The organism is Thermopetrobacter sp. TC1 (assembly GCF_000746275.1).
Classification (GTDB): Bacteria; Pseudomonadota; Alphaproteobacteria; order Rhizobiales; family Aestuariivirgaceae; genus Thermopetrobacter.
Genome location: NZ_KN050829.1, coordinates 129,680 through 239,826, shown reverse-complemented (window position 1 = coordinate 239,826; position 110,147 = coordinate 129,680). Strand labels below are relative to the sequence as shown.

Below are 110,147 nucleotides of genomic sequence, written 5' to 3'. Positions count from 1 at the left end.
CGCAAGGGCCGGCGCGAGCGGTCGCGAAAGTCTTCCGCTTCGTTTTCCGCCGCGCGATGCAGCCATTTGTAGCCCGTGGTGCGGCTGATGCCATAGCGACGGCACAGCGCGCTGATGTTCGCCCCCTCCCGGCGGGCAAACATGACGAATTCCCGGCGTTGGTCCATGATTGACACCTCCTGCCATCCCATCACGCACCTCTCCGATTGCCCTGTTCGCGGTGCGTATAGTGTCAACCATGTCCCCGAACACCTGTCAGCTATGTCCCCGGGCTGAACACTTGTGCCGGCAATCCAGGGGCCACAGACTGAGGCGGTTTTAGAGAACGATAGCGGTCGTCAACAGGCTTGACTTAAGCCGTATCGACATAAAATGCCGGTACGGGATTGTGCCCTGTTCCCACAGCTTCCAAAATCAGCCGCCGAAGATCCAGGTCTTGATGGTGTCGGCGGCGCGGCCCCACATGTCGGGATCGGCCTCAATCGCGCGGGCGGTGTACAGCGGAAACGTCGCCACGGTCTTGCCCTCCACGCGGATGCGCAACTTTGCCACCTCACGCCCGGCCGCCACCGGCGCCATGAGCGGGCCGCGATAGATGACATCGGCATCGGCATTGCGCCGCTCCGCATCGCTCAGCCGGATCTTCACCTCGTCATGGGTGACAAGATCCACCCAGTCCTCCTTGCCGCCCCAGACACGCGCCTGCGTGACCACCTCGCCCGGCTGATACAGGTGCACGGTGCGGAACTGACGAAAGCCCCAGTCCATGATCCGGCGCGCTTCCTCGGCGCGCTCCCGCTTGGATTTCAGGCCGGCGATCACCGCGATCAGGCGCCGCCCGTCGCGCTCGGCCGAGGCCACAAGGCCATAGCTCGCCTCGCTGGTATAGCCGGTCTTCACGCCATCGGCGCCGGGATATTTGCCCAGAAGCGGATTGCGGTTGTACTGCTTGTGCTTGCCCCAGGTGAATTCGCGGATGGAATAGAGCTTGTAGTAATCCGGAAACACCTCGATGAGATAGCGGGCCAGCTGCGCCAGTTCCCGCGCGGTCATGCGATGATTGGGATCGGGCAGGCCGGTGGCGTTGGCGAAGGTGGACCGTTTCAGGCCCAGGGCCCGCGCCCGCTGCGTCATGAGCCGGGCAAAGGCCTCCTCGGTTCCGGAAATGCCCTCGGCTATGGCGATGGCGGCATCATTGGCCGAGACTACGATGACCGCGCGCATGAGCGTGCCCAGGGGAATGCGCTCGCCGGGCTTGGCGAACATGGTGGAGGAGCCGGAAGGCGCCCCGCCCTTGCGCCAGGCATTGACGGAAACCTCGAAGATGTCATTTTCGGAAAGCTCGCCTTTCTTGAGCTTTTCGAAAACGACCAGCATGGTCATGATCTTGCTCATGCTGGCGGGGGGCATGAGGGCGTCGGCATCCTTCTCGTAGAAAACCTTGCCGGAGCGGGAATCGATGAGGATGGCGTATTTGGCCCGGCTTTCAAAAGCCGGGGGCTTCTTTCCTTCCTGAGCATCGGCAGTGGCGGTGACGGAAAACGAAAGAACAAGCGCCATGAGAACGCGCACCAGCATCATGCGCAAGCCCGAGCGTGCGGCAAGGCCGCGATGCTTGTCGCAACGATGAACACGGAATGCCTGCCACATCCGTTTAAGGGAAAGGCCCTGTAACCCATCGATCATCCGCATGCTGCCGCCCCCTTTTCGATGGTTCTCCTTTGCAGGCCGCTGTCACTCAAAGCGCTTCCTCTTGTGGCTCAGGACTGAATGAGATGAAGGCGCTCCGAGGGCAGAAGGCCGCCTGCGGCCTTGATGAATTGCCGATCGGCCGAGGCCAGCGCCCAGCCGCGCCGCTCGGCAAGACTGAGGCACAATGCGGCATCCAGCGGCAGGCGCCGCTCCGTGGCATGCTGCATGGCGGCCGTGATCAGGCCGGCATCGGGCACGATGGCATGGAGCATGGCCGGAATGATGCCGGCGGCTTCCTTGAGGATCATATCATTGATATGCCCGCCGGCGGCCAGACGGCGCAATCCTTCCAGCGCGGCCGTAAGCGCCCCTTCCGGTGCGGCAAGCGGCTGGCCTTCCTCCAGCAGACGGGCGGCGCGCGCCGAATGCGGCACCTGCACGGCCCAGGCCGCCATGACCGTGGCATCAACGACGATCATCGCTCATTCTCCCCCTTTTGAGCGGCCGAGAACCGCCAGCAGATCGAAACTGCCCGGCCGGATGGTGCGCCCGCGGATCTCTTTCAAACGCTGCACGAGTCGCTGACGCTCCTCCATGAGTATGCGGCCCAGTGCAGCGGCTGCCTCCTGCGCCGGGGTGCGGCCGGTCAGGCGCGCGCGGCTTTCCAGCAGGCGGCGGGCATGTCCGGGAAGTTTGGCAAGGTCAATGGCTTCCTCCGGAACAAGCGTGATGCGCGGCGCTGCCTCCCGGCGGGTCGGGCCCGGAGTGGAAACGGGACTGATTGACGGGCTTCCTGCCCCTCCGGATGCCCCTTGCCGTTTTGCCGGCGCTGTCGGCTCGGCACTGGACGCGCTGGCCGTCGCAGCACCTGCCCCTTCGTTTTTGACTGGGGAAGTCTGAGGCGTTTCCCTCTCAGAATCCTGGGGCGATATCACTTCGGCCTGTGGCTGCACCGGGCGCACGGGCTGACCGCTGCGACGGCGAAAGGTGACACGGCGGCCGGAGAGATCGATGTTGGACACTTCCCAGCCGGCATCGCGCCAGGCCTTCATGTGCGCACCGCCGCGGGCGGAATTGGCCCACCAGGACGCATATTTGTAGGCAGAATGCGGCAAATCGAAACCGAGGATCTGCTCGATTTCAGAAAATTTCAGGGTCAGAGCGCTTTGAGGCGCTTGTCTGAGATAATTCTTGAGAGGATCGTACTTGCTCATGTCTATGCTGAAATCGTTTTCATGTATGACATGGTTCAACTTGCATGCATAACACGCTCATTCATGGCAGGAAAGAAGGCGGCATAACGAATGAACAGGCCAGATCAGCACGTGAAATATAAGGGCCCTGCCGCGCCGGCCTTGCCCAAGGCGCTTATTGCGCTTTTGCGCACCATTCTGCCACCCGCCGCGATCATCACCCGGCAGACACAGGATCGGTTATCGCGCACGGCCGGGAGCTATCTGCTTTGCCTGCACATTGCCCAACCGCTCGCCGTCTCACGGCCCGCGCCGGGCGGCGATATTCCGCCGGGCTGGCATCTCTACGCCGGCAGCGCCAAGGGCCCCGGCGGGCTTGCCGCCCGCATCAGCCGGCATTTGCGCGAGGACAAGCCGCAGCGCTGGCACATCGATGCGTTAACCCTTGCCGCCGATGCCCACTATGCCCTGCCCTTTCCCGCCGATACCCACCCTTTGAGCGAATGCACAATCATCGCCAGGCTCTTGCAAAGCGGTGCTTTTTCCGTGCCCGTGGCCGGCTTCGGCAGCAGCGACTGCAAAACCTGTCCGGCCCATCTGCTCTCATGGAACGCCTGGCTGACCCAAACCGAATAGGGGCAGCGCAGTCCCGCACAGGGACCGATTCGGAATTTTCACTTTCACGCCCCCTTAAACCAACCTGCATAATGAACCACCCACCGCCCCGCGCCTCCACCCCCCAATACAAAATTAAAAACAAAAGGTTTGGGCGCGGGCGCGGGGCGATTTCCACACTATACGACACTTATATCGTCATACCGGCGAAAGCCGGTATCTAAGGCCATAAGCGCATGAGTTTGCGGCACGAGACCCCGGCTTCCGCCGGGGTGACGAGAAAGATGGCGACGTTGTGTCGTGTCGTATGGGCGATTTCACCGGTCAGACTCTGAGCAACTTGGTATTAGGCGCGTTTTGCGCCGGCCGCGGCGAAATCCCGGGACTCGGCGGCCATTTCCTCGGCGACAAGGAAGGCAAGCTCCAAAGCCTGGGCCGCATTCAGGCGCGGATCGCAATGGGTGTGATAGCGATCGCTCAAGTCTGCCTCGGCGATGGCATGGCAGCCGCCGGTGCATTCGGTGACGTTCTGGCCGGTCATCTCGATGTGAATGCCGCCGGCATGCGTGCCTTCCGCCGCATGCACCTGCATGAAGGTGCGCACCTCCTGCAGCACCCGCTCAAAAGGCCGGGTCTTGAAACCAGAGGCGGTGCGGATGGTGTTGCCATGCATGGGATCGCAGGACCAGACAACCTTGCGCCCCTCGCGCTGAACCGCCCGGATGAGCGGCGGCAGCCCCTGCGCCACCTTGTCAGCCCCGAAGCGGGTGATGACGGTCAGCCGCCCCGGTTCATTGTCCGGATTGAGAATGTCAATGAGCTTCAAAAGTTCATCCGGCGTCATCGACGGCCCCGCCTTCACGCCGATCGGGTTTTTCACCCCGCGCAGGAACTCCACATGCGCCCCTTCCGGATCCCGGGTGCGATCCCCGATCCACAGGAAATGGCCGGATGTGGCATACCATTCGCCGGAGGTGGAATCGATGCGGGTTAACGCCTGTTCATAGCCCAAGAGCAGCGCCTCGTGCGAGGTGTAGAAATCCGTGGTGCGCAGCTGATGCACCGTGTCGGGGTGAATGCCGCAGGCGCGCATGAAGCGCAAGGACTCCGTGATGCGATCGGCGATTTCCTGATAACGCTCCGAAGCCGGCGTGTCGCGCAGGAAACCGAGCGTCCAGCGATGGACATGCTCGAGGTTGGCATAACCGCCCTGGGCGAAGGCCCGCAGCAGATTGAGTGTCGCCGCCGACTGGCGATAGGCCTGCAGCATGCGGTGCGGATCGGGCCTGCGCGCCTCTTCGTCGAAACGGATATCGTTGATAATGTCGCCGCGGTAGGACGGCAGAGTAACACCATCGCGCGTCTCCGTGGGCTCGGAGCGCGGCTTGGCGAACTGTCCAGCAATGCGCCCCACCTTCACCACCGGCTTGCCGCCGGCATAGGTGAGCACCACCGCCATCTGCAGAAAGACGCGGAAGAAATCACGGATGTTATCGGCGGAATGTTCGGCAAAGCTTTCCGCGCAATCGCCGCCCTGCAGCAGAAAGCCCTGCCCTTCCGCCACCTTGGCCAGCTTGCGCTTGAGCTTGCGGGCCTCGCCGGCAAAGACGAGCGGCGGAAAGCCCGAGAGCTTTTCCTCCACGGCGCGCAGGGCCTCTTCATCCGGATATTCGGGCACCTGGCGGATCGGCTTTTTGCGCCAGCTGTCCGGCGACCATGTCTCGTTCATGGCAAATACTGCTCCGTGTCGTCCCGTTTCTGATGGCATGTAGGGAAAATCGGAAGGAAAGACAAATGCCTCTCACCTTTCGCCCTGCATGCCACGGGGGCTAGCCCCCTTCTCGCCGTGCCGCCCAAGATCCCATCGCGGGACAGGATAGGTGCTTGTGACTCTTTTCACAAGCCAGCGCAAGCACGGGCTTTCGCGTGATGGAGACAATTTTATATCAATCGTCGTCCGATCTTTTGCGAGTTGGAAACTTTCTCATGCAATCATTGCGGGCAAACGGCTTCTGCCCCATCTCTTGCCGGGCAGGTTGAAATAAAAGCTTACACTGGTTGGAACGATGCTGGAACGGCTTTGGAATACGATAACGGATCCCCTGACCTGGTCCCGCATGTGGGAGGATTTCCTCACCGTGGTTTCAAAGGGGACGCCTCCGATCTATGTCCAGTATCTGATCGCCACTGTCATCTTTCTCGCCTATATGATCTTTTTTCACGACCCAAAGCGCTCGCGCATCAGGGGGACGCGGCAATGGATGATCTCCGTGCCCGGACTGATTTACAGCATTTCGCTTGTCTTCATCACGGCCGGTGGTCTTGAATCGGTTTCATTCCTGCTCAATCCGGATACGTATTATCAAGCGCTGTTGCGGGTGAAATCACAAATCCCGCATTAGGGCGTGTCCTCATAAAATCCGGTGCGCAAGCCCCTGCATTCGCAAACACGTGCGCCCGCCGGCAAGGGGAGAGATAACCCCTTGTCTGCCGGCAGATTATGCGCCTAGAGTATTCGTCAGGCTTGGCGTAGATTTGCCTTGCCGGGGTTTTCTGCATGCCGAGAGAATCCCCCTCATGATTTTTGCGTAACGGTGGGATCCATGCCCTTTACGCCCGCACCTATTGCCTTTGATGCGGATCTTGTCTTCCCGCGGCTGGCGCGCAAGCGCCTTGAGGCCATGCGCGCAGCAGGCATGACCGTTCTCGAATGCTATCGCGTGCTGGAAAAGGCCGGGGCCAACGTCGTCGGCCAGGTGCTTAAAGGCCAGGGTACCTTCTATGAGCTGGAGCATTACCCGAAGGGGGACGTCTATGATGCCGAAACCGGCGCGCAATACTACTATCATGCCCACAGGCCGGAATCAGGCGAGCATGGACACTTTCACACCTTTTTAAGGGCCGAGGGCATGCCGCTGGGCGTGCGTCCGGTGCCCTATTCCGGCGCGGCCAGGCGCCCGGATGGCGAACAGGCCATTTGTCATCTCGTCGCCATTTCCATGGACGCGCACGGCTATCCCACTCACCTGTTCACCACCAACCGCTGGGTAACGGACGAAACCTTCTATCCGGCGGCGGACACCCTGGCGATGGTGGACCGCTTCCGGGTCGATCACGTCTATCCCTGCTGGGCGGTCAATCGCTGGATCAGCGCCATGCTGCAACTGTTCTGGCCGCAGATCCGCGCCCTGCTGAAGGAACGGGACGAGGTGATCCGGGCCTGGGCACAACAGCATCCGGAAAGGGATGTTTTCGAGGATCGGGAGCTCGATGTCACATCGATCCTGCCCATTGACGTGGATGAGCAGATCGACCGCATCGAGTTCACGCTTACCCGCGCCTGTGCCTGAACGCCCTTCACGGCATGGTCACGATCCGGTCAGATTTGGCCGCAATGCTCTCACCGAGACGTGTGTTTTAACGAGGCATTCGTGACAAGACAGGGTTTGCGCAAACGGGCATGATGCCTCTTGCCGGATCGCAGCGAACATGACACCTGAAAAACAGGCGTATTCCGGCGCGGAGCAAAACGTGAAGCCGAGAGGAACTGCAATGAAAGCGACCATTCACAAGGCCTTGAGACGCACCTGGATTTCTTCCGTGGCGGCCGTGCCGCTGATGCTGGGGATGACGGGCGCAGCCGCAACCCTTGCCGTGATTGCCAAAACCGGCGCCCCGGCCATGGCGCAACCGGCCAACCCGTGTGCGCCGGCCAATCCCTGTGCGGCCATGAAACCCATGGGCAGCCCTTGCGCGCCCGCGAACCCGTGCGCGGCGCAGATGCCGATGATGAATCCGTGCGCGCCGGCCAATCCTTGCGCAGCGCACATGCCGAAAAAGATGAACCCCTGTGCGCCGGCCAATCCGTGCGCGGCCATGCCGCCCATGGGAAGCCCTTGCGCGCCCGCCAACCCCTGCGCCGCACAGATGCCGATGAACAATCCCTGCGCCCCGGCCAACCCCTGTGCAGCGATGAAGCCCATGGGCAACCCCTGCGCCCCGGCCAATCCATGCGCCGCAAAAAAAAGTGAAGTAACACCGGCCAACCCCTGTGCCGTGCAAACCGGTGCGATGGGCAAGGACAGGCGTCGTCCTGCGCCGGGTGAACGCATGCGCCTTTACCAACGCCTCACGACGCAACTGGCCGCCGCCTATAAGGGCGGTGCGCACCCGGCCGCGGATGGCCGCTGGCTCTCCTGGCGCAATTTTGCTTCCGCACCCTATCTCGCCAGCACCCACGGGGAACGCTATGTGGTGAACCTGGCCAACGCCATCGCCGCCAAGGTTTATGGCCAATATGAAAATCTCAAACGCATGCCGGCCGGCGGCATCATCGTGAAACCTTCCTTCACCATCGGCACGGACGGCACACCCAAGCCAGGCCCGCTGTTCATCATGGAAAAGATGAAAAGGGGCTGGAACCCTGCGACCATGGACTGGCGCTATGCCATGATCCTGCCCGGCGGCAAGACCTATGGCATCACCAAGGGCATGAATGGCAAGGCCGTTGCCTTCTGCCACGCCTGCCATCAGGCCGCGCCGGTTGATGCCCTGTTCTTCCTGCCCAAGCCCTATCGCCGTTAAAGGGAAAATGCGACATTTCGGAAGGGCGTCCTTTCGTCCTTCCGTTTTTCGGACGTCAGACTGTATTGAAGCGTCTGACCCCGAACCGCGCTTTCAGAAAACACGAAAAGGCCGCCGGCCCGGTTTGCATTCCGCCGGCGGCCCATATCTTTCAGGCGTGTTTTCCGCCACTCAGGATTTTTCGAGCATCCCGGGATCGGCGGGTTTCAGCTGCACCGATTCCCCGCAACCGCAGGCGCCGATCTGGTTGGGATTGTCGAAGACGAAGCCGGATTTCAGCTTGTCTTCCTTGTAATCCATGGTGGAGCCGAGCAGATAGAGCAAGGCGCCGGGATCGACATAGACCTTCACGCCATCCTGCTCCACCACCTCATCACCCGGATTGGCGGCCTCCGCCCATTGCATGTCGTATTCATAACCGGCGCAGCCGCCCGCCTTCAGGGAAATGCGCAGGCCCGCATCCGGCTTGCCGGACTTCTCCTGCAGGCGCCGGATCCTGTTCACGGCCGCCTCGGTGAGCTTGAGGATGGGCATTCCGGTCATATCTACCTCCAATCATGATGCTGTCGGCCCAAGGGCCCGGGCTTGCGCTTTAAGGCAAAAGAGGCTCAGAACATGTTCAGCGCAAGCCTGGCCTCATCGGACATGCGCGACATATCCCAGGGCGGATCGAACACGAGGTTCACCTTCACGTCCTTCACCCCTTCCACTTCCGATACCGCCTTCTGCACCCAGCCGGGCATGTCGCCCGCCACTGGACAGCCGGGCGCGGTCAGCGTCATGTCGATGGTGACAACGCGATCGTCCGAAATATCAATGCGATAGACGAGGCCGAGCTCGTAGATGTCCACCGGGATTTCCGGATCGTAGACGGTCTTGAGCGCGGCGATGATATCGCGGGTGAGGCGCTCTAGTTCCTCTTTGGGAATGGCGGATGCCGCCGCAGGCTCCTTGCGCTTTTCGCCTTCGCCTTTCTGATCCTCTTCCGACGCATCGGTGGAGGCCTCCGCCTGTGCCTGCGCCGGTGCTGAAGCTTCGGTTTCCTGATCCTTCTGCGCCGGGCTGGCCACAGAGAGAACATCCCGCCCCGCCTCGTTTCCTGCCTCATCGGCTTTCGCGGCGGGGGCCGCCTCCTGCTGGGTCTCCTTGGTCATCTCTTTCATCGTTTCGGTTCCGTCCGCCTTTTTCGCTGCAGCGGCAATGGCCGCCAGTATCCCTCCGGAGGATTGCGCAGGTGCCTGTGCCGCCTGCCCCTGCTGTCTCGTCTGTGAGGCCGCGCCTCTATGAGCTGCCTGAGCAACGGAAACCTTTTGTCTCTGGGCTGCAGCTTCTTTCGCCTGCGCCATTTTGCGCGCCACCTCCTCTTCGGCGCGGGCCATGGCCTCCTCAAGATCGGGACGGGCCCCATCGTTGCGGCCGAGCATCTGTTCTTTCAGCGCATCCACATAGGCGCGCAGCTGGGCCTTCAGCTCGCGCTTCATGGCCTCGCGCTCCTCGCGGCTCAAGGGGCGGCGCGGCGGTGCCGCTTCGCGATGTTCACCCTCGCTGCTCATGGGGCCGTCCTGTCCTTCTATTGCCTTGCGCTTCCCGTTCCGTTTTTTTGCCTGTTCACATAAAGAAGGTTTTCGCCTTTTCAATCGCTTCGGCCAGGGCGTCCACCTCTTCAAGCGTGTTGTACATGGCGAAACTGGCGCGGCAGGTGCTGGTGACGCCGAAACGCTGCAGAATGGGCTGGGCGCAATGGGTGCCGGCGCGCACGGCAACACCATAGCGGTCGATGACATGCGAAAGGTCATGGGCATGTACGCCCTTGAGCTCGAAGGAGACAATGGCGCCCTTGTCCTTCGCCGTGCCGATGATGCGCAGGTCCTCAATGGCCGAAAGCCGCTCCGTGGCATAGGCCAGCAATGTTGCCTCATGGGCGGCGATGCGATCGCGCCCGATGCTATCCATGTATTTCAGCGCCTCCGCCAGGCCAATGGCCTGCACGATGGGCGGCGTGCCGGCCTCGAAACGATGGGGCGGATCGGCATAGTCGATGGCCTCGGTGCTCACCTCCCCCACCATCTCGCCACCGCCGAGGAAGGGAGGCAGCTTTTCAAGCCATTCACGCTTGCCGTAGAGAACGCCGATGCCCGTGGGCCCATAGGTCTTGTGACCGGTGAAGACATAGAAATCGGCATCGAGTGCCTGAACATCCACCGGCAGATGCACCGCCGCCTGCGAACCATCCACGAGCACGGGCACGCCATGCGCATGGGCTATGCGGATGACCTCTCTCACCGGCGGGATGGTGCCCAGCGCGTTGGACATGTGGGTGATGGCGACGATTTTGGTGCGCGGCGTGAAGAGCTTTTCGTATTCCTCCAGAATGATCTGGCCGTCATCATCCACCGGGATCCATTTCAGCACCGCGCCGGCGCGCTCCCGGTGAAAATGCCAGGGCACGATGTTGGAGTGATGCTCCAGCAGCGAGACGATGATCTCATCGCCTTCATCAATGAAGGCCTGGCCGAAGCTGTAGGCGACAAGGTTGATGGCTTCCGTGGCGTTGCGGGTAAAGACGATCTCTTCCGCACTGGCGGCGTTGAGAAAGGCGCGCACGGTCTCGCGCGCGGCCTCGAAACGATCGGTGGCCAGGTTGGAGAGAAAATGCAGGCCGCGGTGAACGTTGGCATATTCCTCCGCATAGGCGCGAGAGATGGCGTCAATGACGCATTGCGGCTTCTGGGCGGAGGCGCCGTTGTCCAGATAAACGAGCGGCTTGCCATGCACCGTGCGCGATAGAATGGGAAAATCGGCACGGATGCGGTTCACGTCGTATTCCATCGCCGCCGCCTGCTTTTTCGTCATCTGTTCGGTCATGTCAAAATCCACTCAACTCTCGTCATCCCGGCCATCCCGTCATGCCGGCAAAAGCCTATCTCTTACTGTGAACGCATGCCTTCGCGGCCTGAAGGTTTTGGCTTTCACCGGAGTGACGGCGGGTGAGGTCATGCCGCCGCCTCCCCCACCAGCCAGTTCTGCGCCAGGGCCTGCAAGGCATTGCGCACGGTCTCATCCTCGATCGCATCGAAGGTCTCGGCCACGAAGGCGGCAATGAGCATGGCGCGCGCCTGCGCAAGCGGAATGCCGCGGGCCCTGAGATAGAACAGCTGTTCCTCATCCAGCGCGCCGGCGGTGGCGCCATGGGCGCAGATGACGTCATCGGCATAGATCTCCAGCTCCGGCTTGGCATCGAACTCCGCCATTTCGCCAAGCAGAAGCCCATGCGCGGCCATCTGGCCATCCGTCTTCTGCGCGCCGGGGGCGACGTGAATGCGCCCCTGAAAGGCGCCGCGGGCCTGATCGTCCATCACGCACTTGAAGGTCTCGCGCGAGGTGCCGTGCGGCACGAGATGATTGACGACAAGACGGGTGTCGGCATGCTGGGCATGGCGCAAAAGATAGGCGGCATTGACCTCGGTCTCGGCCCCCTCCCCGGCAAGATCGACGAAATCCTGCTGCCGGTGCAGGCGGCCGCCGTGAATGACGGTGAGATCCTTCAGTGCGGCGTGTGAGGCCACCCGCGCCTGCAGGTTGGCAAAGGTAATGGCCTCATCATCCCGGCCCGCCACCTGAATGCGCACAAGTTCCGCTTCCTCTGCGAGATCGGCCACGGTGGCCTGCAGGGAGACATTGTGCCCGCCGCCGGCCTGCACCTCATAGAGCGACAGGCGCGCCCCCTTTTCCAGGCGGATCACATGGCGCAGAGCCATGCTGCGCCCCGGCGCGGTGGCAACATTGACGATGACGACGGGGCGTTTGAGCGCCACCCCTTCCGCGACATGGATCAAGGCGCCATCGGTGACATAGATGAGATTGAGCAGGTCAATGGCATCCTCGCCCGCGCTGAGGGCGGCATCGGCCCAGGCCGGCATGCTTTCCGTCTCGGCGAGGGAAAGGATGCTCAAGCCCTCTTCGCTGCCGATACGCGAGGCCTTGCGGTCCAGCCGGCCATCGACAAAGACGAGCAGATGGGCATCAACGGCGGCGAAGGGCTGGGCAGCGAGCACATCTCCGACATCGCCGCCTTTCTCGCCACCGGTGAGGGGCGGGAAGGACTCGTTGAGATGGCGATGGATATCGCTCCAGCGCCAGTCCTCGGTGCGGGGCGTGGGCAGGCCCTTCTCCTCAAAGCGCTGAAAGGCCTGTTTGCGCTGCGGCGCAAGCCAGGCGGGCGCGGCCGCAAAGCCGGTGAAGGCCTCGCGCCAGGTCTTTTCCGCCCCCAGTTTGGTGATCGGTCTGGTCATGACCTTGTGTGTCCTTCAGTTCCGTTCATTCTTTCCGGTCTTGCTTCTCGCTCCGTCATTGCCGGCCCGGATGCCGGGACAGGCCCGGCATGACGCGGGAAGAAGCCGCATGCTCACGCAGCCGCCTCCTGATAGGCGGCATAGCCCTCGCGCTCCAGCTCCAGCGCAAGCTCGCGGCCGCCGGAGCGGACGATGCGGCCCCTCACCATGACATGCACATGATCGGGCTCGATGTAATCGAGCAGGCGCTGATAGTGGGTGATGAGCAGAAAGCCGCGATCCTCGCTGCGCAGGGCATTGACCCCATCGGCCACGATTTTCAGCGCGTCAATGTCGAGGCCGGAATCGATCTCGTCGAGAATGCACAGGCTCGGCTGCAGAACGGCCATCTGCAACACTTCCATGCGCTTCTTCTCGCCGCCGGAGAAGCCGACGTTCACCGCACGGCGCAGCATGTCCATGGGAATGCCGAGCTGTTGCGTCTTCTCACGAATGAGGCGCATGAAATCCGGCGTGGAGAGCTCCTCCTCGCCCCGCAGCTTGCGCTGGGCATTCAGCGCCACCTTGAGAAACTGCATATAGGGCACGCCCGGGATCTCCACCGGATACTGAAAGGCCAGGAACAGCCCCCTGGCCGCGCGCTCTTCCGGCTCCAGCGCCAGCAGATCCTCGCCCTTGAACTGCACGGTGCCGTCCGTGACCTCATAACCGGGCTTGCCGGCCAGAACATGGGAGAAGGTGCTCTTGCCGGAGCCGTTGGGGCCCATGATGGCATGCACCTCGCCCGACGCGATGGACAGGGAAAGCCCCTTCAGAATCTCGCGCACGCCGGCGTCCTCCTCGTTTTCGTCTTCCGGGCGCACGACAGCCCGCAGATCCTTCACCTCAAGCAACATGGTTCATCCTTTCAACTTCGTTCCGATCCGTCATTCTGCCGCAGGGGCCTACATCTCATGCGACACCATCATGCATGTGCGCCCCGAGCCCCCGGCAGTTCCACGGGAAGACATAGATCAGCCCACGCTTCCCTCCAGGGAGATGCCGATGAGCTTTTGTGTTTCGGCCATGAACTCCATGGGCAGTTTCTGAATGACCTCGCGCACGAAGCCATTGACGATGAGCGCCACGGCCTCTTCCTCCGGAATGCCGCGGGCACGGCAATAGAAAAGCTGATCCTCGGCGATCTTGGAGGTCGTCGCCTCGTGCTCCACCTTGGCATGGGGTGTCTTGGCCTGGATGTAGGGCACGGTATGGGCGCCGCACTTGTCGCCGATGAGCAGGCTGTCGCACTGCGTGAAGTTGCGGGCGCCGTGGGCCTTGCGCGCGATGGAGACCAGCCCGCGGTAGGTATTCTGCGAGCGGCCGGCGGAAATGCCCTTGGAGATGATGCGGCTTTTGGTGTTTTTCCCCAGGTGCACCATCTTGGTGCCGGAATCCACCTGCTGGCGGCCGTTGGAAATGGCGATGGAATAGAACTCGCCCACGGAATTGTCGCCCTTGAGAATGCAGGACGGGTATTTCCAGGTGATGGCCGAGCCGGTTTCCACCTGCGTCCAGGACACCTTGGAATTGCGGCCGCGACAGTCGGCACGCTTGGTGACGAAGTTGTAAACACCGCCCCTGCCCTCGGCATCGCCGGGATACCAGTTCTGCACGGTGGAATACTTGATCTCGGCATCATCAAGGGCGATGAGCTCCACAACGGCCGCATGCAGCTGATGCTCGGAGCGCGCCGGCGCGGTGCAGCCCTCGAGATAGCTGACATAGGCGCCTTCATCACAGATGATGAGCGTGCGCTCGAACTGCCCGGTGTTGCGCTCGTTGATGCGGAAATAGGTGGACAGCTCCATGGGGCAGCGCACGCCCTTGGGCACATAGACGAAGGAGCCGTCGGTGAACACCGCGGAGTTGAGCGCGGCATAGAAATTGTCCCCCGGCGGCACCACCGAGCCCAGATACTTGCGCACGAGATCGGGATGCTTCTGGATGGCCTCGGAGATGGGGCAGAAAATGACGCCGGCCTTTTCCAGCTCCTCGCGGAAGGTGGTGGCCACGGAAACGGAATCGAACACCGCATCCACCGCCACCTTGGGCGCGCCCTCCACCCCGGCGAGGATCTCCTGCTCTTTCAGCGGAATGCCCAGCTTTTCATAGGTCTTGAGGATTTCGGGATCCACCTCGTCCAGGCTTTTCGGCCCCTTCTTGCGCTTGGGCGCGGCGTAATAATGAATGGCCTGAAAGTCGATGGGCGGATAGTGCACCTTGGCCCAGCGCGGCTCCTCCATCGTCAGCCACAGGCGGTAAGCATTCAGGCGCCATTCGAGCATCCACTCCGGCTCGCCCTTCTTCTCGGAGATGAAGCGGATGATGTCCTCGTTGAGGCCCTTGGGCGCCTTCTCGGTTTCGACATGGGTCTCGAAACCGTACTTGTATTTCTCAAGCTCCCGGACCGTTTTCAGCGTTTCCTGATCAGCCATGTTTCCGTTCCCGAATTCCGTGTTGGGTATGTCTTCACATCCGCGCCAAGCCGCCCTGCCCTGTCATGCCGCGCTGCGTTTCAACCGCCGCGCCAGCTTCTCCAGGCTGTGCAGGAAGAGCGCGATATCCTCCTTGCCGGTGCCCGGCCCCATGGACACGCGAATGGCCCGTTTGGCCAGATCGCGCGGAACGCCCATGGCGATGAGCGCGCGCGAAACCTCGCCCTTGCCGGCATGACAGGCGGAACCGGCGGAAACGGCAATGCCGTCGAGGTCAAAATGCATCAAGGCCGTCTGTGCATCCCAGGCAGGATGGGCGAAATAGCACGTGCCCGGCACACGCGGCGCATCTTTAGAAAAGATGACCGCCTCAGGCAGAAGGGCGCGGATGCCCGCCTCCAGCTCATCGCGCAGGGCGGAAAGCCGCTTGGCCTTTTCCGCCATGTTTTCGCACACTTCGGCAAGGGCTGCGGCCATGCCGGCGATGGCGGCGACATTTTCGGTGCCGGAGCGGCGCCTGCGCTCCTGACCGCCGCCGTGCAACAGAGGCTCAAGCTCCACGCCCTCGCGCACGATCAGGGCGCCTGTCCCCTGCGGGCCGCCGAACTTGTGGGCAGAGAGCGCCAGCATGTCCACGCCGAGATCGGCGAAATCCACCGGGATCTTGCCCACGGCCTGCACCGCATCGCAGAAAATGAGCGCGCCGTGCTCCCGGGCGATGTCCACAGCCTGATGAACCGGCTCGATCACGCCGGTTTCGTTGCTGGCGCGCATGAGGCAGACGAGCGCCGGTGCATCATCCGCCGCATCAGCCACGAGATGCCGGCTTAGCGCATTGAGATCGACAATGCCGTTTTCATCCACCTCGATGAGAGAAACCGGGCGGCCGGATGCCTTGGCCGGGCGCATGACGGCGGGATGCTCCATGAACGAGACCAGATAGCGCGCAACCGGCGCGCCCTTGACGGCGAGATTGGCCGATTCCGTGCCGCCGGAGGTGAAAATGATTTCCTCAGGCCGGCAGCCAAGGTGTGTGGCCATGGTCTCGCGCGCTTCCTCGATGATGGCGCGCGCCCTTTGTCCGGCCCGGTGGCGGGCGGAAGGATTGAGGGGCCCTTCTTCCCAGACGGCGCGCATGGCGGCCTGCGCCGCCGCGCTTAAGGGCGCGGTGGCGTTCCAGTCCAGATATGCGCGCACGCTTCGGGTCATGACGCCTTTGGTTGCTCCACACACTTCGACGATTGGCGGGCCTGTTCGCCTGTCAGGATGCGCCTCTATCGCTCATCCCCGCGCCACGCGCGGCGGCATGGCCGTGCTCCGCCGCACTTCCGCCGCCAGGGCGAGATTGCGTTTCTCCACAACGTCGCCCAGGGTCACGGAAGAGAGAAAGCCCCAGATCTGCCGGCGCAGGGACGACCACAGCTCATGAGTGATGCAGGCCTCGCCGTTCTGACAGCCCTGCACGCCATCGCCGTCCGGGCAGCGTGTGACGGAGAGGGGTTCATCGGCAGCGGATATGATGTCGCTGATGAAGATCTCGTCCGGATCGCGGGCCAGACGATAGCCGCCGCCGGGGCCGCGCACCGAGGTGACAAGCCCCGCCTTGCGCAGGCGCGAAAAGAGCTGCTCGAGATATTCCTGAGAGATGTTCTGGCTGGCGGCGATTTCGGCCAGAGATACAGGCTTGTCCGTATGCCGGCTGGCGATGTCGGCCATGGCCATGACCGCATAGCGTCCCTTGGTCGACAGCTTCATCTCGCGCCTCCTCGCACTCGCACCCGCTCACACGATCCGCAGCCTTTGCGGGCCTTCCTCCCTGTCAGCCCCCCTTCATGCGCCTTACGCAAAGCCGACCGCACGCCCTTGCAGGGGCATCATGCCCGGCCATCATCCGAACCGGCCGGGCGCAACTTACCCCCAAGATCAGCAAGCGGCGCAAAAAGGCAGCCTGCCCAACCGCATTTTGCCCTTCTGCTGCCTTAAAATTCACCCTTCCGCCCCGCTTTTTAGGCCTGTGCTCTTGCCCGGCGGGGGCGGAAGCGTGTAGGGTTGCATTCATCAGCTCAAGCGCTCACTTTCGCGGGGCGCCCTTGCTCTTTCATGATCGGGTATAGAATACCCGAGTAAAGCAGTCAACTATTTCCGCACCAGCACCCGATCCCGCCTGCCAGGCCCGGCTTGTGCCTTCCATTTTCTGGCATGCCTTGCGTATTCTTCGGGATCCACTAGATAAGAGCTGGCGGAAGGGTCATGTTTTCGCCGCGCCTTGCTTTGTTTCCATCGGCGCAGGCGAAGGGGACAAGGCCCGTTTCACCGCCAGGAAACGATCACGAGACGCTTGAACGTCTGTCACAGGAAGGTTCGCGAGGTTTCTGGGAGGCTCCATGCCTGAGGTCATTTTCAACGGACCGGCCGGCCGTCTGGAAGGGCGGTTTCATCAGGCCGAAGACCCCAATGCGCCGATCGCCCTGATCATGCATCCGCATCCGCAGTTCGGCGGCACCATGAACAACCCAATCGTGCATGCGCTCTATTACATGTTCGTGCGCCGCGGCTTTTCCGTTCTGCGCTTCAATTTCCGCGGCGTGGGGCGGTCGCAGGGGCTGTTCGACAACGGCGCCGGTGAGCTGGCCGATGCTGCCGCCGCGCTCGACTGGCTGCAACTGGTCACCAAGGAGCCGCGCAGCTGCTGGCTGGCGGGTGTCTCCTTCGGCTCCTGGATTTCCATGCAGCTGCTGATGCGGCGGCCGGAAGTGCAGGGCTTCATCACCATCGCGCCGCTGGCCAAGCACTATGATTTCTCCTTCCTCGCCCCCTGCCCCACCTCGGGCCTGTTCGTCAACGGGGCGGAGGACAAGGTCACACCGCCGGAAGAGGTGGAAAAGCTCGTCAAGAAGCTGAAGACGCAAAAGGGCATCACCATCGATCACGTGGTGATCCCCGGCGCCAATCACTTCTTCGAAGGCAAGCGGGATGAACTGATCGCGGTGTGTGACGACTATCTGGTGCGGCGCATGGAGGAGATGGGCCTGCCCGTGGCCTGAAAGCCACCTGGCACGGGCTCTATTGCAGCGCGCCGTGCCGGTGGGCGAAAAAATCCGTGAATGTTTCAGACATCCCGGTGCGGATCATTCCTTCGCGCCGGGATCGTTCTTTCTGGCGCGCCTTTCATCCTCTTTCACCGGTTCATCCGGCATGTGCGCCGCATCGCCTTGCGCACGCAGGAGTTCCTCGCGGCGGATCTCGTGAAAGGCGGAGGCCAGAAGACCGGAGGGCACGGCGACGATGCCGATGCCGACGAACAGCACCAGCATGGTGAACAGCCGCCCGCCGACGGTGACGGGATAGACATCGCCATAGCCGACGGTGGTCAACGAGACCACCGCCCACCAGAGGGCATCGAAGATGTTGGCATATTTCTCGGGCTGGGCGGCGTGTTCGAAATGCCAGATGCCGAGCGCGACGAGGTAGAGAAAGATCAGCGACATACCGAGAAACATGCGGATTTCATGCCGCACGAGACGCCAGGCGTGGGAAAAATGCTCAAGCGCCCTGGCCGCCCGTGAGAAGCGCAAGACATGCACGATGCGCAGCAAGCGAAAGGCACGCACGGCGAGCACATCGGCACCAACGAGCCAGTAGGGCACCACGGCCAGGGCATCGATCAGCCCCCAGGGGGAGAAGAGATAACTCAAGCGGTCCCGCGCCACCCACACCCGGAGAACAAACTCTATGGTGAAGGAATAAACGATAATCAAATCAAGGGTATGAAGGAGATTCTTGATGTTGTTTGGGAGATTCTGGAATGTTCCGAGCGATATGGAGAAAACGGAAAGCAGGATCAGCGCCTGAATGATCAGCGCCACGCGCTTGCCGTTGCGCGAGGAGATGTCAAAGAGGGCCTCGTGCACCTTCTCGCGCAGGCTGGCCGGAGGATTTGGCCGCATCTTTTCCTGTTCCGCGGTCATGGCGCCTCTTTCGGCATGCTCAGCCGCCCGCCGGTCAATGGCATGGGCGCTCCGGTGGTCTCAGGGAACGTTATCGGCAGTTTTTTCAGGGACCGCACCGCCAGATAGGCCCAGCACTGGGCCTCGATCATGTCGCCATCCACGCCCAGAACCTCAACCGGCACCACGGGCATATCCAGCGTTTCCGCCAGCCAGGTCATGAGCGTGCGATTGCGGCGTCCGCCGCCACAGACATACAGGGTGCGCGGCTTTGCCGGCAGCCAGCCTGCCGCCTCGGCAATACAGCGCACGGTGAGCATGGTCAGGGTGGCGGCCCCATCCTCAAGGGAGAGGCCTTCGGCAGGGCCGATGTCGAAATCATTGCGGTCCAGGGACTTCGGCGGCGGCCGGTGCAGAAAGGGATGCGCCAGCCAGACATGCAGGCGCTCGTCATGAACAATGCCCGATGCGGCGGTGCGCCCGTCTTCGTCATAGGCGCCCCTGCCGTGACGGCGCATCCAGTCATCGACCAGCGCATTGCCGGGGCCGCAGTCGAAAGCGATCAAGCGGTCATCATCGCCAATGAGGGTGATGTTGGCCACCCCACCGATGTTGACGAAAGCGGCCGGAAGCGGGTGCTTTAAGGCGAGCGCGCGATGATAGACCGGCGCAAGCGGCGCTCCCTGCCCGCCCGCCTCGACATCGGCCGCGCGCATGTCCCAGACCACAGGCAGGGAAAGGGCTTCGGCCAGCATGTTCCCGTCCCCCAGCTGCACGGTAAGCCTCAGCTCGGGCCGGTGCAGAACCGTCTGGCCATGAAAGCCGATCACATCCGGGATCAGACCGAAGGAATCCATGAACTGCCGCACGGCCTCGGCATGGGCGCGGGTGATGGCCTGTTCCGCCTGATGCAGCACGCCGGGGCGGGCGGTGCGCACGCCTGTCTCTTCAAGGGCGCGCGCGGCATAACAGGCCTCGTGCAGGAGCGTGCGCATGGCCTCGTCATAGGGCACATGCAGGGACGGGCCGGGCGAGACCAGTACGTCTCCGTCGGTTTCCAGCCAGGCGACGTCGATGCCGTCCATGGACGTGCCGCTCATCAGGCCGAGGGCCTTGAAGTTGTCCTTTGCCATGCCCCTTCAGGAATGCTAATCACGCTCTCGCCTGCGGCGCCGCAAACGTGCGCCGCGAATCGCACCGGTACGTCACCATAGCATGGTCAGGGGCCGTCATGGGCAGGTTCAAATCCGATTTCCTACAGGTTCTGGACGAACGCGGGTTCATCCATCAGGTCTCCGAGCCGGAGCAGCTGGACGAGATTGCGGCGCGTGAGCGCATCACCGCCTATATCGGCTTTGATGCCACCGCGCCCTCGCTGCATGCCGGATCGCTCCTGCCCATCATGATGCTCTACTGGCTGCAGCAGACGGGACACCGCCCCATCACCCTCATGGGCGGCGGCACCACCAAGGTGGGCGATCCTTCCGGCAAGGACGAATCGCGCAAGCTGCTCAGCGAGGAACAGATCGCGCGCAATCTGGAAGGCATCAAGAAGGTCTTCTCCAGGTTCCTGAAGTTCGGCGAGGGGCCGACCGATGCCATCATGCTCAACAACGCCGAGTGGCTGGACAATCTCAACTACATCGCCTTCCTGCGCGATTACGGCCGGCATTTCACCATCAACCGCATGCTCACCTTCGAATCCGTCAAGCGCCGGCTGGAGCGCGAGCAGCCGCTCACCTTCCTCGAATTCAACTACATGATCCTGCAGGCCTATGACTTTCTGGAGCTCTATCGCCGCGAGGGCTGCATCCTGCAGATGGGTGGTTCGGATCAGTGGGGCAACATCGTCAACGGCATTGAGCTCATCCGCCGCGTGGAAGGCGGACAGGCCTTCGCGCTGACCTCGCCGCTTTTGACCACCGCTTCCGGCGCCAAGATGGGCAAGACCGCGGCCGGAGCGGTGTGGCTGGATGCGAACATGCTCTCGCCTTACGAATACTGGCAGTACTGGCGCAATGTGGAGGATGCCGACGTTGGCCGCTTCTTGCGCCTGTTCACCACGCTGCCGCTCGATGAGATCCGGCGGCTGGAGGCCTTGCAGGGCGCGGAGATCAACGAGGCAAAGAAGATCCTGGCCACGGAGGCCACCGCCATGCTGCACGGGCGGGCCGCCGCGGAGGAAGCGGCGGAGACGGCGCGGCGCACCTTTGAGGAAGGCGCGCTGGCGGAAGGCCTGCCTACGGTGGAAATTCCGCGCGAGAGCCTGAAGGAGGGGCTGGGACTGTTGCGGGCGATGGTGCTGGCCGGACTGGCCAAGAGCAATGGCGAGGCCCGCCGCGCAGTCAAGGGCGGGGCGGTGCGTGTCAATGATGAGAAAATCTCCGATGAGCGCCTCATCCTCACCGAGGAGCACATCAACGACGAAGGCGTCATCAAGCTTTCCTTCGGCAAGAAGCGCCACGTGTTGCTCAAGCCCGTGTAAACCCCTGCCCTGACGGCTTTTTCCGCCAAGCCTCTGATCCGGCGGAATGGTGTTTGCGCCGCATGCCGTCAGGTGCGTCCGTCCTGCCTGCCCGCACGCAGCGCATCCAGGCTGTAGAGCGCAACCGCCAGCCAGATGAGCACGAAGGCAATGGCGTGATCGCGATCGAAGGGATCGCCGAAAACGAAGACGGCGGTGAGGAACATCAAGGTCGGGGCGAGATACTGCATCACGCCCAGGGTGGAGAGGCGTATGCGGCGGGCCGCGGCGGCGAAGAACAGAAGCGGCGCCACCGTTACCGGGCCACAGGCGGCAAGAATGAGGCTGAGCGTTCCGTCCTTGCCGAAGGCAAGCGGCACGCCCTGCCCCGACAAGAGCAGAAGCACGGGCACGGCCAGCAGGGAGAGCACGAGGCTTTCCACGAACAATCCGTCCAGTGGCCCGGCGGGCATGGTCTTGCGCAGGTAGCCATAGGCTGTGAAGGACATGGCAAGCAGCAGGGCCAGCCAGGGAAAGACGCCGGCGGAGACCGTCAGCCAGACAACGGCGCTAAGCGCAAGGCCGATGGCCAGCCATTGCCGCGGCGAAAAGCGCTCGCCGAGAAAGATATAGCCCACCGCCATGTTCATGAGCGGATTGATGTAATAGCCCAGAGAAGCCTCAAGCGTGCGGCCGCTGGCCACGGCCCAGACGAAGAAGCCCCAGTTTGTGCCGATGAACAGCGCGGAGAGGACCATCACCCGCGCCATGCGCCAGCTGGAAAGCAGCGCCAGCCCCTGGCGCAGGCGCCCGATAAGGAGCAATAGCAGCGCTGTTACCGGCAGGGACCACAGGGCCCTGTGCGCGGTCACCTCAAAAGCGTTGACGCCGGCCAGCAGCTTGAAAAAGAGCGGATTGCCGCCCCACAGCCCATAGGCGGCCAGCGCATGGAGAATGCCGGCAAGAGAGGCCCGGTTCTGCAAGCCCTCCGCACTTTCTCCGCCCGCACTGTCCGATCCGCTTTCCGCCGCCATGGATGTTTCTCGCTTATGTTCACTGAAGTTCGGGGAAATGTAAGGGCCGTTGCGCTATTGGCAAATAGGACAAAGAAACGGGGGTCCGAGAAAATTCAGGAAGCATGATGTTGCCGTCAAACTGACCGAGGAAAAAAACTTTCCATACACTTGGCGTTAGTTTCTTAACTCATTGATAAACAATAATAAAATGTCATTGCCGGGCCAAGCCTGTCCCGGGCCTGAACCGGGATCCCGGCAATCTAGGGCCAGGAATGAGGCGTTTTTGGCGGTCGATGGTGCTTTCCGGCAGGCCATACTACACGACACACACAGTGTCATACCGGCGAAAGCCGGTATCTAAGGCCACAAACGCATGAGTTTGCGGCCCGAGACCCCGGCTTCCGCCGGGGTGACGAGGAAGATGGTAGCTTTATGCTTTCGCCGGGGTGACGAGGAAGATGGTGGCCTTATGTTGTGTCCTGTGGTTTGGCATGACTGCATGACATAATTCGCAAACATATGAAATTATTGGCTTTTTAAACAGCAATCATTTGTGTGATTGCTGTAGGTCCCCCCTGCCGAACAGTACCGGAAGAGGTCCAAAACCTCTTCCGGCATTGAAATGCATGGCTGTATGCCGGACACCGCCTGCCGCGCAAGGTTGCGCCGGGTCATTCCGCGGCGGCGCGCTTCTGCTCTTGTTTTACGCCTGCGGTCATCAGGTGATAGACGATGGCGTCCAGCATGGCCTCGAAGGAGGCATCGATGATGTTGGGCGAAACGCCGACGGTGAAGAAGCGCCCGCGGCCGTCGCTCTTCCATTCGATGAGCACGCGGGTGGTGGCATCGGTGCCGGTGTTGACGATGCGCACCTTGTAGTCCACCAGCTCAAGATCGCGGATGACCTCGGAATAGGGGCCGAGATCCTTGCGCAGGGCGGCATCAAGCGCATTGACGGGGCCGTTGCCCTCGGCCACGGACATGTAGCGCTTACCGGTGATGTTCACCTTGACGATGGCCTCGGCCAGGGTGACGAGTTCACCGCGGGCGTTGTAACGGCGCTCGACGATGACCTTGTAACTCTCCACATCGAAATAATCCGGCACCTTGCCCAGTCGGCGGCGGGCGAGAAGCTCCAGCGAGGCCTCCGCGCCGTCATAGGCATAGCCCTGCTTCTCCCGATCCTTGATTTCGGCCAGCAGCGAGGCAAGGCGCGGATCGTCCTTGTCGATGTCCAGGCCAAAGCGCTTCAGCTGCGCCACGAGGTTGGACTTGCCCGCCTGATCGGAAACGAGCACGCGGCGGGTGTTGCCCACCTTCTCCGGCGGCACGTGCTCGTAGGTATCCGGGCTTTTCAGGATGGCGGAGGCATGAATGCCCGCCTTGGTGGCAAAAGCAGTCTCGCCAACATAGGGCGCCTGCACCTCCGGCGGGCGGTTGAGGATCTCGTTGAAGGCACGGGAGACCTGGGTGAGCCGTTCCAGCGCCCCCTCGTGCAGGCCCAGCTCGAAGCGGGAGGCATAGATATCCTTCAGCGCCAGCGTGGGAATGAGGGTGATGAGATTGGCATTGCCGCAGCGCTCGCCGATGCCGTTGAGCGTGCCCTGGATCATGCGCGCGCCGGCGCGCACCGCCGCCAGGGAATTGGCCACGGCAAGCCCGGCATCATCATGGCAGTGAATGCCGAGGTTCTCGCCGGGCACGATGTTGGTGACGGAAAAGACGATGCGCTCCACCTCCTCCGGCATGGTGCCGCCATTGGTGTCACACAGCACCACCCAGCGGGCGCCGGCGTCATAGGCGGCATGAACGCAGGCCATGGCATAATTGGGATTGGCCTTGTAACCGTCGAAGAAATGTTCCACGTCGACAATGGCCTCAAAGCCCTTGGCCCGCGCGGCATCAACCGATTCCTGAATGGCGCGGATATTCTCCTCCAGCTCGCAGCCCAGCGCCAGCTTGACGTGATAGTCCCAGCCCTTGGCAACGAAGGTGATGGCATCGGCCTTGGCCTGCAACAGCGCCTGCAGGCCGGGATCATTGTCGGCGGAGCGGCCGGGGCGGCGCGTCATGCCAAAGGCCACGAACCGGGAGCGAAAGCCGTGCTCGCTGGAAAACAGTTCGGTATCCGTGGGATTGGCGCCCGGATAGCCGCCCTCGATGTAATCGATGCCGAGATCGTCCAGCATGCGGGCGATGGTCTTCTTCTCCTCCACGGAAAAGTCGATGCCCGGCGTCTGCGAGCCGTCCCTGAGCGTGGTGTCGTAGAGATAGAGGCGCTGTTTCATGATTCTCCTGCCCTCCGGCTGTTGATCCCGGTCTTTGCGTGTCGGCCAGGTTTAAGGGTCTTCCCGTTTTCAGCTTGCGTCACAAGCGCGCGTCCGGCCTAGCCGAAGATCCCCGCTGCGTACATCACGCCGAGAACGACGGCGACGACGATGGCGATCTTGATGGCGAAGCCATAGATGAGCCATTTCGGCATGCCCGCCTGCGGCGCTGACCCCTCGCCCGGACGTTCAGGCGCGGGATCCGGCATTTCCGGTGGCGAAATCTGCGTCATGGCAGGTCTCCTGCATTGTCATCCGTTTTCGTTTCTCGCCATTTCAGCCCTTCCATTCATCCTTCCGCCGAAAGCCGGGGGGCTTGTGTTCCCTACGCATGAAACCACGGGCTTGTACCCCCAAAGTTGGCGAGAACTTTTCAGCGTTTCACCTCCCATGTGGTGCCTTGCGGCGAATCCTTCAGCACGATGCCCTTGGCGGCCAGTTCATCGCGGATGCGATCGGCGGTGGCGAAGTCCTTGCGCTTGCGGGCTTCTGCGCGTTCGGCAATGAGGCGTTCGATTTCCGCCTCATCAATCTCCACCTTCGGTGCGGTGGCGGCAAACCATTCATCCGCGGTCATCGGCAGCAGACCCAGCAGATTGGCCGAGGCCTTCAATTCCGCCGCCCTGCCCTCCTTGGCCAGCCGGTGCAGTTCGGCAATGGCCCTGGGCGTGTTGAGATCATCGCAAAGCGCGGCGAGCACGCCCGTATCGGGCTTTTCCGCCGGCCCGGCCTCTCCCACGGCGCGGTAGAGCCGGTCGAGAACCTTGCGGCTTTCCTCTAGCCCCTTTCGCGTCCAGTCGATGGGCGCACGATAGTGCGTGCGCAGCATGTTCAGCCTGAGCACCTCGCCGGGCCACTCCTCAAGCAGTTCGTGGATGGTGATGAAGTTGCCCAGGGACTTGGACATCTTCTCGCCTTCCACCTGCAAAAAGCCGTTGTGCATCCAGTACTTGGCCATGAAGGGCTGACCATGGGCGCAGGTGCTCTGGGCGATCTCGTTTTCGTGATGCGGAAACTGCAGATCAATGCCGCCGCCATGGATGTCGAAGGTCTCGCCCAAGTGCTTCCAGCTCATGGCGGAGCACTCGATGTGCCAGCCGGGGCGGCCCGGCCCCCAGGGGGAATCCCATGCCGGCTCGCCCTCCTTCGAGGGCTTCCACAGCACGAAATCCATGGGGTTCTTCTTGTAGGGCGCCACCTCCACCCGCGCACCGGCGATCATCTCATCCAGCGTGCGCTTTGAAAGAATCCCGTAGTCCGGATCGGCGGTGACGTCATAGAGCACATGCCCTTCCGCCACGTAGGCGCAGCCCTTCTCGATGAGCTTCTCGATCATCTCCTGCATGGCGGCGATGTGCTCCGTTGCGCGTGGCTCAACGGAGGGCGGCAGCACATTGAGTGCCGAAATGTCCTCGTGAAACTGGCGGATGGTGCGCGCGGTGATCTCGGAGATGGGCACGCCATCCTCTGCCGCACGGGCGTTGATCTTGTCGTCCACATCCGTGATGTTGCGTACGTATTTCACATGCTCAGGCCCATAGAGATGGCGCAGCAGGCGAAAGAGCACATCAAAGACGATGATGGGCCGGGCATTGCCGATGTGGGCATAATCATAGACCGTGGGCCCGCAGACATACATGCGCACAAGGGCCGGATTAAGCGGCTCAAAGCGCTCCTTTTGCCGCGTGAGCGAATTGTGAACGACAAGTTCTGGCTGCTCAGCCATGCCTGATCCTCCGGGCTTTCAGGCCCGGGGCCGCCTGAACGTCTTGTGGAGGGGAAAAAGACATGCGAACCCGGGCCAGCCGTATGCTAGCCGGTAATGATGATGATCCCGCAAATCTGACACATAAGGGTTCGCATGGGTGCGTGTATGCCGCAAGCGACTTTAATGGTCAAGTGCCAGGACATTTTTCCCGCAATTTCTTTCGCAAAAGCAGGCGAACAAACATCTTCTCTTCTTCTGATAGAAGATTACCTTCCTTTAATTTGTCACGAAATTGGCATAACACGCGACCATCCAAGTCTCTCGGGATAATATTTGAATATTTCATATATTCTTGAAATACTTTTATCTCTTCTATGCTATAATGATTAAGAATATCATCTAGAAGTTCAGATACCTCATTTTTAGAGATGCCTTTAGGAATAAAGTAATCTTCTTGTTCATTTTCAACAGAATACTCTAATATCTGTATAATATCTTTTGAATTCCAAATTGAGCACGTATCTGCTTCCTGCATCAAAAGAAAAGATTGCGCTGTTCCATCAAATTCTATCCCCAAAAGATGCACGCGAACACCATAAATCTGAGCCATCTGCACGCCCACACGCAGATCTTCATCTCCACTCAATAAAATGGCATCAGAAATAGCTTTGTTCTGTGCAAGTGTAATAAGATCTGTAACAATTAAAGAATCAACGCCTTTTTTGCTGCCGTTGTGCATTTAGAAAGCCAAGACGCAATTTAACGTTATCTTCATGCGCCAGTTGTTTTTGCTCAAGTGAAGGTGATCCGCTTGCGGCATCATACCAGTAGATGCGAAGAAGTTCTTTTCCCTCAAATCGATTATCTCCAAATTCTTTCAATTTATGGATAACTTCCGGAATTCGCAGCCTAAGTGTATGTCGTGGCTGTTTTTGTCCAGTGAGAGAAGCAGAGCCCTGTGCAAAGAGATAGCCCGCATCCACAAAAATAGCGTATCTAGAAACAAGCTGCATTGTTTAATAGCATATAGCAGGAAGGCCCCCGCAGGGGCCTTCTATTTTCCTCGGCGCCTCGTATATGGAGGCCGCCTCGGTACGGCTATTTATATAACACAACACGCATATATAAGTCAATATGTGAATAATCCAACTTAAAGGAGTGTTTGCATGTACACGTTCGATCGGGAAACGATCCTTCTGGTGAAGGATGTGCTCGACATGGCCCGGGAGAAGGGCCTGATGATCGCCACGGCGGAAAGCTGCACCGGCGGGCTGCTGGCGGCGGCGATGACCGACGTGCCCGGCTCCTCCGCCGTCTTCGATCGGGGTTTCGTCACCTACTCCAATCAGGCCAAGCACGAGCTTCTGGGCGTGCCCATGGAGCTGATCGAAACCCATGGCGCCGTTTCCGAACAGGTGGCCCGTGCCATGGCGGAAGGGGCGCTTGCCCATTCCAGGGCGGATATCACCGTCTCCATCACCGGCATTGCCGGGCCCACCGGCGGCACGCCGGAAAAGCCGGTGGGGCTTGTGCATTTCGCCTCCGCTGCCCGCGATGGCGAAACCATCGCCTTGCGCGAAACCTTCGGCAACCTCGGCCGGCAGGGCGTGCGCCAGGCCGCCATGATGACCGCCCTGCACCTGCTGCGCCAGCAGATGGAAGAGAACTATCCGCCCACTGTCGTCTGAAGTTGCGCGGCACAGCCCATGACAACGACACTGACGCTAAGCGTTACTGCATTGATCAGAAGGGTAACGAAGAAGACGCACTGAATCGGGCTTGTGTTGTGGAGTCACGCCTGTCCGGCTTACAGGCGCACCAGGCTTGCGCCCCAGGTGAAGCCGCCGCCCATGGCTTCAAGCAAAACAAGATCACCGGGGTGCAGCCTGCCGCTGCGGCGGGCATCATCCAGCGCCAGGGGTACGGATGCGGCGGACGTGTTGCCGTGCCGATCCACGGTGACGTGCACCTTCTCTGGCGGCAGCCCCAGTTTCTTCGCCGTGGCCTCGAGAATGCGGATATTGGCCTGATGCGGCACCATGAGCGCGATGTCCTCCGGCCTTGCGCCCGCATCATCCAGTACTTCGCGCGTTACCTCCGCCAGCTTGACCACGGCATGGCGAAACACCTCCCTGCCCTTCATGCGCACCTTGCCGCAGCTTTCCCCGGCGGAGGGGCCGCCGTCCACATAGAGCAGATCGGCATAGCGGCCATCGGCATGCAAACGGGTGGCAAGCACGCCCCGGTCGGACAAATCGCCCCGCCCTTCCTCTGCGCGCATGATCACAGCACCGGCGCCGTCGCCAAACAGGACGCATGTGCCGCGATCCTGCCAGTCGAGAATGCGCGAGAAGGTTTCCGCCCCGATGAGCAGGACGGTGCGGACCTGCCCGGAGCGAATGAAGGCATCGGCCGTGGCCAGACCATAGAGAAAGCCGGAGCAGACGGCCTGCACATCAAAGGCCGGGCCGCCATGGGTGATGCCCAGCTTTTCCTGAACCGTCGCCGCCGTGGCGGGAAAGGTGCGATCGGGCGTGGTGGTGGCCACAAGGATCATGTCGATATCGGCCGGTCCGAGGCCGGCGTCGGCAAGGGCGTTGCGGGCGGCATGCACGGCAAGATCGGAGGTCAGCTCCCCGTCCGCCGCGATATGGCGCTGGCGGATGCCGGTGCGGGTGCGGATCCATTCGTCGGACGTGTCGACGATTTCGGCAAGATCGTCATTGGTCAGCACTTTCTCGGGCAGATAGGCGCCCGTTCCGATGATGGCGGATCGCAGCATGGAATGGTCCAAATTCGCTTGAGTCACTCTCAACAGAAACCGACGCCGGCATGATCGAAGCCGGCAATCGGCGGCGGTTCGGCCGCCTCAGGCCTTCTCCCGCATGTCGAGAAGCTTCTGCTTCACGGAAAGATCGCGGGCGATCTTTTGAACAAGGTTTGCCTTGGCCATGTCAACAGCGATCTCGATGGCATTGGCAAATCCGAAGGCGTCCGTGCCGCCATGGCTTTTCACGACAATGCCATTGAGGCCGAGAAAGACGCCGCCGTTGCTCTCGCGCGGATCCAGCTTCCTGCGCAGCCGGGCAAAGGCGCCGCGGGCGAGCAAGGCGCCAAGGCGGGCCAGCCATGATTCGTTGATGTAGGCCTTGAGCGTGGCGGAAATCTGCTGGGCGGTGCCTTCGGCGGTTTTGAGCGCGATGTTGCCGGTAAAGCCTTCGGTGACGAAAACATCCACGGTGCCGGCGGCGATGTCGTTGCCCTCCACGAAACCGTGATAGGCAATGGGCAAATCGGCGGCGCGCAGCATGCGGCCGGCCTCGCGCACATATTCCACGCCCTTGATCTCCTCCACGCCCACATTGAGCAGCCCCACGGAGGGGCGGGAAATGCCAAGCAGGACGCGGGCCATGGCCTCGCCCATGATGGCGAAGTCCACAAGCTGTTCGGCATCGGCGCCGATGGTGGCGCCCACGTCCAGCACCACGGACTTGCCGCGCATGTTGGGCCACAGACAGGCGATGGCCGGGCGCTTGATCCCCTCCATGGTCTTGAGCACGAACACGCTCATGGCCATGAGCGCGCCGGTGTTGCCGGCGGAAACAGCCACGGCCGCCTCGCCATCGCGCACCGCTTCCAGCGCCTTCCACATGGAGGATGTGCGCCGCCCCTTGCGCAGGGCCACGCTGGGCTTGTCATCCATGCGGATGGCCACATCGGCATGGCGGATCTCGCCGCGCTCGCCGATTCGCGGATGGCGCGCCACCAGCGGGGCGAGACGCGCCTCATCGCCGAACAGCAAGACGCGCATGTTGGGGTGGCGGGCGAGTACCATGTCCACGCCCGGAATCGTCACCTCCGGCCCATGGTCTCCCCCCATGGCATCCACGGCAATGACGTAGCCCTTGCCCATCTTTGCGTATTCCCCTCTCGGCGGAAGAGCCGGCGCGACAGGCGCCGCCGGCACATCACAGCTCGCCCGCTGCCAGCCCCCCTATGCCGGAAAGAATAGCTTTCTGCCAAGGCCAGGCAACAGAAAACCGGCCGGAAGCGAAACGAAAGACGAAAAGGCTTTCGCCTTGAGGAAGGAGAGACGGCCATACCCTTCATGCATGCAGGCGGCCGGAAAGGGAAGCGGCGCGGCCCTGCTTGGGCGCCGGCGGGGTGCTGATGGCCTCGTCCAGCCGCGGCGCGGCAGGCTGGCGCGGCCGGCACATGGCGGCATACTGAAAGCCATGTAAACGCCAGGCCCATTGCAGGCCGACGATCATGCCCTTCGCCGCCGGCAGCAGCAGCCAGAAGGAGGAAATGCCAACCGCAAGCGCCACGAACAGCACCGAGCCCTCCTGCAGATTCGCCCACTGATCCAGAATGAGGGAAACGACTATGACGAGATTGAGGGCGAGAAAGGCGGCAAAAAGCGGCCCCATGCGATCGGCACGGTGATGATAGAGCTCCTCGCCGCAGGAAGGGCAGCGATCGACCACGCTCAGGCCATGCGCATAAAGATGCGCCTGTCCGCAGGACGGACACCGGCGGCGCGCGCCGCGCAGCATGGCCAGAAGCCAGGAGCGCCGGCGCGGCGGCGGATTGGCCCCGGGGTTGTGATGACGGCTTGTGGCCATCGGCATAAATCCCGTTTCGTGATTCTTTCACGTATACGGGATTGTGCGCGTCATGCGTGACAAAAAGAAGTCATCGTCACGCCGCGCGACAGCATGCCGCAACCTAGACCGGCCAGGCCGCGTGTTCCCTTGTGGTTCTCTCACTGGACCGGCAATTTCAGCGGGATATTTCAGGTGCTTGAGAGGCGATCGGGGAAGCGGCGCTCGGCGCGGGCGAGTTCGGCCGGAGAGAGGCGCACGACCAGCTCGGTGCCGGTTTCGTCATCGGCCCGGCGCAAGACTTCACCATGGCGGTAGAACCAGGCGATGTCCGCGCCTTCATGCGGGGCAAGGCGCACGGTGCGCACCGCCTCCTGCGCCCCGAGCAGGGCCTCGATGCGGGCGAGCAGATCGGGGATGCCCTCCCCGGTCCGGGCGGAAACGATGACGGCGCCTTCGCGCTCCGCCTGCTGGCGCAGGCGCTCCCGCAAGGCGGGATCCCACAGATCGGCCTTGTTCCACACCTCGATCATGCGCCCGCGCCGCTCTTCATCAATGCCGAGCTCGGCGAGAACACCCTCCACATCCGCCGCCTGCGCCTCGGCCTCTTCCGGGTCGCTCATGTCGCGCACATGCAGGATGACATCGGCCTCCACCACCTCTTCCAGCGTGGCGCGGAAGGCGGCAACCAGCGTGGTGGGCAGATCAGAGATGAAACCAACCGTGTCGGAAAGGATCACCTCGCGCCCGTGTGGCAGGCGCACCCGGCGCAGGGTGGGATCGAGCGTGGCGAAAAGCTGATCGGCGGCGTGCACCTCGGCGCGGGCAAGGCGGTTGAACAGCGTGGATTTTCCGGCGTTGGTGTATCCGGCAAGGGCAATGACCGGATAGGGCACGCGCCGGCGCGCCTTTCGGTGCAGACCGCGGGTGCGCGCCACCTGTTCCAGCTGACGGCGCAGGCGGGCGATGCGTTCGGAAATGATGCGCCGGTCCGCCTCGATCTGGGTTTCGCCGGGGCCGCCCATGAAACCGAAACCACCGCGCTGACGCTCCAAGTGCGTCCAGGAGCGCACAAGCCGCGTTTTCTGGTATTCGAGATGCGCAAGCTCCACCTGCAACCGGCCCTCCTTGGTGCGGGCGCGGCGGCCGAAGATCTCCAGGATGAGGCCGGTGCGGTCCAGCACCTTGGCATCCCAGGCCTTCTCAAGGTTACGCTGCTGCACCGGGCTTAGGTGCGCATCGACGATGACAAGCTCCGCCTCCTTTTCGCGCACGCGAGCGGAGAGATCCTCCACCTTGCCGGCGCCGATGAGGGTGGCGGGCGTGATGCGCTGCAAGGGCACGATCTCGCTGGCCACGATGTCCAGATCTATGGCGCGGGCCAGATTCACCGCCTCCTCAAGGCGCCGTTCAGGATCCCGCCTGGGCCTGCGTCCGTTCACCGGCGCCACCGCCCCGGTCATGCCCTCCTCCGTGGTGCGGCCGCGCATGGCCGACGGGCGCATGTCCACATGCAGGACCATGGCCCGGGTCGGGGGCTTTTCCTCGATCTGAAAGGAGATTTCGTTTCTGGCCGACTGCTTGCGTCGCCGTGATTTCTTGCTCAAGGGTCCGTCCGGTTGCTCCTCGGCCTTCGGTTCCGTCCGTTATACCGTCATGGCGGACGGCGTTTGCGCCGCGCCGTGTCTCGTCACCGGATTATATGGGAAGGCTATCAAGTTTTGCAAAGGGGCATGACGGCAGACGGCGCCCGCCCTGCCGAAGCCGGCATGAGGATCAGAACCAGCGCTCGCGGACGTAGATGATATCGCCCGGATAGATCTGCGTGGTCAGCGGCACCTTGTAGGTGTGCGTGCCGTCAGCCGTGCGCCGGGTGAGCAGCACCGGGCCGCGGTCGGCGCGGGCGGTGTAGCCGCGGGCGATGGCAATGGCGTTCTGCACGGTCATGCCCGGCTGATAGGGATAGTTGCCGGCCTGCTGCACCTCGCCGAGAATATAGAAGGGCCGCAGCGCCATGGGCTGCACGGAAACGGCCGGATTGCGCAAGAAACCGTTGCGCAGCCGCGCGGTGATCAGCCCTTCGATCTCGCGCAGGGTCTTGCCGGCCACGGCCGTGGTGCCAATCAGCGGCATGGAAATATTGCCGGCGGGATCGACGGTATAGGTGCCGGTGAGGTCCTTCTGGCCCATCACCACGATGCGCAGCTTGTCCCCCGCTCCCACGCGATAGCCATTGAGATATTCATAGGCCGCCGCCTCACCGGAAGCACCAAAGGGCGGCACCACGCCGGCCTCGTTGCGCGCCGGCTGCACGGAAGCGGTGGAGATGGCATCGGCTCCGGAGACGATGCGCCCATCATTCATCACGGCGGTGCCGCCTGCCGGCGCATGCGGCGGGGCGGATTCCCAGTCGCGCGCACAGCCGCCCAGAACAAGGGCGGCAACAGTGGCAAGGATGACGGTACGCATGAACACTCTCCAGATCCCGCATGACTTGTCAGACGGCGCAAACCGCTTTCCCTGACCCTTTCAGGCGTTGGGAAAAGCGGCACGTGGCCGTTTTTACGGGACAATGATGAACGCTCATGGTTAGCGAGCGTTTAAGAGATCCTTTCCCGCCGGTTAAACCGCTGGCCCAATGCGACAGGGTCTTAAGCATTTGGTTACCAAAGACTGCGAGACTGCCAGGCGCGGTCGTGCGATTCGCGCTCGCCAGCCCCCTTGCATGGCTCCCTGCGGGAAAGGGCGCAACGCACACCGTTCATTCATGTGTTGCGGACATGAGGGTTTCGGGTTCGGCCATGCAGCAAGGGCAGTTGGATACGGCGACCGGTGCGGCAGTGCCCGTGCGCGCCATTGACATTTCGGAAATCCTTGCGGGGATGAAACGCCGCAAGAAGCTGATCTTCGGCCTCACCCTGCTGTTTGCACTGGCCGGAACCCTTTTCGCCTACCTGGCCAAGCCGGTTTACACCAGCGAGGCGCAGGTTCTGGTGGAGTATCAGGATTCGCCCTATCTGCGCTCACCGTTTGAGCCCACGCCCACAACGCGGGTTGTGGATGACAGGGCGGTGAAGTCCCAGGTCTCGGTGCTGGAATCGCGCGATCTCGCCCTGAAGATCCTCAATGATCTCAGTCTCATTGGCACGCCGGAATTCGACATTCTCCAGCGGGGCCTGGGGCCGTTTCGGCGTCTGAAGATCCTGCTCGGCTTCGTGCCCGATCCGCGCAAGCAAACGCCGGAACAGCGGGCGCTGGAGGAATGGTACAAGAACCTGCGCGTCTACAACCTGCCGCAGACGCGGGTGATTGTTGTTGCCTTCACATCGAGCAAGCCTGAGCTTTCCGCGCGCATCGTCAATGCGCTTGTTGATGCCTACGTCGAGCAGACGCGCGAGGAGCAGCTGAAGAACACCAGCGAGGCCCGCGCCTGGCTGAAAAAGCAGATCGAGGATCTGCGCAAGAAGGTGGTGGAATCGGAAAAGGCGGTGGAGCGTTTCCGCGCCAAGGCCGGGCTTTACAAGGGCATGCGCGCCACGCTGCTCAGCCAGCAGCTCAGCGAGCTCAACACCCAGATCACCAATGCGGAATCGGAGCGCTCCAAGGCCTCGGCCGAGGCCAAGGCCATTCGCGAGATGATCAGGAAGACGGGCTCGGCCGACAATTCGCCGGAAGTGCTGCGCTCGCCCCTCATCCAGCGGCTGCGCGAGCAGCAGGCGACGCTGGAACGCAAGTTGGCGGAGCTGTCCACCACCTATCTGGAGAACCATCCGCGGGTGGTGGCGGTGCGGCGCGAACTGGCCAACCTCAAGGCGCGCATCCGCAAGGAATCGCTCAAGATCGCCGCGGCGCTGGAAGAGCGGGCGCGCATTGCCGCCTCGCGTGAAGCGGAGCTGCGCGCGGCCCTCAATCGCTTGAAGGCAAGGGCGAAGACGGCCAATCAGGACGAGGTGCGCCTGCGGGAGCTGGAGCGCGAGGCCAAGGCCAACCGCGCGCTGCTTGAAACCTTTCTTGCCCGCTACAGCGAAGCGGCCACGCGGCGTGAGGCCGATGCCCTGCCCAAGCTGGCGCGGGTGATCTCCCGTGGCGGCGTGCCGGCGGAGCCTTCGTTTCCCAAGCGCGGACCGATCATCATTCTTTCCACCCTTGGCGGTTTTGGCCTCGGGCTGGGGCTGGCCTTCATCCTCGAAGTCATGGGGGCGTCTGCACGCCTGTCGCGACAGATGCGGGCACAGGTAACCGCGGCCCAACCCGCCGCAACAGCACCGGTCATGGCTGGAACCGGCGCAACGGCGACCACAGGGGCGGGCAGCGCCGGCATGACCGCAACAGGCGCACCGGGCGCGCCGCCCGTTGCGGCGGGCATGGCCGCCTCGCCTGTCATGACGCCGGAGATGAGCGCGCCGATGCCGCCGCAAGGGGCCGGCAGCTTCGGTATGGCCAGCGTCTCCGGCCTCACCTCGGCCCCTGCCCCCGGATATGCCCAGCCTGCCGCCACACCGGGTTCGGCATCCGTGAGCGCCGCGTCCCAGACAACCGCCTCGCAGCCGCAAGGGATGCAGAACGCCGGCATGGGCATGGCGGCCGCAAGCGGCATGAGCGCCTCTGCTGCCTCTGCCGCTGCCACAACTGCCGCTTCATCCGCCACGACCGGCGGCACAGGATCCGGATCTCTGCCGGTGGTGATTGACCTGTCCTCGGCCGATGCCACCGGGCATGATGCGGCGCTGGCGCCGTTGGCGGGCTGGCTGCGCTCATTGCAGGCGCAGGAGGGCCTGAAACGCACCGCTTTTACCGGCCTTAACGGCACGGCTGAAGATGCCGCCGCCCTCATGGCTGGTATTGGGCGGGCGCTGGCCATGACCGGCATGAAGGTGGCGGTGATCGATGCCGATTTCGAGCTTCAGAGCCTTGCGTCCGTAATTGCGCCGCAGCGCGAGAAGGGCCTGGCCGACGTCCTTGCCGGGCGCGCGAACTTCGCCGATGTCATGATGCGCGATGCCGCCACCGGCCTGCATGTGGTGCAGGCGGGGCGCAATCCGCCGCAGGGCGATCTTTCGCTGGCCTTCCGCTCCGTGATCGAGGCCATGGAGCAGGTCTATGACCTCGTGCTGCTCAACGAGGGCGAGGCCCGCTATCCGGCCCGGCGCGAAAGCTCGGTGCTGCCGCTGGTGGAGACGGCTTTCACCATCGTGCACCGCCGTGATGTGCCTCTGGCCGAAAGCCTGTGCGCCGCCCTGCGCAAGGCGGGCCTGAAGCATTGTCACACGGTTTCGCTGCAGAAGGTGCGGGCCCGGACCGGCGCGGTTCAGGCAGGCTGACGGCCGGGGCAATAAAGCGGCATGGGGCAGGCAGATCCTTTTTCAGGGAGCAGGCGCATCATGGACAAGCACGCATTGTTCAGGGCCGGGCTGGATGTTCTGCACTATTCCGGCATTGCGCGGCTGGCGGCGCGTTTCTTCTCGGGCTGCGGCGCCATTTTCATGCTCCATCACGTGCGGCCGCGTCCGTCCCGCGGTTTTGCGCCCAATGCCGGACTGGAAGTCACTCCCGAATTCCTCGATGAGGCCATCCGTTTTGTGAAGGCGCGCGGCTATGCGCTCATGGCGCTTGATGAACTGGTGGCGCTGTGGGAGGCCGGCGAGACCGAGCCAGAACGGCCCGTTGCCATTTTCACCCTTGATGACGGCTATCGCGACAATGCCGATTATGCGCTTGAGATTTTCCGCAAGCATGCCTGCCCCTTCACCGTGTTCGTGGCGCCGGCCTATGCCGATGGTCAGGGCGAGCTGTGGTGGAGCCTGCTTGAGGAGGTCATCGCTCATAATGGACGCGTGCGCCCGGCCCTGCCCGGCCTGCCCGAAGAGATGCGCTGCGAGAGCGATGATGAGAAAATGGCGGTGTGGCATGCGCTTTATCCGGCCGTGCGCTGGCAACTGGGCGAACATGAACAGCGGCGCTGGATACGCGACTTTTGCGCCCGTCACGGCGTGGACTGGCAGGAACACTGCCAGAAGGAGGTGATGGACTGGCAGGCGCTGAAGGCCCTGGCGGCAGAGCCTCTGTGTTCGATCGGTGCGCACACGGTGCATCACTATGCCCTGGCCCGTCTGCCCGATGCCGAGGAGGTGCGGCAGGAGATGGAGATCTCGCGCGCCCGCATCCGGCAGGAACTTGGCATTGAGGCCAACACCCTCGCCTACCCCTATGGCGATGCCGGATCTGCCGATGTGCGGGAATTCGAGCTGGCGGCACAGGCGGGATTTTCCATCGCGCTGACCACGCGCAAGGGGCTTTTGCAGCCGGAGCATGCCCTGGCGCCCACGGCGGTGCCGCGGCTTTCACTCAACGGCTTTTATCAGAACATCCGCTATCTTGATGTGCTGCTTACCGGCGCGCCCTTCGCCCTTGCCGGTCGTCTGGCCGGCTAAAGCTGCCGCTTATGTCCTTTCGCCCTTCCTGAACAGAAAAAGGCCATGACGCCTAAAAGCTCCAAGAGCGTCATGACCTTCTTTCTCACTGCCCTCATGGCAGAGGGCGCACGTGCATTCACCCCTTACGCGGCGAGAAGCGCGCGCACCTCTCCGGGCATGGAGGAGAGCACATCATCGATCTCGCCGGCGCTGACATGGCTTTTCAGCACGGCAAAGGTGGCGCGTACCGCCTTTTCGGCATCAAGATCATCCCACTGGCCCAGATGGGCGCGCACCATGTCGAGAAATTCCTCGCGATGCCGCGCCTTGACCGGCACCTTGGAGGGATCCCAGCCCTCGTAGAAGATGCCGCGAATGAGCACGGGCAGCTGGGCGGCAAGCTGCGCGGCCTCATCCACCGTCAGCCTGTCGCGCAGGGCCTGCAGGCTGGCGCGCAGGGCAGCATAGGCCTTCTGCTCATCCTCCACGCCCAGCTCCTCGCCAATTTCCTTGAGCCACTCACGCGCTTTCTGGATCGCCTTCTCAAAGCCGCTCATGGTCCTAAGCCTCCCTTCATCCTTCCCGAAAGGTTTACGTTTCCCGAGAGCCTGTCCCACGAGCCAGCCTTCCCGCTCCCGTTCAAAGAGCGCACGCACATCTCCCCTTTTACATATGGGAAGAGCCCAAGGCGCAGACAAGAATCCGGAGATCGGCGGGCGCAGGGCGTGAATGACTACGCGCGTTTTTCAAGGTCGCACTCACGCCTCCTCGGGCGTGCGGCCGCCAAGGAAGCTTTCCGCCACCTGCGGATCGGCCAGCAGGGCTGCGCCCGTGCCGGTATGGAGATTGCGGCCGGAGGCGATGATGAAACCGACATCAGCGATGGCCAGCGCCTGCCTGGCGTTCTGTTCCACCATGAGCACGGTCACCCCCGTGGCATTGACCGCCCGCACCTGATCGAAGATCTCGTTCATGTATTTCGGTGACAGCCCGGCGGTGGGCTCATCCAGCAACAGCAGGCGCGGCTCGGTCATCAGCGCCCGGCCCATGGCCACCATCTGCCGCTGTCCGCCGGAAAGCTCACCGGCGGGCTGTTCCGCCTTTTCGCGCAAGGGCGGAAAAATAGAGAAAATGCGCTCAATATGCGGCTCCAGATCGTCGCTGCGGATGAAGCCGCCCATCTCCAGATTTTCCCGCACCGTGAGCGAGGGAAAGACATTGTGTTCCTGCGGCACGAAAGAAAGCCCGCGGCGCACCAGTTTTTCCGGGGCAAGGCCGGTGATGTCGGCATCATCAAGAAAGATGCGGCCGCCTGTGATGGTCACAAGGCCGAATATGGCCTTAAGCAGCGTGGACTTGCCCGCACCGTTGGGCCCGGCGATGACGCCGATCTGCCCCCTGGCGAGGGAAAGATCCACACCTTTCAGGATATCGGCGCCGCCATAGCCGCCGTGCAGATCCTGAATTTCAAGCAGCGCGCTCATGCCCTGCCCTCCCTCTGCGTGCCGGGCGCAGCGCTGGGGGCGCTTTCTTTCGCTGCCGCTTCAAGGGAAACAGCATGGGGCTCACCCATGGGATCGCCGCCGAAATAGGCCTCGATCACGCGGGGATCCTTGCGCAGCTCGGCAAGCGTGCCGGTGCGCAACACCCGGCCGCGCACCATGCAGATCACCGGATCACAGAGGGCGCCGATCATGTCCATGTCATGCTCGATGACGAAAAAGGTATAGTCCGCCTCGCGATTGAGGCGGCGGATGGCCGCAAGCAGCTCCTTGAGCAAGGTGCGGTTCACGCCGGCGGCGATCTCATCCAGCAGGACGATGCGCGCCTCGGTCATCATGGTGCGGCCCAGTTCCAGAAGCTTCTTCTGACCGCCGGAGAGATTGCCGGCCGCTTCGTGCATCACATGGGAAAGATTGAGAAAATCCAGAACCTCGCGGGCACGGGCGCGCACCTCCGCCTCCCGATCGCGCACCAGCGAGGGGCGAAACCAGGTGGCCAGCAGGCTCTCGCCGGGCTGATGCGGCGGCACGACCATGAGATTTTCCAGCGCGGTCATGGATGTGAAGGCATGGGGAATCTGAAAGGTGCGCACAAGCCCCCTGTGAAAGAGCACATGGGCGGGAAGGCCGGTGATGTCCTCACCGTCAAGAAGGATCCTGCCCGCGTCCGGACGATAGAGCCCGGCGATGATGTTGAACAGCGTGGTCTTGCCGGCGCCATTGGGGCCGATGAGGCCGGTGATCGAGCCTGCCTCCACCTTCAGCGAACAGTGATCGACGGCGCGCACGCCCCCGAAACTCAAGGACACGTCGATCACCTCCAGCGCGGCCGACATGGGCGCCCATCCTCCAGCCTTGTGACATGCCAAACGTCCCGCTCGCTGGAACCACATTTCCCGCCCCGCAGCAAGGGGAAAATGCGGCGATGCGGCGCAGAAAGCGCCTTGACGCTTGCCAGCGGCGGCAGCCCTTCGCCTATACTTTTCCCGTTACGGGCCCGGCAGAGCGGCTTAAGAAGAACAGGCGGCACACCATTCAAGCGGCGGATGACGGACGGATGACCCTGCGCGAACCCAGCTTCACCATCGGCATTGAGGAAGAATACCTGCTTGTGGACAGAAAAAGCCGCGATCTTGTGCGCGAGGCGCCGAAAGGGCTGATGGAGGAAGCTGAAAAAGAACTTTCCGGACAGGTCTCGCCGGAATTCCTGCAATGCCAGATCGAGGTGGAAACCCGCGTCTGCCGCACCGTGGCGGAAGCCCGCGCCGATCTGCACCGGCTGCGCACAAAGCTGGGCGCTCTGGCCGAAAAGCACGGCCTTGCGCCGATTGCCGCCTCCACCCATCCCTTTGCCGACTGGTCGCGCCAGCACTTCACGCCCAAGGAGCGCTATCTCGAACTGGCGCGGGACTTACAGGGCGTGGGCCAGCGCATGCTCATCTGCGGCATGCATGTGCATGTGGGTGTGGAGGATGAGGATCTGCGCATCGACATTTTCAACCAGCTTTCCTATTTCCTGCCGCACCTGCTGGCGCTGTCCACCTCCTCGCCCTTCTGGCAGGGGCGTGATACGGGGCTGAAGTCCTATCGCCTCACCATATTCGACAATCTGCCGCGCACCGGGCTTCCGCCCACCTTCGATTCCTGGGCGGAATATCAGCGGGCGGTGAATGCGCTGGTCAACGTGGGCATCATCGAGGACGCCACCAAGATCTGGTGGGATCTGAGGCCCTCGGCGCGCTTTCCCACTCTGGAGGTGCGCATTTGCGATGTGTGCACCTGGCTGGATGATGCGATGTCCATCGCCGCCATGGTGCAATGCCTGGTGCGCATGCTCTACCGGCTGCGGCGCGACAATCAGCGCTGGCGGCAGTATGACCGCTTTCTCATCAACGAAAACCGCTGGCGGGCGCAGCGCTATGGCATGGACGAGGGGCTGATCGATTTCGGGCGCGGCACGCTCGTGCCCTATGCGGAGCTGCTGGAAGAGCTGCAGGAGCTTCTGGCCGAGGATGCCGCCGCCCTGGGCTGCACGCGGGAGCTGGCAGCGGCCAGCGACATTCTCTCCCGCGGCAGCAGCGCCGACCGGCAGCGGGCCACCTATGAAGCGGCGCGAAAAGCGGGCGCCAGCCATGAGGACGCCCTGCGCGCGGTGGTGGACAGGCTGATTGCGGAAACGGTGGCCGATCATCCCGATCATGCATGAAAGGCAGACATCCCGCAAAGGCGCCCCGGCCAGGGAACGGGCGGATGACGCCATCCTGAGCCACAAAAGCCGTTCGCGCCGGGCCTATGTGCGCTGGCGGCAGGTGCGCCGGCTTCTCAACAATGCCTGGGCCTTTCTTTCCGGCTTTCTCAGGGCGCTGTTCGATGCCCGCCTGGAGCACTATGCCGCCTCTTTGAGCTGGAGCACGCTGTTTGCGCTCATTCCGCTGATCGTGGTGATGACGGCGGTGCTCTCCTCCCTGCCCCTGTTTGAGGACCTGAAGGCCGATTTGGAGCGGCAGGCCTATGCCTTCCTGCTGCCGGAAAAGGCCGCGGCGGTGCGCACCTGGCTTGATCGCTTCACGGCCAATGCTAGCGCGCTGGGCTGGCTGGGCGTGGCCTATGTGACCCTGACCGTGGTGCTGTTCGTGCGCACGTTCGATTTCATCGTCAACGACATCTGCGAGGCGCCCATCCGCAACCCCTGGCAGATCGTGCGCGATTATGGCCTGCTCATCCTGGCCATCCCTTTACTGGCGGGCTCAGCCTATGCCGTTTCGGTGCAGCTGGATGCCTGGCTGGGCGGCCATACGCTCACCCGCTGGATCCACCCTTTGAGCATTCTGCCCTGGCTTCTCGTATGGGGCGCCTTCTTCCTGCTTTATGCCCGCGCGCCCAACCGGCGCATGGACATGCGGGCGGTGGCGATCAGCTCCTTTCTGGCCGCACTGGTGTGGAGCGCCACGCGCTGGCTGTTCGTGCTCTATGTCTCGCGCTCGCAGACTTACGAGAGCATCTACGGCAGCGTGGCCTCGGCCCTGTTCTTTCTTCTGTGGATTCACCTTTCCTGGGCCACCTTTCTCTATGGCCTGAAATTCTGCCGCCTGCTGGAGCGGCAGCTTCAGGGCGATGATGCGCATTGATGCACCCATTCCCGGCGTCGAGTGTCTTCGTGCGCTCCGATCCGCGACAGGCAGGTATTGACTTGCGCATCAGCTTGGGCGATACGCTGCGCAACAGTTCGCACGCCCGCCGGGGCGGCGGGGTGGTGAGGTTTTGTCTGTCGGCAAACGGCAGAAGAGGCAGGAGATTCAAGCCATGGCCAAAGCAACAACCATCAAGATCAAGCTGGTGAGCTCCGCCGGCACGGGCTATTATTACGTGACCAAGAAGAACACCCGCAACATCACCGGCAAGCTGGTGAAGCGCAAGTATGATCCCGTGGTGCGCAAGCACGTGGAATTCCGCGAGGCGAAGATCAAGTAAGCCGCCCGCGCCAGAAGCGGATCAGAATCCGGATGGGAAAAGGGCCGACGCTTGTCTGAAAGCGCCGGCCCTTTTGCTTGACTCTCCCCAACGACGGCCGGATGCCCCCCGGCATGAGGTGGCCAGTCCGCGGCGGTCCATCATGTCCGCCCATGACGGACTGGCCGGCCTGCCATGGAGTTTGCGGGTGATGCGGCGGAACCCGCAATGGCAGGCATCACGGCCCGAATGCACAGCCGCCTGTTTCATGGCGCGACACCCGGGCGTTTGCTCCCCATTGAAGCAAGAGGCATGCCAAGTTTTGCGGAAAAAAGGCCTGAAGCTGCACACTACACGACACACCGTTTCCATCTTTCTCGTCACCCCGTAGATCAGCCGGGGTCTCGGGCCACAAACGCATGAATCAATGGCCTGAGATACCGGCTTTCGCCGGTATGACGATGGGGGTGTCGTGTAGTATGCTGAAGCTGCCAGACGCGGGCTTAAGAGCCCAACGTGTCAGGCCGCGTGCAGGACAACGCGGTTGCGCCCGGCGTTCTTGGCCTCATAAAGAGCCTCATCGGCGCGCTTGAGGATGGACTCCAGCGTATCATCCGAGCGCTCAAAGCCGGCCACGCCGATCGATGTTGTCACATTCAGGGACAGGGGCTCCTCAGGCGTGCCCACCTGGAACGGCTCTTCGGCAATGGCGATGCGCAGGCGTTCGGCCACGCGCTGGGCAATATCCACAGGCGTGCCCGGCAGCAGCACCACGAACTCCTCACCACCAATGCGGCAAACGATATCGAGCCGGCGCACATGCGCCTTCAAGCGGCGGGCCAGCTCCTGCAGCACGCGGTCGCCGACATCATGACCATATTCGTCGTTGATGCGCTTGAAGTGATCCAGATCCAGCATGAGCAGTGAAAAGGCCTTGCCGCGATTGGCTGCCTCGTCCACCAGCGCCTCGCCATGGGTGGTCATGTAACGGCGGTTGTAAAGGCCGGTGAGCGGATCGGTGACGGACAGCGCAATGGAGCGGCGCACGTTCTCGCGCAGCTTACGGGTGTAGCGCGAACGGCGGATCTGGGTGTTGACGCGGGCCAGCGTCTCCTGCGGATCGATGGGGCGCATGAGATAGTCGTTCACGCCCAGCTCCAGCGCCTTGGCCAGGCGTGCGGTATCATCAGGGTCGATGATGATGAGGATGGGCACCTGCCGCGTCGCCTCCAGCGAGCGGAACTGCGAGCACAGCCTGAGGCCGTCGTAGCTCTCCATGTCCATGTTGACCATGATGAGCTCATAATCGTGGCGCTCCACCTCCTCCAGGGCCTTGAGGGGATCATTGACGAAATCGAGATGATGATGCCCCTCCAGCGCCGCCTTGACCCGGCCATAGAGGCGCTCACGATCGTCCACGAACAGGATGCGGCCGGGGCGCTTCTCCTCCTCCTCGGAGAGCAGCGGGCGGCCGCCCATGCCTTCGGACGCGCCGCGGGCAAGCAGCTCATCCATGAGCATCTTCAGCCGCACAAGCGACTTCACCCGCGAGAACAGGGCGATGTCGTTGACCGGCTTGGTGAGGAAATCATCCGCCCCCGCCTCCAGCCCGCGCACCTTGTCCTCGGGCTGATCGAGCGCGGTGACCATGATCACCGGAATGTGCTGGGTCTCGGGATTGGACTTGATGCGGCGGCAGACCTCCAGCCCGTCCATGCCCGGCATCATCACATCGAGCAGCACGATATCCGGCTTGATGCGCTGCACCTTTTCCAGCGCATCAATGCCGTTCATGGCCGTGGCCACCTCGAAGTATTCCGACTGCAGCTTGGCCTCCAGCAGGCGGACGTTGGCCAGGATATCGTCAACGACGAGCACACGGGCGCTCATGGATCAGCTCCCTCCCTGCTCGTCGCGTCCTTCCAGGAAACGGCGCACCGTCTCCAGGAATTCCGTGACCGTGATCGGTTTGGACATGTAGGCTTCGCAGCCGGATTCGCGAATGCGCTCCTGATCGCCCTTCATGGCGAAGGCCGTGACCGCGATGACCGGAATATGGCGAAGGCTCTCATCCTCCTTCAGCCACTTGATGACATCCGTTCCCGGCACTTCCGGCAGCTGAATGTCCATGATGATGAGATCAGGCCGGTGTGCGCGCGCCAGATCGAGCGCGCTCAAGCCATCGCGCGTCTGGATCACTTCATATCCCTGGGATTCGAGCAGGTCGTTGAAGAGCTTCATGTTGAGCTCGTTGTCCTCCACCACGAGGACCTTCCTTGCCCGATTCCCGGTCGTGCCGGCCTTCGACGTCTCTGCCATGGGAATCAACCCCATCCCCGGGCACGCAGATCACTCAATCACACACACCCGCATGCGCCACCCTGCACAAACAGGCGCAAGAAGGGCGAATCGGCCCTTCCGCGCATCCGTTGCGATGGTTGCAGAGATTCCTCACCAATAGCTTAACCGGCGCGTCATCTGCGATTGACCGGAAGCGGGGACAATCGCTAATGGTTAACAGACGTTTCAAGGCACAAGGTTTCTAACGGCGATGACCACCCTGCCCGATCGCGAGACCGCCCAGGTGCTGGCCCTGCGGGCGGTGGAATGGCTTTTGCGCGATCCATACAGAAGCGGCCGCTTTGAGGCCAGCACCGGCATGCCGCTTCTGGCGCTGAAAGAGCAACTGGATGATGACGCCACCCTGGCGGCGGTGCTGGAGTATCTTCTCGGTGACGAATCCCTGCTTTTGTCCTTCGTCGCCGACATGGATATCGAGGCGGACATGCCGCGCCTTTCCTGGATGCGGCTGAGCGGCACCCGCGATGCATGGTGAACAGGAGAATGACCATATCCCGCAAAGCTTCCTCGCGCCCCAGGCTGGCCGCTTTGCTTTTTCGCCTCGGCCGGGGTGCGCGCTCCTTATTGCGGGCGCGATGGCCCGATGGCGTCACCATGCGCCAGATCCGCGCCATCGATCTTGCGCCGGGGCGGCCGCTTCTGATCTGTGATGTGGATGAGGTAACGCTGCATTTCATCCGCGGCTTTGAGGCCTGGCTTGCCGAGCAGGATCTCTATCTTGCGCCGGATTCCTGGTCCATTGAGGGCAACGTGCGCCGCATGAAAGACGGCAAGGCCTTGAGCACGCCTGTGGTGCGTGCGCTCGTTGAACGCTTCTTCAAGGAGCGCATTCACGATCTCGACCCCATTGCCGGCGCTGCGGAAAGCCTGGCCGATCTGGAACAGGCCGGGGCGCAGATCGTGCTGCTCACCAATCTGCCGCATGCATACCATGAGCCGCGGCGGCGCAATCTTCTGCGCCATGGGTTTCCCTGGCCGCTGGTGACCAACAGCGGGCCAAAGGGCCCGGCGGTGCGGGCCCTGGCGGCAAAGGTGCAGGCGCCATGCGCCTTCATCGATGATCATGCCGAATTCCTGGAGTCCGCCGGGCGGCATGTGCCATCGGCGGGGCTTGTGCATTTCCTGCATGATGCGCGTTTTGCCCGCCATGCCGCCTGTCCGGCGCATCCGCATGTGCGCGTGCATGACTGGCGCGCGGCGCACGCCCATGTGTCGCACCTGTTGGGCCGGCCCCAAAAAGTCGCACGTCAGGTGCGGCCGGCGGCGAGACGATGAGGCGCGATCATGTCCGTTACCGCTTCACAGAATTTGCGCATCGGCATCGACCTTGGCGGCACCAAGATCGCCTGCGTGGTGATGGATGGGCAGGGAGCCATTGTGCATGAAGGGCGCCGCGCCACACCGAAGGGGGATTATCACGGCGTCATTGCCGCCATTGCCGCACTCGTTCATGAAGCGGAACATGCCGTTCTTTCCGGCGCGGGCAAGGCGGAGGCGCCCCTGCCGGTGGGTATCGGCATGCCCGGCTCCATCTCGCCGGTGACGGGACGGGTGCAGAACGCCAATTCCACCTGGCTGAACGGACAGGACTTCGGCCGCGATCTTGAAACCGCCCTGAAACGGCCGGTGCGGCTGGCCAATGATGCCAACTGCCTTGCCCTGTCGGAAGCCACGGATGGGGCCGCGGCCGGTGCGCGCACCGTCTTTGGCGTGATCATCGGCACCGGTTGCGGCGGCGGGCTTGTGGTCGATGGGCGGATCATCGGCGGACACAACCGCATCGGCGGTGAATGGGGGCACAATCCCCTGCCCTGGATGACCGAAGAGGATCTGCCGGCGCCGCGATGCTGGTGCGGCCGCACAGGCTGCCTGGAAACCTATGTCTCGGGAAGCGGCCTTGAGCGCGATTTTGCCGAGGCCAGCGGCCGGCGGCTGACCGGCGAGGAGATTGCCGCGGCAGCGCGCGCGGGCGACAAGGACGCCAATGCCGCGCTTGAGCGCCTGGCGGACAGGCTGGCGCGCGGGCTTGCGCATGTGGTGAACATCTTCGATCCGGAGGTGATCGTGCTCGGCGGCGGGCTTTCTGCCCTGCCCCATCTTTACGAAACGGTGCCGGCGCGCATGAGGCCCCATATTTTCGCCGATGAACCGCGCGTGAATCTCAAGCCGCCGCGCTTCGGGCCGGCCTCCGGCGTGCGCGGGGCGGCGCGGCTGTGGGACATTGCCGGCGATGACTGGATCTTCTGATACCAGAATTTCGAGCGAACGCGACGCACCCGTTCAGGGGTTCTGTCGCGATTGCGATCATATCCTCGATCTGCCAGGCAAGAGCGCCGCAAGCGCCATGGATCGCTGCCCGCGCTGTCATTCACCGCGCGTGGTTATGGCACCCGGGCTGTTTGCCCTGACGGTGGCGCATGTGGATTGCGATGCCTTTTTCGCCAACATCGAAAAGCGCGACCGACCGGACTTGCGGGACAAGCCGGTGGTGGTGGGCGGCGTGGGCGAGCGCGGCGTTGTGGCCGCCGCCTGCTATCTGGCCCGGACATGGGGCATTCGTTCGGCCATGCCGATGGTGACGGCGCGGCGGCTGTGTCCCGACCTGGTGGTGTTGCCGCCGGACCGGGAGAAGTATGCGCGCGAGGGGGCGCGTATCGCGGCGATGATGCATGAGATCACGCCGCTTGTGGAGCGCATTTCCATTGACGAGGCCTTTCTCGACCTGTCCGGCACCGAGCGGCTGCACGGCGTGCCGCCGGCGCTGATGCTGGCACGCCTTGCCCGCCGGGTGGAGCGGGAGACAGGGCTGACCATCTCCATCGGCCTGTCCTTCAACAAGTTTCTGGCCAAGATGGCCTCGGATCTGGACAAGCCGCGCGGCTTTGCCGTCATCGACCGCGAAGGCGCGCAGGACTTCCTCGACGGGCTGAAGGTGGAGGAGCTGTGGGGCGTGGGCCCGGCGGCTGCACGCACGCTGAAGAAACACGGCATCACCACGGTGCGAAGCTTGCGCGAACGGGACAAGGGCTGGCTGCTTGCCCGTTTCGGCAAGTGGGGGCTGCATCTTTACGAGGTGGCGCGCGGCATCGATCCGCGCCCCGTGGTGCCCCATCACGAACCAAAGAGCATCTCCGCGGAAACCACCTTCGCCGAGGATGTTGCGGATGCCTGGATGCTGAAAGCCACGCTGTGGCATCTGTCGCGCAAGGTGATGAAACGGGCGCTCAAAAAGGGCAAGGGCGGGCATGTGGTCATGGTCAAGGTGCGCCTTGCCGATTTCGAAACCCATACCGCGCAAACGCATCTTAACGAGCCAACGCTTCTGGCCGGGCGCATCTTTGCCGCCGCCCTGCCCCTGATGGAACGGCTGCGGCAGGGGCGGGCCTGCCGCCTGATCGGTTGCGGCATTGCCGAACTTGTGGACATGGATGAGGCGATGCTCACCCGCTCGCTGGATGCGCGGGCGGAAAAGCTGGCCCGGGCCGAGCTGGCCATGGAGCGCCTGCGCGCACGCTTCGGTTCCGCCGCCATCGACAAGGGCCTGGGGCTTTCGGGAAAACGGATTGACTAAACGGGGCAATTGCTCAGGTGCTTAGGCCGCCCGTTTCACGTAAGGATTCATGCGCTCATTGTCCGGATGGTTTGCAGGCCGTCTCCTTTTCCTGCGGATAGGGCCTGACCTCCACCAGCGTGCCTTTCAGCGCATAGTCGCCGTAATCGAGAAGTATTTCCGAAAGCACGCCGTTGGCATGCAGGCGGAAGCTCACCTGATAGCGCGGCACACCGACATCCCGCCCCGCCTTGTCCTCATAATAGGCGAGTGAAACCGGCCAGGCCGGCAGATTGCCCGTCTCGGGCAGGCCGGGCACACCCTGCACCGACGGATCCTGCCGCATGGGCGGGCCGATGACGGCCACCACCTTGCGGGCGCGGCCATCGGCAAAGCCTTCATAGACGCGATAGGTGAGATAGCGCCTGCCCGCCTGCGCCGCCTTCAGCAGATGTCGTGTGGCCTGTATGGGAAAGAGGGTATCGCCGGGCAGCTCGAAGGTGTTGGTATCCGGGCGCTCGAAGTCCAGGCGCACCGTGCCGGTTTCGGGATCACGTTCCGCTTTCAGGCGGATATCCTCCACCTTGGCGCCATTGACGAAGCGAATGCTCTCATACGTCATGCGGCTGCCGTCCGCCGTTTCTTCCGTTCGATCGCGGGCGTCGGTAAGACGGCTGCCGCGGCGGCGGAAGGTCATCTCGATGACCATGCGGGTTCTGCTCGTCCACTTCGTGCAGGGGCTGCCCTGAATATCAAAGACGATGCGACCGTTGCCCGCGGTCATCCCTGTGCGGTGCGCGGCGCGGGCAAGGGAGAAATCATAAACGGCAAGATGAGGCAGAAGCCCCGGCAGGCTCTCAGCCTCAGGCGCTGTCGATGGCGCAGATTTCTTCGGCGGCCTGATGATGGTGACAGCGCCATCATCCTGCCCTGCCTGAATCTTTCCGGCCGGCGCGGCCGCAGCCATGGAGAGCAGATGCGCGGCGATGAAACCTGCGCCAAATGTGATGGCGGCCGTGCGCTTGATGCCCGAGGTGTGCATGCGTTAACCTTTTGTTCGCATCCCTTCCGATCCGTCCGCAAGCATAAGGGGATCTTTGCGCATGACAAGCCCGGGGCAGGCAGCATGATGAAAGGCCACAAACCACGCATCCTGCTGACGCGGCGCTATCCGGCGCGGGTGGAGGCCGCGCTTGCCGAACTGTTTGAAACGGTTGAAAATCCCGAGGACAGGCGCCTTTCCGCGGATGAGATCATCGCGCAGGCGGTGGGATGTGACGGCCTGCTCGTCTGCCCCACCGAGCGCATGACAGCGCAGGTCATAAACGCCCTGCCCGAGAGCGTGCGCATCATTGCCACCTTCTCCGTGGGCTATGATCACATCGATCTTGAGGCGGCCCGTACGCGGGGCATCGTGGTTACGCACACGCCGGAGGTGCTCACCGACGCCACCGCCGATGTGGCCATGTTGCTGCTGCTGGGTGCGGCGCGCGGCGCCTATTGGGGCGAGCGCATGGTGCGCGAAGGGCGCTGGGGCGCCTGGGCCCCCACCCATCCCTTGGGGATCGACGTGAGCGGCCGGCGCCTTGGCATCATCGGCATGGGGCACATCGGCCGCGCCCTGGCCAAACGGGCGCGCGCCTTTGACATGGACATCCATTATCACAACCGGCGCCGGCTGCCGCCGGAACTGGAGGGCGATGCCATCTGGCACGAAACCCTGGAAGAGATGCTGCCTCTTTGCGATTTCCTCTCGCTCAACTGTGCTTCCACGCCGGAGACGCGCGGCATTCTCAATGCCGAAACCATCGCCCTGCTGCCCAAGGGCGCGGTGGTGATCAATACCGCGCGCGGCGATCTTGTTGATGACGATGCCCTGATCGCCGCCCTGCAAAGCGGGCATGTGGCGGCGGCGGGGCTGGATGTCTTCAACAATGAGCCGGATATCGATCCGCGCTATCGGGAGCTTGAGAATGTCTTCCTGCTGCCGCATCTGGGCTCGGCCACACCGCGCACGCGCGAGGCCATGGGCTTTCGCGCGCTTGATAACTTGCGCGCCTTCTTCGAGGGCCGCGAGCCGCCCGATAGACTGGTTTGAACGCCTCTGTGCGAGCAAATACGAATTTTATTGAATCTTCAAAGCGTTACAGCCATTTTCAGACATTGAGTATCAGGTGTTCGCGCTCCCAGGAGGAAATGACGCGGCGCCACTGGTCCAGCTCCGCCTCCTTTACGCCGATATAGGCCTCCACGAAGCGCTCGCCCAGCATCTGCTTGAGCGGCCTGGCATGGGAAAGGCGGGAAAGCGACTCCTCCAGCGTCAGCGGCAGGGCATGGGCATAGCGATAGCAGGAGCCCTCAACCGGATCGCTGGGCTTTATCTTCTCCTTCAGGCCAAGAAGGCCGCATGCTAAAGAGACGGCAATGGCGAGATAGGGATTGGCGTCCGCTCCCGGCACGCGATGCTCGATGCGCATGTTCTCCGGATTGGCCCGTGGCGCGCGCAAGGGGGCGGTGCGGTTGTCAAAGCCCCAGTGGGTGGTGGTGGGCGCATCCGAGAAGGGCACCAGGCGCCGGTAGGAATTCACATTGGGCGCAAAGAAGGGCATGGCCGCCGCCATGTAGCGCTGCAGGCCGCCGATGTAATGCAGAAAGCGGGCTGAGGGGCGGCCGCTGGCGGTGGCGAAGATATTGCGCCCGGTCTTGGCATCGAGGATCGACTGATGGATATGCATGGCCGAGCCGGGTTCGTTCTCATGCGGCTTGGCCATGAAGGTGGCGTAAATGCCATTGAGGATGGCGGCCTGACGCACGGTGCGCTTGAACCGCATCACCTGATCGGCAAGCTCCAGCGGATCGCCGTGATTGAAGTTGATCTCCAGCTGGGCGGGGCCGGATTCGTGGCTGATGGTGTCGATGTCGATGCCCTGAATCTCGCAATATTCGTAGATGTCCTCGACCACCTCGTCGAAATCGTTGGCGGCATCAACACCATAGGCCTGCCCGGCCGCCTCCTCGCGGCCGCTGATGCCCACGGCCGGCTCCAGCGGATAGTCGGGATCGCGATTCTGCTTGACGAGATAGAACTCCAGCTCCGGCGCCACCACCGGCTTCAACCCGCGCTTTTCGTACTCCTTTAGGATGCGCTTCAGCACCTGCCGCGGAGCGATGTCCACCGGCTTGCCGTCGGCATATTCCACATCGCAGATGACCGAGGCGGTGGGATTGTCATGCCAGGGCACACGGCGCAAGGTGGCGAGATCCGGCTTCATGACCAGATCGATGGAGGCCGGATGCGTCACCGTTGGCTGCGGCCAGTAGCGGCCGGTGACGGTGAGGATGAACAGCTCCTCCGGGATGCGCAGGGCCTCCTCCGCCACGCCTTTCAGGAACTTGGAAGCGGGCAGGATCTTGCCGCGGGGCACGCCGGTCATGTCCGGCACCAGACATTCCACCTCATCAATTTCGTTTCCGGACAACCAGGCGTGATGATCATCAACGGGCATGAAGGCATCCTCGGTCATGGCGGATCTTCGCTCTTTGCGCTTGCAGATGGCCCCTCCCCTCTCACACGGCGGCGCGCGCCGCCTTGTCTCTGCCGGGAAATTGGGCCACTGAATGAAATCCCTACCGTGAAGATAGTTCCCGGGGGGCAGGGAACAAGGTTTTTTGCGCACCTTTGAGGAGAAAACGGGCCATGGCGCCTTCTTCAGCAACGCTTGGCGTTCTCGACGCGCTCACCTGGTATCGGGCCACGCTTGGCGAAGCGCCTTCCCACGCTCCCTTGCGTAAGGATCTGCGGGTGGACGTGGCCATCATCGGCGCCGGGCTCACCGGGCTTTCGGCGGCGCTTGACCTTGCGGAACAGGGGGTGCGCACCGCGGTTCTTGAAGCCGGTCCCATCGGCTGGGGCGCAACCGGGCGCAACGGCGGGCAGATCTGCACCGGCTATACCGTCTCCATGAAATCCTTCGAGAAACACCTGGGCCGGCACGGCGCGCAGGAGACCTTCGCCATCAGCGAGGAGGCCAAGGCGCTCATCCGCGAACGCTGCGAAAAGTACGACATCGACTGCGCGCTGGCCTGGGGCTATCTCATCTGCGCCAACAAGCCTTCGCAGATGGACGACCTGAAGGAATGGGCGGAGGAACTTGCCGCCTATGGCTATGACCGCTGCCGGATCATCGACAAGGCGACGCTGGAGGCAGAGCACCTGGGCAGCCGTGTCTATCACGGCGCTTTAGTGGATCCCGGTGCGGGGCATTTTCATCCGCTCAAATACGCCTACGGGCTGGCGCGGGCGGCGGAAGAGGCGGGCGCGCGCATTTTCGAGCATTCGCCGGTTCTTGAAGTGGAAGAAGAGCGGGATGGCGGCATCGTGCTGTCGTGCGCGGAAGGCCATGTGCGCTGCGATCATCTCATCATCGCCGCCAATGCCTATCTCGGCCGGCTTTTCCCGCGCCTGGCCCGGCGCATCCTGCCGGTGGCAAGCTACGTGATCGCCACCGAACCTCTGGGCGAAGAACGCGCCCGCGGCCTGATCAAACGCAACGAGGCGGTGGCGGACGCCAATTTCGTGGTGGACTATTTTCGCCTTACGCCGGATCATCGCCTGCTCTTCGGCGGGCGCTGCTCCTATACGGGCTGGCACCCGAAGGACCTTGCCGCCTTCATGCGCCCGCGCATGCTGCGCGTGTTTCCGCAGCTTGCCGATGCGGAGATCGATTTCGCCTGGGGCGGGCACATCGCCATCACCATGAACCGCATGCCGGATGCCGGCATCCTGGGCCGGCAGGGGCGCATTCTCTATGCCCAGGGCTATTCGGGCCAGGGGGTTGCGCTTTCCGGCATGATGGGGCGGCTGATGGCGGAACGCATTCTTGGCATGTCAAATCGTTTTGAACTTTTTACGCGAATCAGACACATCCCCTTCCCCGGCGGCGTGTTGAGACGACCGACCCATGCTCTTGGCATGTTGTATTACCGCCTGAAAGACCTTGTGGGTTGAAAAACCTCTTGGAAAATTCTTCATTCAATTCTATCATGCCTTGCAAAAATCATATTCGTGATCATGTGGTCGCGATCTTGCACGTGGGGGTTAACGGGGGATTTCATCGATGGCATCCGCCATGCGGCTGTTGCTTGCGCTCGGGGCTGCGCTGCTGCTCGCAGCGTGCGGGGCCGTTATACCTTCCGAAGGGCCTTCGGCTGGCAGCATCGTCAAGGAGGCTTCCGTCAGATCCGAGAAGGCGGATGATTATCTCATCATCCCGGTTTCTTCCGAGACGATCACCACACAATTGCGATTCGAGGAAAAAGGCCTCTATGCCACGTTTGGCAACCGCGGCAGGCGTGCCTACACCAATCGGATCGGCGTTGGCGATGTTCTGCAGATCAACATCTGGGAAGCGGCGGAAGGAGGCCTGTTTTCCACCGCCGACACCAAGGGCACGCAGCTGCCGCCCATCAAGGTCAACGAAAAGGGGTATATTTCCATCCCCTTCGTCGGCGTGATCAAGGCGGCCGGGCTCACGCCGCTTCAGCTGCAGAGGCGTATCGAAAAGGCTCTCTCCGGCAAGGCCATCTCGCCGCAGGTGCTCGTGAACATCACGCGCAACCGTTCCAATACGGTGGTGGTGAACGGTGATGTGCGCAAACCGGGCAAGTATGAGATCTCGCTGAAAGGCGACCGCGTGCTCGACATGATCGCCGCCGCCGGCGGTGCGGCCGGGCCGGCGCGCGAGACCATGCTCACCCTGATTCGTGGCAAAAAGCGGGCGGTTCAGAATCTCAAGAAGGTGATCAGCGATCCTTCGGAAAATATCTATGTGCAGCCCGGGGATCAGATCTATCTTTCGCACAATCCGCAGACCTACACTGCGCTCGGCGCGGTGAGCAAGACCGGGGAATATGCCTTCGACAAGGACAGGGTCAACCTCATGGAAGCGGTGGCGCGCGCCGGCGGCCTGCTTGATGATCGCGCCAGCCCGCGGGGTGTGTTCCTGTTCCGCTTTGAAAGGAATCATGTGCTGAAGGCCATGGGCTATGACCGGGATCAGCTCAATCCCACCGGGGTCACGCCCGTGGTCTATCTCGTTGATTTCAGCAAGCCCAAGGCCTTCTTCCTGGCGCAGGGCTTCCTGATGCGGGACAACGATGTCGTCTATGTGGCCAATTCCGTGAGCACGGATCTCATGAAGTTCCTCGAACTGCTCAACGCCACGACATCGGCGGTGCGGGGCACGGTGGCGACGGCCAAGCAGTTCTGAACGGGCATGATCGCATGCGTTCCGGGGGCGGACTCTCCGTGCGCTTTTTCACATGATCTGGCGTTGGGTTTCCATGATCTGGCATTTGGCGCCCTGCCCCGATGCAGAGAGCCCAAACGGACATTCACCTTCTCATGAACTTTCATTCCGCCCGCCATTCCGCGCCCCCGCTTTGGCGAGCCAGCATGATGACTGAACGAAGCGCTCGCGCAAGGTGAACCGAGCGGTTTCCTCGGCTGTCAGGCAGGATCAGGCTTCAGCCAGGCGGCACCGGGCTGGCCGTGGAAATAGCCGTTGGCGAAAGGAAAGGGAAGTTTCAGCGCCTCAAGGCGGGCCAGGCCTTCCGCCACCGCCATGTTCTCATCGGCAACGGCACGGAAAATGGCAGCCACCTCGGCCATGTCACAGGTGGCATGGGGGGATAAACGCAGCACGGAGACGCCCATATCCTTCAGCAGTGGAATCTCGCCCAGCAGGTTGAGGCAGGCATAGGAGAGCGTCTGAATGCCATTGACGGCGAGGAAGGGTTCCTCATCCAGGGTTTTCAGCGGCAGGCCGTCCGGATCCTCCCCGCAGACATAACGGCAACCGTCCTTGGGCAGGCCATGGCTGCGGGCATGATAACAGCGGGCGGAGAGCGCCAGCGGCATGCGGCCGAAGGCGAACACCTCCGCCTCAACGCCGATATCGGTCATGGCGGGCACAAGCGCGCTCAAGGCCTGCCGGCCCAACTCCGGCGGCAGGCAGATGCGCACCGCGCCCAGATGGGCAAGTTCCTTCACCGTCAGCGCATTATAGGTGTTCACGAAGGGGCCGATGACGAAGCGGCGCCCGGCAAGCCTGGCCAGGGCTGTCAAGTCATTGGCCTCGATGATGAGCGCGCCTTCACCCTCCCCGCCTTCATCGGCCGTTTCCTCCGAAGCAGAAGCCTCCCCGGCCATGGCGGTGATGCTGTCGATAAGGCTGCGTTCATTGCGGTTCATGGCCAGGGCCAGGGCGGAGAGCACCACCTGTTTGCCCGAAGCGAACAGGCGCTCGATCACCTCGGCCATGTAAGGCTCGAAGAAAGGATGCCGCTTGGCGCAGACCACCTCGCCCACATGCACGATGTCCACATCCTCAACATCAGCAAGACGGAAATGAAAATCGCGCCACTGTTCCGGCGCCCAGTTGAAGAGCACCGGTCCTGAGGCGATGCGCATGCGCTTGCGTGCCGGCATGGTGTTCTTGTTCCTTGTTTGCTCCGCTTGTTTTTTCACAGGCTTGCGGCGTTGCCCTCCGGCCCTGTTCTTCCAGCCGCCTAGCGCCATGTCTTGCGATAAACCCCTTCCGTCTGGCGGCTGCCCTCGCTGAGATCGGACAAGGCATCGGTTGCGGCCGCTGCCGGTTCGCCGCCGGTGCCCAGCGCATCAACAGCGCGGCGAAAATCGCTCACCACCTTACGCACATAGGCGCGCGAGCGCTGGCGGCCCTCGATCTTCAGGGCGGTGACGCCGGCATTGACAAGCTCGCGCAAGAGCGAGGCGGCGTTGAGGCTGGTGGGTTCCTCAAAGACGTAGAAAGGCCGGCCGGCCACCTCGAAACGGCCCTTGCACAGGGTGGGATAGCCCGCCTTCTCGCCGGGTGCGAAGCGGTTGATGGTGAAATCCCCCAGGCGGGAGACGAGAGCGCCGTCGGCCTCCTCGCGATAGGCAACATGCGAAGGCGGCGAACAGACACCGTTCATGTTGGGCGACTTGCCGGTGGCGTAAGAAGAGAGCAGACAGCGCCCCTCGGCCATGACACACAAGCCCCCGAAGACGAAGACTTCCGTTTCGCAGGCGATCTCGCGATTGAGATCGGCGATTTCCGGCAGGGTCAGCACGCGCGGCAGCACCACGCGCTTGATGCCATAGCGCTCGATGAGGAAGTTGATCGCCTCCGGCGTGGAAGCCGAGGCCTGCACCGACAGATGCAGACGCTGCGCGGGATGGGCTTCAGCGGCGTAGGCGAGCACGCCCAGATCGGCAAGGATGAGGGCATCGGCACCGGCGGCAACGGCATCATCCACCGCCCGCTGCCAGAGGTCCTCACGCCCGGCCTGGGCAAAGGTGTTGATGGCCACCAAAACCTTTGCCCCGCGCGCGTGGGCATAGGCGATGCCGTCTTCCAGTTCCGCGCGGGAGAAATTGAGGCCGGGAAAGTTGCGGGCATTGGTCTCGTCACGAAAGCCGCAATAGACGGCATGGGCCCCGGCATCCACCGCATCGCGCAGGGCCGCCGGCGTTCCCGCCGGGCAAACAAGCTCCAGCGCCGGTTTTCCGCCCGGGTGCTTCTGTTGGCTAGCTGCGGCGTTGATGGTCATGAACCTGCCTGTTCTCCCTCTTTCCTCTCACGATGCGTTTGGGCCATGCCCCTGTCTGTCCTCTTTCAGTGATACATGGTGCTTGAAAAACCTCAGGCGCGGGCCGTGGCCTTATCGCCATTTTGTGTATCCGCCCCGGCCTTGAGCCGCTCAAGCTGCGTGAGCGCCCGGCGCAGCCCCTCAAACAGGGCAACGGCCGCCGGACGCAGCCGCCGCATGGCCCCGGAAAGCGGGCCGAAAGCGGCCTCGAATTCCTCGAAAAGATCAAGTGCGGCATCATCGAGCGCATTGCGCAGGGCCAGTACCGCCTCGGTATCGCCCTCGATGACGATATCCCGGGTAAAAAACAGGGCATCGCCATCGGCCTCGCCCTGGGCCATGGCGAGAAGAGCGAGCGCAGGCCCGCGCACCGCCGCCTGCCACGGCACCGGCGCGCCGCGGTTTTTCATGATAAGCAGCGGTCGCTTCGGCGAGGGCACCAGCATGAGCACGAAAGGCAGATCGACGGGATCGATGAGAAAACGGCGCTCGCCATAATCGCCAAGCCGCTCGAACATCTCCGGATGCCGCTTCAGAAGCGACGTCACGAAAGCCTGCAGGAGCGGCGCCATGAGAAAGCCCGGAGGCGGCGGCAGGCGCCTGACAAGGCCGGGCAGGCGCAAGGGCTTTTGGTTTTCGCTGCGGGCCTCGGGCGCGCCATCGAGCGCATCGCCTGGCCCTGTCTGCGCTTTCCCGCCCGGGGGTGGATAGAGATCATCAAGCATTGAAGGCGTTCCCCCATCCTTCCCTGTGGCACTTATAGCCAGAATATCCGCCCGGTCACTTGGGGGCGGTCTCTCATGCGGTTTTCGGCAGAGGATGCGGGCGGGTCAAGCGTGAAGAGCTTGACGCACGTCATTGAATGCGCGGTTTTGGCGGATCATGCATGGGCCGTTGTGGCCTGATTAGGCTGCAACATCGCCTCTTCTCACATAATGACGTCTGAGCCTTGACAATTGAGCCTTTCTCATGCGCCGCACCCTGCCCCGGTTTGATGATCTGCGTGCCTTTCTCTCCTTCCTTGAGGACAAGGGCCAGCTTGTGCGCATCGATTCGCCGATTTCAGCGCAGCTAGAGATCACCGAACTGCACAGGCGCCTGATCGCGGCGGGCGGGCCTGCGGCCATTCTGCAGGCGGTGAAGACCGGGAACGGCCAGTGTGACGCCATGCCGGTGGTGATCAATCCCTTCGGCACGGTGGAGCGCACGGCCTGGGCTCTTGGCGTTGAGCCTGATGCCTTGCGCGACCTGGGCAGGACGCTTGCCGTCCTGCGCCAGCCCAGGCCACCGCGGGGCAAGGGTGCTGCCGGCGAGGGCATGAACCTGATCCGGGCGCTTCTCTCCTCGCGGCCGCGCATCGTGCGGCGGGCGCCCTCTCAGGTGGTGATCTGGAAAAATTCCGATGTCGATCTTTCCCGGCTGCCGGTGCAGACCTGCTGGCCCGGGGAACCGGCGCCGCTGATCACCTGGCCGCTGGTGATCACGCGCGCCCATGGCAGCGACGCCAACGATCCCGCCGCCTACAATCTCGGCGTTTATCGCATGCAGGTGCTGGGGCCTGACAAGGCGATCGTGCGCTGGCTGGCCCATCGCGGCGGCGCGCAGCATTTCCGCACCTGGCAGGCGGCGGGCGAGGACATGCCAATCGCGGTGGCAATCGGGGCCGATCCCGCCACGATCATGGCCGCAGTCACCCCTGTGCCGGAAACGGTGGGCGAATATGCCTTTGCCGGGCTCTTGCGCGGCGGGCGCGGCAGGCTGGCGCCGGCGGTGAGTCAGCCGATGCTGGTGCCGGCATCGGCCGAAATCGTGCTGGAGGGGCGGGTGTCGATCTCGGAAGAGGCCATGGAAGGCCCCTATGGCGATCACACCGGCTATTACAACGCCGCCGCCCCCTATCCGGTGATGCACATCAGCGCCATCACCCTGCGCAGCGATCCGCTCTATCTCACCACCTACACGGGGCGGCCGCCGGATGAGCCCTCGGTGATGGCCGCCGCTCTCAATGATGTGTTCCTGCCGCTTTTGCAGCAGCACTTTCCGGAAATCGTCGATTTCTGGCTGCCGCCGGAGGGCTGCTCCTATCGCATCGGCGTGGCCAGCATTCGCAAGGCCTATCCCGGGCATGCCCGCCGCCTGATGCTGGGGCTGTGGAGCGTGCTGCCGCAGTTTTCCTATACCAAGCTGCTGATCGTGGTGGATGACGACATCGACGCCCGCAGCTGGGATGACGTGATGTGGGCGGTCTCCACGCGCTTTGATCCGTCGCGTGATCTCATAACCCTGTCCGATACGCCCATTGATGCGCTGGATTTCGCCTCGCCCCGCGAAGGGCTGGGCGGCAAGATGGGGATCGATGCCACGACCAAGATCGGAGCGGAGACCGATCGCGCATGGGGGCGTGTGCTGAAGATGGATGCCGCCGTTGAGCGCCGTGTCGATGCCCTGATCGATGCGCTGAACCTGAGCTTGCGGAAAGGGGATCCGTTTGCGGCATCACGGGCGCATTCGCCCTTGCGCGAGGATAAGCGGCGCACAAAGAGCAGGGGCGCACCATGAACACGAAGGGAAGCACTCCCATGAGCAAACAGGCGGAGCGCAAACGCATCATCGTTGGCATCAGTGGCGCTTCCGGTGCGCTCTATGGGGTTGAGGCGCTCAAACTCTTGCGCGCCATGCCGGAGGTGGAAAGCCATCTCATCATCAGCGAGGGGGCGCGCCGCACCATGGCGCTGGAACTTGATGAGCCGCTTGAAACCATTCTTTCGCTTGCCGATGTGGTGCATGACAACGCCGATCTCGCCGCGCCCGTCGCCTCTGGCAGTTTTCCGGTGCATGGCATGATCGTGGCGCCCTGCTCTGTGCGCACGCTGTCGGCTATCGCCCGCCATCTGGCCGACAATCTGTTGATCCGGGCCGCGGACGTGACCCTAAAGGAACGGCGGCCGCTTGTTCTCATGGTGCGGGAAACGCCGCTGCATGCCGGGCACATCCGCAGCATGGCGCTCGCCTGTAAGGCGGGGGCGGTGATCTTTCCGCCGGTGCCGGCGCTCTATGCCCGCCCGGCAAGCATTGCGGAAATGGTGCGGCATTCGGTTTCGCGGGCACTGTCGCTTCTGGGGCTTGCGGTGCCAGACGATGCCGGCGGCCGCTGGACGGGCGCTTAAGGCCAGCAAGCCAGGTAACGACGACTTGGGAAAGGAACTGATCACTCCTTCGCGACACAACGCTGCCATCTTTCCTGTCACTCCGGCATAAGCCATTGCATCCAAACCCGCCTCATTCCTGGCCCTGGATTGCCGGGATCCCGGTTCAAGCCCGGGACAGGCAAGGCCGTCAATGACGTTTTCCTATGGTTTTCAATGAATTAAACAAACACTTGTCGTCAGAAGCTAAATTAGTCCCAGTGCAGCAGGCGGCAGGCAGGAAGAGCGCTTGATCCTAACCTCCCCCTGATAGGGGGAGGTCGGCGCGAAGCGCCGGGAGGGGGTCGGGCCACAGGCTCATGAGGTTGCCGCCCGCCCCCTCCCTGCCCCCCCTACCAGGGGGAGGGAAAAGCGGTGCTTCATGAGTGAAAGGAATATCAAGGGCAACTGAGTTGATGACCTTTTACTTTTTATTTATCAATAAGTTAAGCAACTAACGCCCAGCTCATGGAAAGTCTTTTTTCCTCGGTCGATTTGACGGCAACATCATGCATCCTGAATTTCGCTGATCGACGGGGTGATTGCGGAAGCGGGCCATTTTGTGTCGTGTTGTGTGGGAATTGATTCAAAAGTTCCTGGCAAGGCCTTGAGCGACAAGCGGAAATCGCGCAAAAAGAGAGCCGCCTTGAAAGAAGGCGGCTCTGATCAAGTGCCCGAACCATTGCTGAAGACAGTGAGAGCGTTCGCGGAATACCTGTTCCTTCACGTTCCCTTGCGTGGCCGGCGTCCCCCTTGTGCCCCGTCCGTCCGGCTTCGCATCATTCGAGGGTTAATCAATCATGAACGGGCGCGTTTGGCAATGCCCACGTTAACGTTTGGTTAACGCCAGCGCCCCCTGCCCTTAATACCCCCAGCTTGACAGAAGCGCCTGCCTTGGCCTTCACTCGCCGAACCGGGCAAAAGGGCCCGTTTTTCGGCAGGATGATCACGAACAATAAGGACACGGCAGAATCATGAGCGCGCGACGCTATCCGGAGCTGCCCAGAAAGGAGATCACAAGCCGCAACGGCCGGCGCGGTTTTGAGCTGCTGCCGGAGGTGCTGAACGACAGGCGGGATATCATCTCGTTTCTGCGCACGCGCCGCTCCACGGAGCCAGGGGCAATTGCCGGGCCGGGGCCGGATGAGGAAGACCTTGCCGTCATGCTGGAGATTGCTGCGCGCACGCCCGATCATGGCAAGATGGAGCCGTGGCGTTTCATCGTGTTCAGGGATCCGGCCAAGCAGGCCTTCGCCCGCCTGGTGCGCGAGCGCTGGGAAGCGCTCAATCCGGACAGCGCGGGCTTTGACAAGCGCGCGCAATATGATCTCTTTGAGCGCATTCCGCTGGTCATCGCCGTCATTGGCCGGGTGCGCCCGCATCCCAAGATCCCGGAATGGGAGCAGACCATGTCTGTGGGCGCGGCCTGCATGAACCTGCTGCTGGCGGCGCAGGCGATGGGATATGCCGCGCAGTGGCGCTCGGGCTGGACGGCGGAGGATGACGAAGTCCGCAAGGCGCTCGCTTTGGGTACGGATGAGTTCATCGCCGGCTTTTTCTTCATCGGCAGCCGCGACCCGGCCGCGCCGCCGGCGGAAGACCGCCGCCGTCCCTACTGGCAGGATCTGACCACCTATTGGTCGCCCAAGACGTGAGCACGAAAGACGGGGGCAAACGGCCGGTGCATGCAGAAGGCCAGAGCAAACCGTTCATCCGCGCCGTCATTTTCGACAAGGATGGCGTTCTCGTCGATTTTCAGCGCACATGGACACCGCTGATCAAACGGGTGGCGCTGGACGTGGCGGAAGGCGACGAGGAGAAGGCGCGCGCTCTTCTGATGAAGGTGGGCTATCGGCCGGCGCAGGATGATTTTGCGCCTGGATCGATCTGGGCGGTGGGCACCAATGACGAGCTGCTCACCGCCTGGTTCGGCTCGGCCTCACAGGAGAAAAAAGAGGCATTTCTCGCGCGCATGGCCCGTCTTTGCGAAACGACCGATCCGGTGCCGGCCTGTGCGCTTGAGCTTATGCGCAAAGGCATGGAGGCTCTAAAAGCGCGCGGGATCCGCCTTGCCATCGCCACCAATGACACCACCGCTTCGGCACGGCGCATGACGCGACTGTTTGGCATTGCGGATCTCATCGATCATGTGGTGGGCTTCGATGCCGTGGCGCGCCCGAAACCGGCCGCTGACCCTGTGCATGCCATCGCGAAGAAACTTGCGGTTGCGCCCGAACACATGGCGGTGATCGGCGACAGTCCCCATGATGCCGAGATGGCGCGGGCGGCCGGCTGCGCCCTCTTCATCGGCGTGCGCGATGGCACCTCGGATGAGGCAACGCTGCGGCGCATTTGCGATCATGTGGTGGCGGACGTTGTTGAAGCCATAGCGCTTGTGCCGCGCATTTCCCCTGCTTATCCCGGCGCGGCAGGATGAGACGTTGACGCATCCGCGGCGAGGGCCTATCCCCAAAGCCTGCAAACCCTGAAACCGCAAGCAGCGTTCCGTTTGTCGGGAACTGCCCAAGCATTTCGGTGCGGCCGACCCAAACCGGGGGCCGGGAAAGAGGCGAGAGGCATAGAGGAATCGGAAAACATTTTCCTTTCAAGGTAATACCCATCCTTCTTCATGTGGTGGTTTCATGCCCTTCACGCATCTCTCGTTTCCTGCCCTCGCCTTCCCCCAGGCACCGAAAGCTGTCTTGCGCAGATGATCTCTATTTCCGCGAACGGTCCTGCCTTGCATCCTGGGGCGGCAGCGCACCCGTAGCGCTCGGCCGCCCCGTGCGAGACAAGGAGGAACCGGTCCCATGTCCGAAACCATTGGCCTGATGATCTGCGGGCACGGCAGCCGCGATGAACGCGCCGTTGAGGAATTCGCCACGCTGACCGACAAAATCCGCGCGAAAGTGAACGGCGAATGGCCGGTGGAACACGGCTATCTGGAATTTGCCCGCCCCGTTCTGCGCGAGGGGCTGGACAAGCTGCGCGCAAAGGGGTGTACGCGCATTCTGGCGGTGCCGGGCATGCTTTTTGCCGCCGGACATGCCAAGAATGACATCCCCTCGGTGCTGAACGCCTATGCGGCGGAGCATGGCATTCGCATCGACTATGCGCGGGAGCTGGGGCTGGATGCCAAGATGATTCACGCGGCCAAGGCACGCATCGAGGAGGCGATCGCCGCGGCGGATAAGCCGGTGCATGCCCATGACACCCTGCTGCTGGTGGTGGGGCGTGGCTCTTCCGATCCCGATGCCAACGCCAATGTGGCCAAGCTCACCCGCCTGCTGCTGGAAGGCTTCGGCTTCGGCTGGGCGGAAACGGCCTATTCCGGCGTGACCTTCCCCCTGGTGGGGGCGGCACTTGAGCGTGTGGTGCGGCTGGGGTTCAAGCGTATCATCGTCTTTCCCTACTTTCTGTTCACCGGGATTCTGGTGGAGCGCATCTATGCCGCGGCGGACAAAGCGGCACGGGCCCATCCGGATGTCGAGATCATCAAGGCGCCCTATCTGAACGACCATCCGCTGGTGGTGGAGACCTTCATCGAGCGGGCGCGCGGCATTCTTGCCGGCGATACGGCCATGAACTGCGCCCTGTGCAAGTATCGCACGCAGCTTCCGGCCTTCGAGCATCAGGTGGGCGAGCCGCAGATGAGCCATCATCATCACGTGGAAGGTATCGGAACAGGACTGCATGAGCACGGGCATGGGCATGGGCATGGACATGAGCATGAGCACACGCACACGCATGCCCACGCGCACGGACACGGACACGACCATGACCATGCCCATTTCCACACCCACGATCATGGCCATGACCATCACCACCATCATGCGCATGATCCTGATCATGAAAACAATGCGCCGGGCAATGCCGCGCAGGGGCATGATCCGGACAATGCACAGGCGGAATCCGACCTCGATCAGGCCCGGGAAAAAGGTGCTGATTTACATCAGAACAGTTCGCGATATGCCCATATGACCAATGGACATATGCACGCGAAGGGCGATAGCCTGTCCGAAGCGGGGGTGGGGAAAGGGTCTGATGATCCGTCCGGTGCTGCAGCATCCGGCGGACATGCGATGGCTGGCGCACAGCATGCGCCGCATCATCACCATCATCACACCCATGCGCCCTACCCTCATGCGGATCACCCGCTGGGGCCGCTTTCGCTGAAGCAGGACGAGGACTGAACCGACACGGCGCTCATGGACTTCATCAACGATCCGGACGAAATCTATCGCCTTTCCTTCTCCCGCATCATGGAAGAGGTGGATCTCTCCGCTCTTCCAGAGGATATCCGTTCCATCGTCCTGCGCGTGATACATGCCTGCGGCATGCCTGATATCGCCGAAGACCTCAGGATCGACCTTTCCCTGCCCGAGGCGGTGCATGGCGCGCTTGAGGCGAAGCGGCCGGTGCTGGTGGATGTGACCATGGTGGCCTGCGGTCTGGCGCGGCGGCTGTTGCCAGAGGGCGTGGAGGTGATCTGCCGCATCAACGATGCGGAGACGATTGAGCGGGCGCGGCGGCTGAAAGTGACGCGGGCGGCAGCGGCCACGGCCCTGTGGCGCGAACATCTTGATGGTGCGGTGTGCATCATCGGCAATGCGCCCACGGCCCTGTTCACCCTGCTTGAGATGATTGATGCCGGTGCGCCGAAGCCAGCGGCCATCATTGCCTTTCCCGTGGGCTTTGTCGGGGCGGCGGAATCCAAGGCGGAGCTGGATGGAAACCCGCGCGGCATTCCCATCGCCACCCTTTTGGGCCGGCGCGGCGGCGCCGGCATGGCGGCGGCGGCGTTTAACGCCATTTTGCATCTGCGGGCGAAAAACGGGGAGGCGGGCGGATGAAGACAGCACGCAAAAGCCCCCCGCTTGTTGTCATCGGCATGCAGGCCTCAGGCATGGATTCGCTCACCATGCCGGCAACGCGGGCGCTGTTTGAGGCCGAGGTGATCTTCACCTCCCGGCGCATCGCCGGGCTTCTGCCCGAGGCGGTGCAGGCACAGGTGCGCACCTGGCCCTCGCCTTTCCGGGTTCTGGGCGAGGAAATCGCCAGTTTGAGGCAACAGGGCAAAAGGGTGGCGGTGGTGCTCACCGGCTCACCCTTCTGGTATGGCGCAGGACCGCTGCTGACCCGCTGGGTGCCGCCGGAGGAGATGGTGGTGCATCCTGCCCCTTCCGCCTTTTCCCTGGCGGCGGCGCGCATGGGCTGGCCGTTGCAGCATGTGCGGACATTAACACTGCACGGCAGGCGCGGCGCCTGTCTGGAGCGGCACATCCTGCCGGGGGCGCGGCTGCTCATCATCGGTGAGAACAGCGCCACGCCCCTGAAGGCGGCACGGCGGCTGGTGCGCAGGGGATTTTCACAGTCGCGCATGACCATCCTCTCCTGGATGGGCACCCGCAAGGAAAGCCGCGAAACCCTGACCGCAGCGGAGATTGCCGAAGGCAACCGCGCGGACTTTCCCGGGTTTCACGTGCTGGCGGTTGAGGTGAAGGCGGATGCGCAGGCGCAAATCCTGCCGCTGGCGCCGGGGCTTCCTGATGAGGCCTTCGTGCATGACGGGCAGATCACCAAGCGCTCTTTGCGGGCGGTCACCGTCTCCATGCTGGCGCCAAGGCCGCATGCGGTGCTGTGGGATGTGGGCGCAGGCTGCGGCTCGGTTGCGGTGGAGTGGATCCGCATTGCCGGGCCGGAAGCCCGCGGCTATGCCGTGGAGCGCGATGAGAAGCGCTGCCGGATGATCGAGGAGAACATCGACCGTCTCGGCGGCGTGGGCCTGACGGTGGTGCATGGCGAGGCGCCTGAAGCTCTCGCCGATCTGCCGGCACCGGATGCGGTGTTCATCGGCGGCGGGGTGGGCCGCGAGGACATCCTTGATTTCACCCTTGCCGCGCTCAATCCGGGCGGTGTGCTCATCGCCAATGCCGTGACCATGGAAGGGGAAACGCAGCTGATGAACCGGCATGCGCGGCATGGCGGCGATCTGGTGCGTTTAAGCGAGAACCGGGCCGAGGCGCTGGGGCGCATGCGCACCTTCCGGCCGGCACTGGCGATCACGCAATGGCGCTATGTCAAGGACAGGGCGGCATGAGCGGCATTCTCTACGGCCTGGGGCTGGGCCCGGGCGATCCGGAACTGATCACGCTGAAGGCCTGGCGCATCCTCTCGCTGGCACCGGTGGTGGCCTGGCCGGTGGGCTCATCAGGGCGTTCGCGCGCCTATGAGATCGCCCGCCCCTTCATTCCGGAAGAGGCTATCACCCTGCCGCTTGCCATTCCCTTCGGCGAGAGGGGCGAACGCCTGAAAGCCGCCTATGCGGCGGCGGCGGAAAGGATTTGTGCGCATCTCGCCGCAGGGCGGGATGTGGCCTATCTCTGCCTGGGCGATCCGCTGTTTCACGGCAGCTTTGTGCATCTGGCCCAGCATGTGCCAGAAACCTTTGAAAAACGCGCAGTACCCGGGGTGATGGCGGTTTCGGCCGCGGCCGCCGTGATGGGCGCGCCATTGGCACTGGGAGCCGAGATCCTGAAGATCCTGCCGGCCACGGCTGATGAAGAGCGGCTAGCCCGCGAGCTTGAACAGGGCCCGGCTGCCCTTGCCTTCATCAAGGTGGGGCTACATCGCAGCCGCATTCACAGGCTTCTCGATCAGGTGGGGCTGCTGGCAAAGGCCTGGCTGATCGCCGATATCGGCCTGACCAGTCAACGCGTGCTGCCCCTTGCCGAGGCGGCGGACATGGACGATCCTTATTTTTCCATTATCGTGGTCACACCGCACGCGCCCGTTTCAGCCACGCCGGCACATCAAGCAAGGACAGGGGAATGACCTCGCCTTACGCGCAGGACAGGGAGGCGAAGGCAACGCCGCTCGTGCTCGCGCTCCATGCAGGCGCGAGTGAGGTGGCCGAGCGCGCGGCCGATATCGTAAACGGCACGCTTGCCCTTTCTCCCCCAAGGCCGGCTGAAAGTTTACGGCAGGCCTTTCGGGCCGGCCGTCCGATCATCGCCGTGTGCGCCGCCGGGATCGTCATGCGGGCGCTGGCACCGCTTCTTACGGACAAGCATCAGGAGCCGCCGGTTCTCATCCTTTCCGAAGACGGCCGCTTTGTCATCCCGCTGCTTGGGGGGCACAAGGGGGCAAACCGGCTGGCCCAGCGCATCGCCAAGGCCCTGCAGGGCGAGGCCGTGATCACCACCGCCAGTGATCTGCATTTCAATGTCGCGCTTGATGATCCGCCGCCCGGCTGGCGGCTGGCCAATCCGCAGGATGTGAAGGCCTTCACCGCTGCCCTGCTCAATGGCGCCGGTGTGCGCCTTGAGGGTGAGGCGCCGTGGCTGGTCAGGGCGAATCTCCCGTGGAGTGAGCAAGGCCCTTTACGCATCAGTGCAACCGCGCGCGCTGTTGAGGGGAATAGCCGCCATCTCGTTTATCATCCGCGCACGCTGATGATCGGTGCGGGATGCGCACGCGGGGCCAATCCGGAGGCGCTGGTTGCCCTTGCGCATGCGGTGCTTGCCGAACAGGGGCTGGCGGAAGGGGCCGTGGCCGCCATAGGCACCCTTGCGCTGAAGGCTGACGAGCCGGCCCTGCACGCTCTGAGCGCCGCGTTTGATGCGCCCTTGCGCCTGTTTGATGCGCACGAGCTGGCGCAGGTTGCGGTGCCCAACCCCTCGCAGGCGGTCAGGGATGCGGTGGAAACGCCTTCGGTGGCGGAAGCGGCGGCCCTTCTGCTTGCCGGCAATGAGGGCCGCTTGATCGTTGAAAAGCAAATCGATGCGGATCAGCAGCTCACTCTTGCCATCGCCGCGGCGAAAACGCCGCCTGCTTCTCTTGCCGGTCGGGAGCGCGGCCGGCTGTTCGTGGTCGGCATCGGGCCGGGCGACCCCCGCCAGCGCACCCATGCCGCGGAGGAAGCCCTGCTTTGCGCCGAACACTGGGTGGGCTATGCGCTCTATCTTGATCTTGCCCGGGATCTTGCCCGGGGCAAGACCCTGCATCCCTACCCCATCGGCGCGGAGAAGGCGCGCGTGCGCCATGCCCTGACCCTGGCGGCAGAAGGCAAAACTGTCGCCCTGCTCTGCTCCGGTGATGCCGCCATCTATGCCATGGCCTCGCTTGTGTATGAAACGCTGGCGGAGGATGCCACCCTGCCCGCCGCTGCATCCGGCATCGAGATTGAGGTCATTCCCGGCATTACCGCGTTGCAAATGGCATCGGCCCGGGCCGGTGCGCTCATCGGGCATGATTTCTGCGCCATTTCCCTTTCCGATCTGCTCACCCCCTGGCCTGTGATCAGGCGGCGCATTGAGGCGGCGGCGAAAGCGGATTTCGTCGTGGCCTTCTACAATCCGCGCTCGCGGCGGCGCATGCGGCATCTGAAGGAGGCCTTGAATATCCTGCGGCAATGGCGGCCGGAAGAGACGCCGGTGATCATCGCCTCCAACCTCGGGCGTGCGGAGGAACAGGTGCGGATTGTGCCGCTGAAAGCGGTGAATTGTGCGGATGTGGACATGCTCTCCATCGTTCTTGTCGGCAACAGTGAAAGCCGCATGATCCCCCATGCCGGCGCACAGCGGGCCTTTACCCCGCGGGGCTATGCCGGCAAGACGGATGCAGTGCGCAGGCAATGACAGAAACGGACAGATGTCATGACCGTGTATTTCATCGGCGCCGGGCCGGGCGCGCCGGACCTGATCACCGTGCGGGGCTTGCGCCTGATAAAGCGCTGTCCGGTCTGCCTTTATGCCGGCTCGCTGGTGCCTCAGGAGGTGGTGGCTGCAGCCCCTGAAGGGGCGCGCGTGATCGATACCGCCGCCCTGACACTAAAGGAGATCGTGCAGGAGATGCGCATGGCCCATGAACAGGGGCTGGATGTTGCGCGGGTGCACTCCGGCGATCCCTCGCTTTACGGCGCCATTGCCGAGCAGATGCTGGCGCTGGATGCCCTGGACATTCCCTATGAGGTGGTGCCGGGCGTGCCGGCCTTTGCCGCCGCTGCCGCCGCGCTGAAGACTGAGCTCACCCTGCCCGGCATCGCCCAGACGGTGATTCTCACCCGCATGCCGGGCAAGGCCTCGCCTATGCCGGAAGGCGACACCTTGCGCCATCATGCCCAAAGCGGCGCCACATTGTGCATTCATCTGGCCGTGCGGCATCTTGCCGCCATCCGCCGGGAGCTGGAGCCGGTTTTGGGCCCCGATGCGCCGGTGATCGTCATTGCCCGCGCCAGCTGGCCCGATCAGGTGATCATCCGCGGCACGCTTGCCGACATCCGCGAGAAGGTGCGCGCGGCAAAGATCACCCGCACCGCCCTTGTTCTCGTTGGCGGCGCCATCGGCAAAACATTGCAAACGCCCTCCGCCCTTTACGATTCCGCCTTCCGTCACATCCTGCGCCCCGGAACAGGACGGCAGGAAAAGGCCAATCGTTCATGAATGGTAAACCTGTATGAATGAACATTACCCGGCGGGCTTAAACCTGTATGAATGAACATTGGCTTGGGGCAAGGTTTGGCGGTTAACTAATCGGCGCTAAGGGGGGAGAGATGCGATTCGGGGGCGGAGAGTGGACCAGAAAACCATGACGCGCAGGCCTTTAGGGGAGAACGACGATCATAAAAAGGGGCTGCTGATCGCAACCATCGGCGGCATTCTCTTCACGCTCGACATTCCACTGCTGCGCCTGGCCAATCCGGACGGAAGCATCGATCACTGGACGCTGATCTTCGCGCGCGGCATCTTCCTGTTCACCGCCATCTTTCTCTGGTGGTACTTCTTTCGCTGGCGAACGCATCGCGAGCCGTTTCTCAACGGCTGGCCGGGCATTGCCGTTGCCGGCACCAACACGCTGGCCAACATCCTGTTCATCGCCGCCATCGGCAAGACAACGGCGGCCAATCTCGTCTTCATTCTGGCGCTCAATCCCATTTTCGCCGCCGTGCTCGCCTGGCTGGTGCTGAAGGAGGACATTCCCGTCTGGACATGGCTGGCGGTGATTCTGTCCTTCATCGGTGTTGGCATCATCGTCTGGGACGGGCTGGAAACCGGCACCTGGGTGGGTGACATCATGGCGCTGATCGTGGCCATGTGCACGGCGGTGGCGCTGACCATCATCCGCAAGACCGGGCGCAATGTGGTCACTTCCCTGGCCACGGGCTCGCTGGTGTCCGCCCTCATCGCCCTTACCCTGGCGCCGACGCTGTACATGCCCGCCTCCAGCTGGAGCTGGGTGATGCTCAATGGCCTCATCGTCATGCCGGTGGCTTCCGGGCTGATCGCCATCAGCCCCCGCTACATTCCCTCGGCGGAGGTCGCGATGTTCTTCCTGCTGGATACGGTGCTCACGCCGATCTGGATCTGGCTGCTGTTCGGCGAGGTGCCCACGCCGCGGGCGATGGTCGGCGGTGCCATTGTCATTGCCACGCTGTTTGCCCACTCGCTGTGGCGGCTGTATCGCTATCGCCTGACGGTGATGCAGGCCTCGCCGGCAGAATGATCCACAAGGGCTTTGAGGGCTTTTCTTGCGCAGGCAGGAGGCATGTCATGTCTGACGATCGCAGTCCGCGCCATTTGCACAATCCCCTGGCGGTGGCCCGGGCCTGCGCCATTCTCGAGCGCGAGATCACAGCGGGGGGGTTTGCGCTGTCCATTTCCGGCGACATGGAAGCGTTCAGCGCCTGTCGCCGCACAGTGCGTCAGGGGCGGGAGGCGCCGCTATTCGATCCGGCGGTGACCTTCCTGCCGCCGGCGCGCGCCTTCTGGATGGCGGTGCGCGATGGTGAGGACACCGTGCGGGCGCTGCAGGCCTTCCGGCTGGATGTGGCCGATCCCTCGCTGGCGGAATGGGCGCTGGGCTGGGTTCTCGGCATCTATCTGAAGCGCAACGAGCTGATCATTCCCGATTCGGTGCAGGTGCCGGACACTTCCGTGTCGCATCGCATTGCCGGCCCGGTGGTGTATCATGGCGAGCTGTGGGTGGACCGGCATGTGCGCAACCGGCGGCTTGTGGAGGTCTTCTCGCGGCTGGGCATGCTGCTGGCGCTGATGAAATGGCAGCCTGTCGCCCTCTGGGCCCTGATCGGCAATGCCATGGCCACGCGCGGGCATATGGTGCGCATGGGGTATGCGCACATGGAGCCCGGCTTCATGCGCTGGCAGTTCCTGCCGGAGGGTGCCGATCCCAACGAATGGCTGGGGCTGGCGGAGGCGGCGGCGCTGGAGCGGCTGGCGGAGGAGATCGTCCTGCAGGACGGCCTGGATACCGCCCGCATGAAGGCGCACGGCCCGGCCGCGACAGCCGCAGCTGCTGCCGCCGGCGGCTCGGTTGAAAATCGACCTGCGGCGAACACTGCCGCTGATGAGCGCAACAAGGCGGCTTCGTAAATTAAGAGGGGGCACCATAAGGCCATGATGCGCGGCCAGGACATTTCCGGGCGGATTGCTGACGCCATGGGCACGGATGTGCGCGCCATCAGGCCGCTTTCAGGCAGTTACGGGCTGTCGCTGGACGTGGTGGAGCTTGCCGACGGCCGCAAGCTGGTGGCCAAGCACGGCAAGGGGCCGCAGCCGGGGCATCTGCTCATTGAAGGCTTCATGCTGCGGCGGCTTGAGGGCGAAATTCCGGTGCCGCATGTGCATCTGGCGGAGGAAGACCTGCTGGTGATGGATTTTGTGCCCGGCTCCGGCGGCATGGGCGCATCCGTTGAGCGGCACATGGCGGAGCTGCTCAGCCGCATGCACCGCAAGCGTCAGCCCTATTTCGGTCTTGAGCGCGACACCACCATCGGCCCCCTGCCCCAGCCCAATCCCATCTATCTGCCCGCGGGAGCCGATGAGAAGACGGTGAAAACGGAAGCGCTGCCACGGGATGTTGCCGGTTCAGGCTGGATTGATTTCTTCCGCGATCAGCGGCTGATGTTCATGGCGCGGCTTGCGCATGAGCGGGCGGGCTTGAGCAGTTCCCTTTTGCGCCGCATCGAGCGCTTTTGCGATCATCTGGACGAATTCATCGAGGAGCCGGCCCATCCGTCCCTCATCCATGGCGATATCTGGGGCGGCAACGTGATCGCCAGCGGCGGCAAGGTGGCAGCCTTCATCGATCCGGCCATCTATTACGGACATTATGAATACGATCTAGCCTTCATGACCATGTTCGGCACGGCCGGTCGCGCCTTTTTCGAGGCCTATGCGGCGCTGATGCCGGATTTCGACCTTGAAGGCTTCATGGAGGTGCGGCGCGACGTCTATCTCATCTATCCGCACTTGACACATGTGCTGATCTGCGGGCTTTCCTATGCATCCGGCATCGAAAGCCGCCTGTCGCGCTTCGGTTTCTGAACACATATCAACGACAAACGGATCAACACCCGGCATGAGCCAGAATTTGCGCAAGTTCCTGGGCATCCCGCTGATGCTTGTCTATCTCGTCACCTATGTGCTGGTGATGATGGCGCTGGGCGCCACGCTGGCGGGATATGGCGTGAGCGAATGGGTGCGCTTTTTCTATCATGCCGTGGCCGGTTTTGCCTGGCTGCCGGGAGCGATGTGGATCATTCGCTGGATGGTCAAGCCCGATGGCAAGCGCTCATCCGGAAGGCGCTGATCGCCGGCACCGCTTATTCACACGTTAAGCCCTTTAAATGTTTCTTGGCCTGAAGCGGGTGGCTGCGCATCATCACTCAGCGGCGGCTTCGCGGGCCTTGCGCTTTTTCTCCTCCATGGCCACCAGCCAGATGGCGATCTCATAAAGCCCGATCATGGGCAGGGCAAGGCCGATCTGCGAAAAGGGATCGGGGGGTGTGAAAATGGCGGCGATGGTGACCACGGCGACGATGGCATAGCGGCGGCCGCGGCGCAGCTGATCGGCGGAGATGACCCCGATCTTGCCGAGCAGCGTGAGGATGATCGGCAGCTGAAAGGCGATGCCAAAGGCGAGAATCAGGGTCATGACCAGCGAGAGGTATTCCGAGACCTTGGGCAAGAGCTCGATTGTGGCCTTGCCCTCTTCGCCCACCTGCTGAAAGCTGGCGAAGAATTTCAGCGCCACCGGCAGGATGAAGAAGAAAACCAGCGCACCGCCGAGCACGAACAATAGGGGCGTGGCGATGAGATAGGGCCGAAAGGCCTCGCGCTCATGCCGATAGAGCCCGGGGGCGACGAACTTGTAGATCTGAATGGCAATAAGCGGAAAGGCCAGAAACAATCCGCCGAACATGCCGATCTTCAGCTGCGTGAAAAAGAATTCCTGCGGGGCGGTGTAGATGAGCTTCAGGTGCGTGGCATCACCGATCGCCCACTTGTAGGGCAGCAGCAGGAAATTGAAGATGGGATTGGCGAAATAGAAGCTGATGATAAAGGCGATGACAAAGCCGATCAGCGACTTGATCAGCCGGGCCCTGAGCTCGATGAGATGCTCGATAAGTGGCGCTTCGGAGGCCTTGATCTCGTCCTCCTCGTCCATGGCTGCGGGCGTTTTCTCTTCAGCGGTCATGACCCCTGCCTGCCCCTGCCTTGTTCATCATCGCCAACGTCAGCCTGTTCCTTCTTCGGCCGGGCTGTGCCTTCTGAAGCCGCCGCGGATGATGCGGTTGCGGCCGCAGAGGCATCAGAAGCATCAGGCTCCGCATCGAGGCTGATAACGCCGGGCGGCTCGCGCCCCTCATCCGATGCCCCTTCTGCCCCCTGCCCTTCCGGGTTTTCAGCGGGCTGTGCATCGGCGCTTTCCTCGTCATCCTCTCCCGTTTCGTCGATATCGTGATCATCGTCGTCATCGGGAGAGAGCGCATCATCTTTGGCATCGACCCGGTTGGGCAGCGCCTTTTCGCGGAATTCCTTCTCCAGCTCCTCGAACTCGGCATCGAGATCGGCCACGGTGTATTCCTTCACCTTGCCGACGCTTTCCTTGACCTCATCGAGCCCCGTTTCCCGCATGGCCTCGTCGAGGTGGCCCTGAAACTCGCGCGCAAGGCTTCTGACCTTGTTGACCATGTGGCCGACCGTGCGCATCAGCCGCGGCAGATCTTTCGGCCCCACCACGATGAGGGCGACCACCGCGATGAGCATCAATTCCGTGGCACCGATACCGAAATCGAACATGGTTTCTTCCGGAATTGCCGGCGGATGGGGCGGATATGCCCCCGGCCCGTCTCCTCGCGGCTGATTGCGGGGGTTACATGGGCCCGAACGCCAAGGCGCCGCCTGCCTGCCCAGCACGTCCCGGCAAGAAGGAACGCCTCAAGCGGCGTATTGCGACAGCCTTCAGCTTTCGGCCTTCTCGGTCTTCTTCTCTTCGGCCTTGGCAGATTCCGCCTTGTTCTCGAGGGCCTTGGTCTGCTCCTGTTCCTTGCTCTCCGGCTCGTCGTCCTCCTGCAGCCCCTTCTTGAAGCTCCTGATGCCCTTGGCAACATCGCCCATGAGCGAGGATATCTTGCCCGAGCCGCCGAAAAGGATCAGCACCACGGCCAGAACGATCAGCCAGTGCCAGATCGAGAACGTACCCATTGAACTCTCCCGTCTCACCTGATCTCAGCGCGCCACGCCAGCGGATTTCGCATGGCATGTTCCGTTTGTCGGACGCACTATTGCAGAAAGGCCCTGCCGGATCAATGCCACTGCCGCGGCATGAGCAGGCAGGCCTTTCCTGTGCCTTGCGGTTTTTCGTGAACACCTTTTGGCCCCCTTGCCCGGCGCCCGTGTTCACGGGCATCCTGCAGCGGGGGAATAAGGCGCTGCCTGCATCAGCCCTTGGCAGAAGCGGCCTGCAATTTAAGGGATCAGGTTCGGGGCGAAAGACATGAATATCAGGACACCACAGGCGCGCGCCAGCATCCTGCACACCCTGGCCCAAAAGCTGGACAACGGCGAGACGACGGCCACCGCCCTGACCACGAACGCGCTCACAATGGCGCAGGATACAGACCGGGAAGGGGCGCGGGCGTTCATTCAGATCGCGGCCAAGCGGGCCATGGCGGAGGCGGAGCGGGTTGATGCGCTGCGGCGGCAGGGGCGTGCGCCTTCGCCGCTGGCGGGCGTGCCCTTTACGGTGAAGGATCTGTTCGATGTGGCCGGCGAGGTGACACGGGCGGGATCGCGCATTCTGGCCTCGGCGCCAGCGGCGAAGAAGGATGCGGCCACCGTGGCACCTTTAAGAGCGGCAGGGCTTGTCTGCCTGGGGCGGACGAACATGACGGAATTCGCCTATTCCGGCGTGGGCATCAATTCCCATTACGGCACGCCGGCGGCTCTTTATAAACGCCGCGAAAAGCGCATTCCGGGCGGCTCCTCATCCGGTGCGGCGGTGGCCACCGCTTTGGGGGCAGGTGTGTTCGGCCTCGGCACCGATACCGGCGGCTCCTGCCGGATCCCGGCCGCCTTCAACCGCCTCATCGGCCTGAAGCCCTCGCACGGCATGCTTGACATGACGGGCGTGTTTCCCCTTGCGCCGTCCTTTGACGTGGCCGGTCCGCTGGCGCCGACGGTGCATGATGCGGCCATCGTCTTTCATCTCATGCGCGGGGTGCCGGTGCGGGAGGCCCTTTGCGCCCTGCCCCGGCCCGTGGCGCTCTCACAGCTTGCGCTGCTCGTGCCGAAAGCGGAGGCTCTCGCCCTTCAGGATCTCGATGAGGCGGTGGCGCGCGGGTTTGAGCGCGCGCTGTCACATCTCTCCGCCGCTGGGGTGCGCCTGATCGAGGCGGATCTGCCTCAGCCGGACATTCGGGAATGTGGCGCGCTTTCCGCCTGGGAAGCCTGGCACGTGCACGAGCGGATGATGACAGACCATGCCGATCAGTATGATCCGCTGGTGCGCTGGCGCCTGCTGGCAGCGGCGCGGGTGACGGCGGAAGAGGCCACGGCATTGAAGCATTTGCGCCAAGAGATGATTCAGGCCTTTCTCGCCTTGCTTCACAACCATGAGGCGCAGGGCTGCCTGATGCCGACCGTGCCGATCCTGCCGCCTCCCATTGACGGGCTGCTCGCCGACAACGCGGTCTATGCCCGCGTCAACCTCTTGTGTTTGCGCAATACCTTCATGGGCAATTTTCTTGATGTCTGCGCCATTGCCCTGCCCCTGGGCCCCACGGCCCGGGAAGAACCGTCGGATGCCATTGCGCCGGTGAGCCTGATGCTCATGGCGCCGAAGGGAGAGGATCCGGCGCTGTTATCCATGGCGGCGAGCCTTGAGCCGCTGCTTGCGCAATGCATTCCATGAATTCGCGTTTTTCCCGCTACATCATCCCCACACACCCATGGGGTGTATACGCGCACGCATCGCACGGATATGCGCAAACCGGCGTTTTTCCGCGCATTTCCTCGTTGCGGGAAAGATTTTGTTAACACAATCAGTGATAGGCATTGCATGGTTAATACATCTTGTGGTAGTTAACTCCGTAACGGGATTCGCACTGACGTTGCACCAACCGCAGCGCGGGGTTTCTCGCCGGAAAGAGCATGCAAGCGGCATGCGTGTTTTTTTGGCCGCTACTACTACTATTGCTTGTTCTTTCCTGGCGGATACAATCTGAGGGGAGCAAGCCATGGCAGGCAAGAGCATGATCGCGGTGGGGCTGGCCCTGTTTCTGGCCGGATGCGCCGTTCGGCCCGAGGCCCTGACCGAGGAGGACATCGCCGCCTTCACGGCGGAGAACCTTTCCACCCTGACCAGTCAGCAGGAACCGATCCGCGGGCCGGTAAGCATGTATGAGGCCATGGCACGGGCGCTGAAATACAACCTGGACTATCGTGTGGAGCAGATGAAGGAGGCGCTCGCCATCTCCGAGGCCGCCTTGAGCAACTGGGACATGCTGCCGAAGGTGGTGGCCTCCTCGGAATGGAGCCGGCGTTCCAATGAGCCGGGTGGGCGTTCGCAGTCGCTGCTGACGGGAATTACCTCCCTGGAGCCGTCGAAATCCACGGAAAAGACGACGCTGACGGCCGATCTCGAATTTTCCTGGAACATTCTGGATTTCGGGCTGTCCTGGGTGCGGGCCAAGCAGGCTGCTGACAAGGTGCTGATCGCCATGGAGCGGCGGCGCAAGGTAGTCAACCGCATTATCGAGGATGTGCGCTCCGCTTTCTGGAAGGCGGCTTCTCATCAGCGGCTGGCCGGTTCGATGAAGCGGCTGTCACAGCGGGTGCGGCGCGCGCTGGTTCATGCGCGGCGCATGGCCAGGGACGGCGAGACCACGCCCTTGTCCGCCCTCACCTATGAGCGGGAGCTCATCAACATCCGCAAACAGCTGCGGGCGCTGCAGGCGGAGCTGAGCGCGGCCAAGGTACAGCTTGCGGCCTTGATGAACGTGGCGCCGGGCACATCCTTCACGCTTGCCATCCCCCGGCAGCGGAAAGCGCGCCTCAATCTCGATCTGGCGCCGGAGCGGATGATCGCCATCGCCCTGAAGAACCGGCCGGAGCTGCGCGAGGCGGCCTATCGCCAGCGCATCAACGCGCGGGAGGCGCAGGCGGCGCTGTTTGAGCTCCTGCCCGGATTGACGCCCTATGCCGCACTCAACGCCGATGCCAATGATTTCCTCTACAACAACAACTGGGTCTCCTGGGGCGCGCGCGCCAGCTGGAACCTGATGCGTCTGTTCCGCTATCCGGCGCGCAAGCGGGCGATTGAAAACCGCAATGCCCTGTTGAAGGAACAGGCCAAGGCCCTGACCATGGCGGTGATGACGCAGGTTTACATCTCGCGAATCCGCTACCTGCAGCAGCGGCGCATTTTCGATGCGGCACGGGAGTATCTGGACGTGCAGCGGCGCATCCTCAAGCAGGTGCGCGCAGCCTCCGCCGCCGATGCCGCCAGCGAACAGACGCTGATCCGCGAGCAGATGAACACCATCCTCGCCGCGGCCCGTTACGATGTCGCCTATGCCGGGCTGCAGAACGCCATCGCCAACGTTTACGCCTCTCTCGGGCTGGATCCTCTCGCTGCCGCGGACATCGATAACCTGCCCGTGAAGGCGCTGGCGCAGCGGCTGCGCGCGGCCTGGAACCGGCGCAACGTGGCGGCGCCCTCCGGCTGAGATGAGGACGACCGGCCGTGTCGCCTTCACTCCCGCAGGAGGCGGCACGGCAGAGAGCCGGGCGCATGCGCTCTCTCCCCACCTGGCGGCTAGGATGCTAACCCAAGCCCCCATTCCATGCGCCCGGCTCTCACCCCCAGCATCCGGCGCTTTTAAAGCGGACCGTATGACAGGTGAATGCCGGCAACCACCGCAACCGCAAGGACGAAGACCAAAGGAGGACATCGACCGGAACAGACAAAGGGCCATCAAGGTTCCACATCCGCGCGGCGATTTTGGCCCCCGCCGCACTTGCCAAGAAGCATCTTCCGGCCAGCCTGCCCCCGGCCAAGACACACCCAGGCCGGTCGGAAGACGCCAGAAGGCCCATGATGGCCCGGCGTGGCGAATCCGCATCATGGGCCTTCCACCTCAAGGCCGGCTTCCCGTTCAGGACCATCGTCTTCAGGGAAGCCGGCCTCTTTTTGTTTTGGGGGCTGTCTTAGACAAATAAATCAATGTTGCTTTATCTCATTGAAATCATGGCAATTTTTCAATATCCCAATAGCATGATTTTCAGGACTGAGAGAAGCGCCAATGGCGATTTTTCGCCATTGGCGCTTCATGACCATTCTTTTCGCAACTCATTGAATGTCAAGCATGAAACCGCTACGCGGCGGCCCACAGGGCCGTGCTTGACATTCAATGAGTTGTGGAACAGCAAAATCAGTTTTTATGACAACCCCTTGTTTTGTTTGATGCCGGAAATGGTTGCTCCGGATGATGCCCTTTCTCCTGCCGCTTTTTCTCAAAAGTCCGCACGGCCTCGCAAGGGGCATGGCCAGAGATGCCGTCTTCTCCCAAATGTTCGCTTATGTTCCTTTTTGTTCTTGATTTTAGGAGAAGCGCGGAACATAATGCGAATTGAAAGGGACAGAGATGCAGGCGCGCGGCGGCCCTTGCCCGTCGCTTGTGGTTGAGGGAGAATCACGGCAATGACACAGGCGAAACTGAAACTGGTCGAGACCACATCCATGGATAAGAAAAAGGCTTTGGAAGCGGCGCTGGCCCAGATCGACAGGGCCTTCGGCAAGGGCTCCATCATGCGGCTCGGGGAGAACCGGGCCATTGAGGTGGAGGCCATTCCCACCGGGTCTCTGGGGCTGGATATTGCGCTGGGCATCGGCGGGCTGCCCAAGGGCCGCATCATCGAGATCTTCGGCCCGGAATCCTCGGGCAAGACGACACTGGCGCTGCATGTGGTCGCCGAGGCGCAGAAGCGCGGCGGCATCTGCGCCTTCGTTGATGCCGAGCATGCGCTGGATCCCATCTATGCCCAGAAACTGGGCGTGGACGTGGACGAGCTGCTCATCTCCCAGCCCGATACCGGCGAGCAGGCGCTGGAGATCGCCGATACGCTGGTGCGCTCCGGCGCCATTGACGTTCTGGTCATCGACTCGGTGGCGGCGCTCACGCCCAAGGCGGAGCTGGAGGGCGAAATGGGTGATTCCCTGCCCGGGCTGCAGGCGCGGCTGATGAGCCAGGCGCTGCGCAAGCTCACCGCCTCGGTGTCGAAGTCCAACTGCATGGTGATCTTCATCAACCAGATCCGTCACAAGATCGGGGTGATGTTCGGCAACCCCGAAACGACCACCGGCGGCAACGCGCTGAAGTTCTATGCCTCGGTGCGGCTGGACATTCGCCGTATCGGCTCCATCAAGGACCGTGATCAGGTCATCGGCAACCACACGCGGGTAAAGGTGGTCAAGAACAAGGTGGCGCCGCCCTTCCGGCAGGTGGAGTTCGACATCATGTACGGCGAGGGCATCTCGCGCACCGGGGAGCTGCTCGATCTCGGGGTGACCGCCGGAATCATCGAAAAGTCCGGCTCCTGGTATTCCTACAATTCCGAGCGCATCGGTCAGGGGCGGGAGAACGCCAAGCGCTTCCTGCAGGAGCATCCGGAAATCGCCGACGAGATCGAACAGGCCATCCGCGCCAATGCCGGCATCGTTGCCGAGCAGATCATCAAGCCGGCCAGCGACGGCGGCGAGGAGACCTGACGCTCTTGTAACCGTCCTCTTTGTGGCCGTCCTGGTTGTGGCGGTTTCTTGTGGCGGCGTCTGTCTGAAGCGCGCCTTTCAGAAGGGTCTTTTGCATCTGCGGCCGGGGGCGTGCAGAGGGGCATGGTGCGTAAAGCGTTATGTGAACCATGGCTTATGGATGCATGGGGCGCGTTTTTGTGAGGCCTGAAGGCTGCCTGAAGGCGTCGGAGGGGTATGCTCCTCAAGAGGCATGCGGGCCAAGGCTGATCTATGCCCTTCCCTGCCCGGCCCTTCCGTTTTCAGGAAGCGGAAAAAGGTCTGCCGTCTCACCGGCGCGTTCGCCCTGGCCTTTCGTGATCCCGATCCGGCCCGTTCCACCGGTAATCAGGGATGGAGAAAGACTTTGGCGCTTCCTGCATTTCGCATGATGTCGGGCGCATTTCCTCTTGCCTGTTTCGGATGGAACGGTCATATCCTGTGGCGAAACAGCAGGATGACAGCCCCGGCCCCTCTTTGCGGTGCACGGTTTGCGCATGAAATGGCGTGAAGGCCTTAAGCGCACCGAAAGCCGAAAGGGGGGCATGGACATGTGACCTTTATCCAAGGTTTCGCGGTTCTTCCGGGGCAAGGACACAAGGGATGGCGCAAGCATGAGTGACGTGAAGACGGGAACCAGCGTCAACGAGATCCGGTCGGCCTTTCTCGACTATTTCCGCAAGGAGGGGCATGAGATCGTGCCCTCCAGCCCGCTGGTGCCGCGCAACGATCCCACCCTGATGTTCACCAACGCGGGCATGGTGCAGTTCAAGAACGTGTTCACCGGCCTGGAGACGCGCCCCTATACCCGCGCGGCCAGCGCCCAGAAATGCGTGCGCGCCGGCGGCAAGCACAACGACCTCGACAACGTCGGCTACACCGCCCGGCATCACACCTTCTTTGAGATGCTCGGCAATTTCTCCTTCGGCGACTACTTTAAGGAGCGGGCCATCGAGCTGGCCTGGACCCTGGTGACCCGGGAGTTCGGCCTGCCGGTTGAGCGCCTGCTGGTGACCGTCTATGCCGAGGACGACGAGGCCTTCAGCCTATGGAAGAAGATCGCCGGCCTGCCCGATGAGAAGATCATTCGGATTGCCGGCTCCGACAATTTCTGGTCCATGGGCGATACCGGCCCCTGCGGCCCGTGCTCGGAAATCTTCTATGATCATGGCGAACACATTCCGGGCGGCCCGCCCGGCTCGCCGGACGAGGATGGCGACCGGTTTGTGGAGATCTGGAATCTGGTGTTCATGCAGTATGACCAGATCTCGCCGGAAGAGCGGGTGCCGCTGCCCAAGCCGTCGATCGACACCGGCATGGGGCTGGAGCGCATCGCCGCGGTGCTGCAGGGCACGCATGACAACTACGAGATCGACCTGTTCCGCGCCATCATTGCCGAGATCGAGGCCCTGTCCGGCGTGAAGGCGGAAGGGGAAAAGAAGCCCTCGCACCGGGTGATCGCCGATCACCTGCGCGCCACCGCCTTTCTCATCGCCGATGGCGTTCTGCCCTCCAACGAGGGCCGCGGCTATGTGCTGCGCCGCATCATGCGCCGCGCCATGCGCCATATGGAGCTGCTGGGCGTGAAGGAGCCGATGATGCACCGGCTGTTTCCGGTGCTGAAGCGGGAGATGGGCGAGGCCTATCCGGAGCTTGTTCAGGCGGAGGCGCTGATTACGGAGACGATGCTGCTGGAGGAGACGCGCTTCCGCAAGACGCTGGAGCGCGGCCTGAAGATCCTCGAAGAAGAGGCGGCGGGCTTAAAGGCGGGCGATGTCTTCCCCGGCGAGGTGGCCTTCCGCCTTTATGACACCTATGGCTTTCCGCTCGATCTCACCGAGGATGCCTTGCGCGCGCGTGGCATCCGTGTCGATGTGGAAGGGTTTGAGGCAGCCATGGCCCGCCAGCGCGAAGAGGCGCGCAAGTCCTGGGCCGGCTCCGGCGAGGCGGCGGAAGAAGCCATCTGGTTTGAGGTGCGCGAGAAGGTGGGGGCCACGGAATTTCTGGGCTACGAGACGGAAAAGGCCGAGGGCGTGGTCAAGGCCATCGTCAGGGACGGCGCCTGGATGACCGAACTGAAGGAAGGCGAGGAAGGCGTGCTGGTGACCAATCAGACGCCGTTCTATGCCGAATCCGGTGGTCAGGTGGGCGATCAGGGCGTGATCCGTACCACGGAAGGCGCCATTTTTCGCGTCCGGGACACCCAGAAGAAGGCCGATGGCGTGCATGCCCATTACGGCAAGGTGGAAAAGGGTGTCATTCATGTCGAGGACGTGGTGGAGATGGAGGTGGATCATGCGCGGCGGGCGGCAACACGCCGGCATCATTCCGCCACGCATCTGCTGCATGAGGCCCTGCGCCAGGTGCTGGGCCAGCATGTGACGCAAAAGGGCTCGCTGGTGGCGCCGGACCGGCTGCGCTTCGACTTCGCCCATCCCAAGGCGATGACGGCGGAGGAAGTGCAGAAGGTGGAGGATCTGGTCAACGCCGTCATTGCCCAGAACGACGAGGTGATCACCCGCCTCATGGACATCGAGGAGGCGCGGCGCATCGGCGCCATGGCCCTGTTCGGCGAGAAATATGGCGATGAAGTGCGCGTTGTGGCCATGGGGCGGCAGCCGGAAGGCACCGGAAACAAGGAGACCTTCTCCATCGAGCTGTGCGGCGGCACCCATGTGAAGCGCACCGGCGACATCGGCCTTCTCAAGATCGTCTCGGAAGGGGCGGTGGCTTCCGGCGTGCGCCGCATCGAGGCTCTGGCCGGTGATGCTGCTCGCGCCTATCTCGAGGCGCAGGAACGCGCGCTCAACGAGGCGGCGGCCCTGCTCAAGACCAAGCCGCAGGAGGTGCCGGAGCGCATCGCCGCGCTGCTGGAGGAGCGCAAGAAGCTGGAGCGGCAGCTTGCCGATCTCAAGAAAAAGCTTGCCATGGGCGGCGGCGCCGGCGAGGAGCCGGTGGAGGAGATCGGCGGGGTGAAGGCCATGCTCAAGATCGTGCAGGACATTCCGCCCAAGGAGCTGCGCGGGCTGGCCGACGCCGGCAAGGCCAAGCTCAAGTCCGGTGTGGTGGCGCTGGTGGATGTGGTCGACGGCAAGGCGGCGGTTGTTGTGGGCGTCACCGATGATCTCAAGGACCGGATCGACGCGGTGGAGCTGGTGCGGGCGGCGGCGGCCAAGCTCGGCGGCAAGGGCGGCGGCGGCCGACCGGATCTGGCGCAGGCGGGCGGGCCCAACCCCGACGGCGCCAAAGCGGCGCTGGATGCCATTCGTGAGCTGATCGCAGAAAAGGCCAAAGCGGCGGCTTAAACCCCTGATGCCTGCCTTTTGGCCCTGAACATGGCGATCGTCCGGATCGCATGTTGCGGCCGCTTGATCTGATCGCGCGGACAGCTGCGAAGGGGTTTTATCAACGCCCTTTAATGCGCGGGCTTTTTGAGATTGCGACGGCGTTGAAGGGCCTTCTGGGCGTAACGAGGCTTAAAAGCAGCGCCTGTTTGAGTGAGCGAACGGACGGGACGGATGAGCAAGAGCAAGGCGCCCGAACGCTGCGCCGATGAGGCGCCAGTGGTCATCCTCGTCAATCCGCAGCTTGGCGAAAACATCGGCACCGCGGCGCGGGCCATGGCCAATTTTGGGCTCTCGAAGCTGCGTCTGGTCGATCCGCGCGATGGCTGGCCCAATGAACGGGCGCGCAAGGCGGCCTCAGGCGCGGACTGGATCATCGATGGCGCGGACGTTTTCGAGCGGCTGGAGGATGCCATTGCCGATCTGCATCATGTCTATGCGACAACGGCGCGCCCGCGCGGCATGACCAAGGCGGTGATCACGCCGGAAGAGGCCGGGCGGGACATGCGCGCGCGCGTGCAAAGGGGACAGCGGCTGGGCATCCTGTTCGGCCGCGAGCGCTGGGGCCTGACCAATGATGAAGTGGCCCTGGCCGATGTGATCATCACCGCGCCGGTCAATCCCCGCTTCGCCTCGCTCAATATCGCGCAGGCGGTTCTGCTTGTCGCCTATGAATGGTATCGCCACGAAGGGGCTGAAGCGCTGGGCATGGAGACCGATGAGGCGCCGGCGCAGACACCGGGGCTGAAGATGCCCGGCTCGCGCCCGGCGACCAAGGCGGAGCTGATCGGGCTTTTCGAGCACCTGGAAGAGGCGCTGGATGAGGCGGACTATTTCAAGTCGCCGGACATGCGGCCGGTGATCGTGCGCAACTTGCGCAACATGCTGCACCGCGCCGAACTTTCCGAGCAGGAGGTGCGCACCCTGCGCGGCATCATCCGCACGCTTTCCGGCCTGCGCAAGAAGCGGGCCGGTGCGGCATCGTCCTGAATGCCGATCGGCCGCACGAGACACGGCGGACGGGAAGGCGGGCTCACCTGCGGGCGCTTTGCGGGCCTGAACGCACACTGCACGGTTGCGGGTGAAAAAACATCGCGTGCAACTTGGGCTTTGACAAGACGCAAGAAGAGCACTCATGCCGGGGCGTGCGCGCATACTTGTTTTCGATTCCGGGCTCGGGGGGCTGACGGTGGCGCGCGCCTTGCGCACCCTGGCGCAGGAGCGCGGCCAGCCCATTGCCCTGTTCTATGCCGCCGATCCCGCCGGCTTTCCCTATGGCGACTGGCCGGAAGATCGCCTGCGTCAGCGCATTCTCGATCTCATGGCGCGGCTGATCGAGGAGGTGCGGCCCGATGTGGTGGTCATCGCCTGCAACACGGCGACGGTGACGGCGCTGGAGCATCTGCGCGCGCGCTTTGATGTGCCGTTCGTGGGCACGGTGCCGGCCATCAAGCCTGCGGCCAACGCCACGCAAAGCGGCATCATCGGCGTTCTGGCCACGCCATCCACCATCCGCCGTGAATATACCGAGCGGCTCATCCACACCTTCGCCTATCACTGCGACGTGATCCTGCACGGCGCGAAAAATCTGGCGGCGCTGGCCGAACGGCATCTGGCCGGCGAGAGCGTGCCGCAGGATACCTTGCGCGCCGAAATCGCACCTGTCTTCGTCTCCCGCCCCGACGGCCGCCGCACCGACGTCGTGGTGCTGGGCTGCACGCACTATCCGCTGTTGCAGGCGCAGATCGCCGCACTTGCCCCCTGGCCGGTACAGATCGTGGACCCTTCCGCGGCCATTGCCCGTCGCGCGCTTGAAGTGGCGACGGTGAGCACGGAGGCGGATGAAAGCCAGGGCGCACAGGAGCAGCCGCCCGTTGCCTTCATCGCCACAAGCGGTGCGGAGAATGATGCGGCAGTCATGGTGCAGGATGCCTGTCTGACGACCATGCCGGACAGACTGGTCAATATCCTCACCGGCGAGGGCTTTCGGCCGCGTATGCTTTCCAAGGCACCCGTTTAGAGCTCCCGCGTTGACAAGCTAGCGACGTAGCACAGATCGAATTTTTAAGAATTTTTTCCACTTTCTTGTTCCCATGATTTGGCTATAACTTGCCAGTCAGGCCTTGCTACAGCTTTTCCTACCCATACATCCCAGAATTTCGGATCGTCTGAGCGTGGCCTTTGATTCTTTTGCAGGTCACGAATCCGTACGAGCACGGGGTTAGGAACGGCCCAACCAAGTAAAATCGCTTGTTGTGAAGGAAGAGTAGGAAGCTCTCCTAGAAGCCCGCCAAGAGCATCTGGAACAAGCCGACGGACAAGATTTTGATCAACGTCATTCACAATGCGGTGAAGCAAGAAGGAATTACATTGTGCCAAGACGGTTGGAGATAGTTCCGATGGACGTTGCGAAGCCAGTACAAGTCCTAGGCCGAATTTTCGGCCTTCCCTAGCTATCCGTTCAAATATTTGGCGGCATAGATTGGCAGCTTGTTCATTTGCGCCAACATCAGCATCCTTTCTTACGAAATTGTGAGCCTCATCCAAAACAAGAACAGTGGGGAGGGGACCATCATATTTTTTTATGTGATATTGTAATGCTTGAAATACAATCCTTGCGATGACAGCTATGGTAATGTGGATAACGTCTGAGGGAACAAGAGAAAGGTCCAATATGGTAAGAGGTGCATTATTATCTTCGCTGCCCCCCATGAGTTCTGAAAGCCATTTATCAAATGATTCTGCTCCATCTGTATCAATTATTGGCCTAAGTCTTGAATCACTTAGCATCACTCGAATGCGATTAATCAGAGGCTCAACATTACTAAGGGCTTGCCCTCCCATTGCCATTGCCACATCATGAATACGATCAGGGAGATCAGCAATGTCAAATCGGATTGGCGCATCTTCGCTCATTTTTTCCTTTGTGGAAGTAGTCGGGAATTCATTTACTACCTTTTGTAGTTCCGCTAAAATATTTTCCAAGTCTAAAGCCTGAAAGTAATTGTATCCATATTTTCCTTGCGGCTTGCTGTAGTGCTTTTTGTCATGAATCTGGCAAAGATTGGGGTAAATACTCTCTATAGCCTCTCGGAGATCAGTAGTGTCATCTCCATATGCAGAAAGTTTTTCTATATCTTTACTCATTGAATCAATTAAGCCTTTTAGCCGCTCCCCAAAATTCATATTGTCTCGAAATTCTCCAAGGCTTTGTGGAAAGTCAGCATAAATTTTTTCTATTTCTTTGATATGACCACGGTAGCGCCTTATTATTCCATTTTTCAAGTTGTTGGCAGACGAATCAGCCTTTCGTAATTGGCGCAGTGTGTCTAGCAAGATAGGACGCTGTGTGCCAGGCTTTGCATCGGTGAAGGCCGCCCATTCCTGCCCATTCCATAACCAACCTGGCACTGTCAGCGGTTTCGCGCCATCTTTACCGCCGACAGCAAACCGTCTTACAGACAAAGTGCCGTCAGTAAATGCATGAGAATACTCTCCATTGGGGTCAAGAATTATGAAACGGGCATTGATTGGTTGATCTTGCTCTTCTTTTTCCGCTTTTTTTGGCAATTCGGCAGCCACGCCTTCTAACGACCATCGAATTATGCCAGCAACAGAACAGGACTTACCGCTACCTGTGTTGCCCAGAATCGCGAGATGCCGTCCGAAAAGTTTGTCTGGATGCACCCAAACATCGGCATTATTAGCAAAAGGGGCGCTGCCAATCCGGATTAGACGGTCTTCCGTCTTTGCTTCTACGATTGAGCGCAGTTGTTCTGCTGTGGGGAGGAGGACAGGGTCGCCAACGGACGGTAGTACCGTAACGCCGCGTTCAAGGGAATAGAGGTGCTGGCCCTTGTCATCGTATCCTTCGCTCGACAAAGTGCCAAACGGGATGGCAATCACATTTCGGGCAGGAAATGGAAGGTCAACTAAGCTCTCGTCGTGCTTGTCAGAAACAGGCTTTGAGCGTTGGATCGAAATTTGTTTGATAACCGCAACAACGGCGCCAGATTCGTTTGGAATCAGGACATAGGCGTTTATACGCGGAAAGCCTGTAGGCGATCCGGCATTCAGTGCGGTAACTTGTGGCGTCTCGGGGAATAGACTGATGCGCAGTTCTTCTGCCGTTACAGTTTCCACACGTCCCACTGAAAGCATGCCAATGTGTTCGACAATCGTAGTCATGGCTTGCTTCCGTTCTCCTGCGGGTTCTCGGGTGTGGCTTTATTACGCCTTTCAATAAGTTCGCCCATTCGGAACATGAGTGGATCAATAGCAGGTTTGGGAAGGTAATATTTTACCAAGTTTTCAATATTGCCAAAATGTTTTCCAATTAGCAGTGTAATTTGTTGTTTTCTTCCAAAGCGTGAAATAAAGGAGTTAATTCGCTCATGTGGTTTTTCGCTATATGCGATAATCACAAGATGGGTTGAAGGTATAGTCAACATATCTCCAATTATTCGATTAATATGGTCATCTCCAAATCCAAAGCCATATGTTACGAGCACGCTATTAGGCCGGCAAATTGCCGAGGAAAAGTCACGAAACAGGTCAGCATAAGGAAAAGCCGTAGTTTCGATGTCTTTCACAGCGTTTGGATAGATTATGACAGAATCGCTTGGGCTACCAGGTATTGCTGGGTGTTTGTGGTCGGCTCCAAATGGCAAGCCAGTGCGGTATAGGCGTGGCTTTTCATACCGCCAATCAAGTGAGCCATGAAGCTTTGTGAAATGGACTACGCCCTCCAAATGTCGAGGTTCGCCTCTGATGCCAGGAGGTGTGTAATGCATATCCACTTGCAAGCGTGATGACCTGAACTCTGGGTCAAGCACTCCTACAAAGCGATCAATGACACGGAGTCCGGCAAGGTCGCAGCCGTGTTCGATGAGGCGGTCATAGTTTGTGGTGAAGATGTGCAGTCGCTCTCGTGAAGCGGCCCTGCTGGCAAAACTCATCAGGAATGAGACAAGAATATCTTTGGGGGTCAGGCTGCCATCGTCCGGCATGTGATCAAAGTGGTCTTTAATGCTTTTCTCCGTGGTGAGCACTCCCTTGATGAAATTGGCAAGGGCATTATCAATAGCTTCCTTCCATTTTGTGGCGTCAGAGTGTTCTAGTATCTGTAAACCAGCTAATAGCGAGAGCGCTGCCGAAAGCTCATCCTCTATATTGGCGCTACCTCTTCCCAGATTTTCTGCCATCTTTTTTGCATGAGCCATAACTTTGTCTTGATACGGACATCCTTCAAATACAGAGCCTTCCATGCTTGTTGGGGTGCCGCCTGCGTACTTGGCAACACCGGTGGTGAAGCCGTTTCCTAGCAGAAGCGAAAGGTGTTCAGATTGAAATACGGCCGAAAGCCAAGGTTCAATCCGCTTTCTCCAGTCGTTAGTTTCTTTTTCGGGAGTAACTGGTGTATGAAGTTCGCCATTAATAAATACGATGTTATTACTGTCCCAATTTATCATGATATGGAACTCCGTATGAGAATCTATCAAGAGTGTAACAGGTTGGACAAAATAGGCAACCGCTGCCTGTCGAAAGGCTGGGATACTTTTACGTGGGCAGTCAATGCTTCTGCGAATGAGTTAGCATCTAGAGCGCTTGACGTCGCATTTGGCGTGGCGTAGAAAGCCCAAGCACAAGGCTTGTGGGCCTTTGTGGTGTCCGCTCGCGGGTGCGGTCAAGCTGATTTATTCCTATTATGGCCGCGTCCTGTTCCGGGGCGAGAGCGCCGGGAGGAGAGCGGGCGAGATGTTCGAAAGGTGGGGCTAACGCATTGCACGGATGCGTGGCCGCGCCTTTTTGCATTGATGCTTTCGACCATTTGGTCGCAGGCAGTTAAAGAGGATAAACACCATGGCCAAGAAGAACTCTGGCAAGAGGCATCAGGCCAAGTACAAGATCGATCGTGTGCTTGGCGAAAACCTGTGGGGGCGGGCGAAAAGCCCCGTCAACCGGCGTGATTATCCGCCCGGACAGCACGGGCAGCGCCGGCGCGGCAAGCTTTCCGACTATGGCATCCATCTGCGCGCCAAGCAGAAGCTGAAGAAATATTACGGCGACATCACAGAAAAGCAGTTTCATCGCACCTATCTGGAAGCGGCGCGCATGAAGGGCAACACGGCCGAGAACCTGATCGGCCTTCTGGAGCGCCGCCTGGATGCGGTGGTCTATCGCGCCAAGTTCGTGCCCACCATTTTCGCGGCGCGGCAGTTCGTGAACCACGGGCATGTGAAGGTGAACGGCCGGCGCGTGACCATCCCCTCCTATCGCGTGAAGGAAGGGGATGTGATCGAGGTGCGCGAAAAGTCCCGCGAGATCCCGATGGTGCTGGAGGCCATCGCCTCGCCGGAGCGGGACGTGCCGGATTACATCGAGGTCGATCACAAGACCATGACCGCGAAGTTCTTGCGCGTGCCGCAGCTTTCGGATGTGCCCTATCCGGTGCAGATGGAACCGCACCTGGTGGTGGAGTTCTACTCGCATTGATGCAGCACCAGATCCTGCGGCCCTCTTCTTACGGGCCGCGAGGAAACGACGCAACACAGCGGCTCCGGCGAACAGGCCGGAGCCGTTTTTTTCATGTGGCCTATACGGGGGAATGATCCGAGACGTCTTCCGGCCAGGGGCTTCTTTGGCCAGAAGCAGCAGCTTTTGTCGATGAACCTGATGAGGGGCGCAGAGAAAGAGCTTCAGCGCTTCCTGAGAATGACCCAGGCGGCAAATGCCCTGCGATGTTTCAGTTCGAGGTTCTGTTTGTCGATCATGGATATGGCCGTTTTGGCCTGAGAAATAGCTTCTTCTACATCACTGCGCAAAAATCTTGCGAATGGATCATAATCTGCCTCGTGGCGCTTTTCTTGAAGTTGAGAAAATATAGAACAAAATTTTCTCACGTTCTGGGGGAATTCCTTTTTGAAGTATCCTTGTGTACACCTGTCTTTTGTAAAGCCGTGTTCCACAGAACGATAAACCTGACGCCAAGTCTCACGAGCCTCTCTCGTTGTTCCTGCAAAAGCATCTGCACACATGCGGCACAAGGCATGGAACACGGCATAATAAGCTGTTGAGATGGCCCTTCTTAAACTGGCTTGCCGTGGTCGCCCTCCTTCTCCTGCCGTCTTCAGGATCTGTTCAGCCGTTTTCACAAGTTCCTTATCAAGCCGCTTCATTTTCCGCCTCGGACGGAGTCATGAATGTGAAAATCGGAAAACGCACCTCGAATCCTTCCGCGGCGAGTGCATCCATTACCGCATCCCACAAGTTTATGGTCTTCTCCGTCTCCAGCTTCTCGTCATCGCTGGCCAGGATAATGTCCACGCGATAGATGGGATCGCCGTAGTGATCCTCGCTTTCGCGCACGCGCACCTCGCGGATCCGCGCAGGCTTTAAGGTGTCCTCCACGGCCTTGCGAATGACGGCATCCCGTCTTTCCGTATCGGTTGTCATCGTCGGCGTATCCTTCAAGCGCACTGAACAGGGGGTTGATGAAATCATAGCCTCCCCTGAAGGTGGTGTCACGCCATGGCCTGATCGAGATCGGCGATCAGATCCTCCGGATCCTCAAGGCCAATGGAAACACGGATGACTTCCGGCCCGGCGCCGGCAGCGATCAGCTGTTCCTCCGTAAGCTGCGAGTGCGTGGTGCTGGCGGGATGAATGATCAGTGAGCGCACATCGCCAATGTTGGCAAGATGGGAGAAGAGCTTCACGGAATTGACTAGCTTGACGCCAGCGTCATAGCCGCCCTTCAGCCCGAAGGTGAAGACGCTGCCAGCCCCTTTCGGGCAGTACTTCTGATGCAGTGCGTAATAGGGGCTGGACTTCAGGCCGGAATATTTCACCCAGGCGACGCGATCGTCCTGTTCAAGCCATTCGGCCACCTTCAGCGCGTTGTCGCAATGGCGCTGCATGCGCAACGGCAGGGTCTCCATGCCGGTGAGGATGAGAAAGGCATTGAGCGGCGCAATGGCAGGCCCGAGATCGCGCAGGGAAAGCACACGCGCGGCAATGGCCAGGGTGATCTCGCCGAAGGTTTCATACAGCCGCAAGCCCGCGTAAGAGGGGTTGGGATCGGTGAGCATGGGATAGCGATCATCGGCACCCCAGTCGAAATTGCCGCCGTCGACAATGGCGCCGCCCATGGAATTGCCATGCCCGGCCATGAACTTGGTCAATGAATAGGTGACGATGTTGGCGCCGTGCTCGAAGGGGCGGATGAGATAGGGCGTGGCCATGGTGTTATCGACGATGAGGGGCACATGCGCCTCCTCCGCCACCCTGGCGATGACCTCGATATCCACGATCTGACCCGATGGATTGGCGATGGATTCGATGAAGATGGCCTTGGTCTTTTCTGACAGCGCCTTGCGGAAGCTGTCCGGATCATCGGCATCGGCCCAGACCACATGCCAGCCAAAGGCATGAAAGGCGTTGGTGAACTGATTGATGGAGCCGCCATAGAGCTGGCGGGCGGCAATGAACTCCTCACCCGGCTTCATCAGGCAGTGAAAGACCAGCATCTGCGCCGCATGGCCCGAGGCCACCGCCAGCGCCGCCGTTCCCCCCTCCAGCGCGGCGATCTTAGCCTCCAGCGCCTCCTGGGTGGGGTTCATGATGCGGGTGTAGATGTTGCCGAATTCCTTCAGCGCAAAGAGTCGGGCGGCATGCTCGGCATCATCAAAGACGTAGGACGTGGTCTGATAAATGGGGGTGACCCGCGCCTTGGTGGCCGGATCCACCTTCTCTCCCGCGTGAATGGCCAGTGTGGCAAAGCCGGGCGTCTTTTCCTCGCTCATGGCGGCTTATCCTCCCCTCCTCTAAAGAGCTTTGCGACCTTCAAGCGCCGCGCCCTTGTGTTGTAAGCTTTCATGCAAAGGTGCTCTTCTGGCCGAGAGTATCCCCGCCGGCAGACAGGGGCAAGACAGGCGATGGATCAAAAGGCGCTCGGGTTCACAGGGCGTGCAAGGCCTGACGTGATTACGCAGCCCCCCTCCCCCGCCGCATCCCGTGCATGAAAGGAAGGGGCAAGGCCATCAGCCAGAGGTTTACGGCGTCCTTAAAAGTGCGTGGACGAAGCGGTTTCATCGGCAACTTCGGGCGCGCCGGTGGCGGTGGGGCTTTCCTTGTCCTGCACCTCGATGTAGATGCGGCGGATCTGGGGAACGGCCTTGCGAATGGCGGCCTCAAGCCGGCCGATCTCCTCCTCGATGCGGCCGCCGCGCATGTCATCCGGCACGTCGATGGACATGGCAAGCAGAATGTCATCCGCCGCCAGATGCATGGTGCGCAGCTCGTTGATGGAATCGACAACCGGGGAGCGGCTGGCGATCTCACGCACGGCCTTGATGATGCGGGGCGCGGCCGTTTCGCCGATGATCAGGGCCTTGGTCTCGCGGGTGAGAAACAGGGCAACGCCCGCCAGAAGCAGGCCGATGGCGATGGAGGCCACACCGTCCAGCTGCGGCATATCAAAAAGCTCTGCAGCGGTGACACCGAAAAGGGCGATGAAAAGGCCGGCCATGGCCGCCATGTCCTCGAACAGCACCACGAAAACGGCCGGATCCTTGCAGGCGCGGGCCGCTTCCCAGAAGCCGCGTCCGCCACGCACACGGGAGAATTCCTTCCAGGCCACATAGAAGGATCCGCCCTCAAAAAGGATGGAAAAGCCCAGTACCACGTAATTCACCCACGGGCTTTCCATGGGCTTGGGATGCAGGGTCTTGTGAATGCCTTCGTAAATGGAGACACCGGCACCAATGGAGAAGATGAGCAGCGCGACAACAAAGGCCCAGAAATAGATCTCGCGGCCGTAGCCGAAGGGATGTTGCGCATCGGCGGGGCGGCGCGAGCGTTTCAGGCCATAGAGCAGAAGCACCTGATTGCCGCTGTCAACCACGGAATGGATCGCTTCCGACAGCATGGCCGAAGAGCCGGTATAGGCGGCGGCGGCAAACTTGGTGAGCGCAATCAGCGTGTTGCCGCCCAGCGCCGCCAGAATGACCTTCAAAGAACCGCTCGCCATGATCGCACAACCGTGACTTGCCCTCTTGCCCACTTTGCGGCGACTATAGGAGGGAAGACCGCCTGCGGCAACCGCACGGCAGACATATCCATATCGTGGCAAAAACGGGGGCAAGGCGATGAATGCGATCAAGAGGAAATGCAATGCACTGAGCGGGCTTTCTGGGGCAGCTTGCGGCAGAATGCGGGGGTTCATGTGCAGTGCTGTGCTCGCCTGTGTCGCCGGCTTTGCTCTGGCTGCGCAACCGGCGCTGGCGGGCAAGGCGGACGTGGTTCAGGCCCGGGCGGTGTCAACGGCGAATAACACCTGGCGCTTCGATGTGACCGTGCGCCATGAGGATTCCGGCTGGGATCACTATGCCGATCGCTATGAGATCCTGAGCATGAAGGGGCGGGTTCTGGCCACGCGCGTGCTTGCCCATCCTCACGTGAACGAGCAGCCCTTCACCCGCTCGCTCTATAATGTGCGCATCCCCAAGGGCATCAAACGTATCCGCATCCGCGCCCATGACAGCCGCCACGGCTATGGCGGCAAGGAAATCGTGCTGACACTGCCCCATGGCCGCTGAGCCGCCGAAAGGCCGCTGTGGGATGCGCGTGCGTTCCTGTTCCCGGGCCCGTGCTGATGACAAACGCAGGGTATGGGGCGCTGCGCAAGATCAGGGGCGATTGTGTCAGCTCATGCCTTTCATGCCTTCTTTTTCTGTCCGAGGCGCAAAAGACCCTGAATGATCAGCCAGGCGCCGATGCTGGCAAGGCCCAGCTTCCAGAAAGCAACAAGAATGAATTCAAATTTGCTGGCATCACCGAAATTGATGGAAGGGCTTGCTCCCAGCAACAGTCCCATTCCCTGTGCGGCGAGGAAGAATATGCCGATGGCCAGCGTGACGGCACTGGTCCAGCGTGCCCATGTCCGCCACTGATGGCCGCCAATGACCACAAGAGCCAGTGAGGCCAGAAACGACAGGGCCGCAAGCCATACAAGCGGCTTCATGAACGGCATCATCATGGTCATGATGTCGATCAGAAACGATTTCATGTTCCCCCCTGCCTCTTTTGCAATGCTCCCTGGAACCAAGGTGTATCCGGATCCTTCCCGCTGGCCGCAACCGCTACTATATGAAGGTGGCAAAGGGGTGGCAATGCGCCATCGCCCCCGGCCCGCCGTGAAATCGCCATGGCCGCGCAGGATGATATTTCACCGAGGTGTGTGTGGCGTGTGCTTTCGCAAGCTGCTAAGCAGAAGGAGCATGAGGTCTGTGGCTAGGCCTGTATGTCAGGCCGGGTGCGCCGGATCAGGCGGGTGTGGTTTAAAGCAAAGGCGATGGTGTGATCAGGCATGAGTGAGCTTTCCCGCAGACAGGTTCTGGCCGCAACGGCCGCAGCTTTTTCCGCTTTGGCGCTGCCCGATGCGGCAGCTTTTGCCCGGTCCAACATCATCACCAATTTCAACCGCGGCCGGCCGCGCGCCTGGACGGTGACGAAGATCGTCACCGAGGAAGACGGCATCTGGCCGATGGTCTCCGCCTCCTCGCCGCGGCTGATGGAAGAGGCGATCGCCCGCTATGATCTCATTTCGCGACAGGGCGGCTGGCCGCGCATTCCGCGCCGCCTCTATGCGGGAACCAAAAGCAAGGCTGTGCGCATCCTGCGGCGCCGTCTGGCGATGGAGGGCTATCTGCCCCGCAACGCCATTTCCTCCAAGCGTTATGACCGGCAGGTGGCCCAGGCCATCTTCCGCTTTCAGCGCAACATGGGGCTGAAACCCACCGGGCATGTGGACCGGCCGACATTGAAGGCACTCAACATTTCCGCGGAGGCGCGGCTGGAAACGCTGCTGGCCAACCTGCCGCGCATGGAATGGGCGATTAAGGGCGTGGCACCGCGGTATATCATCGTCAACATTCCCGCCGCACAGCTGGAGACAGTGGAGAACGGACGCGTCTATTCCCGGCACAATGTCATCGTCGGCATGCCGGACAGGCCAAGCCCTTCCCTGATTTCAAGGATTTCGGAGCTGAACTTCAATCCCTACTGGAACGCGCCGCTTTCCATCGTCATCAAGGACATCATCCCCAAGGCGCGCAAGGATCCATCCTTCCTCAAGCGCATGCGCATCCGCGTGTTTGATGGCTACAACGGCCCTGAAGTGGATCCTGAAAGCATCGACTGGGACAATATCGATCCGCGGCGCTATCACTTCCGCCAGGATCCGGGGGAAGGCAACGCCATGGCCTCGGTGAAGATCAACTTCCCCAACATCTATTCCGTTTATCTGCACGATACGCCCACGCCGCAGCTGTTCACGGAAAGCGCCCGCTATTTCTCCTCGGGCTGCGTGCGCGTGGAAAAGGTGCACATCCTCACCGAATGGATCCTGCGCGACACGCCGGGATGGGACCGCGAACGCATCCGGCAGGTGGTGCAGTCGCGCGAGCGGGTGGACGTGAAGGTGGTCAATCCGCCGTCTCTCATCATCGGCTATTTCACCGCCTGGGTGACGGGAGACGGCTTTGCCCACTTCCGTGACGATATCTATCGCCTTGATGGCACCGGTTTCGTGCATGGCCAGCCAAAGCCGGTCATGGACACCGCGCGCCAGGGCTGAACAGCTCCCTGCCCTTTTGGTGCTCATCGGGCTGCAACGCATGGACTTGTGGCCAGAACCCTGCCTCATTCTTCGCGCCGACCTCCCCCTATCAGGGGAAGGTGAGGACCATGCGCCCTTCCAGCCTGTCTTACGCGGCCTGGCCTTGCTCAAACGTCCAGGGCGTCTTCGTCGACGAATTCGGCTCTCTCCTGGATGAAGGCGAAACGGGCCTCGGCCTTGTTGCCCATCAGGCGGCGGACGACATCATCGGTTTCCTCGCGCTCTTCATCCAGCACCACCACCTTCAGCAACGTGCGCTTTTCCGGATCCATGGTGGTTTCGCGCAACTGGGCCGGCAGCATCTCGCCCAGGCCCTTGAAACGGGAAATCTCCACCTTGCCGCGGCCGGTGAAGGCCTCGGCCAGCAGCTTTTCCTTGTGGGCATCATCGACGGCATAGAGGGTCTTGCCGCCCTGGCTGAGCCGGTAAAGGGGCGGCACGGCAAGATAGAGATGGCCGTTTTCGATCAGCCCCGGCATCTGGGTATAGAAGAAGGTGATGAGCAGCGAGGCGATGTGGGCGCCGTCCACGTCGGCGTCGGTCATGATGATGATCTTCTCGTAGCGCAGGTCCTCCTCGCGATACTTGCGGCCGGTACCACAGCCCAGGGCCTGAATGATGTTGGCGATCTCCTGATTGGCGGCGATCTTGTCGCGGGAGGCGCTCACCACATTGAGGATCTTGCCGCGGATGGGCAGGACGGCCTGGGTCTCGCGCCGCCGCGCCTGCTTGGCGGAGCCGCCGGCGGAATCGCCCTCAACGATGAACAGCTCCGTGCCCTTGCGGTCCCTGGCGGTGCAGTCTGCCAGCTTGCCGGGCAGACGCAGCTTGCGGGTGGCGCTCTTGCGGGCCACGTCCTTCTGACGACGGCGGGCCAAGCGTTCATCGGCGCGGTCCTGCACCCATTGCAGGAGCATCTCGCCCTGCTTGCGATGGGTGGCCAGCCAGTGATCGAAATGATCGCGCACCGCATTTTCGACAATGCGGGCGGCTTCCGGCGTGGAGAGGCGATCCTTGGTCTGGCCGACGAATTCCGGCTCGCGGATGTAGACGGAAAGCACCGCACAGGCGGTGGCAAAGATATCATCGGCCGTGATCACCTGCGCGGCCTTCTTCGCCCCGATCATCTCGGCAAAGCTTTTCAGGGAGCGCAACAGGCCGGTGCGCAGGCCCATGACATGGGTGCCGCCATCAGGCGTGGGCACGGTATTGCAATAGGCCTGAACAAAGCCATCGGCATCCCACCAGCCAATGGCCCATTCCACCCCGCCATGCTTCCCGGGCTCGCCCACGCGGCCGGAGAAGATTTCCTCCACGATCCGCTCGCGCCCGGGTGTGGCGAGCCGCTCCTGCACATAGTCCTTCAGACCGCCGGGAAAGTGGATCTCGGCCCGGGCGGGAATGCCGGCCTTTTCGTCCAGAAGCGCCGGATCGCAGCGCCAGCGGATTTTCACACCGCCGAAGAGATAGGCCTTGGCCCGGCTCATGCGATAGATGCGGGCGGGATCGAAGCGGGCGCCATCCCGGAAGATCTCGGGATCGGGTTTGAAGCGCACGCGCGTGCCGCGGCGATTGGGCGCTGCGCCAACCTCCTGCAAGGGCCCAAGCGGCTGGCCCCGTTCAAAGACCTGACGATACAGGCGGCGGGACCGCGCCACCTCCACCTCCAGACGCTCGGAGAGCGCATTGACCACGGAAATACCCACACCATGCAGGCCGCCTGAGGTCTCATAGGCATCGGAATCGAACTTGCCGCCGGCATGCAGGGTGGTGAGGATGATTTCCAGCGCCGACTTGTCGGGAAACTTGGGATGGGGATCAACAGGAATGCCGCGGCCGTTGTCGGTGACGCTCAAAAAACCGTCGGCATCCAGCTCCACCTCGATGACACTGGCATGGCCGGCGATGGCCTCGTCCATGGCGTTGTCGAGCACCTCGGCAAAGAGATGATGCAGCGCGCGCGCATCGGTGCCGCCGATGTACATGCCGGGGCGGCGGCGCACCGGCTCCAGCCCTTCCAGAACCTCGATGGCATCGGCCGTATAGCCCTCCTCGCCGCGGGCGGCCCTGGCCCTGGTGCAGGAAGGGGTCGCGCCAGTGTGCGCGCTTGCGCTCTTACTGGCGGAGGCAGCGGCACGCCGGGCGGGTGGCGCCTGTGTGGCCTTTATCCGTTTCGGTGCCGCGCCGGAGGACCCTGCGGGCTTTTTGCCCGCGCTTTTATGGCTTGGCGGGTTTTTCGGTTCGGGAAGATCAAAAAGATCCTTCATGCTCAGACACATCCCGTTCATGCCGCCCGCACAGGCTTTGTGCAGGCGCCGCCCTTGGGCGAAAGTGTGCGAATCGCCCCGTATTGGTCTGGAAGTATGGCAGATTGGGGCAAAAAAGGATAATCTCGCATGAAAGGCAACCCCATGGCGCGCATGCCGCATTCAGGAACGCCATGGGCAAAGCATGATGTTCGGGGCACTTTGCGGGGCCTGCGCGAGGATGGAACCATGATGAAACGGACGATCATCTCCCTGACAGCGATGGCAGGGCTTGCGCTTGTCAGCTCCGCACTTGCGTGGGACAAGGGCCCGGGCGATGCCACCGATGCCATCTATGATCAGAAATCGGTGCACACCCGCTATCCCGGTGACAAGGCCTATTCCTTCGGCACGGTCCATGTGCGCGGGCGCAAGAAGATCCCATATGTGGAACGCTGCCAGTGGACCTATCAGCGCGGCATTTTCGGCCTGCCGCGTGGGTTCAAGTTCACCTGCCGGCGTTATACCCTCGAGAACACGCCTGAACGCTGAACAGCTGAAATGACGCGCAACAGGGGCACAGAAGGGTGATCCGCCTGCGGAGTGCCTAAAACACCCGGTGAAGAGATTTCTGCGCGTCAAGGCATAAAAAGGAGCGTATTAAACGCACCCTTAACGGGCGGGAGCCTACAACCTTTCCCGGAAAGAGGATCAGCACGGCTCACTGAAGCCGTGTGCAGATCGCGGGAGAGAGAACATGGCTCTTGCCGATATCGAAAAGGCCATAGCGAAACGGTTTTCCCATCCCTGGCTGAAGCGCATCCTTGGCCATCCGTTCACGCCGATCATCCTGACCTGGCTGGTAACCAGCGCCTATATGCTCTATGCGCATTATGATGCGCTTTTCACCTCCTTGAACGACACGGACGACGCCTTGCGTCTCGTCGAGATGCAACATTTTCTCGACGGGGCCGGCTGGTATGACATGCGCATTCCGCGCATGAATCCGCCCGAGGGGCTGGTTTCGCACTGGTCACGCCTGATCGATGCAGGGCTTGCCGGGCTTTATCTGTTCCTATCGCTGTTTCTTTCTCCCGAGAAGGCCCTGTTGTGGACGCGGGCGCTCTGGCCACTTCTGATGCTTCTGCCTGCCATTGTCGGCATCTTCCTCATCGTGCGCCGCTTCGTGGGACGCGCCATCGACAAGGAGCTGGCGCTGCTGCTGTTTCTCGCCGGCATCCTCCTCTTTCAGTTCTTTCCTGCGCGCGTGGATCATCACAATGCGCAGGCGGCCCTGCTGATGCTTGGCTGGGGGCTCGTGCTCTGGGCCGACCGTTGGCCTTTCGCTGCATGGGCAAGCGGCTTTCTCATTGCCATGGATCTCGCCATCGGCTTGGAGATTGCGCCCTACGCCCTGGGGGCTACGACGGTTCTGGTCGTGGGATATGTGTTCGATCCCGCGCGTTTTGTTGTGCCACTCCGCAGACATGCGCTCACTCTGGCAGGGAGCATGGTGATCTTCCTGCTGCTGGCGCTGCCGCCTTCGCGCTGGAACGAGACCGCCTGTGATGCCCTTGCGCCGAATTATGCCTTTCCGGTGGCGTTGACAGCCCTGTTGCTTGCCGCCCTCACTCTCTTCGCGAAACACCTGAGGACGCCATGGCTGCGCCTTGCCGGCATGGCAGCGGCGGGAGCAAGCGGCCTTGCCCTGCTGATTGCCATGGATCCCTCCTGCCTTAAGGGGCCATTTGCCCATGTCGATCCGGCCGTGCGGCCAATCTGGCTGGATCACGTGAAGGAAGTGCAGCCGATCTATGCGGACCCGTGGGAAAACCTCACGCTTCTCGTCCTCTATCTCTTCTGGCCGCTGCTGATGATGGTGATCGTCTATAGAACCTGGCGGCCGCGTTTTCTGGCGCGAGACATCTTTCGCTGGGCCCTGATTGCGGTGGCCCTTCTGGCGCTGATGCTCGGCCTGTTTTCCGCACGGCTTGCGCCCTATGCCCTGATGTTCTTTCTGCCGCTGATCGGAATCAGCATGGCTCTCATGCCCAAGGTGAAAAAGCATCCGGCGCTCGTCCTCGGCCTTTCACCGCTCGCACTCACCCTGGTGGTCAGTTTGAGTACGGAGGCCATAAAAAATGCCACGCCTGAAAACGCTTCCAAGGCGGCCAGCGCCAAGGAAGCCAGCAAGAAAAAAGACAAGCGTTCGTGCATGAACATCGATACGGTGAAAAGCCTCAATGCGGCACCGAAAGGTCTTATCCTGACGCACAGTGATTTTGGCCCTGCCATTCTGGCGCTAACACCCCACAGTGTGGTGAGCGGCCCCTATCACCGGATCGACAAGGCAATTATTGCAACCAGCCGCATGCTCACCGCGGAAGCGGATGCCGCCTATGCGATGATCAGGCAACGAAACATCGATTACGTGCTTTATTGCCTCAAGGTGCAAATTCTGGCGCCAGGCGGGAAAAAGCCGGGGGAGAAAGCCCTGTGGGTTCGTTTAAGCAAGGGAGATGTTCCAGCCTGGCTCAAGCCCGTTCCGCTGAAGGGCAAGGACAATCCTCTGCGGCTCTATCGTGTCGTGAAGAGACACACCGCACAGAAGGGCTCAGACGCTTCTCTGGCGCAAAAGCCCCCTGCCCTGCGTCAGGGCCTGCACTGATCGGCGGCATGGCCGGCAGCCTGATGGATGAAGGGCTTTTGGCAGATTGTTGCCGTCACTCCGGCAGGCCTTCCTGCCAGCGCGCCCTGGTTTCGGCGCGGAAGGCCTCAAAGCGCCCTTCCTCAATGGCGGCGCGCATGCCGGCCATCAGCTCTTCGTAATAGGCGATGTTGGCCCATGACAGCAGCATCTGGCCCAGCAGCTCGCCGCTCTTGACCAGATGATGGAGATAGGCGCGGCTCCACTGCCCCAGGGCGGGATGGGGATGGCCGGGCACAAGCGGGCGCGGATCCTCGGCAAAACGGGCGTTTTTCAGGTTGATCTTGCCCCAGGGGGTGAAGGCCTGGCCATGACGGCCGGAGCGGGTGGGCATGACGCAATCGAACATGTCCACGCCGCGCGCCACCGCCTCCAGCAGGTCCTCCGGCGTGCCCACGCCCATGAGATAGCGCGGCTTGTCCGCAGGCAGAAGATCGGCGGTGTATTCCGCAATCTCCAGCATCAGCGCCTGCCCCTCGCCAACGGCCAGGCCGCCGATGGCATAGCCATGAAAGCCGATGTCCAAAAGCCCCTTCACCGACTCGGCGCGCAAGTTTTTTTCCACGCCGCCCTGCACGATGCCGAAACAGGCGCGCCCCGGCTGTTCGCCAAAGGCCTCGCGCGAGCGCGCCGCCCAGCGCAAGGAGAGGCGCATGGCGCGTGCGGCTTCCTCGATGGTGTGGGGATAGGCGATGCATTCATCGAGCTGCATCTGAATGTCGGATCCCAAAAGGCGCTGGATCTCCATGGCGCGTTCCGGCGAGAGGAAATGGGCGGAGCCGTCGATGTGAGAGCGGAAATGCACGCCGTCTTCCGTCACCTTGCGCAGCGCGCCCAGGGACATGACCTGAAAGCCGCCGGAATCGGTAAGAATCGGGCCATCCCAGCGCATGAAGGCGTGCAGCCCGCCAAGACGGGCCACGCGCTCCGCCCCCGGGCGCAGCATCAGATGATAGGTGTTGCCGAGGATGATGTCGGCGCCGGCTTCACGCACCTGCTCAGGGTAAAGGCCCTTGACCGTGCCGCGCGTGCCCACCGGCATGAAGGCCGGCGTGCGGATGATGCCCCGCGGCGTGTCAATGCGGCCGAGGCGGGCCTTGCCGTCGGTCTTCAGCAGGGTGAAACGGAATTCCTCGCTCATGATGCGCAATCCCTCTCCCTTACGGGCGCCGGATACAGCAAGGTGGCATCACCATAGGAATAAAAGCGATATCTTTTGGCGATGGCATGGGCGTAGGCCGCCTTCATCGTGTCCAGGCCGGAAAAGGCCGAAACCAGCATGAACAGGGTGGAGCGCGGCAGGTGGAAATTGGTGATCATCAGATCAACGGCGCGGAAGCGATAGCCGGGGCGGATGAAGATGTCCGTCTCGCCGGTGAAGGGATGGATGATGCCCCTTTCATCCGCTGCCGTTTCCAGGATGCGTACGGATGTGGTGCCGACACAGACGATGCGACCGCCTCTTTCGCGCGCGGCATTGAGGATATCCGCCGTTTCCTGCGGCACCTCGCCCCATTCGGCATGCATGCGGTGTTCCTCGATGCGTTCGCTTTTCACCGGCAGAAAGGTGCCCGCCCCCACATGCAGGGTCACCCGCGCCATGTGCACACCTTTCGCCTCAATCTCCGCAAGCAGCCGCTTGGTGAAATGCAGCCCCGCGGTGGGCGCGGCCACAGCACCTTCGCGCCTTGCAAAGACCGTCTGATAATCCTCGCGATCAACGATGTCCGGCTTGCGGCGCGCGGCGATATAGGGCGGCAGGGGCATGTCGCCCACGCGCGCGATCACCTCATCGAGCACGGCCCCGGCATAGTCGAACTTCAGCAGGATCTCGCCGCCCTCGCGCTTTTCCGCCACCGTGGCCCACAGCTCATCCGCCGCGCAGCCGCCGCCGGGCAGGCCGAAAAGGATGCGGTCCCCCGCCTTCAGTTTCTTGCCGGGTTTGGCAAAGGCCAGCCAGGCATCCGCGGCCACCCGCTTGTGCAGGGTGCAGGAAACGCGGGGAAACGAGCCCGCCCCTTCGCGCACGCGCCGGCCGGACAACTGGGCGGGAATGACGCGCGTGTCGTTGAAAACGAGAACGTCCCCGGCCCGCAGATAGGCAGGCAGGTCGCGAAAGATGCGATCCTCAAGCGTGGGCGCATGCGGATCGGTACCGGGGCGCACCACAAGCAGCCGCGCGGAATCCCGCGGGCGCGCCGGTCTTAAGGCAATGCGCTCCTCGGGCAGGTCGAAATCATAATCCGACAGGGTATCGCCCGCTCCCATGCGGGTGTTGGTGGTCATGGTCATGTCCGTTCGATGCGTTCGGCCCATTCGGAAAGAAATACCGTCAGGCCCCGTTCCAGATTCTCAGGCGTCCAGCCGCCTTCCTGCACGATGACGGTGGGCCGTTGCAAGCTGGAAAGCGAACGGGCCATGCGGGCCAGGCCGGAAAGGCCCACTTCCGCAGCCCCTGTGCCCTCCCAGGGGCAGTCGCCGCGCATCATGCCAAAGCCGAGGGAAAGAACAAGCGCCTGCGGCCGGTAGCGCTCAAGGCGCGAACAGACATAATCGACAGCACCGCACCAGACATCATCATCACTGCCGCGCGGCAAGGGAACATTGAGGTTGAAGCCATAGCCCCTCTTGCGCCCGCGTTCATGCTCGCGCCCGGTATAGAAGGGATAGGCATGATCGGGATCGAGATGGACCGACAGCGTATAAACCCGGTCAGTATCGAAGAAGATTTCCTGGGTGCCGTGCGCATGGTGCAGCCCGAGGCTGACGAGCGCCACCCGCGCATATCCGGCTCGCAGAAAGGCTCTTGCAGCAAGGGCGGCGTTGTTGACGTAACAGAAGCCGGCCATGGTCTCAAAGCCGGCATGGCGTCCGGCCGGGCGGCAGAGGGCATAGGCCGTGTGTGCCTGTTTTTCGATCACCATATGCGCGGCTGAAAGCGCCACATCGGCGGAGGCGCGGGCGAAAAAAGCGGTGGCTTCATCAAAGGGGGTGATGTCATCGGCCATGTGCCAGCCGGCCTGACCGCGCACGTCACGCGCCCGTTGCGCCGGCTGAAAACGCGGGCGGATGAGCGGCCGCAAGGGGCCGGCGTATCCCTTTTCGCGCCAGAGGGCATGGGCAGTTTCGAGAAAACGCACATACCGCCAGGCATGCACGCCCTTCCAGTGTTCCTCAGGATTGAAGCGCCGCGGGGCATGCACGGGCAGTTTCAGAACCTTCAGGGCGGCAAGCAGGGCATCCAGCCGCTCAGGCGTATCAGGATGCGGCTGTGGTTCCTCACCCAGCAGCCAGACCGGCCCCGGCGCGTGCCGGCGCAGCAGGGGCGAATGCACGGCACGCAAATCGGACATCTCCTCACCATCCCCCCTTTGGTTCGCGCATGAAGACCGCACCATCAATGAGAACTTGCCGGGCGCTTCTCATGCGCCCCGCCCTGCCCTCGCCCTGCCTGTCAGATCGGGCGGTTCACATCTCGCCATGGCGGGTCTGCCAGTCAGCATGGTCCACGAGCCGGCCCTTGTCCAGGTGCACGATGCGATGCATGGAGCGGGCAAGATCCAGATTGTGTGTGGCAATCAGCGCGGCAAGGCCTTCGGTGCGGATGAGCTCAAGGAAACCGGCATGCACGCGCTCCGCCGTTTCCGGGTCGAGGTTGCCGGTGGGCTCGTCAGCCAGCAGCAGCAAGGGGCGGTTGGCCAGGGCGCGGGCAATGGCCACGCGCTGCTGCTCGCCGCCGGAAAGCTCGGCCGGGCGATGATTCAGGCGCTCGGCCAGACCCATCTGCGCCAGCAGCTCACGGGCGCGCGTGCGGGCCTCTTCGCGGCTGCGGCCGGCGATGAGCTGAGGCAGCATGACGTTTTCCTCGGCGGTGAACTCCGGCAACAGGTGATGAAACTGATAGACGAAGCCGATGCCGATGCGGCGCAGGCGGGTGCGGGCGGCATCATCGAGGGCTGTGCAATTGTGCCCGGCGATCCAGACCTCACCGGATGTGGGTTTCTCCAAAAGCCCGGCGATGTGCAGAAGCGAGGACTTGCCAGCGCCTGAGGGGCCGACAAGGGCGGTGATCTGCCCCACCGGCAGGGTGAAGTCAAGGTCGCGGAAAATGGCCAGCTCCCGCTCGCCCTGGCGATAGATGCGGCTGATGCCCTTCAGCTCCAGCGCAGGGGGCAGCGTCCTTTCCTCTCCCCTGCCCTGCCCGTTGTCGGGTCGGGCCGGTGCATCCTGTCGTGTCGGGTCATTCATAGCGCAGCGCCTCCACCGGATCGAGGCTTGCCGCCCGCCAGGCGGGATAGAGCGTGGCGAGGAAGGACAGGGCAAGCGCAAAGGCCGCTATGCCGGCTGTCTGCATCCAGTCGAGATCGGCCGGCAGCTGCGAGAGATAGTAAAGCTCGGCGGGAAAGAGTTTGGCGCCGGTAAGCCACTCGAGAAAGCGGCGGATATTCTCCACATTGAGCGCAAAGACCACGCCGAGGATGACGCCCGCAAGCGTGCCGGCAACGCCGATGGCCGCGCCGGTCATGAAAAAGATGCGCATGACCGCGCCGCGGGCCGCGCCCATGGTGCGCAGGATGGCGATGTCGCCGCCCTTGTCCTTCACCAGCATGATCAGGCCGGAGATGATGTTGAGCGCAGCCACCAGGATGATGAGCGCCAGGATGAGAAACATGACGTTGCGCTCCACCGCCAGGGCGTTGAAGAAGGTCTCGTTGGCCTGCTTCCAGGTGACGATGCGCATGCCGGGCGGCAGCAGCGCCAGCACGTCGCGGGCCACGGCATCCACGTTCTGCGGATCGGCGATCATCACCTCGATGCCGGAGACGCCATCGCCCATGTTGAAATAATCCTGCGCCAGTTTCAGCGGCATGTAGACCACGGAAGAATCGATCAGGCTCATGCCGACGTTGAATATGGCCGCAACCGGATAGCTGCGGATGCGCGGCGTGGTGCCAAAGGGGGTTTCCTCCCCGTTCGGCGAGATCAGGGTGAGGGAATCCCCCACATTCACCCCATGTTGCCAGGCCAGCCGCCAGCCGATGACCAGGCCCTTTTTCTCCTCAAGATCATCGAGGGAGCCCTTGAGCTTGTCGTTGGCGATGCCCTGCAAGCGTTTCAGGTGTACCTCGGCCATACCGCGCACGCGCGCGCCGGTGGCCGCCCGCAGGGAGGAGACCATGACCTGCCCTTCCACGAAGGGCGTGGCGGAGACGACACCGTTGACCTTGCGCAGCCGGTTGGCGAGACGGTCATAGTCGGCGATGGGATCGAGGCTGCTGGAATAGATGGTGATGTGGCCGGAATAGCCGAGGATCTTGTGCATGAGCTCCTTGCGGAAACCGTTCATCACCGCCATGACGATGATGAGGGTGGCCACGCCGAGCATGATGCCGAGAAAGGAAAAGCCGGCGATGACGGACACCACGCCTTCCTTGCGGCGGGCGCGCAGATAGCGCCAGGCGAGCATGCGCTCCCAGGCGGAAAAGGGCGGCGTGTCCGATTTCGCTGTGCTCATATCTGCCTGCACCCGTTGCCCGGCACTGATTTGTCCTGTCACGGCCTTTCGCCGGAGTCGGTTTCATTCATCGCCCTGTTCACGCGTATGTTTGCGGCGCAAGGCTTTCGCCCTGCCCTCCCCTGCATGGAAAAACGCAAATCCACGCCAGAACAGACTTCCTTAAGCCGCATAGGGCGACTTATGACAGCACGGCGGCGAGCCTTTCCGTCATGACACTGGCGACGAATTCGAGCGGCACGTTTTCGCGTGCGCCTGTGGCCCGGTCCTTGATCTCGGCCATGCCGTCCTTCACGTTGCGGGGGCCGATGATGACCTGCCAGGGCAGGCCGATCAGGTCCATGCGCGCGAATTTCTCGCCGGCGCGTTCGCCGGTGTCATCATAAAGCACCTCCAGCCCGGCGTTGCTGAGCTGTTCATAGAGCCTCTCGCAGGCGGCATCGGTGGCGTCATCCCCCTGGCGCAGATTGATGAGTCCGACATGGAACGGCGCCACCGGCGCGGGCCAGATGATGCCGTTTTCATCATGCCCGGCCTCGATGATGGCGCCCACCAGCCGCGAGACGCCGATGCCATAGGAGCCGCACTGTAGATAATGCTCATTGCCGTCCGGGCCCAGCACCTTCGCTCCCAGCGGCCTGGAATACTTCTCGCCGAAGAAGAAGATATGCCCCACCTCGATACCGCGGCCGGAGACGCGCCGCCCTTCCGGCACCTCGCGCTCGAAGCGCTCCGGGTCGTGCATCTCCTCGGTGGCGGCGTACATGGAGGTGAATTCCCTCACCACCGCGGCCACGGCTTCGCGATCGTCGTAATCCAGCTCGAAGGTGCTCCAGTCCTTCTCGTGGAATGCCGCGTCGAAATAGACCTGCGATTCGCCGGTATCGGCAAGAATGAGGAACTCGTGGCTGAGGTTGCCGCCGATGGGCCCCGTCTCCGCCCGCATCGGAATCGCCTTCAGGCCCATGGCGGCGAAGGTGCGAAGATAGGAGACGAACATCTTGTTGTAGGCATGTTCGCCGTCCTCGCGGGTGAGGTCAAAGGAATAGCCGTCCTTCATCAGGAACTCGCGTCCGCGCATGACCCCGAAGCGCGGCCGGATCTCGTCGCGGAACTTCCACTGGATGTGAAAGAGATTGAGCGGCAGCTGCTTGTAGGACTGCACGAAGCGCGCAACGATGTCGGTGATCATCTCCTCGTTGGTTGGGCCGTAGAGCAGCTCGTGCTCCTTGCGGTCGGCGATGCGCAGCATCTCCTTGCCATAATCGTCATAACGGCCGGAGCGCTTCCACAGCTCCGCCGGCTGGATGGTGGGCATGAGCATCTCGATGCTGCCGGCCCGCTCCTGCTCGCGGCGCACGATGTTCTCGATCTTCTTCAGCACGCGAAAGCCCAGCGGCAGCCAGGAGTAAATGCCAGCTGCCTCCTGACGGATCATGCCGGTGCGCAGCATCAGCCGGTGCGAGGCGATTTCGGCTTCCTTCGGATCCTCGCGCAACACGGGCAGGAAATAACGGCTCAGACGCATGGAACACTCCCGTTGGCATGCTTTTAATCAGTCTTTCCGGCGCCGGAATCACGGCCGCCCTTATTCTTGAAATGGCCTTTTAGGACAAACCGGCCGGTATGAGAAGAAAAAGCGCGCCACAATCGCCCCTTCAAAAGCCTTTGCGGCCTGCCCATATGTCAGGAAGAGGGATGGTGATCGTTCGATCGCTTAAAGTCGCAACCCAGGGAGAACGGACCATGGAGAATAGAATTCTCGATCGCGACGAGTGGAAAACGGCGCTGGATGATCTGTGGCGGAAGATGGAGGGCAAGGAAATCCGCATCGAGGTGGAAGCCCTGAATCTTGGCGATCAGATCGAGGCGGAACATGTGGAGCTGAAGGGCCTAAGCTATGATCCCAAGGATGACGTGGTGCAGGTCTGGGTCGGCCCGCTCGATCACATGATCCATCATCCGCAGAAGATCATGCTGGCCGTGGAACGGGGACGGCTTTTGGCCATTGACATTACCGACAAGGACGGCGAACAGCATCTGATCAAGCCGTTGCAGGCGGTGGAGGTCTGAAGCGGCGGCTTTATCGGCCACGGCAGCGTGGGGGGATGGCGAAAGTGTGCGGTTATCATCAACGGGAGTGCCCGCCATGCTGCGCAAGGTTTTCTCGCTCATTCTTCTGGCTGTCAGTGTGAGCCTGTTCGGGGCGGCCTCGGCCAAGGCCGGTGATTTCGGCTATGGCGGCGGCTATGACCCTTATGATTACCTGTGGGATCTGAGCTGTCAGGAGCTGTGGGTGCGGCGCAATTCCATTTACGCCCAACATGGTTATTGTTTCCGCACCCGGCGGGCGATCCGCTATTTCGGCAATGAAGGCTGCTGGACGCGCAATCCGCGCCTCAGCCGGGCCGAGCACCGGCTGGTGGCCGCCATCCGGCGGGTGGAACGGGCCAAGGGCTGTCGCTGAAGGCTAAAGGAACCGTTTGAGATCCCTCATCACGGCAAGAACGGAAAAAGGGGCGGCAGAAGAAGCACCGCCCCTTTCTCTTGCCTTGGGGTCTTACCCCCCGAAACATGAAAAGGCTAAAGTGCCCTGCCCTTTTGCCCGCAATGCCGGATGATAACGGCTCTTTCACGGATCAGGGCAGCATGGCCACGCGCGTATAGGCCGGCGGCGGCGGATCGAGGAATTCCACCCCCGCCTCCAGCTCGTTTTGCCAGACCAACCGGGCGGGCCTTTCCACCTCCAAAAGCGGAAAGGCGACGATGAAGGCACGCGGCAGAACGAGCGGGGCATGCAGGCGGATGCGACATCCCGACAGGGAGAGGTCGCGCACCGTGCAATCCACCACAGAAAAGCGGTTGTTGAAGATGATCCGGGCCTGCTTGAGGACGCGGCGCCGGGGATGGCGGCGCTTTTCAACCACCTGCCCGTTGGCCGTGGGGGGTGCGACGTGCTGGGCACGTGCGTTCATGGGGCTTTTCCTCCCGTCTCACGCTCACTGAAGCGCGCCCCCGTGATCGTGAGTCTTGCACACGACCCCCTAAAGCTTCGTTAACGGGATCTTAATTGCGGGTTGTGGATTTAACCCTTTTCCCCTCATTTCATGGCTTGCACCGCGAGCACGCGAGGGCTTTTCCGCCCCCACACAGGGGCGAAAGCGGCGGGAAGGCAAAGGGATGTTTCCAAGCTGATCAGATGACCTGAATGTCCACCGGCGCAATGCGGGAGACGACACGCACGCCCTTGCGCCCGTCGCGGAAGCGCATGGGCAGCACCACACGCTGATAGGGCACCCAGGAGACGCGGCCGTCATTTTCCTGCATGGCGGCATAGACGTGATCGTAATGGGGCTGGCCGGTCTTGAGCACGTGCGGATAGACGCTGGAGACGATCTGATCGTAGTCGTTGCCGTTCATGCAGGGAAAGCACACCGGCGTCATGCCCCAGCGCTCGGCGATCGGCGTGCGCTCGCCGATGTGGGTGACACGAAAGGCATGGCTTTCCGGATCCTCCACGCAGTCCACGGCAT

The 110,147-nt window shown here is 62.1% G+C and carries 101 protein-coding genes and 1 pseudogene (1 of these 102 cut by a window edge); 46 read left to right on the top strand and 56 right to left on the bottom strand.

Translation table 11 applies throughout. The features are described from left to right. From EK16_RS12020 to EK16_RS11615, 4 genes are all read right to left on the bottom strand, one after another. Positions 1-191: helix-turn-helix domain-containing protein (locus EK16_RS12020; protein ID WP_156098557.1), on the bottom strand; the 191-nt coding region annotated here is incomplete at its 3' end. 223 nt (positions 192-414) lie between these two features. Continuing rightward, positions 415-1,692: a D-alanyl-D-alanine carboxypeptidase family protein gene (locus tag EK16_RS09500; protein WP_081910451.1), complete on the bottom strand. Its 1,278-nt coding sequence runs from the start codon at positions 1,690-1,692 to the stop codon at positions 415-417. Positions 1,693-1,760: 68 nt separating this feature from the next. Further along, entirely contained in the window at positions 1,761-2,171 is a 411-nt protein-coding gene (locus EK16_RS09495; RefSeq protein WP_038036544.1) for a type II toxin-antitoxin system VapC family toxin, read from the bottom strand. A 3-nt stretch (positions 2,172-2,174) separates the two neighbouring features. Then, on the bottom strand, positions 2,175-2,906 hold the full coding sequence (locus tag EK16_RS11615) for a DUF7662 domain-containing protein (protein ID WP_051929194.1): 732 nt from the start codon (positions 2,904-2,906) through the stop codon (positions 2,175-2,177). Positions 2,907-2,996: 90 nt separating this feature from the next. Here EK16_RS11615 and EK16_RS09485 point away from each other — a divergent pair, with 90 nt between their 5' ends. Further along, positions 2,997-3,521, top strand: coding sequence for a GIY-YIG nuclease family protein (locus EK16_RS09485; protein WP_051929193.1), 525 nt, complete (start codon positions 2,997-2,999; stop codon positions 3,519-3,521). A 325-nt stretch (positions 3,522-3,846) separates the two neighbouring features. Here the strand turns inward: EK16_RS09485 and EK16_RS09480 are convergent, their stop codons facing one another. Continuing rightward, entirely contained in the window at positions 3,847-5,229 is a 1,383-nt protein-coding gene (locus tag EK16_RS09480) for a class II 3-deoxy-7-phosphoheptulonate synthase (RefSeq protein ID WP_038036543.1), read from the bottom strand. A 337-nt stretch (positions 5,230-5,566) separates the two neighbouring features. Here EK16_RS09480 and EK16_RS09475 point away from each other — a divergent pair, with 337 nt between their 5' ends. After that, the gene (locus EK16_RS09475; RefSeq protein WP_038036542.1) at positions 5,567-5,902 is read left to right on the top strand and encodes a hypothetical protein; all 336 of its coding nucleotides are present in this window, start codon (positions 5,567-5,569) and stop codon (positions 5,900-5,902) included. A 201-nt stretch (positions 5,903-6,103) separates the two neighbouring features. Then, the gene (locus tag EK16_RS09470; protein WP_081910450.1) at positions 6,104-6,850 is read left to right on the top strand and encodes a DUF6969 family protein; all 747 of its coding nucleotides are present in this window, start codon (positions 6,104-6,106) and stop codon (positions 6,848-6,850) included. Between the two features lie 216 nt (positions 6,851-7,066). Here EK16_RS09470 and EK16_RS12320 read toward each other — a convergent pair whose 3' ends face one another. After that, positions 7,067-7,387 carry a hypothetical protein gene (locus EK16_RS12320; protein WP_197059666.1) on the bottom strand — a complete coding sequence of 107 codons (321 nt, stop codon included), beginning with the start codon at positions 7,385-7,387 and terminating at the stop codon, positions 7,067-7,069. Between the two features lie 223 nt (positions 7,388-7,610). On the opposite strand from EK16_RS12320, the gene EK16_RS12315 reads away from it, so the two are divergent. Beyond that, a complete protein-coding gene (locus EK16_RS12315) occupies positions 7,611-8,084 on the top strand; it encodes a hypothetical protein (protein WP_156098555.1) in 474 nt (157 codons plus the stop codon). Positions 8,085-8,255: 171 nt separating this feature from the next. On the opposite strand, the gene EK16_RS09455 is transcribed toward EK16_RS12315, so the two are convergent. From EK16_RS09455 to EK16_RS09420, 8 genes are all read right to left on the bottom strand, one after another. Beyond that, the gene (locus tag EK16_RS09455; protein ID WP_038036541.1) at positions 8,256-8,627 is read right to left on the bottom strand and encodes a HesB/IscA family protein; all 372 of its coding nucleotides are present in this window, start codon (positions 8,625-8,627) and stop codon (positions 8,256-8,258) included. A gap of 65 nt (positions 8,628-8,692) precedes the next feature. Next, a complete protein-coding gene (locus EK16_RS12010) occupies positions 8,693-9,013 on the bottom strand; it encodes an SUF system Fe-S cluster assembly protein (RefSeq protein WP_051929200.1) in 321 nt (106 codons plus the stop codon). 679 nt (positions 9,014-9,692) lie between these two features. Beyond that, positions 9,693-10,937, bottom strand: a complete 1,245-nt coding sequence (locus EK16_RS09445; protein WP_038036649.1) for an aminotransferase class V-fold PLP-dependent enzyme — start codon at positions 10,935-10,937, stop codon at positions 9,693-9,695. Between the two features lie 140 nt (positions 10,938-11,077). Continuing rightward, positions 11,078-12,376, bottom strand: a complete 1,299-nt coding sequence (gene sufD, locus EK16_RS09440) for a Fe-S cluster assembly protein SufD (RefSeq protein WP_051929190.1) — start codon at positions 12,374-12,376, stop codon at positions 11,078-11,080. 113 nt (positions 12,377-12,489) lie between these two features. Beyond that, a complete protein-coding gene (gene sufC / locus EK16_RS09435) occupies positions 12,490-13,272 on the bottom strand; it encodes a Fe-S cluster assembly ATPase SufC (protein WP_038036540.1) in 783 nt (260 codons plus the stop codon). Between the two features lie 117 nt (positions 13,273-13,389). After that, positions 13,390-14,853, bottom strand: a complete 1,464-nt coding sequence (sufB, locus tag EK16_RS09430) for a Fe-S cluster assembly protein SufB (protein WP_038036539.1) — start codon at positions 14,851-14,853, stop codon at positions 13,390-13,392. Between the two features lie 63 nt (positions 14,854-14,916). Beyond that, positions 14,917-16,062 (bottom strand): cysteine desulfurase family protein, encoded by a 1,146-nt coding sequence (locus tag EK16_RS09425; protein WP_038036538.1) that lies wholly within the window; start codon positions 16,060-16,062, stop codon positions 14,917-14,919. Between the two features lie 72 nt (positions 16,063-16,134). After that, on the bottom strand, positions 16,135-16,608 hold the full coding sequence (locus tag EK16_RS09420; protein ID WP_038036537.1) for an Rrf2 family transcriptional regulator: 474 nt from the start codon (positions 16,606-16,608) through the stop codon (positions 16,135-16,137). Between the two features lie 629 nt (positions 16,609-17,237). Between EK16_RS09420 and EK16_RS09415 the strand changes: the two genes are divergently transcribed. Then, complete coding sequence (locus EK16_RS09415; RefSeq protein ID WP_038036536.1) at positions 17,238-17,897, top strand: alpha/beta hydrolase; 660 nt, start codon at positions 17,238-17,240, stop codon at positions 17,895-17,897. A gap of 84 nt (positions 17,898-17,981) precedes the next feature. On the opposite strand, the gene EK16_RS09410 is transcribed toward EK16_RS09415, so the two are convergent. Together EK16_RS09410 and EK16_RS09405 are read right to left on the bottom strand one after the other, a co-directional pair. Further along, positions 17,982-18,821 (bottom strand): ion transporter, encoded by an 840-nt coding sequence (locus tag EK16_RS09410; protein ID WP_051929189.1) that lies wholly within the window; start codon positions 18,819-18,821, stop codon positions 17,982-17,984. Then, positions 18,818-19,933, bottom strand: coding sequence for an anhydro-N-acetylmuramic acid kinase (locus EK16_RS09405; protein ID WP_038036535.1), 1,116 nt, complete (start codon positions 19,931-19,933; stop codon positions 18,818-18,820). Before EK16_RS09405 ends, EK16_RS09410 begins: the two co-directional genes overlap by 4 nt. Before the next feature lie 98 nt (positions 19,934-20,031). Between EK16_RS09405 and tyrS the strand changes: the two genes are divergently transcribed. Continuing rightward, the gene (gene tyrS, locus EK16_RS09400) at positions 20,032-21,285 is read left to right on the top strand and encodes a tyrosine--tRNA ligase (protein WP_038036534.1); all 1,254 of its coding nucleotides are present in this window, start codon (positions 20,032-20,034) and stop codon (positions 21,283-21,285) included. Positions 21,286-21,353: 68 nt separating this feature from the next. Here the strand turns inward: tyrS and rarD are convergent, their stop codons facing one another. The 6 genes from rarD to EK16_RS12305 all read right to left on the bottom strand — a co-directional run bounded on the left by rarD (position 21,354) and on the right by EK16_RS12305 (position 27,328). Then, positions 21,354-22,298 (bottom strand): EamA family transporter RarD, encoded by a 945-nt coding sequence (gene rarD / locus EK16_RS09395; RefSeq protein ID WP_051929188.1) that lies wholly within the window; start codon positions 22,296-22,298, stop codon positions 21,354-21,356. A 653-nt stretch (positions 22,299-22,951) separates the two neighbouring features. Next, complete coding sequence (gene cimA / locus EK16_RS09390; RefSeq protein WP_038036533.1) at positions 22,952-24,568, bottom strand: citramalate synthase; 1,617 nt, start codon at positions 24,566-24,568, stop codon at positions 22,952-22,954. Between the two features lie 98 nt (positions 24,569-24,666). Continuing rightward, positions 24,667-24,840, bottom strand: coding sequence for a hypothetical protein (locus EK16_RS12310; protein WP_156098554.1), 174 nt, complete (start codon positions 24,838-24,840; stop codon positions 24,667-24,669). A 140-nt stretch (positions 24,841-24,980) separates the two neighbouring features. Continuing rightward, complete coding sequence (cysS, locus tag EK16_RS09385; RefSeq protein WP_038036532.1) at positions 24,981-26,333, bottom strand: cysteine--tRNA ligase; 1,353 nt, start codon at positions 26,331-26,333, stop codon at positions 24,981-24,983. A gap of 169 nt (positions 26,334-26,502) precedes the next feature. Next, complete coding sequence (locus EK16_RS11600) at positions 26,503-27,054, bottom strand: NYN domain-containing protein (protein WP_051929187.1); 552 nt, start codon at positions 27,052-27,054, stop codon at positions 26,503-26,505. Beyond that, entirely contained in the window at positions 27,026-27,328 is a 303-nt protein-coding gene (locus tag EK16_RS12305; protein WP_156098553.1) for an NYN domain-containing protein, read from the bottom strand. Before EK16_RS12305 ends, EK16_RS11600 begins: the two co-directional genes overlap by 29 nt. 153 nt (positions 27,329-27,481) lie before the next feature. Between EK16_RS12305 and EK16_RS09375 the strand changes: the two genes are divergently transcribed. Next, the gene (locus tag EK16_RS09375) at positions 27,482-28,003 is read left to right on the top strand and encodes a CinA family protein (protein WP_051929186.1); all 522 of its coding nucleotides are present in this window, start codon (positions 27,482-27,484) and stop codon (positions 28,001-28,003) included. Positions 28,004-28,122: 119 nt separating this feature from the next. On the opposite strand, the gene EK16_RS09370 is transcribed toward EK16_RS09375, so the two are convergent. The 5 genes from EK16_RS09370 to EK16_RS09350 all read right to left on the bottom strand — a co-directional run bounded on the left by EK16_RS09370 (position 28,123) and on the right by EK16_RS09350 (position 33,388). Further along, positions 28,123-29,097 (bottom strand): beta-ketoacyl-ACP synthase III, encoded by a 975-nt coding sequence (locus tag EK16_RS09370; RefSeq protein ID WP_038036531.1) that lies wholly within the window; start codon positions 29,095-29,097, stop codon positions 28,123-28,125. An 87-nt stretch (positions 29,098-29,184) separates the two neighbouring features. Next, positions 29,185-30,228 carry a phosphate acyltransferase PlsX gene (gene plsX / locus EK16_RS09365; protein WP_038036530.1) on the bottom strand — a complete coding sequence of 348 codons (1,044 nt, stop codon included), beginning with the start codon at positions 30,226-30,228 and terminating at the stop codon, positions 29,185-29,187. 193 nt (positions 30,229-30,421) lie between these two features. Next, the gene (locus EK16_RS12005; RefSeq protein ID WP_081910449.1) at positions 30,422-30,940 is read right to left on the bottom strand and encodes a DUF983 domain-containing protein; all 519 of its coding nucleotides are present in this window, start codon (positions 30,938-30,940) and stop codon (positions 30,422-30,424) included. Between the two features lie 170 nt (positions 30,941-31,110). Then, the gene (gene hflX, locus EK16_RS09355; protein WP_369793094.1) at positions 31,111-32,526 is read right to left on the bottom strand and encodes a GTPase HflX; all 1,416 of its coding nucleotides are present in this window, start codon (positions 32,524-32,526) and stop codon (positions 31,111-31,113) included. 169 nt (positions 32,527-32,695) lie between these two features. Then, positions 32,696-33,388 (bottom strand): polysaccharide biosynthesis/export family protein, encoded by a 693-nt coding sequence (locus EK16_RS09350; protein ID WP_038036529.1) that lies wholly within the window; start codon positions 33,386-33,388, stop codon positions 32,696-32,698. Positions 33,389-33,720: 332 nt separating this feature from the next. On the opposite strand from EK16_RS09350, the gene EK16_RS11595 reads away from it, so the two are divergent. Both EK16_RS11595 and EK16_RS09340 read left to right on the top strand, forming a co-directional pair. Beyond that, a complete protein-coding gene (locus EK16_RS11595) occupies positions 33,721-36,240 on the top strand; it encodes an exopolysaccharide transport family protein (RefSeq protein ID WP_051929184.1) in 2,520 nt (839 codons plus the stop codon). Between the two features lie 60 nt (positions 36,241-36,300). Then, the gene (locus EK16_RS09340; RefSeq protein ID WP_038036629.1) at positions 36,301-37,350 is read left to right on the top strand and encodes a polysaccharide deacetylase family protein; all 1,050 of its coding nucleotides are present in this window, start codon (positions 36,301-36,303) and stop codon (positions 37,348-37,350) included. A 125-nt stretch (positions 37,351-37,475) separates the two neighbouring features. Here EK16_RS09340 and EK16_RS09335 read toward each other — a convergent pair whose 3' ends face one another. The 3 genes from EK16_RS09335 to EK16_RS09325 form a co-directional block, all read right to left on the bottom strand. Continuing rightward, positions 37,476-37,889, bottom strand: a complete 414-nt coding sequence (locus tag EK16_RS09335) for a DUF2267 domain-containing protein (protein ID WP_038036528.1) — start codon at positions 37,887-37,889, stop codon at positions 37,476-37,478. 201 nt (positions 37,890-38,090) lie between these two features. Next, positions 38,091-38,816: an ABC transporter ATP-binding protein gene (locus EK16_RS09330; RefSeq protein ID WP_038036527.1), complete on the bottom strand. Its 726-nt coding sequence runs from the start codon at positions 38,814-38,816 to the stop codon at positions 38,091-38,093. Beyond that, entirely contained in the window at positions 38,813-39,670 is an 858-nt protein-coding gene (locus EK16_RS09325) for an ABC transporter ATP-binding protein (RefSeq protein ID WP_081910447.1), read from the bottom strand. Before EK16_RS09325 ends, EK16_RS09330 begins: the two co-directional genes overlap by 4 nt. Positions 39,671-39,891: 221 nt before the next feature. Here EK16_RS09325 and EK16_RS09320 point away from each other — a divergent pair, with 221 nt between their 5' ends. From EK16_RS09320 to rpmG, 3 genes are all read left to right on the top strand, one after another. Next, complete coding sequence (locus tag EK16_RS09320) at positions 39,892-41,040, top strand: carboxylate-amine ligase (RefSeq protein ID WP_038036526.1); 1,149 nt, start codon at positions 39,892-39,894, stop codon at positions 41,038-41,040. After that, a complete protein-coding gene (locus EK16_RS09315; RefSeq protein ID WP_051929182.1) occupies positions 41,033-41,962 on the top strand; it encodes a YihY family inner membrane protein in 930 nt (309 codons plus the stop codon). The genes EK16_RS09320 and EK16_RS09315 overlap by 8 nt, the downstream gene beginning before the upstream one ends. Positions 41,963-42,137: 175 nt before the next feature. Continuing rightward, positions 42,138-42,305, top strand: a complete 168-nt coding sequence (rpmG, locus tag EK16_RS09310; protein ID WP_038036525.1) for a 50S ribosomal protein L33 — start codon at positions 42,138-42,140, stop codon at positions 42,303-42,305. Between the two features lie 498 nt (positions 42,306-42,803). Here the strand turns inward: rpmG and EK16_RS09305 are convergent, their stop codons facing one another. Together EK16_RS09305 and EK16_RS09300 are read right to left on the bottom strand one after the other, a co-directional pair. Next, positions 42,804-44,174 carry a PleD family two-component system response regulator gene (locus tag EK16_RS09305; protein ID WP_038036524.1) on the bottom strand — a complete coding sequence of 457 codons (1,371 nt, stop codon included), beginning with the start codon at positions 44,172-44,174 and terminating at the stop codon, positions 42,804-42,806. Between the two features lie 3 nt (positions 44,175-44,177). Then, on the bottom strand, positions 44,178-44,603 hold the full coding sequence (locus tag EK16_RS09300; RefSeq protein WP_051929199.1) for a response regulator: 426 nt from the start codon (positions 44,601-44,603) through the stop codon (positions 44,178-44,180). 232 nt (positions 44,604-44,835) lie between these two features. On the opposite strand from EK16_RS09300, the gene EK16_RS09295 reads away from it, so the two are divergent. From EK16_RS09295 to EK16_RS09280, 4 genes are read left to right on the top strand one after another with little or no spacing between them, the layout of a single operon-like run. Then, entirely contained in the window at positions 44,836-45,120 is a 285-nt protein-coding gene (locus EK16_RS09295) for a DUF3572 family protein (RefSeq protein ID WP_051929181.1), read from the top strand. Between the two features lie 8 nt (positions 45,121-45,128). Then, positions 45,129-45,920 carry an HAD family hydrolase gene (locus EK16_RS11590; RefSeq protein ID WP_156098552.1) on the top strand — a complete coding sequence of 264 codons (792 nt, stop codon included), beginning with the start codon at positions 45,129-45,131 and terminating at the stop codon, positions 45,918-45,920. 9 nt (positions 45,921-45,929) lie between these two features. Further along, on the top strand, positions 45,930-46,892 hold the full coding sequence (locus EK16_RS09285; RefSeq protein WP_038036522.1) for an ROK family protein: 963 nt from the start codon (positions 45,930-45,932) through the stop codon (positions 46,890-46,892). Then, entirely contained in the window at positions 46,876-48,216 is a 1,341-nt protein-coding gene (locus tag EK16_RS09280; RefSeq protein WP_038036521.1) for a DNA polymerase IV, read from the top strand. Before EK16_RS09285 ends, EK16_RS09280 begins: the two co-directional genes overlap by 17 nt. 55 nt (positions 48,217-48,271) lie before the next feature. Here the strand turns inward: EK16_RS09280 and EK16_RS09275 are convergent, their stop codons facing one another. Next, a complete protein-coding gene (locus EK16_RS09275; protein ID WP_038036519.1) occupies positions 48,272-49,237 on the bottom strand; it encodes an EipB family protein in 966 nt (321 codons plus the stop codon). 84 nt (positions 49,238-49,321) lie between these two features. Here EK16_RS09275 and EK16_RS09270 point away from each other — a divergent pair, with 84 nt between their 5' ends. Next, entirely contained in the window at positions 49,322-50,293 is a 972-nt protein-coding gene (locus EK16_RS09270; RefSeq protein ID WP_369793093.1) for a 2-hydroxyacid dehydrogenase, read from the top strand. A 58-nt stretch (positions 50,294-50,351) separates the two neighbouring features. Here EK16_RS09270 and EK16_RS09265 read toward each other — a convergent pair whose 3' ends face one another. Then, positions 50,352-51,719, bottom strand: coding sequence for a glutamine synthetase family protein (locus EK16_RS09265; protein WP_231573661.1), 1,368 nt, complete (start codon positions 51,717-51,719; stop codon positions 50,352-50,354). A 173-nt stretch (positions 51,720-51,892) separates the two neighbouring features. Between EK16_RS09265 and EK16_RS09260 the strand changes: the two genes are divergently transcribed. Both EK16_RS09260 and EK16_RS09255 read left to right on the top strand, forming a co-directional pair. Then, a complete protein-coding gene (locus EK16_RS09260) occupies positions 51,893-53,203 on the top strand; it encodes an NAD(P)/FAD-dependent oxidoreductase (protein WP_051929179.1) in 1,311 nt (436 codons plus the stop codon). Between the two features lie 109 nt (positions 53,204-53,312). Next, positions 53,313-54,464 (top strand): polysaccharide biosynthesis/export family protein, encoded by a 1,152-nt coding sequence (locus EK16_RS09255; protein WP_051929178.1) that lies wholly within the window; start codon positions 53,313-53,315, stop codon positions 54,462-54,464. Positions 54,465-54,703: 239 nt separating this feature from the next. Here EK16_RS09255 and EK16_RS09250 read toward each other — a convergent pair whose 3' ends face one another. From EK16_RS09250 to EK16_RS09240, 3 genes are all read right to left on the bottom strand, one after another. Continuing rightward, on the bottom strand, positions 54,704-55,684 hold the full coding sequence (locus EK16_RS09250) for a ubiquinone anaerobic biosynthesis protein UbiV (protein ID WP_231573660.1): 981 nt from the start codon (positions 55,682-55,684) through the stop codon (positions 54,704-54,706). Positions 55,685-55,764: 80 nt separating this feature from the next. Further along, on the bottom strand, positions 55,765-56,754 hold the full coding sequence (locus tag EK16_RS09245) for a ubiquinone anaerobic biosynthesis protein UbiU (RefSeq protein ID WP_038036615.1): 990 nt from the start codon (positions 56,752-56,754) through the stop codon (positions 55,765-55,767). Between the two features lie 146 nt (positions 56,755-56,900). Then, positions 56,901-57,572: a ubiquinone anaerobic biosynthesis accessory factor UbiT gene (locus tag EK16_RS09240; RefSeq protein WP_051929177.1), complete on the bottom strand. Its 672-nt coding sequence runs from the start codon at positions 57,570-57,572 to the stop codon at positions 56,901-56,903. A gap of 244 nt (positions 57,573-57,816) precedes the next feature. On the opposite strand from EK16_RS09240, the gene EK16_RS09235 reads away from it, so the two are divergent. From EK16_RS09235 to EK16_RS09170, 14 genes and pseudogenes are all read left to right on the top strand, one after another. Beyond that, positions 57,817-59,406, top strand: coding sequence for a UbiD family decarboxylase (locus tag EK16_RS09235; protein WP_081910446.1), 1,590 nt, complete (start codon positions 57,817-57,819; stop codon positions 59,404-59,406). Between the two features lie 20 nt (positions 59,407-59,426). After that, positions 59,427-60,014 (top strand): UbiX family flavin prenyltransferase, encoded by a 588-nt coding sequence (locus EK16_RS09230; RefSeq protein ID WP_038036517.1) that lies wholly within the window; start codon positions 59,427-59,429, stop codon positions 60,012-60,014. A gap of 992 nt (positions 60,015-61,006) precedes the next feature. Next, positions 61,007-61,687: a nitroreductase family protein gene (locus EK16_RS09225; RefSeq protein ID WP_051929176.1), complete on the top strand. Its 681-nt coding sequence runs from the start codon at positions 61,007-61,009 to the stop codon at positions 61,685-61,687. Next, positions 61,684-62,469: an HAD family hydrolase gene (locus tag EK16_RS09220; RefSeq protein ID WP_051929175.1), complete on the top strand. Its 786-nt coding sequence runs from the start codon at positions 61,684-61,686 to the stop codon at positions 62,467-62,469. Before EK16_RS09225 ends, EK16_RS09220 begins: the two co-directional genes overlap by 4 nt. A 373-nt stretch (positions 62,470-62,842) precedes the next feature. Next, a pseudogene (locus EK16_RS09215) lies at positions 62,843-63,883 on the top strand (sirohydrochlorin chelatase); the annotation flags it as partial. A gap of 357 nt (positions 63,884-64,240) precedes the next feature. After that, the gene (locus EK16_RS09210) at positions 64,241-64,885 is read left to right on the top strand and encodes a precorrin-8X methylmutase (RefSeq protein WP_051929174.1); all 645 of its coding nucleotides are present in this window, start codon (positions 64,241-64,243) and stop codon (positions 64,883-64,885) included. Then, positions 64,882-66,132 carry a precorrin-6y C5,15-methyltransferase (decarboxylating) subunit CbiE gene (gene cbiE / locus EK16_RS09205; RefSeq protein WP_038036513.1) on the top strand — a complete coding sequence of 417 codons (1,251 nt, stop codon included), beginning with the start codon at positions 64,882-64,884 and terminating at the stop codon, positions 66,130-66,132. The genes EK16_RS09210 and cbiE overlap by 4 nt, the downstream gene beginning before the upstream one ends. Next, positions 66,129-66,866, top strand: coding sequence for a precorrin-2 C(20)-methyltransferase (gene cobI / locus EK16_RS09200; RefSeq protein ID WP_038036511.1), 738 nt, complete (start codon positions 66,129-66,131; stop codon positions 66,864-66,866). The genes cbiE and cobI overlap by 4 nt, the downstream gene beginning before the upstream one ends. After that, positions 66,863-68,671 carry a precorrin-3B C(17)-methyltransferase gene (cobJ, locus tag EK16_RS09195; protein WP_051929173.1) on the top strand — a complete coding sequence of 603 codons (1,809 nt, stop codon included), beginning with the start codon at positions 66,863-66,865 and terminating at the stop codon, positions 68,669-68,671. The genes cobI and cobJ overlap by 4 nt, the downstream gene beginning before the upstream one ends. An 18-nt stretch (positions 68,672-68,689) precedes the next feature. Next, on the top strand, positions 68,690-69,475 hold the full coding sequence (cobM, locus tag EK16_RS09190; RefSeq protein ID WP_038036509.1) for a precorrin-4 C(11)-methyltransferase: 786 nt from the start codon (positions 68,690-68,692) through the stop codon (positions 69,473-69,475). Between the two features lie 145 nt (positions 69,476-69,620). Further along, complete coding sequence (locus EK16_RS09185; protein WP_038036507.1) at positions 69,621-70,535, top strand: DMT family transporter; 915 nt, start codon at positions 69,621-69,623, stop codon at positions 70,533-70,535. Positions 70,536-70,582: 47 nt separating this feature from the next. Further along, positions 70,583-71,422, top strand: a complete 840-nt coding sequence (locus EK16_RS09180; RefSeq protein ID WP_038036505.1) for a hypothetical protein — start codon at positions 70,583-70,585, stop codon at positions 71,420-71,422. 24 nt (positions 71,423-71,446) lie between these two features. Then, positions 71,447-72,376: a fructosamine kinase family protein gene (locus tag EK16_RS09175; RefSeq protein WP_051929172.1), complete on the top strand. Its 930-nt coding sequence runs from the start codon at positions 71,447-71,449 to the stop codon at positions 72,374-72,376. 34 nt (positions 72,377-72,410) lie between these two features. Beyond that, positions 72,411-72,641, top strand: coding sequence for a DUF2842 domain-containing protein (locus tag EK16_RS09170; protein ID WP_038036503.1), 231 nt, complete (start codon positions 72,411-72,413; stop codon positions 72,639-72,641). A gap of 72 nt (positions 72,642-72,713) precedes the next feature. On the opposite strand, the gene tatC is transcribed toward EK16_RS09170, so the two are convergent. The 3 genes from tatC to EK16_RS09155 all read right to left on the bottom strand — a co-directional run bounded on the left by tatC (position 72,714) and on the right by EK16_RS09155 (position 74,539). After that, positions 72,714-73,529, bottom strand: coding sequence for a twin-arginine translocase subunit TatC (tatC, locus tag EK16_RS09165; RefSeq protein ID WP_231573659.1), 816 nt, complete (start codon positions 73,527-73,529; stop codon positions 72,714-72,716). After that, positions 73,526-74,134 carry a Sec-independent protein translocase protein TatB gene (gene tatB, locus EK16_RS11585; protein WP_051929171.1) on the bottom strand — a complete coding sequence of 203 codons (609 nt, stop codon included), beginning with the start codon at positions 74,132-74,134 and terminating at the stop codon, positions 73,526-73,528. The genes tatC and tatB overlap by 4 nt, the downstream gene beginning before the upstream one ends. Before the next feature lie 162 nt (positions 74,135-74,296). Continuing rightward, positions 74,297-74,539 carry a twin-arginine translocase TatA/TatE family subunit gene (locus EK16_RS09155; protein ID WP_038036501.1) on the bottom strand — a complete coding sequence of 81 codons (243 nt, stop codon included), beginning with the start codon at positions 74,537-74,539 and terminating at the stop codon, positions 74,297-74,299. Positions 74,540-74,831: 292 nt separating this feature from the next. Here EK16_RS09155 and EK16_RS09150 point away from each other — a divergent pair, with 292 nt between their 5' ends. The 6 genes from EK16_RS09150 to murI all read left to right on the top strand — a co-directional run bounded on the left by EK16_RS09150 (position 74,832) and on the right by murI (position 85,487). Then, on the top strand, positions 74,832-76,247 hold the full coding sequence (locus tag EK16_RS09150) for an amidase (protein ID WP_038036499.1): 1,416 nt from the start codon (positions 74,832-74,834) through the stop codon (positions 76,245-76,247). Positions 76,248-76,572: 325 nt separating this feature from the next. Further along, entirely contained in the window at positions 76,573-78,063 is a 1,491-nt protein-coding gene (locus EK16_RS09145; RefSeq protein WP_038036497.1) for a TolC family protein, read from the top strand. Between the two features lie 974 nt (positions 78,064-79,037). Continuing rightward, the gene (gene recA, locus EK16_RS09135; RefSeq protein ID WP_038036493.1) at positions 79,038-80,105 is read left to right on the top strand and encodes a recombinase RecA; all 1,068 of its coding nucleotides are present in this window, start codon (positions 79,038-79,040) and stop codon (positions 80,103-80,105) included. Positions 80,106-80,737: 632 nt separating this feature from the next. Further along, positions 80,738-83,428, top strand: coding sequence for an alanine--tRNA ligase (gene alaS / locus EK16_RS09130; protein WP_038036492.1), 2,691 nt, complete (start codon positions 80,738-80,740; stop codon positions 83,426-83,428). 213 nt (positions 83,429-83,641) lie between these two features. After that, entirely contained in the window at positions 83,642-84,457 is an 816-nt protein-coding gene (locus EK16_RS09125) for an RNA methyltransferase (RefSeq protein WP_051929170.1), read from the top strand. A 145-nt stretch (positions 84,458-84,602) separates the two neighbouring features. Then, the gene (gene murI, locus EK16_RS09120; protein ID WP_051929169.1) at positions 84,603-85,487 is read left to right on the top strand and encodes a glutamate racemase; all 885 of its coding nucleotides are present in this window, start codon (positions 84,603-84,605) and stop codon (positions 85,485-85,487) included. 44 nt (positions 85,488-85,531) lie between these two features. On the opposite strand, the gene EK16_RS12000 is transcribed toward murI, so the two are convergent. After that, positions 85,532-87,655: an ATP-binding protein gene (locus EK16_RS12000; protein ID WP_081910442.1), complete on the bottom strand. Its 2,124-nt coding sequence runs from the start codon at positions 87,653-87,655 to the stop codon at positions 85,532-85,534. Then, positions 87,652-88,938 (bottom strand): SIR2 family protein, encoded by a 1,287-nt coding sequence (locus EK16_RS11995; RefSeq protein ID WP_081910441.1) that lies wholly within the window; start codon positions 88,936-88,938, stop codon positions 87,652-87,654. The genes EK16_RS12000 and EK16_RS11995 overlap by 4 nt, the downstream gene beginning before the upstream one ends. 391 nt (positions 88,939-89,329) lie before the next feature. Here EK16_RS11995 and rpsD point away from each other — a divergent pair, with 391 nt between their 5' ends. Next, positions 89,330-89,962 (top strand): 30S ribosomal protein S4, encoded by a 633-nt coding sequence (gene rpsD / locus EK16_RS09115; protein ID WP_038036491.1) that lies wholly within the window; start codon positions 89,330-89,332, stop codon positions 89,960-89,962. A gap of 203 nt (positions 89,963-90,165) precedes the next feature. On the opposite strand, the gene EK16_RS12300 is transcribed toward rpsD, so the two are convergent. The 4 genes from EK16_RS12300 to EK16_RS09095 form a co-directional block, all read right to left on the bottom strand. Continuing rightward, a complete protein-coding gene (locus tag EK16_RS12300) occupies positions 90,166-90,645 on the bottom strand; it encodes a hypothetical protein (RefSeq protein ID WP_156098551.1) in 480 nt (159 codons plus the stop codon). Next, positions 90,632-90,922: a hypothetical protein gene (locus tag EK16_RS09105; protein WP_038036489.1), complete on the bottom strand. Its 291-nt coding sequence runs from the start codon at positions 90,920-90,922 to the stop codon at positions 90,632-90,634. Before EK16_RS09105 ends, EK16_RS12300 begins: the two co-directional genes overlap by 14 nt. A gap of 68 nt (positions 90,923-90,990) precedes the next feature. After that, positions 90,991-92,271 (bottom strand): O-acetylhomoserine aminocarboxypropyltransferase, encoded by a 1,281-nt coding sequence (locus tag EK16_RS09100; protein ID WP_038036488.1) that lies wholly within the window; start codon positions 92,269-92,271, stop codon positions 90,991-90,993. A 260-nt stretch (positions 92,272-92,531) separates the two neighbouring features. After that, positions 92,532-93,497 (bottom strand): cation diffusion facilitator family transporter, encoded by a 966-nt coding sequence (locus tag EK16_RS09095; protein WP_051929168.1) that lies wholly within the window; start codon positions 93,495-93,497, stop codon positions 92,532-92,534. Between the two features lie 193 nt (positions 93,498-93,690). Between EK16_RS09095 and EK16_RS09090 the strand changes: the two genes are divergently transcribed. Continuing rightward, entirely contained in the window at positions 93,691-94,065 is a 375-nt protein-coding gene (locus tag EK16_RS09090) for a hypothetical protein (protein WP_038036487.1), read from the top strand. Positions 94,066-94,184: 119 nt separating this feature from the next. Here the strand turns inward: EK16_RS09090 and EK16_RS09085 are convergent, their stop codons facing one another. Continuing rightward, complete coding sequence (locus tag EK16_RS09085) at positions 94,185-94,535, bottom strand: hypothetical protein (protein WP_038036485.1); 351 nt, start codon at positions 94,533-94,535, stop codon at positions 94,185-94,187. A gap of 300 nt (positions 94,536-94,835) precedes the next feature. Between EK16_RS09085 and EK16_RS09080 the strand changes: the two genes are divergently transcribed. After that, entirely contained in the window at positions 94,836-96,104 is a 1,269-nt protein-coding gene (locus EK16_RS09080; protein WP_051929167.1) for a L,D-transpeptidase family protein, read from the top strand. Between the two features lie 149 nt (positions 96,105-96,253). Here the strand turns inward: EK16_RS09080 and parE are convergent, their stop codons facing one another. Next, the gene (parE, locus tag EK16_RS09075) at positions 96,254-98,413 is read right to left on the bottom strand and encodes a DNA topoisomerase IV subunit B (RefSeq protein WP_081910454.1); all 2,160 of its coding nucleotides are present in this window, start codon (positions 98,411-98,413) and stop codon (positions 96,254-96,256) included. 228 nt (positions 98,414-98,641) lie between these two features. Between parE and EK16_RS09070 the strand changes: the two genes are divergently transcribed. Further along, positions 98,642-98,944: a hypothetical protein gene (locus tag EK16_RS09070; RefSeq protein WP_156098550.1), complete on the top strand. Its 303-nt coding sequence runs from the start codon at positions 98,642-98,644 to the stop codon at positions 98,942-98,944. Positions 98,945-99,149: 205 nt separating this feature from the next. Then, the gene (locus EK16_RS09065) at positions 99,150-101,060 is read left to right on the top strand and encodes a hypothetical protein (protein ID WP_038036483.1); all 1,911 of its coding nucleotides are present in this window, start codon (positions 99,150-99,152) and stop codon (positions 101,058-101,060) included. 55 nt (positions 101,061-101,115) lie between these two features. On the opposite strand, the gene tgt is transcribed toward EK16_RS09065, so the two are convergent. From tgt to proS, 6 genes are all read right to left on the bottom strand, one after another. Beyond that, entirely contained in the window at positions 101,116-102,240 is a 1,125-nt protein-coding gene (gene tgt, locus EK16_RS09060) for a tRNA guanosine(34) transglycosylase Tgt (protein ID WP_038036482.1), read from the bottom strand. After that, positions 102,237-103,385, bottom strand: coding sequence for a tRNA preQ1(34) S-adenosylmethionine ribosyltransferase-isomerase QueA (gene queA, locus EK16_RS09055; RefSeq protein WP_231573658.1), 1,149 nt, complete (start codon positions 103,383-103,385; stop codon positions 102,237-102,239). The genes tgt and queA overlap by 4 nt, the downstream gene beginning before the upstream one ends. Positions 103,386-103,387: 2 nt before the next feature. Beyond that, on the bottom strand, positions 103,388-104,452 hold the full coding sequence (locus tag EK16_RS09050; RefSeq protein ID WP_038036481.1) for an arginase family protein: 1,065 nt from the start codon (positions 104,450-104,452) through the stop codon (positions 103,388-103,390). A gap of 115 nt (positions 104,453-104,567) precedes the next feature. Further along, complete coding sequence (locus EK16_RS09045) at positions 104,568-105,347, bottom strand: ABC transporter ATP-binding protein (RefSeq protein ID WP_081910439.1); 780 nt, start codon at positions 105,345-105,347, stop codon at positions 104,568-104,570. Next, on the bottom strand, positions 105,340-106,614 hold the full coding sequence (locus tag EK16_RS09040; RefSeq protein WP_038036480.1) for a lipoprotein-releasing ABC transporter permease subunit: 1,275 nt from the start codon (positions 106,612-106,614) through the stop codon (positions 105,340-105,342). The genes EK16_RS09045 and EK16_RS09040 overlap by 8 nt, the downstream gene beginning before the upstream one ends. Before the next feature lie 181 nt (positions 106,615-106,795). Then, on the bottom strand, positions 106,796-108,142 hold the full coding sequence (gene proS, locus EK16_RS09035; RefSeq protein ID WP_038036479.1) for a proline--tRNA ligase: 1,347 nt from the start codon (positions 108,140-108,142) through the stop codon (positions 106,796-106,798). A gap of 218 nt (positions 108,143-108,360) precedes the next feature. Here proS and EK16_RS09030 point away from each other — a divergent pair, with 218 nt between their 5' ends. Together EK16_RS09030 and EK16_RS11580 are read left to right on the top strand one after the other, a co-directional pair. Beyond that, positions 108,361-108,687 (top strand): DUF5335 family protein, encoded by a 327-nt coding sequence (locus EK16_RS09030; protein WP_038036478.1) that lies wholly within the window; start codon positions 108,361-108,363, stop codon positions 108,685-108,687. A 76-nt stretch (positions 108,688-108,763) separates the two neighbouring features. Next, positions 108,764-109,081: a YARHG domain-containing protein gene (locus EK16_RS11580; protein WP_051929166.1), complete on the top strand. Its 318-nt coding sequence runs from the start codon at positions 108,764-108,766 to the stop codon at positions 109,079-109,081. 172 nt (positions 109,082-109,253) lie between these two features. Here EK16_RS11580 and EK16_RS09020 read toward each other — a convergent pair whose 3' ends face one another. Together EK16_RS09020 and EK16_RS09015 are read right to left on the bottom strand one after the other, a co-directional pair. Further along, positions 109,254-109,589, bottom strand: coding sequence for a PilZ domain-containing protein (locus EK16_RS09020; RefSeq protein WP_038036477.1), 336 nt, complete (start codon positions 109,587-109,589; stop codon positions 109,254-109,256). A gap of 220 nt (positions 109,590-109,809) precedes the next feature. Continuing rightward, positions 109,810-110,147, bottom strand: the final stretch of a protein-coding gene (locus tag EK16_RS09015) for a hypothetical protein (RefSeq protein WP_038036476.1). 421 nt of this gene lie beyond the right edge of the window; 338 of the gene's 759 nt are visible here — the last part of the coding sequence; the start codon falls outside the window, past its right edge; the stop codon is at positions 109,810-109,812.

Excerpts from the sequence above, each read along its gene's own strand:
- EK16_RS09020 (WP_038036477.1), bottom strand. The coding sequence starts at position 109,589 with ATGAACGCACGTGCCCAGCACGTCGCACCCCCCACGGCCAACGGGCAG.
- EK16_RS09335 (WP_038036528.1), bottom strand. The coding sequence starts at position 37,889 with ATGAGCGGCTTTGAGAAGGCGATCCAGAAAGCGCGTGAGTGGCTCAAG.
- EK16_RS09325 (WP_081910447.1), bottom strand. The coding sequence starts at position 39,670 with ATGTCGGCCGCGCTGGAGGTGATCGACGTGTCCTTGAGTTTCGGGGGC.
- cobM (WP_038036509.1), top strand. The coding sequence starts at position 68,690 with ATGACCGTGTATTTCATCGGCGCCGGGCCGGGCGCGCCGGACCTGATC.
- EK16_RS09500 (WP_081910451.1), bottom strand. The coding sequence starts at position 1,692 with ATGCGGATGATCGATGGGTTACAGGGCCTTTCCCTTAAACGGATGTGG.
- cimA (WP_038036533.1), bottom strand. The coding sequence starts at position 24,568 with ATGAAACAGCGCCTCTATCTCTACGACACCACGCTCAGGGACGGCTCG.
- EK16_RS09280 (WP_038036521.1), top strand. The coding sequence starts at position 46,876 with ATGACTGGATCTTCTGATACCAGAATTTCGAGCGAACGCGACGCACCC.
- EK16_RS09300 (WP_051929199.1), bottom strand. The coding sequence starts at position 44,603 with ATGGCAGAGACGTCGAAGGCCGGCACGACCGGGAATCGGGCAAGGAAG.
- EK16_RS09065 (WP_038036483.1), top strand. The coding sequence starts at position 99,150 with ATGGCTCTTGCCGATATCGAAAAGGCCATAGCGAAACGGTTTTCCCAT.
- tyrS (WP_038036534.1), top strand. The coding sequence starts at position 20,032 with ATGGGCAGGTTCAAATCCGATTTCCTACAGGTTCTGGACGAACGCGGG.
- EK16_RS09445 (WP_038036649.1), bottom strand. The coding sequence starts at position 10,937 with ATGACGAAAAAGCAGGCGGCGGCGATGGAATACGACGTGAACCGCATC.
- EK16_RS09100 (WP_038036488.1), bottom strand. The coding sequence starts at position 92,271 with ATGAGCGAGGAAAAGACGCCCGGCTTTGCCACACTGGCCATTCACGCG.
- EK16_RS09180 (WP_038036505.1), top strand. The coding sequence starts at position 70,583 with ATGTCTGACGATCGCAGTCCGCGCCATTTGCACAATCCCCTGGCGGTG.
- cobI (WP_038036511.1), top strand. The coding sequence starts at position 66,129 with ATGAGCGGCATTCTCTACGGCCTGGGGCTGGGCCCGGGCGATCCGGAA.
- EK16_RS09330 (WP_038036527.1), bottom strand. The coding sequence starts at position 38,816 with ATGAGCGCGCTGCTTGAAATTCAGGATCTGCACGGCGGCTATGGCGGC.
- EK16_RS09270 (WP_369793093.1), top strand. The coding sequence starts at position 49,322 with ATGATGAAAGGCCACAAACCACGCATCCTGCTGACGCGGCGCTATCCG.
- EK16_RS09145 (WP_038036497.1), top strand. The coding sequence starts at position 76,573 with ATGGCAGGCAAGAGCATGATCGCGGTGGGGCTGGCCCTGTTTCTGGCC.
- EK16_RS09070 (WP_156098550.1), top strand. The coding sequence starts at position 98,642 with ATGATGAAACGGACGATCATCTCCCTGACAGCGATGGCAGGGCTTGCG.
- sufC (WP_038036540.1), bottom strand. The coding sequence starts at position 13,272 with ATGTTGCTTGAGGTGAAGGATCTGCGGGCTGTCGTGCGCCCGGAAGAC.
- EK16_RS09275 (WP_038036519.1), bottom strand. The coding sequence starts at position 49,237 with ATGCACACCTCGGGCATCAAGCGCACGGCCGCCATCACATTTGGCGCA.
- EK16_RS09260 (WP_051929179.1), top strand. The coding sequence starts at position 51,893 with ATGGCGCCTTCTTCAGCAACGCTTGGCGTTCTCGACGCGCTCACCTGG.
- EK16_RS09225 (WP_051929176.1), top strand. The coding sequence starts at position 61,007 with ATGAGCGCGCGACGCTATCCGGAGCTGCCCAGAAAGGAGATCACAAGC.
- EK16_RS09305 (WP_038036524.1), bottom strand. The coding sequence starts at position 44,174 with ATGAGCGCCCGTGTGCTCGTCGTTGACGATATCCTGGCCAACGTCCGC.
- cysS (WP_038036532.1), bottom strand. The coding sequence starts at position 26,333 with ATGGCTGAGCAGCCAGAACTTGTCGTTCACAATTCGCTCACGCGGCAA.
- cobJ (WP_051929173.1), top strand. The coding sequence starts at position 66,863 with ATGACCTCGCCTTACGCGCAGGACAGGGAGGCGAAGGCAACGCCGCTC.
- sufD (WP_051929190.1), bottom strand. The coding sequence starts at position 12,376 with ATGACCAGACCGATCACCAAACTGGGGGCGGAAAAGACCTGGCGCGAG.
- EK16_RS09210 (WP_051929174.1), top strand. The coding sequence starts at position 64,241 with ATGGACTTCATCAACGATCCGGACGAAATCTATCGCCTTTCCTTCTCC.
- EK16_RS09040 (WP_038036480.1), bottom strand. The coding sequence starts at position 106,614 with ATGAGCACAGCGAAATCGGACACGCCGCCCTTTTCCGCCTGGGAGCGC.
- murI (WP_051929169.1), top strand. The coding sequence starts at position 84,603 with ATGCCGGGGCGTGCGCGCATACTTGTTTTCGATTCCGGGCTCGGGGGG.
- EK16_RS09425 (WP_038036538.1), bottom strand. The coding sequence starts at position 16,062 with ATGACCCGAAGCGTGCGCGCATATCTGGACTGGAACGCCACCGCGCCC.
- EK16_RS09095 (WP_051929168.1), bottom strand. The coding sequence starts at position 93,497 with ATGGCGAGCGGTTCTTTGAAGGTCATTCTGGCGGCGCTGGGCGGCAAC.
- cbiE (WP_038036513.1), top strand. The coding sequence starts at position 64,882 with ATGAAGACAGCACGCAAAAGCCCCCCGCTTGTTGTCATCGGCATGCAG.
- EK16_RS09485 (WP_051929193.1), top strand. The coding sequence starts at position 2,997 with ATGAACAGGCCAGATCAGCACGTGAAATATAAGGGCCCTGCCGCGCCG.
- proS (WP_038036479.1), bottom strand. The coding sequence starts at position 108,142 with ATGCGTCTGAGCCGTTATTTCCTGCCCGTGTTGCGCGAGGATCCGAAG.
- tgt (WP_038036482.1), bottom strand. The coding sequence starts at position 102,240 with ATGAGCGAGGAATTCCGTTTCACCCTGCTGAAGACCGACGGCAAGGCC.
- EK16_RS09150 (WP_038036499.1), top strand. The coding sequence starts at position 74,832 with ATGAATATCAGGACACCACAGGCGCGCGCCAGCATCCTGCACACCCTG.
- queA (WP_231573658.1), bottom strand. The coding sequence starts at position 103,385 with ATGACCACCAACACCCGCATGGGAGCGGGCGATACCCTGTCGGATTAT.
- EK16_RS11995 (WP_081910441.1), bottom strand. The coding sequence starts at position 88,938 with ATGATAAATTGGGACAGTAATAACATCGTATTTATTAATGGCGAACTT.
- EK16_RS09265 (WP_231573661.1), bottom strand. The coding sequence starts at position 51,719 with ATGACCGAGGATGCCTTCATGCCCGTTGATGATCATCACGCCTGGTTG.
- EK16_RS12000 (WP_081910442.1), bottom strand. The coding sequence starts at position 87,655 with ATGACTACGATTGTCGAACACATTGGCATGCTTTCAGTGGGACGTGTG.
- EK16_RS11615 (WP_051929194.1), bottom strand. The coding sequence starts at position 2,906 with ATGAGCAAGTACGATCCTCTCAAGAATTATCTCAGACAAGCGCCTCAA.
- EK16_RS12310 (WP_156098554.1), bottom strand. The coding sequence starts at position 24,840 with ATGACGCAGATTTCGCCACCGGAAATGCCGGATCCCGCGCCTGAACGT.
- EK16_RS11600 (WP_051929187.1), bottom strand. The coding sequence starts at position 27,054 with ATGCACAACGGCAGCAAAAAAGGCGTTGATTCTTTAATTGTTACAGAT.
- EK16_RS12305 (WP_156098553.1), bottom strand. The coding sequence starts at position 27,328 with ATGCAGCTTGTTTCTAGATACGCTATTTTTGTGGATGCGGGCTATCTC.
- EK16_RS12320 (WP_197059666.1), bottom strand. The coding sequence starts at position 7,387 with ATGGGCGGCATGGCCGCGCACGGATTGGCCGGCGCACAGGGGTTCATC.
- EK16_RS12300 (WP_156098551.1), bottom strand. The coding sequence starts at position 90,645 with ATGAAGCGGCTTGATAAGGAACTTGTGAAAACGGCTGAACAGATCCTG.
- rarD (WP_051929188.1), bottom strand. The coding sequence starts at position 22,298 with ATGGCGGCGGAAAGCGGATCGGACAGTGCGGGCGGAGAAAGTGCGGAG.
- EK16_RS09045 (WP_081910439.1), bottom strand. The coding sequence starts at position 105,347 with ATGAATGACCCGACACGACAGGATGCACCGGCCCGACCCGACAACGGG.
- EK16_RS09475 (WP_038036542.1), top strand. The coding sequence starts at position 5,567 with ATGCTGGAACGGCTTTGGAATACGATAACGGATCCCCTGACCTGGTCC.
- EK16_RS09230 (WP_038036517.1), top strand. The coding sequence starts at position 59,427 with ATGAGCAAACAGGCGGAGCGCAAACGCATCATCGTTGGCATCAGTGGC.
- EK16_RS09030 (WP_038036478.1), top strand. The coding sequence starts at position 108,361 with ATGGAGAATAGAATTCTCGATCGCGACGAGTGGAAAACGGCGCTGGAT.
- rpsD (WP_038036491.1), top strand. The coding sequence starts at position 89,330 with ATGGCCAAGAAGAACTCTGGCAAGAGGCATCAGGCCAAGTACAAGATC.
- EK16_RS09080 (WP_051929167.1), top strand. The coding sequence starts at position 94,836 with ATGAGTGAGCTTTCCCGCAGACAGGTTCTGGCCGCAACGGCCGCAGCT.
- EK16_RS11580 (WP_051929166.1), top strand. The coding sequence starts at position 108,764 with ATGCTGCGCAAGGTTTTCTCGCTCATTCTTCTGGCTGTCAGTGTGAGC.
- EK16_RS09315 (WP_051929182.1), top strand. The coding sequence starts at position 41,033 with ATGCATGAAAGGCAGACATCCCGCAAAGGCGCCCCGGCCAGGGAACGG.
- EK16_RS09050 (WP_038036481.1), bottom strand. The coding sequence starts at position 104,452 with ATGTCCGATTTGCGTGCCGTGCATTCGCCCCTGCTGCGCCGGCACGCG.
- sufB (WP_038036539.1), bottom strand. The coding sequence starts at position 14,853 with ATGGCTGATCAGGAAACGCTGAAAACGGTCCGGGAGCTTGAGAAATAC.
- EK16_RS09340 (WP_038036629.1), top strand. The coding sequence starts at position 36,301 with ATGGACAAGCACGCATTGTTCAGGGCCGGGCTGGATGTTCTGCACTAT.
- EK16_RS09470 (WP_081910450.1), top strand. The coding sequence starts at position 6,104 with ATGCCCTTTACGCCCGCACCTATTGCCTTTGATGCGGATCTTGTCTTC.
- EK16_RS09255 (WP_051929178.1), top strand. The coding sequence starts at position 53,313 with ATGGCATCCGCCATGCGGCTGTTGCTTGCGCTCGGGGCTGCGCTGCTG.
- EK16_RS09185 (WP_038036507.1), top strand. The coding sequence starts at position 69,621 with ATGACGCGCAGGCCTTTAGGGGAGAACGACGATCATAAAAAGGGGCTG.
- EK16_RS09375 (WP_051929186.1), top strand. The coding sequence starts at position 27,482 with ATGTACACGTTCGATCGGGAAACGATCCTTCTGGTGAAGGATGTGCTC.
- EK16_RS09420 (WP_038036537.1), bottom strand. The coding sequence starts at position 16,608 with ATGAAGCTGTCGACCAAGGGACGCTATGCGGTCATGGCCATGGCCGAC.
- EK16_RS09495 (WP_038036544.1), bottom strand. The coding sequence starts at position 2,171 with ATGATCGTCGTTGATGCCACGGTCATGGCGGCCTGGGCCGTGCAGGTG.
- EK16_RS09090 (WP_038036487.1), top strand. The coding sequence starts at position 93,691 with ATGTGCAGTGCTGTGCTCGCCTGTGTCGCCGGCTTTGCTCTGGCTGCG.
- EK16_RS09415 (WP_038036536.1), top strand. The coding sequence starts at position 17,238 with ATGCCTGAGGTCATTTTCAACGGACCGGCCGGCCGTCTGGAAGGGCGG.
- EK16_RS09170 (WP_038036503.1), top strand. The coding sequence starts at position 72,411 with ATGAGCCAGAATTTGCGCAAGTTCCTGGGCATCCCGCTGATGCTTGTC.
- EK16_RS09285 (WP_038036522.1), top strand. The coding sequence starts at position 45,930 with ATGTCCGTTACCGCTTCACAGAATTTGCGCATCGGCATCGACCTTGGC.
- EK16_RS09350 (WP_038036529.1), bottom strand. The coding sequence starts at position 33,388 with ATGCGTACCGTCATCCTTGCCACTGTTGCCGCCCTTGTTCTGGGCGGC.
- EK16_RS09240 (WP_051929177.1), bottom strand. The coding sequence starts at position 57,572 with ATGCTTGATGATCTCTATCCACCCCCGGGCGGGAAAGCGCAGACAGGG.
- EK16_RS09175 (WP_051929172.1), top strand. The coding sequence starts at position 71,447 with ATGATGCGCGGCCAGGACATTTCCGGGCGGATTGCTGACGCCATGGGC.
- EK16_RS09155 (WP_038036501.1), bottom strand. The coding sequence starts at position 74,539 with ATGGGTACGTTCTCGATCTGGCACTGGCTGATCGTTCTGGCCGTGGTG.
- parE (WP_081910454.1), bottom strand. The coding sequence starts at position 98,413 with ATGAAGGATCTTTTTGATCTTCCCGAACCGAAAAACCCGCCAAGCCAT.
- EK16_RS12315 (WP_156098555.1), top strand. The coding sequence starts at position 7,611 with ATGCGCCTTTACCAACGCCTCACGACGCAACTGGCCGCCGCCTATAAG.
- EK16_RS09480 (WP_038036543.1), bottom strand. The coding sequence starts at position 5,229 with ATGAACGAGACATGGTCGCCGGACAGCTGGCGCAAAAAGCCGATCCGC.
- EK16_RS11595 (WP_051929184.1), top strand. The coding sequence starts at position 33,721 with ATGCAGCAAGGGCAGTTGGATACGGCGACCGGTGCGGCAGTGCCCGTG.
- EK16_RS09125 (WP_051929170.1), top strand. The coding sequence starts at position 83,642 with ATGAGCAAGAGCAAGGCGCCCGAACGCTGCGCCGATGAGGCGCCAGTG.
- EK16_RS09455 (WP_038036541.1), bottom strand. The coding sequence starts at position 8,627 with ATGACCGGAATGCCCATCCTCAAGCTCACCGAGGCGGCCGTGAACAGG.
- tatC (WP_231573659.1), bottom strand. The coding sequence starts at position 73,529 with ATGACCGCTGAAGAGAAAACGCCCGCAGCCATGGACGAGGAGGACGAG.
- EK16_RS09405 (WP_038036535.1), bottom strand. The coding sequence starts at position 19,933 with ATGGCAAAGGACAACTTCAAGGCCCTCGGCCTGATGAGCGGCACGTCC.
- EK16_RS09235 (WP_081910446.1), top strand. The coding sequence starts at position 57,817 with ATGCGCCGCACCCTGCCCCGGTTTGATGATCTGCGTGCCTTTCTCTCC.
- EK16_RS09250 (WP_231573660.1), bottom strand. The coding sequence starts at position 55,684 with ATGCCGGCACGCAAGCGCATGCGCATCGCCTCAGGACCGGTGCTCTTC.
- EK16_RS09410 (WP_051929189.1), bottom strand. The coding sequence starts at position 18,821 with ATGACCGCGGAACAGGAAAAGATGCGGCCAAATCCTCCGGCCAGCCTG.
- EK16_RS12005 (WP_081910449.1), bottom strand. The coding sequence starts at position 30,940 with ATGGCCACAAGCCGTCATCACAACCCCGGGGCCAATCCGCCGCCGCGC.
- rpmG (WP_038036525.1), top strand. The coding sequence starts at position 42,138 with ATGGCCAAAGCAACAACCATCAAGATCAAGCTGGTGAGCTCCGCCGGC.
- alaS (WP_038036492.1), top strand. The coding sequence starts at position 80,738 with ATGAGTGACGTGAAGACGGGAACCAGCGTCAACGAGATCCGGTCGGCC.
- EK16_RS09105 (WP_038036489.1), bottom strand. The coding sequence starts at position 90,922 with ATGACAACCGATACGGAAAGACGGGATGCCGTCATTCGCAAGGCCGTG.
- EK16_RS09295 (WP_051929181.1), top strand. The coding sequence starts at position 44,836 with ATGACCACCCTGCCCGATCGCGAGACCGCCCAGGTGCTGGCCCTGCGG.
- EK16_RS09320 (WP_038036526.1), top strand. The coding sequence starts at position 39,892 with ATGACCCTGCGCGAACCCAGCTTCACCATCGGCATTGAGGAAGAATAC.
- plsX (WP_038036530.1), bottom strand. The coding sequence starts at position 30,228 with ATGGGCAAGGGCTACGTCATTGCCGTGGATGCCATGGGGGGAGACCAT.
- recA (WP_038036493.1), top strand. The coding sequence starts at position 79,038 with ATGACACAGGCGAAACTGAAACTGGTCGAGACCACATCCATGGATAAG.
- EK16_RS11590 (WP_156098552.1), top strand. The coding sequence starts at position 45,129 with ATGACCATATCCCGCAAAGCTTCCTCGCGCCCCAGGCTGGCCGCTTTG.
- EK16_RS09370 (WP_038036531.1), bottom strand. The coding sequence starts at position 29,097 with ATGCTGCGATCCGCCATCATCGGAACGGGCGCCTATCTGCCCGAGAAA.
- EK16_RS09085 (WP_038036485.1), bottom strand. The coding sequence starts at position 94,535 with ATGAAATCGTTTCTGATCGACATCATGACCATGATGATGCCGTTCATG.
- tatB (WP_051929171.1), bottom strand. The coding sequence starts at position 74,134 with ATGTTCGATTTCGGTATCGGTGCCACGGAATTGATGCTCATCGCGGTG.